The organism is Paenibacillus sp. FSL L8-0494 (genome assembly GCF_038003695.1).
GTDB lineage: Bacteria > Bacillota > Bacilli > Paenibacillales > Paenibacillaceae > Paenibacillus_AQ > Paenibacillus_AQ odorifer.
Genome location: NZ_JBBOPQ010000001.1, coordinates 5,648,979 through 5,764,321, shown reverse-complemented (window position 1 = coordinate 5,764,321; position 115,343 = coordinate 5,648,979). Strand labels below are relative to the sequence as shown.

Annotated in this window: 98 protein-coding genes and 1 riboswitch (2 of these 99 cut by a window edge); of the genes, 75 read left to right on the top strand and 23 right to left on the bottom strand. The window is 45.5% G+C overall.

The genetic code is table 11. From position 1 onward, the window contains the following. Nucleotides 1-527, bottom strand: the 5' portion of a protein-coding gene (locus NYE35_RS26045; protein WP_036679785.1) for a pyridoxamine 5'-phosphate oxidase family protein. 91 nt of this gene lie to the left of the window's left edge; only the first 527 of its 618 coding nucleotides appear in the window; its start codon is at nucleotides 525-527; its stop codon lies off the left edge, out of view. 143 nt (nucleotides 528-670) lie between these two features. Between NYE35_RS26045 and pdxR the strand changes: the two genes are divergently transcribed. From pdxR to gpmA, 3 genes are all read left to right on the top strand, one after another. Next, nucleotides 671-2,176, top strand: a complete 1,506-nt coding sequence (gene pdxR / locus NYE35_RS26040; protein WP_341122238.1) for a MocR-like pyridoxine biosynthesis transcription factor PdxR — start codon at nucleotides 671-673, stop codon at nucleotides 2,174-2,176. 312 nt (nucleotides 2,177-2,488) lie between these two features. Beyond that, the gene (locus NYE35_RS26035; protein WP_036679782.1) at nucleotides 2,489-3,274 is read left to right on the top strand and encodes a helix-turn-helix domain-containing protein; all 786 of its coding nucleotides are present in this window, start codon (nucleotides 2,489-2,491) and stop codon (nucleotides 3,272-3,274) included. A 778-nt stretch (nucleotides 3,275-4,052) separates the two neighbouring features. Further along, complete coding sequence (gpmA, locus tag NYE35_RS26030; RefSeq protein WP_036679780.1) at nucleotides 4,053-4,796, top strand: 2,3-diphosphoglycerate-dependent phosphoglycerate mutase; 744 nt, start codon at nucleotides 4,053-4,055, stop codon at nucleotides 4,794-4,796. Between the two features lie 1,101 nt (nucleotides 4,797-5,897). On the opposite strand, the gene asd is transcribed toward gpmA, so the two are convergent. Together asd and NYE35_RS26020 are read right to left on the bottom strand one after the other, a co-directional pair. Then, nucleotides 5,898-6,689, bottom strand: a complete 792-nt coding sequence (gene asd, locus NYE35_RS26025) for an archaetidylserine decarboxylase (protein WP_036679739.1) — start codon at nucleotides 6,687-6,689, stop codon at nucleotides 5,898-5,900. Between the two features lie 86 nt (nucleotides 6,690-6,775). Beyond that, nucleotides 6,776-7,870, bottom strand: a complete 1,095-nt coding sequence (locus tag NYE35_RS26020) for a YheC/YheD family endospore coat-associated protein (RefSeq protein WP_036679737.1) — start codon at nucleotides 7,868-7,870, stop codon at nucleotides 6,776-6,778. A 217-nt stretch (nucleotides 7,871-8,087) separates the two neighbouring features. On the opposite strand from NYE35_RS26020, the gene NYE35_RS26015 reads away from it, so the two are divergent. The 5 genes from NYE35_RS26015 to NYE35_RS25995 all read left to right on the top strand — a co-directional run bounded on the left by NYE35_RS26015 (nucleotide 8,088) and on the right by NYE35_RS25995 (nucleotide 16,675). Continuing rightward, nucleotides 8,088-12,776 carry a WIAG-tail domain gene (locus tag NYE35_RS26015; protein ID WP_341122236.1) on the top strand — a complete coding sequence of 1,563 codons (4,689 nt, stop codon included), beginning with the start codon at nucleotides 8,088-8,090 and terminating at the stop codon, nucleotides 12,774-12,776. A 626-nt stretch (nucleotides 12,777-13,402) separates the two neighbouring features. After that, a complete protein-coding gene (locus NYE35_RS26010; RefSeq protein ID WP_341122235.1) occupies nucleotides 13,403-14,245 on the top strand; it encodes a glycosyltransferase family 2 protein in 843 nt (280 codons plus the stop codon). Then, nucleotides 14,242-15,162, top strand: a complete 921-nt coding sequence (locus NYE35_RS26005) for a glycosyltransferase family 2 protein (RefSeq protein ID WP_094903705.1) — start codon at nucleotides 14,242-14,244, stop codon at nucleotides 15,160-15,162. Before NYE35_RS26010 ends, NYE35_RS26005 begins: the two co-directional genes overlap by 4 nt. After that, the gene (locus NYE35_RS26000) at nucleotides 15,159-15,896 is read left to right on the top strand and encodes a glycosyltransferase family 2 protein (RefSeq protein ID WP_036679731.1); all 738 of its coding nucleotides are present in this window, start codon (nucleotides 15,159-15,161) and stop codon (nucleotides 15,894-15,896) included. Before NYE35_RS26005 ends, NYE35_RS26000 begins: the two co-directional genes overlap by 4 nt. Nucleotides 15,897-15,943: 47 nt before the next feature. Next, on the top strand, nucleotides 15,944-16,675 hold the full coding sequence (locus NYE35_RS25995) for a sugar phosphate nucleotidyltransferase (protein ID WP_038573158.1): 732 nt from the start codon (nucleotides 15,944-15,946) through the stop codon (nucleotides 16,673-16,675). A gap of 65 nt (nucleotides 16,676-16,740) precedes the next feature. Here the strand turns inward: NYE35_RS25995 and NYE35_RS25990 are convergent, their stop codons facing one another. Beyond that, complete coding sequence (locus NYE35_RS25990; protein WP_256715424.1) at nucleotides 16,741-17,256, bottom strand: GNAT family N-acetyltransferase; 516 nt, start codon at nucleotides 17,254-17,256, stop codon at nucleotides 16,741-16,743. 195 nt (nucleotides 17,257-17,451) lie between these two features. Between NYE35_RS25990 and NYE35_RS25985 the strand changes: the two genes are divergently transcribed. The 10 genes from NYE35_RS25985 (at nucleotide 17,452) to wsfD (ending at nucleotide 27,731) form a co-directional block, all read left to right on the top strand. Continuing rightward, complete coding sequence (locus tag NYE35_RS25985) at nucleotides 17,452-17,739, top strand: hypothetical protein (RefSeq protein WP_036679726.1); 288 nt, start codon at nucleotides 17,452-17,454, stop codon at nucleotides 17,737-17,739. A 24-nt stretch (nucleotides 17,740-17,763) separates the two neighbouring features. Further along, nucleotides 17,764-18,108 (top strand): hypothetical protein, encoded by a 345-nt coding sequence (locus NYE35_RS25980; RefSeq protein WP_036679724.1) that lies wholly within the window; start codon nucleotides 17,764-17,766, stop codon nucleotides 18,106-18,108. Continuing rightward, nucleotides 18,105-18,407 carry a hypothetical protein gene (locus NYE35_RS25975; protein WP_051491084.1) on the top strand — a complete coding sequence of 101 codons (303 nt, stop codon included), beginning with the start codon at nucleotides 18,105-18,107 and terminating at the stop codon, nucleotides 18,405-18,407. Before NYE35_RS25980 ends, NYE35_RS25975 begins: the two co-directional genes overlap by 4 nt. 4 nt (nucleotides 18,408-18,411) lie before the next feature. Further along, nucleotides 18,412-18,828 carry a hypothetical protein gene (locus NYE35_RS25970; protein ID WP_076103710.1) on the top strand — a complete coding sequence of 139 codons (417 nt, stop codon included), beginning with the start codon at nucleotides 18,412-18,414 and terminating at the stop codon, nucleotides 18,826-18,828. A 142-nt stretch (nucleotides 18,829-18,970) separates the two neighbouring features. Continuing rightward, nucleotides 18,971-19,501 carry a GNAT family N-acetyltransferase gene (locus tag NYE35_RS25965; protein WP_076142554.1) on the top strand — a complete coding sequence of 177 codons (531 nt, stop codon included), beginning with the start codon at nucleotides 18,971-18,973 and terminating at the stop codon, nucleotides 19,499-19,501. Between the two features lie 1,324 nt (nucleotides 19,502-20,825). After that, a riboswitch (purine riboswitch) is annotated at nucleotides 20,826-20,924 on the top strand. Nucleotides 20,925-20,994: 70 nt separating this feature from the next. Next, nucleotides 20,995-22,332, top strand: coding sequence for a 5'-deoxyadenosine deaminase (locus NYE35_RS25960; RefSeq protein WP_036679719.1), 1,338 nt, complete (start codon nucleotides 20,995-20,997; stop codon nucleotides 22,330-22,332). A gap of 131 nt (nucleotides 22,333-22,463) precedes the next feature. Then, a complete protein-coding gene (locus NYE35_RS25955) occupies nucleotides 22,464-23,036 on the top strand; it encodes an RNA polymerase sigma factor (RefSeq protein WP_076100935.1) in 573 nt (190 codons plus the stop codon). Further along, nucleotides 23,036-24,202, top strand: coding sequence for a hypothetical protein (locus NYE35_RS25950; RefSeq protein WP_341122234.1), 1,167 nt, complete (start codon nucleotides 23,036-23,038; stop codon nucleotides 24,200-24,202). Before NYE35_RS25955 ends, NYE35_RS25950 begins: the two co-directional genes overlap by 1 nt. Nucleotides 24,203-24,408: 206 nt before the next feature. Beyond that, the gene (locus NYE35_RS25945) at nucleotides 24,409-26,307 is read left to right on the top strand and encodes an LTA synthase family protein (protein WP_076100932.1); all 1,899 of its coding nucleotides are present in this window, start codon (nucleotides 24,409-24,411) and stop codon (nucleotides 26,305-26,307) included. An 8-nt stretch (nucleotides 26,308-26,315) separates the two neighbouring features. Beyond that, nucleotides 26,316-27,731: a glycan biosynthesis hexose transferase WsfD gene (gene wsfD / locus NYE35_RS25940; protein ID WP_038573145.1), complete on the top strand. Its 1,416-nt coding sequence runs from the start codon at nucleotides 26,316-26,318 to the stop codon at nucleotides 27,729-27,731. A gap of 145 nt (nucleotides 27,732-27,876) precedes the next feature. Here wsfD and NYE35_RS25935 read toward each other — a convergent pair whose 3' ends face one another. Beyond that, a complete protein-coding gene (locus NYE35_RS25935) occupies nucleotides 27,877-28,635 on the bottom strand; it encodes an AAA family ATPase (protein WP_038573143.1) in 759 nt (252 codons plus the stop codon). 254 nt (nucleotides 28,636-28,889) lie between these two features. Between NYE35_RS25935 and NYE35_RS25930 the strand changes: the two genes are divergently transcribed. From NYE35_RS25930 to NYE35_RS25875, 12 genes are all read left to right on the top strand, one after another. After that, on the top strand, nucleotides 28,890-29,990 hold the full coding sequence (locus NYE35_RS25930; RefSeq protein WP_076134231.1) for a CgeB family protein: 1,101 nt from the start codon (nucleotides 28,890-28,892) through the stop codon (nucleotides 29,988-29,990). 54 nt (nucleotides 29,991-30,044) lie between these two features. Beyond that, nucleotides 30,045-31,160, top strand: a complete 1,116-nt coding sequence (locus tag NYE35_RS25925) for a CgeB family protein (protein ID WP_036679773.1) — start codon at nucleotides 30,045-30,047, stop codon at nucleotides 31,158-31,160. 53 nt (nucleotides 31,161-31,213) lie between these two features. Continuing rightward, complete coding sequence (locus NYE35_RS25920; RefSeq protein ID WP_155288192.1) at nucleotides 31,214-31,384, top strand: hypothetical protein; 171 nt, start codon at nucleotides 31,214-31,216, stop codon at nucleotides 31,382-31,384. Nucleotides 31,385-31,554: 170 nt separating this feature from the next. Then, on the top strand, nucleotides 31,555-33,027 hold the full coding sequence (locus NYE35_RS25915) for a glycosyltransferase (protein WP_052097299.1): 1,473 nt from the start codon (nucleotides 31,555-31,557) through the stop codon (nucleotides 33,025-33,027). Nucleotides 33,028-33,729: 702 nt separating this feature from the next. Further along, complete coding sequence (wecB, locus tag NYE35_RS25910) at nucleotides 33,730-34,824, top strand: non-hydrolyzing UDP-N-acetylglucosamine 2-epimerase (RefSeq protein WP_076103696.1); 1,095 nt, start codon at nucleotides 33,730-33,732, stop codon at nucleotides 34,822-34,824. After that, nucleotides 34,814-35,800 carry a polysaccharide biosynthesis protein gene (locus tag NYE35_RS25905; RefSeq protein WP_036679704.1) on the top strand — a complete coding sequence of 329 codons (987 nt, stop codon included), beginning with the start codon at nucleotides 34,814-34,816 and terminating at the stop codon, nucleotides 35,798-35,800. Before wecB ends, NYE35_RS25905 begins: the two co-directional genes overlap by 11 nt. Further along, on the top strand, nucleotides 35,797-36,636 hold the full coding sequence (locus NYE35_RS25900) for a dTDP-4-dehydrorhamnose reductase family protein (RefSeq protein ID WP_076103694.1): 840 nt from the start codon (nucleotides 35,797-35,799) through the stop codon (nucleotides 36,634-36,636). The genes NYE35_RS25905 and NYE35_RS25900 overlap by 4 nt, the downstream gene beginning before the upstream one ends. Beyond that, nucleotides 36,633-37,604 (top strand): NAD-dependent epimerase/dehydratase family protein, encoded by a 972-nt coding sequence (locus NYE35_RS25895; protein ID WP_076272755.1) that lies wholly within the window; start codon nucleotides 36,633-36,635, stop codon nucleotides 37,602-37,604. The genes NYE35_RS25900 and NYE35_RS25895 overlap by 4 nt, the downstream gene beginning before the upstream one ends. After that, the gene (locus tag NYE35_RS25890) at nucleotides 37,601-38,317 is read left to right on the top strand and encodes a glycosyltransferase (protein WP_341122233.1); all 717 of its coding nucleotides are present in this window, start codon (nucleotides 37,601-37,603) and stop codon (nucleotides 38,315-38,317) included. Before NYE35_RS25895 ends, NYE35_RS25890 begins: the two co-directional genes overlap by 4 nt. 5 nt (nucleotides 38,318-38,322) lie before the next feature. Beyond that, nucleotides 38,323-38,898, top strand: coding sequence for a class I SAM-dependent methyltransferase (locus NYE35_RS25885; protein ID WP_036679697.1), 576 nt, complete (start codon nucleotides 38,323-38,325; stop codon nucleotides 38,896-38,898). Between the two features lie 34 nt (nucleotides 38,899-38,932). Next, nucleotides 38,933-39,655: a glycosyltransferase family 2 protein gene (locus NYE35_RS25880; protein WP_341122232.1), complete on the top strand. Its 723-nt coding sequence runs from the start codon at nucleotides 38,933-38,935 to the stop codon at nucleotides 39,653-39,655. After that, nucleotides 39,652-40,689, top strand: coding sequence for a glycosyltransferase family 4 protein (locus tag NYE35_RS25875; RefSeq protein ID WP_341122231.1), 1,038 nt, complete (start codon nucleotides 39,652-39,654; stop codon nucleotides 40,687-40,689). The genes NYE35_RS25880 and NYE35_RS25875 overlap by 4 nt, the downstream gene beginning before the upstream one ends. Nucleotides 40,690-40,765: 76 nt before the next feature. Here NYE35_RS25875 and NYE35_RS25870 read toward each other — a convergent pair whose 3' ends face one another. Beyond that, complete coding sequence (locus NYE35_RS25870) at nucleotides 40,766-41,833, bottom strand: glycosyltransferase family 4 protein (protein ID WP_036679693.1); 1,068 nt, start codon at nucleotides 41,831-41,833, stop codon at nucleotides 40,766-40,768. Nucleotides 41,834-42,034: 201 nt separating this feature from the next. Here NYE35_RS25870 and NYE35_RS25865 point away from each other — a divergent pair, with 201 nt between their 5' ends. Continuing rightward, nucleotides 42,035-43,072, top strand: a complete 1,038-nt coding sequence (locus NYE35_RS25865) for a YhcN/YlaJ family sporulation lipoprotein (RefSeq protein WP_051491082.1) — start codon at nucleotides 42,035-42,037, stop codon at nucleotides 43,070-43,072. 78 nt (nucleotides 43,073-43,150) lie between these two features. Here the strand turns inward: NYE35_RS25865 and nagA are convergent, their stop codons facing one another. From nagA to NYE35_RS25815, 10 genes are all read right to left on the bottom strand, one after another. Continuing rightward, on the bottom strand, nucleotides 43,151-44,338 hold the full coding sequence (gene nagA / locus NYE35_RS25860) for an N-acetylglucosamine-6-phosphate deacetylase (protein WP_341122230.1): 1,188 nt from the start codon (nucleotides 44,336-44,338) through the stop codon (nucleotides 43,151-43,153). After that, nucleotides 44,326-45,054 (bottom strand): glucosamine-6-phosphate deaminase, encoded by a 729-nt coding sequence (gene nagB, locus NYE35_RS25855; protein WP_036679689.1) that lies wholly within the window; start codon nucleotides 45,052-45,054, stop codon nucleotides 44,326-44,328. The genes nagA and nagB overlap by 13 nt, the downstream gene beginning before the upstream one ends. Then, on the bottom strand, nucleotides 45,054-45,932 hold the full coding sequence (locus NYE35_RS25850; RefSeq protein WP_036679688.1) for a MurR/RpiR family transcriptional regulator: 879 nt from the start codon (nucleotides 45,930-45,932) through the stop codon (nucleotides 45,054-45,056). The genes nagB and NYE35_RS25850 overlap by 1 nt, the downstream gene beginning before the upstream one ends. A 231-nt stretch (nucleotides 45,933-46,163) precedes the next feature. Beyond that, the gene (locus NYE35_RS25845) at nucleotides 46,164-47,144 is read right to left on the bottom strand and encodes a LacI family DNA-binding transcriptional regulator (RefSeq protein ID WP_036679686.1); all 981 of its coding nucleotides are present in this window, start codon (nucleotides 47,142-47,144) and stop codon (nucleotides 46,164-46,166) included. A 197-nt stretch (nucleotides 47,145-47,341) separates the two neighbouring features. Continuing rightward, nucleotides 47,342-48,784 carry an FTR1 family iron permease gene (locus tag NYE35_RS25840; RefSeq protein ID WP_341122229.1) on the bottom strand — a complete coding sequence of 481 codons (1,443 nt, stop codon included), beginning with the start codon at nucleotides 48,782-48,784 and terminating at the stop codon, nucleotides 47,342-47,344. 400 nt (nucleotides 48,785-49,184) lie between these two features. Then, the gene (efeB, locus tag NYE35_RS25835; protein WP_036679684.1) at nucleotides 49,185-50,522 is read right to left on the bottom strand and encodes an iron uptake transporter deferrochelatase/peroxidase subunit; all 1,338 of its coding nucleotides are present in this window, start codon (nucleotides 50,520-50,522) and stop codon (nucleotides 49,185-49,187) included. Between the two features lie 5 nt (nucleotides 50,523-50,527). After that, nucleotides 50,528-51,415: an iron uptake system protein EfeO gene (efeO, locus tag NYE35_RS25830; RefSeq protein ID WP_036679682.1), complete on the bottom strand. Its 888-nt coding sequence runs from the start codon at nucleotides 51,413-51,415 to the stop codon at nucleotides 50,528-50,530. Nucleotides 51,416-51,957: 542 nt separating this feature from the next. Beyond that, a complete protein-coding gene (locus NYE35_RS25825; protein ID WP_341122510.1) occupies nucleotides 51,958-52,821 on the bottom strand; it encodes an IS3 family transposase in 864 nt (287 codons plus the stop codon). Nucleotides 52,822-52,832: 11 nt separating this feature from the next. After that, on the bottom strand, nucleotides 52,833-53,150 hold the full coding sequence (locus tag NYE35_RS25820; RefSeq protein WP_036683594.1) for a transposase: 318 nt from the start codon (nucleotides 53,148-53,150) through the stop codon (nucleotides 52,833-52,835). Nucleotides 53,151-53,501: 351 nt separating this feature from the next. After that, the gene (locus NYE35_RS25815; protein WP_169744806.1) at nucleotides 53,502-53,669 is read right to left on the bottom strand and encodes a hypothetical protein; all 168 of its coding nucleotides are present in this window, start codon (nucleotides 53,667-53,669) and stop codon (nucleotides 53,502-53,504) included. Between the two features lie 215 nt (nucleotides 53,670-53,884). On the opposite strand from NYE35_RS25815, the gene NYE35_RS25810 reads away from it, so the two are divergent. The 9 genes from NYE35_RS25810 (at nucleotide 53,885) to NYE35_RS25770 (ending at nucleotide 62,685) form a co-directional block, all read left to right on the top strand. Beyond that, nucleotides 53,885-54,109, top strand: coding sequence for a helix-turn-helix domain-containing protein (locus NYE35_RS25810; RefSeq protein WP_019908812.1), 225 nt, complete (start codon nucleotides 53,885-53,887; stop codon nucleotides 54,107-54,109). A gap of 167 nt (nucleotides 54,110-54,276) precedes the next feature. Then, nucleotides 54,277-55,038: a SagB/ThcOx family dehydrogenase gene (locus tag NYE35_RS25805; RefSeq protein ID WP_341042918.1), complete on the top strand. Its 762-nt coding sequence runs from the start codon at nucleotides 54,277-54,279 to the stop codon at nucleotides 55,036-55,038. 193 nt (nucleotides 55,039-55,231) lie between these two features. After that, nucleotides 55,232-56,257 carry a helix-turn-helix transcriptional regulator gene (locus tag NYE35_RS25800; protein WP_341122228.1) on the top strand — a complete coding sequence of 342 codons (1,026 nt, stop codon included), beginning with the start codon at nucleotides 55,232-55,234 and terminating at the stop codon, nucleotides 56,255-56,257. Nucleotides 56,258-56,432: 175 nt separating this feature from the next. Then, nucleotides 56,433-58,214 carry an ABC transporter ATP-binding protein gene (locus NYE35_RS25795; RefSeq protein WP_076141560.1) on the top strand — a complete coding sequence of 594 codons (1,782 nt, stop codon included), beginning with the start codon at nucleotides 56,433-56,435 and terminating at the stop codon, nucleotides 58,212-58,214. Then, nucleotides 58,211-59,950, top strand: coding sequence for an ABC transporter ATP-binding protein (locus tag NYE35_RS25790; RefSeq protein WP_038573122.1), 1,740 nt, complete (start codon nucleotides 58,211-58,213; stop codon nucleotides 59,948-59,950). Before NYE35_RS25795 ends, NYE35_RS25790 begins: the two co-directional genes overlap by 4 nt. 32 nt (nucleotides 59,951-59,982) lie before the next feature. Next, nucleotides 59,983-60,399, top strand: coding sequence for a hypothetical protein (locus NYE35_RS25785; protein ID WP_036679675.1), 417 nt, complete (start codon nucleotides 59,983-59,985; stop codon nucleotides 60,397-60,399). A 152-nt stretch (nucleotides 60,400-60,551) separates the two neighbouring features. Beyond that, entirely contained in the window at nucleotides 60,552-61,109 is a 558-nt protein-coding gene (locus NYE35_RS25780) for a hypothetical protein (RefSeq protein WP_341122227.1), read from the top strand. Nucleotides 61,110-61,228: 119 nt separating this feature from the next. Then, nucleotides 61,229-62,128 carry a hypothetical protein gene (locus tag NYE35_RS25775; protein ID WP_341122226.1) on the top strand — a complete coding sequence of 300 codons (900 nt, stop codon included), beginning with the start codon at nucleotides 61,229-61,231 and terminating at the stop codon, nucleotides 62,126-62,128. 92 nt (nucleotides 62,129-62,220) lie between these two features. Continuing rightward, the gene (locus tag NYE35_RS25770; protein ID WP_076274796.1) at nucleotides 62,221-62,685 is read left to right on the top strand and encodes a phage tail protein; all 465 of its coding nucleotides are present in this window, start codon (nucleotides 62,221-62,223) and stop codon (nucleotides 62,683-62,685) included. 802 nt (nucleotides 62,686-63,487) lie between these two features. On the opposite strand, the gene NYE35_RS25765 is transcribed toward NYE35_RS25770, so the two are convergent. The 4 genes from NYE35_RS25765 to NYE35_RS25750 all read right to left on the bottom strand — a co-directional run bounded on the left by NYE35_RS25765 (nucleotide 63,488) and on the right by NYE35_RS25750 (nucleotide 67,365). Then, nucleotides 63,488-64,657, bottom strand: a complete 1,170-nt coding sequence (locus NYE35_RS25765; RefSeq protein ID WP_038573113.1) for a DUF4179 domain-containing protein — start codon at nucleotides 64,655-64,657, stop codon at nucleotides 63,488-63,490. Next, entirely contained in the window at nucleotides 64,644-65,177 is a 534-nt protein-coding gene (locus tag NYE35_RS25760) for an RNA polymerase sigma factor (protein WP_038573112.1), read from the bottom strand. The genes NYE35_RS25765 and NYE35_RS25760 overlap by 14 nt, the downstream gene beginning before the upstream one ends. A gap of 324 nt (nucleotides 65,178-65,501) precedes the next feature. Further along, nucleotides 65,502-66,050: a hypothetical protein gene (locus NYE35_RS25755; RefSeq protein WP_076146380.1), complete on the bottom strand. Its 549-nt coding sequence runs from the start codon at nucleotides 66,048-66,050 to the stop codon at nucleotides 65,502-65,504. A 103-nt stretch (nucleotides 66,051-66,153) separates the two neighbouring features. Continuing rightward, nucleotides 66,154-67,365, bottom strand: a complete 1,212-nt coding sequence (locus NYE35_RS25750) for a sugar efflux transporter (protein ID WP_052097297.1) — start codon at nucleotides 67,363-67,365, stop codon at nucleotides 66,154-66,156. A gap of 248 nt (nucleotides 67,366-67,613) precedes the next feature. Between NYE35_RS25750 and NYE35_RS25745 the strand changes: the two genes are divergently transcribed. Then, entirely contained in the window at nucleotides 67,614-68,540 is a 927-nt protein-coding gene (locus tag NYE35_RS25745; protein WP_076274808.1) for a phosphotransferase, read from the top strand. A 200-nt stretch (nucleotides 68,541-68,740) separates the two neighbouring features. Here NYE35_RS25745 and NYE35_RS25740 read toward each other — a convergent pair whose 3' ends face one another. Next, a complete protein-coding gene (locus tag NYE35_RS25740; RefSeq protein WP_036679656.1) occupies nucleotides 68,741-68,926 on the bottom strand; it encodes a hypothetical protein in 186 nt (61 codons plus the stop codon). A gap of 507 nt (nucleotides 68,927-69,433) precedes the next feature. Here NYE35_RS25740 and NYE35_RS25735 point away from each other — a divergent pair. The 24 genes from NYE35_RS25735 to NYE35_RS25620 all read left to right on the top strand — a co-directional run bounded on the left by NYE35_RS25735 (nucleotide 69,434) and on the right by NYE35_RS25620 (nucleotide 98,093). Beyond that, nucleotides 69,434-70,345, top strand: a complete 912-nt coding sequence (locus NYE35_RS25735; protein WP_341122223.1) for a dihydrodipicolinate synthase family protein — start codon at nucleotides 69,434-69,436, stop codon at nucleotides 70,343-70,345. Between the two features lie 4 nt (nucleotides 70,346-70,349). Then, nucleotides 70,350-70,991, top strand: a complete 642-nt coding sequence (locus NYE35_RS25730; RefSeq protein ID WP_341122222.1) for an SGNH/GDSL hydrolase family protein — start codon at nucleotides 70,350-70,352, stop codon at nucleotides 70,989-70,991. Between the two features lie 82 nt (nucleotides 70,992-71,073). Then, a complete protein-coding gene (locus tag NYE35_RS25725) occupies nucleotides 71,074-72,480 on the top strand; it encodes an ABC transporter substrate-binding protein (RefSeq protein ID WP_341122221.1) in 1,407 nt (468 codons plus the stop codon). Between the two features lie 84 nt (nucleotides 72,481-72,564). Continuing rightward, the gene (locus NYE35_RS25720; RefSeq protein ID WP_036679648.1) at nucleotides 72,565-73,440 is read left to right on the top strand and encodes a carbohydrate ABC transporter permease; all 876 of its coding nucleotides are present in this window, start codon (nucleotides 72,565-72,567) and stop codon (nucleotides 73,438-73,440) included. A 13-nt stretch (nucleotides 73,441-73,453) separates the two neighbouring features. Then, the gene (locus NYE35_RS25715; protein ID WP_080742596.1) at nucleotides 73,454-74,296 is read left to right on the top strand and encodes a carbohydrate ABC transporter permease; all 843 of its coding nucleotides are present in this window, start codon (nucleotides 73,454-73,456) and stop codon (nucleotides 74,294-74,296) included. 24 nt (nucleotides 74,297-74,320) lie between these two features. Further along, nucleotides 74,321-75,010 (top strand): N-acetylmannosamine-6-phosphate 2-epimerase, encoded by a 690-nt coding sequence (locus tag NYE35_RS25710; protein ID WP_036679646.1) that lies wholly within the window; start codon nucleotides 74,321-74,323, stop codon nucleotides 75,008-75,010. Between the two features lie 23 nt (nucleotides 75,011-75,033). Then, nucleotides 75,034-75,912 (top strand): ROK family protein, encoded by an 879-nt coding sequence (locus tag NYE35_RS25705; RefSeq protein WP_076103677.1) that lies wholly within the window; start codon nucleotides 75,034-75,036, stop codon nucleotides 75,910-75,912. 23 nt (nucleotides 75,913-75,935) lie between these two features. After that, nucleotides 75,936-76,790 carry a MurR/RpiR family transcriptional regulator gene (locus NYE35_RS25700; protein WP_051491079.1) on the top strand — a complete coding sequence of 285 codons (855 nt, stop codon included), beginning with the start codon at nucleotides 75,936-75,938 and terminating at the stop codon, nucleotides 76,788-76,790. Between the two features lie 30 nt (nucleotides 76,791-76,820). After that, complete coding sequence (locus NYE35_RS25695) at nucleotides 76,821-77,294, top strand: YhcH/YjgK/YiaL family protein (protein WP_038573106.1); 474 nt, start codon at nucleotides 76,821-76,823, stop codon at nucleotides 77,292-77,294. 235 nt (nucleotides 77,295-77,529) lie between these two features. Beyond that, nucleotides 77,530-78,522: an ABC transporter substrate-binding protein gene (locus NYE35_RS25690; protein ID WP_094902111.1), complete on the top strand. Its 993-nt coding sequence runs from the start codon at nucleotides 77,530-77,532 to the stop codon at nucleotides 78,520-78,522. After that, nucleotides 78,503-79,279 carry an ABC transporter ATP-binding protein gene (locus NYE35_RS25685; RefSeq protein ID WP_038573105.1) on the top strand — a complete coding sequence of 259 codons (777 nt, stop codon included), beginning with the start codon at nucleotides 78,503-78,505 and terminating at the stop codon, nucleotides 79,277-79,279. The genes NYE35_RS25690 and NYE35_RS25685 overlap by 20 nt, the downstream gene beginning before the upstream one ends. Continuing rightward, on the top strand, nucleotides 79,273-80,025 hold the full coding sequence (locus NYE35_RS25680) for an ABC transporter permease (protein ID WP_081383954.1): 753 nt from the start codon (nucleotides 79,273-79,275) through the stop codon (nucleotides 80,023-80,025). The genes NYE35_RS25685 and NYE35_RS25680 overlap by 7 nt, the downstream gene beginning before the upstream one ends. 470 nt (nucleotides 80,026-80,495) lie before the next feature. Next, nucleotides 80,496-83,075, top strand: coding sequence for an alpha-L-arabinofuranosidase C-terminal domain-containing protein (locus tag NYE35_RS25675; RefSeq protein ID WP_341122220.1), 2,580 nt, complete (start codon nucleotides 80,496-80,498; stop codon nucleotides 83,073-83,075). Between the two features lie 75 nt (nucleotides 83,076-83,150). Continuing rightward, nucleotides 83,151-84,587, top strand: a complete 1,437-nt coding sequence (locus tag NYE35_RS25670; protein ID WP_341122219.1) for an ABC transporter substrate-binding protein — start codon at nucleotides 83,151-83,153, stop codon at nucleotides 84,585-84,587. A 166-nt stretch (nucleotides 84,588-84,753) separates the two neighbouring features. Continuing rightward, a complete protein-coding gene (locus NYE35_RS25665) occupies nucleotides 84,754-87,684 on the top strand; it encodes an extracellular solute-binding protein (RefSeq protein WP_076103671.1) in 2,931 nt (976 codons plus the stop codon). After that, entirely contained in the window at nucleotides 87,681-88,646 is a 966-nt protein-coding gene (locus NYE35_RS25660) for a carbohydrate ABC transporter permease (protein WP_341122217.1), read from the top strand. The genes NYE35_RS25665 and NYE35_RS25660 overlap by 4 nt, the downstream gene beginning before the upstream one ends. Before the next feature lies 1 nt (nucleotide 88,647). Continuing rightward, complete coding sequence (locus NYE35_RS25655) at nucleotides 88,648-89,508, top strand: carbohydrate ABC transporter permease (protein ID WP_036679629.1); 861 nt, start codon at nucleotides 88,648-88,650, stop codon at nucleotides 89,506-89,508. 8 nt (nucleotides 89,509-89,516) lie between these two features. Further along, entirely contained in the window at nucleotides 89,517-91,010 is a 1,494-nt protein-coding gene (locus NYE35_RS25650) for a hypothetical protein (protein ID WP_341122216.1), read from the top strand. Next, nucleotides 91,007-91,621 (top strand): YIP1 family protein, encoded by a 615-nt coding sequence (locus NYE35_RS25645; protein WP_036679624.1) that lies wholly within the window; start codon nucleotides 91,007-91,009, stop codon nucleotides 91,619-91,621. Before NYE35_RS25650 ends, NYE35_RS25645 begins: the two co-directional genes overlap by 4 nt. Nucleotides 91,622-91,639: 18 nt before the next feature. Beyond that, nucleotides 91,640-94,012 (top strand): DUF5696 domain-containing protein, encoded by a 2,373-nt coding sequence (locus tag NYE35_RS25640; protein WP_341122214.1) that lies wholly within the window; start codon nucleotides 91,640-91,642, stop codon nucleotides 94,010-94,012. 4 nt (nucleotides 94,013-94,016) lie between these two features. Further along, nucleotides 94,017-94,892, top strand: coding sequence for a carbohydrate ABC transporter permease (locus tag NYE35_RS25635; protein WP_052097289.1), 876 nt, complete (start codon nucleotides 94,017-94,019; stop codon nucleotides 94,890-94,892). A 3-nt stretch (nucleotides 94,893-94,895) separates the two neighbouring features. Then, complete coding sequence (locus NYE35_RS25630) at nucleotides 94,896-95,888, top strand: carbohydrate ABC transporter permease (RefSeq protein ID WP_051491074.1); 993 nt, start codon at nucleotides 94,896-94,898, stop codon at nucleotides 95,886-95,888. A 208-nt stretch (nucleotides 95,889-96,096) separates the two neighbouring features. Beyond that, the gene (locus NYE35_RS25625; RefSeq protein ID WP_038574808.1) at nucleotides 96,097-97,185 is read left to right on the top strand and encodes a low temperature requirement protein A; all 1,089 of its coding nucleotides are present in this window, start codon (nucleotides 96,097-96,099) and stop codon (nucleotides 97,183-97,185) included. A 131-nt stretch (nucleotides 97,186-97,316) separates the two neighbouring features. Then, a complete protein-coding gene (locus tag NYE35_RS25620; RefSeq protein WP_341122212.1) occupies nucleotides 97,317-98,093 on the top strand; it encodes a Cof-type HAD-IIB family hydrolase in 777 nt (258 codons plus the stop codon). A gap of 147 nt (nucleotides 98,094-98,240) precedes the next feature. Here NYE35_RS25620 and NYE35_RS25615 read toward each other — a convergent pair whose 3' ends face one another. Next, nucleotides 98,241-99,188 (bottom strand): serine hydrolase domain-containing protein, encoded by a 948-nt coding sequence (locus NYE35_RS25615; protein WP_445321974.1) that lies wholly within the window; start codon nucleotides 99,186-99,188, stop codon nucleotides 98,241-98,243. Nucleotides 99,189-99,349: 161 nt separating this feature from the next. Between NYE35_RS25615 and NYE35_RS25610 the strand changes: the two genes are divergently transcribed. The 6 genes from NYE35_RS25610 (at nucleotide 99,350) to NYE35_RS25585 (ending at nucleotide 109,597) form a co-directional block, all read left to right on the top strand. Continuing rightward, nucleotides 99,350-101,722, top strand: a complete 2,373-nt coding sequence (locus NYE35_RS25610; RefSeq protein WP_076272768.1) for a YcdB/YcdC domain-containing protein — start codon at nucleotides 99,350-99,352, stop codon at nucleotides 101,720-101,722. Between the two features lie 740 nt (nucleotides 101,723-102,462). Continuing rightward, complete coding sequence (locus tag NYE35_RS25605; RefSeq protein WP_339824800.1) at nucleotides 102,463-104,115, top strand: extracellular solute-binding protein; 1,653 nt, start codon at nucleotides 102,463-102,465, stop codon at nucleotides 104,113-104,115. Between the two features lie 183 nt (nucleotides 104,116-104,298). Continuing rightward, nucleotides 104,299-105,204 carry an ABC transporter permease gene (locus NYE35_RS25600; protein ID WP_036679607.1) on the top strand — a complete coding sequence of 302 codons (906 nt, stop codon included), beginning with the start codon at nucleotides 104,299-104,301 and terminating at the stop codon, nucleotides 105,202-105,204. A 19-nt stretch (nucleotides 105,205-105,223) separates the two neighbouring features. Beyond that, nucleotides 105,224-106,111, top strand: a complete 888-nt coding sequence (locus NYE35_RS25595; RefSeq protein WP_076099478.1) for a carbohydrate ABC transporter permease — start codon at nucleotides 105,224-105,226, stop codon at nucleotides 106,109-106,111. Nucleotides 106,112-106,194: 83 nt separating this feature from the next. Continuing rightward, complete coding sequence (locus NYE35_RS25590; RefSeq protein WP_341122210.1) at nucleotides 106,195-107,958, top strand: sensor histidine kinase; 1,764 nt, start codon at nucleotides 106,195-106,197, stop codon at nucleotides 107,956-107,958. Further along, the gene (locus NYE35_RS25585) at nucleotides 107,936-109,597 is read left to right on the top strand and encodes a response regulator transcription factor (protein WP_076099476.1); all 1,662 of its coding nucleotides are present in this window, start codon (nucleotides 107,936-107,938) and stop codon (nucleotides 109,595-109,597) included. Before NYE35_RS25590 ends, NYE35_RS25585 begins: the two co-directional genes overlap by 23 nt. A gap of 78 nt (nucleotides 109,598-109,675) precedes the next feature. On the opposite strand, the gene NYE35_RS25580 is transcribed toward NYE35_RS25585, so the two are convergent. Further along, nucleotides 109,676-110,503, bottom strand: coding sequence for a TerC family protein (locus NYE35_RS25580; protein ID WP_036679597.1), 828 nt, complete (start codon nucleotides 110,501-110,503; stop codon nucleotides 109,676-109,678). 662 nt (nucleotides 110,504-111,165) lie between these two features. Between NYE35_RS25580 and nifB the strand changes: the two genes are divergently transcribed. The 4 genes from nifB to nifK all read left to right on the top strand — a co-directional run. Continuing rightward, nucleotides 111,166-112,542 carry a nitrogenase cofactor biosynthesis protein NifB gene (nifB, locus tag NYE35_RS25575; RefSeq protein ID WP_340952228.1) on the top strand — a complete coding sequence of 459 codons (1,377 nt, stop codon included), beginning with the start codon at nucleotides 111,166-111,168 and terminating at the stop codon, nucleotides 112,540-112,542. 3 nt (nucleotides 112,543-112,545) lie between these two features. Continuing rightward, nucleotides 112,546-113,415 (top strand): nitrogenase iron protein, encoded by an 870-nt coding sequence (nifH, locus tag NYE35_RS25570; RefSeq protein ID WP_235219430.1) that lies wholly within the window; start codon nucleotides 112,546-112,548, stop codon nucleotides 113,413-113,415. A gap of 75 nt (nucleotides 113,416-113,490) precedes the next feature. Then, a complete protein-coding gene (gene nifD / locus NYE35_RS25565) occupies nucleotides 113,491-114,954 on the top strand; it encodes a nitrogenase molybdenum-iron protein alpha chain (protein WP_036679590.1) in 1,464 nt (487 codons plus the stop codon). After that, nucleotides 114,951-115,343, top strand: the 5' portion of a protein-coding gene (gene nifK / locus NYE35_RS25560; RefSeq protein WP_038573092.1) for a nitrogenase molybdenum-iron protein subunit beta. It continues 1,149 nt past the right edge of the window; only the first 393 of its 1,542 coding nucleotides appear in the window; it begins with the start codon at nucleotides 114,951-114,953; its stop codon lies beyond the right edge, outside the window. Before nifD ends, nifK begins: the two co-directional genes overlap by 4 nt.

The following is a 115,343-nucleotide window of genomic DNA, read 5'->3' as shown; positions in this document are numbered from 1 at the left end:
CCGGAGCGCTCTTCTTCTTTTAGGTTTTGCCCAAACTTAAACTTCGCAGTGATCTCCTCGGGGGTAATGCGCACAACGGCAACTCCTTTTAGACGGGGACGGTATCTAGGGTCCTCTGCATCGATGGAATCATACCCCCCCTCGGGCTGGAGCTTTTTCATAAATAAGGAGAGTACGCCGGCTTTTTCATTAATGTCTTCGACAGGTTCGGCTGTGCCGTAGGCGGTCACACTTTTAAAATAGGCGGTTGCAGGGCATGCCAGCTCGGGATCGCTAAAATAAGACGGGATAAGAGCATACTCATCCGCTACCGTAAAGCAGACCTTCTGCTGATTGCGGATCGACTTCATTTTGCCACCAGCATGACTGCCATGGAAATAGAAACAACCATCTGTATATACAAAATTCAGCGGTGTCACCCGCGGTTGCCCCTGTTCATCGCTTGTCCCGAGAAAACCAAAACTCATTCCGTTTAGAAAAGAGACCAATTCTTCCTCCTGATCTACTTTAAATTCTTTTCTGCGCATAGGGATCACGTCCTCTTTCTTTTTAGTCTAGAGCGTCTGCTCCAATGTAATTGTTCTTTAAAGAATAGTAGAATGGTTGACAATTAAAAAGGACCAATTAAGATAGTTTTTAATGGACCACTTGCTGGTCAAGGAGGATAACGATGAATATCACGCTGGCATACGATCAATATCTGGCGATACACCGCTACAAATATTTAGCGTTATATCACGCGCTTCGTGCAGGAATATTGGAAGGAACACTTCCGGGAGGCACTCCGTTGCCGTCTACACGAAGTCTTGCTAAGCACTATGAGCTGTCGCGCGGATCGGTCTCGCAGGTGTATGAAATGTTGCTCGCTGATGGGTATGTAAGGACTGAAACGGGGCGGGGGACATTCGTATCGGAAGATAGCTTTGCTTCAGCTGCCAGTCGCAGTGACGGTGAGAATCAGGCTTTGGGTGAAGCCACAGATGCTGCTGGAGGAGATTGTGAAATCGAGACTACGATTCCTATTTCAGCATGGGGAAAGCGGCTGCTTGCGCGCCCGATACCCTTTTATGAAAAGAGTAATAAGAAAGCAGTGAGCTTCCAGAGTAGTGGTATGCGGATGGAACATTTTCCTTACTCCGAATGGCGCAGTGCGCTCTCTTATGCCGGAGGGAAGGAAGGTGGATTGCTGCAAAGCACTTGTCCACCTCAAGGCGATGAAGGACTTCGGAAAGCTATCGCTGCACATCTGCGGATTACCCGCGGGATTCGCGCGGATGCAGAGCATATCGTATTGTTCAGCGGTTCGATGCAAGGCATCGTTATTTTGACGCAGCTGCTGCTGGATGCAGGGGGCTCAGCGGTCGTAGAGGACCCGGGCTTTCACGGGATCCGGCGAGCCGTAGAGATCACTGGAGGCCGATTGCTGGCAGGGAAGCTGGATGGCAACGGCCTTATTCCGGAGGATTGGGATGCCCGGCTGTTGTTTGTTACGCCGAGCCGTCAATTTCCTACGGGTGTGGTACTGCCTTTGGAACGACGACGGACCTTGTTGGAATGGGCGCAGCGGCATAATGCAGTAATCATTGAAGATGATTATGACAGTGAGTTCCGTTGGGCTGGGCGTCCCATCGAGCCCTTAAAAGCACTGGATCGCGAAGAGCGGGTCGTGTATGTGGGCTCCTTTTCAAACACGATGTTTTCAGGCCTTCGGCTCGGCTTTGCAGTGCTTCCGCCCTCTCTGGTAAAGCCGACTATCGCCGCCAAGGCGCTATATGAGCCCTTGCCGGTAGGGCTGCTGGAGCAGCGAGCCTTGGCGCGGTTCATGAATACAGGCGGCTATGGCCGTCATCTGCGCCGGATGACACGCATCTATGGTGAACGCGGACGCATCCTCAGGACGCTGCTGTCGGAACGGCTTAAGGAGCTCTTCGAGCTACTGCCTGGTGATGCGGGCTTGCATGTATATGCCCGCTGGCTGCGCAGCAACGAAGAGTTTGTTGCTTTCCGAGCGGCAGCGCTTAGGCGCGGCACGAATTTTAGAGATGCCGCGTTATATCAGCTATCACCGGGAGAGCCTGCCGCTTGTTTTTCTTTTGCCCATCTGAATGCCGCGGAGCTGGAGGAAGGGATAACAAGCCTGCATCTGGCGTGGGAAGATGTACAAAATGCAACATGACAAGGTATGATAAAGAAGATGAAATGCAAAACTAAGCGAATGCTTACGAATTTTGACGAAGAAACTCGGAGTAGATTAAGCTAAACAAAACTATATGGACGCTGCGAAGTCAGAGCAGATTTTGTTGACAATACTAAGCGGATGCTTACGAGGCAAGTTTTGCTAACAAAACAAAGCGGATGCTTACGAAGCGAGTTTTGCGAAGAAGTTCAAAGTAGGTTTGCTAACAAAACAAAGCGGATGCTTACGAAGCAAGTTTTGCGAAGTGGTTCAAGGTAGTTTATGCTAACAAAACTTTTAGGAGGGAACGTTATGCTGCATGCATCGCCGTCCTCTTTTGTTATTTTGCCGGCTCTGGCTAAGATTGTATGCGAGCCGGGCTGGAAATGGCAAAAAAGAGAGAAGTCGCTGCAAAATTATGATTTATTTTATGTATGGAGCGGGGAAGGGACGGTTGTGCGTAACGATGAACCCTTTCAAGTAGGTAAGGGAAGCTGCTTCCTTTTTCGTCCGGGTGACCATACAAGTGCTACACATAATCCGCAAAAGCCACTTGTACTTACATATATTCATTTTGATGTCTCCGAAGAGGTGACGGATATTCCGCTGCCCTATCGTGAGCTTACAGAAACCGTTGAATTTGAACATCTGCTTGCTAGGTACGTTCGACTATTTCTGGTGGATACTTACGCCGCTGAGGAAGAAGGGCAGCTTGTACTGAAGCAGCTGATGATTCATCTGCTGAGGGAGGACCGTGTGAAGCCAGTAGAACGTTATGTTAGCAACCATTTGACAGAAATCATTCACGAAATAGCGAACTATGTGAGCCAGCATCCGGGGATTGCACATCGTGTAGAGGATCTTGCTGCTCGTGCGGGGCTTTCGCCTCGGTACTTTTCAATTAAGTTTAAGGAGCTTACGGGCTCTTCTGTGCAGTCTTATGTCATCCGAGCCCGGATTGAGCGTGCGCAGCATTTACTGCTGTACGCAGGAATGAATGTTACTGAGGTCGCAGATGCGCTCGGATATCGTGACATTTTCTTTTTCAGCCGCCAGTTCAAGCAATATACCGGAAAAAGTCCATCTGAGATCCGCTGATTCACTTTTTTTGTTTCAGTTTGTTCAACCAAGGGTAAATACTTTGCAGTTTAGTTTACAGAGAATTTACATAACTTCTTGGAAGGAGACTCTTGGCATGATCATCAGACGAAGAATCTGCAACACGGATTGTAAGAGTGGAGGCGGAGGTATTTTTAGAAACCGCTTAAAACGGTTAAAGCAGGCGAACGCTTTTGTCGTGGACAGCTGGTTCTAAACGGAACAAGCAAGCATACAATCGCATGATATGACTAAAAATATAAATAGCCGGGGCCATGAGGCATCCGGTTTTTTTGTGTTGTTAGAAATTGATATATATAATGAACTTAAGTCGAAGACTAGAGTAACTGATGGACATTACATCGTGCCTCACGTTGTATTTTGTACAATGGATTGAGTCTAAAAGCAGTCGGATTTGAATTCTGTTGCACATCTCACATTCAAATTCAGGAGAAGCAGCCTTTCTAGAGATCATCACGATAATCTATTGCGCGAAGTACAATGTAATGTATTTTCAAGTGAGAGTTAAGATTTTCTGTTGCACATTCTACAATGAAGCGTAAGCTCATGTACCGCACTATCCACGCCGTTCACGGTCCATGTACGCCTCATTCACGTACCTTTGAGGATGTTTAATTGGTCTAACTATGAGGTAGCGGTAGATATTTATTTCTACGATTGGGTTATTACTAAGGTGAGAGCTTTCCGCGATACGTTTCGCATAATGTTGTTCGTCGGTAGAATATATAAGGTCCATAGTTGGAAGGAGAGAGAGAAAATGTACGAAATCGTACTAATACGTCATGGTGAGAGCCAGTACAATGTACAGAATTTGTTCACAGGCTGGAGTGACCCGGATTTAACTGAGAAGGGTATCCAAGAGGCAAAGACTGCTGGCAAGCTGTTGAAGGACGCTGGGTATACATTTGATCTGGCTTTTGCTTCGGTACTCAAACGCTCGATTAAAACTCTTAACTATGTACTGGAAGAGATGGATTTGCTGTGGATACCCGTGCAAAAGTCTTGGAAATTGAATGAACGCCATTACGGGGCATTGCAGGGATTAAGTAAAAGCGAGACAGCGCTAAAATATGGAGATGAGCAGCTGCATATCTGGCGGCGGAGTTTATCGGTGAGACCCCCGTTGCTGGAGCTTGATGATCCTAGGTATGCCAGAAACGATATTCGCTACAGCGGTGTTCGTCCGGAAGATATCCCGCGTGGCGAGAGCCTGGAGGACACTGTACATCGTGTAGGCGATTTCTGGGGAAACCGGATCGTACCTCTTTTGCGTAAAAAAGAACGGGTGCTTATCTCAGCCCACGGCAATACGCTGCGTGCATTGATTAAATTTATGGAGGATATTGATGAAGCGGCATTGCTGGAGCTCAATATTCCTACCGGAGTACCGCTCGTGTACAAACTGGATGAGGACATGAATCCTATCAGTCGCTTTTATCTAGGAGATCCGGAACAGGTAGCGGCCAAGGCGCTTGATGTTGCTAAGCAGGGACATGTGTAATTGGCGTGTAATAAGCGTATAGGCGTAGCAGGTGTATTGAGTATAACGGGTGTACAGGTATAGTAAGCAAAACAGGCGGCGTAATAATCACATTAGGGCGTAGCAGGTTAATAAGCGTAACAGGCGTATTAGGTGGGTTACATGAAAAGATAAAAGGACAGCCTCGGGGCTGTCCTTTTTGCTATTAGTGTGTTTGTGACCAATCAAATGTGCGAAAATGGCGCGTATAAGGTCAGCTGGGTGCGAAAGCGTTGAATGTTAACCGTCGACCAACGCTCCGTAGATCCTCGACCAACGCTCCACTAGCCCTCAAATCCTCAACTAACTCTTGACCATCCCTCCACCAACTCTCGACTAGTCCTCCACTAATGCTCAACCATCCCTCAACTAACTCTCGGCCAGCCCTTAACTAACTTTCGACCAACCTCGACCAACGCTCTAGCAAATGCTTACGGACTCAGCAGCCGCTATTTGCCCATTTATCGCCATTTGAGCGGAGTTTCGGACTCCAGCACCGCTATTGCCTAAGAATCGACTCTAATAAGGCGTTTTTGGTGCCAATAGCTGCGGTGGAGTCCGATAGAATCGCAAATGTGTCAAAAATCCGCGTATAAGGTCAGCTGGGTCCGATAGCGCCGAGCGTTCACCTTCCACTAACGCTCGACCAGCCCTCCACTATCTCGACCATCCTCAACTAACGCTCGACCAACCTCGACCAACGCTCTGCAAATGCTTACGGACTCAGCAGCCGCTATTTGCCCATTTATCACCATTTGAGCGGAGTTTCGGACTCCAGCGCCGCTATTGCCTAAGAATCGACTCTAATAAGGCGTTTTTGGTGCCAATAGCTGCGGTGGAGTCCGATAGAATCGCAAATGTGTGAAAAATCCGCGTATAAGGTCAGCTGGGTCCGATAGCTAACGATAGGTATACGATAGCTAACGATAGGTACACGATGGTTAGACGATAGGTATACGATAGCTAGAGGGTTCGTGTCCGCAACTGTGCTCCACACTAAGTCCCCAAAATTAGAGGGCACCCCAGCAGCCATTTCATGGCTTTTGAGGCACCCTCTAATTTTTGACATTCGCCCAACTCTCCCTACAAAGGTCGATGCAACGTTCCCAGTAGTTCGCCCATCTTTACCTTCGAGTTGACCTCAAGCTTGGGTCTCGGGGTAAAGGTACCGCTTTCCGTGAGCAGCACTACGGTGGAGCCAAACTCAAAATAAGCCAGATCATCGCCTATTTGCCACTCTGCAGCCGTAGCATCCGTATAACGGATGCTGCTGACGTTCATTGCGCCTACCTTTACTACCGCGGTTTCCCCGTAACTCCCGGCAATATACGTAATGAGACGTTCGTTGCGGTTCAGGACACCCTTCATATGTCGCATTCCGAAATCGTTGACAGGATAGGCCCGTCCGCGAATATAATCGCTCTCCACCTTTTGTCCGGTAAGGGGAGAGTGAATCCGGTGATAATCGGTAGGACTCAAATAAAGAACGAAGAAAAAACCCTTCTTGTACAGCTCCAGATGCGGGGAGTGATTAAGGAGATCCTCGATCTTATAATCCTGCCCTTTTACATTCATAATCGTACCGGCGGTAATGTCACCCATAGCAGTAATCGTTGCGTCTACGGGACTAACCAAAGCGTCAGCATCGGTTGCAATAGGCCGCATGCCCGGCTTCAGCCGGCGGCTGAAAAACTCATTAAGAGTGAGATATTCTCCAGGATTTTTCTCCGCTTGAGCGGAGGGGATTTGATAAGTCTTAATAAATGCCGGGATAAGAAAACGGCTGATTCTACTATGAGAAAAAGATCCCATTAACCGTGAAAGCCACCGGTGTGAGGATAGCTCGGTCATCAGCCGTAGCAATTGTTTTACCATGCCCATCTCCCTTCCATAATGCAGCAGTACGGTTGTATACGGGTCGTCTCTGCTCTGCATTATATTGACATAGAATAGGAGACAAATCAATAACTGTTATATACCGTACTGTTCGTTTCTATTAAAAAACGCGCGTATCCCATAGGTCTGCGATAGCTGTCTTTCCAAATTTCCGTAAGGCCGGCTTTATGAAATCCGTAGCGTTGGTCGCGACCGTTACATTCTATGAAGAAGAGTCGTCCGTCCTTAGTAATGCCTATATCCAGTCCGATATCGGCCAGTCCGGGAAGGTCTTGCTCCAGACACCGTGCGATTGCAAGGCTAAGTATTTCGACAGACATACGGATGTGGGCCGCTGTGGATCTTGAAAAGGCTTTTTCGAGCGCTAGGGAGGAGCTTAACGCTTCTCCTCCGCGGGCTATATTGGAGACAAAGCCCCCTGGGGCAGCCAGTTTGGCGAAGAGCCCAGTGACCTGCCAATCTCCTCCCCAGCCGCGCTGAACGGTGACGCGTAGATCAAAGGGACGTCCTCCAATCTCAGCAAGGGGAATACGTTCTTGAACAAGATAAGGCACGGAGGTTAGGCGTGCGCGGAGCGCTTGTGGCAACGCCGCCTGATTTACGGGAATATTTCTCCAGCGCTGCATCGAAGGGGAGAGGTAGCTCAAGGTCCAACGCTGAGATCCCTTGCGGACCAGCCGCATGACCCCATTCCCTATACTTCCACGGCAAGGTTTAAGAATGAGATCGGGATAAAGATTCATCATTTCTTTTAGGCCTGAGACTCTCGTTGTTACGGGTAAATATTCGCGAAGCTCCGTATTTTTTTCAAGCAGCTGATGGATCTCATCTTTGCCGTATCGATTACATGTATTGAAAATCAGGGGATAGTGCTTCAGCAGACGCTGCATCCCAGGGCTGTTTTTGCTGTATATTGCCCGGTTATGGATAACAGCAGGCGTAGGAACAACTACGCTTTTATATCCGTTGGCTCCCTTTATATAGGCGGCACTAAAGCCTGTGTCCGTATCGATGTCCGCGAGCTTCAGGAAGCAAGGGACTAAACCGTATGCCGCCGCGGCCTCTTCATAGTTGGATAGAGACTCCTGTCCTGTTTTTAGCCGGGGAACGCCCCGGTGCATATCGGCATTTAGTAATATTCCAACGAGCTTATGCCCCATGTTTGTTCCTCCTGTTTCATCGGTTACATGATCCCTGCTTTTTCTACTCTTGTCATAGTATGTTTGTACCCGCGTGTCAGGGTGGACGAATGCGCGAAGGCAGATGCCTTTTTTTACACATAATCTTATGAAGGCCTCATCGCAAAAGGGTGTCATAAGCCCATACCGCTGCATATGATGCCTAGGAGAAACATTAGATGGAAGGAGGAGACTGCTTGTGAGGGGTTCCAAAAAAAAGCAGCCGCGCAGTCCACAGAAACGACTCTATTTTGTAGATAATCCCAATAAAGAGGAATTGAGTATGCTGGATACCAAAAGCAGCTCTAGAAGCTCGGGGAATAACAGTGACGGAGTCAGTGAAGCAGAGATCGCGGAAGTTCAGGTAAGTGGGGGAGCAATAGCTGAAGTCGTTCTAGAGGAGCCAACTTCTGCTCCAGTTCTACAATTGGAGCCGGAGCTTATAGAGGAAGCGCAGCTTCAGAAACAGGCGGATAATCTTCCTGAAACCGTATGGTTCGCTCCTCCAGAGAAAGAACGTTTTCAGCCCGTTTATACAGATGATCTTTCGGATGCAGCGGTGACCGGAGCCAAAATCGCTCCACGTACCATTGACGGTTCTAAGCTAAAGTTCGGCATTATTGGTACACCTTGGCTACAAGATTACGCTGTACAGAGTATCAATATCGCGGACAAGGCAGTCACTTCTGCAAAAATCGCACCAGAATCGATTGTGGGCGAGCATTTAGCAGAAGGAAGCGTTAGTGGCGGTAAGCTGCTGGATCATTCGATTAGTGGAGAGAAGCTGAAAAATGGCAGTATTAGTCCAGAGAAGCTGGCTGATCGGATTATAGGCGGCGGTCAAATTGCAGATAAAGCCATTGAGAGCCGCCATTTAAGCGATTTGATTATTACTGCGGATTTACTGGAAGATGGAGCCGTTACTAGTGACAAAATAGGAAGCAGCAGCATCACAAGTCGCCACCTAGCTAACGGCAGTGTTGACCGTTCCAAGCTGGCCGATGCAGCGGTATCTGGCGATAAAATTGCTGATGGTGAAATCAGCAGTTCAAAGCTAGCGGATGCTGTTATTGAAGGCCGCCATCTTAGCGACGCTTTGATAACCGCCAGACATCTGGCCCCGGGAGCGATTGGTTCTGATCAGCTTGCCAGCAAATTGATCGGTAAGGAACAGCTGCAGTCGGGTATTATCGAAGGCGGGCATTTAGCTGATGGAGCTATAGGCTCCAAGCAACTTGGTGCAGATGTCGTGAGAAGCGTCCATTTAAGCCCAGAAAGTGTGAATGGTAATCATATCGGTGATGGCGAAATATCGAGTCGGCATTTGGCTGACCGCAGCATCTCTTTTTTAAAGCTGGCTGAGGGTGCAGTAGGAACTGCACAGTTAGTGGAGCAAGCGGTAACCTCGTCCAAAATTGCTGACCAAAGCATTCTCCCACATAAGCTGGCAGACGAAGCAGTGACCACAAGACATATTGCTAAATCCGCCATTCGCGGACCGCAAATTGCTATGCAAGCCATAACTTCTATTCATCTGGAACGCGAAGCAGTGAATCATTCGCATATAGCGGCGGAAGCGGTCGGCTCGGAGCAGCTTAAGGAAGAAGCTATTCAGACTCAACATTTATCTTCCGGTGCTGTGACTGGAGAACAGCTGGCTTCAGAATCTGTGGGCGGGGAGCATCTTCGTGCACAGAGCGTTACTTCTGCCAAGTTGGCAGATGGAAGTGTAAATGCAGCTAAGCTGGCAGCAGGTGCAGTGATTGGGAGCACGATTGCGCGTGAAGTAGTCAGTGGTGAACATATCGCTTTTTGTACAGTGGAGGAAAAGCATCTGGCGGATGCCAGTGTGAGCGGCCGTGTATTGCAGGATGCTGTGGTAAATAAGGATCATTTGGCCACGGGAGCCGTGGAACGAAGACATCTTGGTGAAAATAGTGTGACTTCCGCTGCGATTCAATCGGGCTCAGTTTCAGGAGATAAGCTGGCTTCCGCTGCGGTGAGAGAAATTCACCTGGCAGCAGGAGCTGTGCAGCCTCATCATCTGGCCGATCATGCAGTGACCTCGTTGAAGCTTTCACCGGAAAGTGTCTCAACGGATAAAATCAGTGATTTAGCAGTCACTTCGGCTAAGCTTGCAGACGGCAGCATAGAATCCAGTAAACTGGCAGCGTCAGCAGTTCATGCTGAGCATTTGTCGGTAAATGCTGTAAGTTCGAAAACCATAAGCGAAAGTGCCGTTCAAAGTAGACATTTGAATCCCGGCAGTGTCAGTGGGGCGCATATCCGGCCGTTGTCTATAGGGAATGGTCATATCCTTCCGAATTCTATTTCTGCGGTTCAAATCCAAGAGGGCAGTATTAATAGCTCTAAGCTGGTAAAAGGTGCCGTGGATTCTCAGCATCTTTCACCTGGTAGTGTAGACGGCAGCCATTTGTGTACCGATACGATTGAAGGTCGTCATATCCTACCTGGTGAAATCACGCTGGCTCATCTGGCGGAAGAGGTACGTAGCTCTGAGTTGCTGCCAGACGGCTGCATAACTGGGGAGAAGCTGGCTGAAGGATCGGTAGATTCCAACCATCTCCTGCCTGGAAGTGTGAACGGAAGCCATTTGAATTCGGGTTCTGTCGAAGGTCGACATATCCTACCGGGTGAGGTCACGCTTGCTCATCTGGCTGCAGATGCATATACCTCCGACTTGCTGCCTGAAGGCAGTATTACCGGGAAGAAGCTGGCGGGAGCATCCGTGGATTCTATTCATTTAGTGTTTGGAAGTGTGGAAGGCGGACATCTGAGTTCAGGTTCCGTCGAAGGACGTCATATTGGAAAAGGTGAGATTACCCTGGCTCATCTCGCCGATGAAACCCGAAGCGCTGATCTGCTGCCAGACGGTAGTATTACTAGAGAGAAGCTGGCGGAGGAATCCGTAAGTTCTATTCACCTAGTGCCTGGCAGTGTGGATGGCAGCCATTTAGGCCCAGACACAGTAGAAGGCCGTCATATCCGATACGGTGAGATCACGCTGGCTCATTTGGCAAAAGAAACACGCAGCTCCAAATTGCTGCCAGACGGTAGTATTTCTGGTGTAAAGCTGGCACATGCTTCCGTAAATTCAAATCATCTAGTACCTGGCAGTGTGGAAGGCGTTCATCTAAGTTCAGGTTCTGTCGAAGGGCGCCATATTGGAAAAGGTGAGATTACGTTAGCTCATCTGGCCGAAGAAACACGTAGCGCTGACTTGCTGCCAGACGGTAGCATCACTCGGGAGAAGTTGGCGGAAGAATCCGTAAATTCTAATCATCTGGTGCCTGGAAGCGTAGATGGCAGTCATTTGAGTCCGGACACAATAGAAGGACGTCATATCCGATATGGTGAGATCACGCTGGCTCATTTGGCCGAAGAAACACGCAGCTCCAATTTGCTGCCAGACGGTAGCATTACTGGGGAGAAACTGGCGGAAGCATCCATAAATTCAAATCACCTTGTACCTGAAAGCGTGGAGGGAACTCATCTGAGTCCGTCTGCAATAGAAGGACGCCATATTGGAAAAGGTGAGATCAAGCTAGCGCATCTGGCGGATGAGGTACGCAGCTCCGAGCTGCTGCCGGACGGAAGCATTACTGGGGAGAAGCTGGCGGAAGCCTCCGTAGAAGCAATTCATCTAGTGCCTGGCAGTGTGGATAGAACTCATCTGAGTCCGTCTGCAGTAGAAGGTCTCCATATTGGAAAAGGTGAGATCAAGCTAGCACATCTAGCGGATGAGGTACGCAGCTCCGAGTTACTGCCGGATGGCAGCATTACCGGTAAAAAGTTGGAGGGTGGATCTATTACTGCCTACCACTTGGCTCCTGGCAGTGTTTATGGGGGACACTTAGGGGGGAATGCGGTAGATAGCCGCCATATCCGTGCTGGAAGCATTACTCTGAATCATTTGGCAGAAGAAGTGCGCAGCGCTGATTTGTTGCCGGAAGGCAGTATTACAGGCGAGAAGATTGAAGTCGCGACGATTCAGTCTTTCCATTTAGCCCAAGGCAGCGTCTCTGGAGGTCATTTGGCCGGGGATGCGGTGGATGGCCGCCATATTCGATCGGACAGCATCACCCTGAAGCATTTGGCAGAAGAGGTACGCAGTGCGGATTTGTTGCCAGATGGCAGTATTACTGAAGAAAAACTCGCCGAAGGCTCCGTGAGTTCTTCACATTTACAACCATGGAGTGTTTACGGAGAGCATCTTGCTGACAAGATCGTGGCAGATCGGCATTTGCAGCCTGGCATCATCAAATTAGAGCATCTTGCGGATGAAACACGCAGCTCAGCACTGCTCCCGGATGGCAGTATCAACGGAGCTAAGCTGAAGGAAGGCAGTATCGAGTCCGCTCATCTGACAGAAGGTGCAGTAGGGACAACAGAGCTTCAGGATGAAGCGGTAGTAGCATCCAAAATCTCTTCGTTTGCGATTCAAGCCCGCCATCTGGAAGAAGAGAGTGTTCAGGAATATCATATTTCCCCAGGTGCAGTAAACGGGACTCATCTGGCACCGAACTCTGTAAATACAGATCATCTGTCCTTCAGTCCGATTCAAACAGCTGGGAAGCGAGAAGCACTACAGCAGTTTGGAATGACAGCATTTATGTTCAATGGGGATGCAGAGAGTGTAGAGGTGACCGTATCGTTTGATGAGAGCTTTGGGCATACGGGTTATGTGCTTGTTGCCATGACCAATCAGCCTTACTTCTACGCTTCCTTAAAGAGCAGAGCCAATGGAGAAGCAGTGATTCAAGTAGTACGGTTGCGCGAGACTCCGCATTTCTATGGGGTTATCTCTTGGATTGCTATAGGCGCTCCCTTAGCTAAGCCGGCAGCAGATGATCGCGTATTTGATTGAACCTTAAGCAGTTCCTCTTAAAAATAGCAGAGCAGCGGGTTTCCATATTGGAGATCGCTGCTCTGTTTTTTTGGGGGGGACGTTACATGTCAGCATCGCCGGGTTCTAATCATTCGCTGTGGCTGCTGCTCTGTCCGATAACCTGGTAGTCTAAACATCCGCTGCTACTTACGGACCCAGATGGCGTTATTTGCAGGTTTGTCGTTTTTTGAGGCTGGTTTAGGACTCTAGTGAAGCAATTGTATAGAAATAGAGCATTATTGAGTTCTTTTCATGCCAATAGCTGCTACGGAGTCCGTTAATAATCTAAAAGTGTGATAATGCGGCGAATAGGAGCAACTGTGTCCGATAGCGCTAATGTCTAAACATCCGCTGCAGATTCGGTTTTGTCCGATACCGCCCTAACCTAATCAACCTGCTGCGGTACTGCGTTCGTTACCATCGCAGGTTTTGTCCGCGGCAGCTGGCTATGCGCAATGTATCTAAGCTGAAGTTTGGTGGGGAGTACATTTGTCCTGTTTTCAGAACGACAGGAGACAATTGCCGTTACCCTGTGCGTTGTAGTACATAAACTGTGATGTAACCCTCAGCCTGAAGAATTGGCTCTGTAAGGAAGGTGGATGAGCATGAAGCCCAAACGAACTTCTGCCCGCCGCACAGGACGGCGGGTCTCTCGGATGAAGCGGCGGACTACACGCCCAGTGCGGCAAGTCGCTGTAGTCCCTATAGTTAACCATCCTAATCCCTATGTTTCGGTTATTATTCCAGCCATGAATGAAGCTCAGACCATTGCGGGAGTGATATCTGGAGCCAGAGGGGTCCATCCGCGCTGCGAGGTAATTGTGGTAGTGAATGGATCCACTGATCAAACGGCAGGGATTGCACAATCGCTGGGTGCGCGTGTTATTTCCTATGAGTTGCCACTTGGACACGACGCTGGCCGTAGTGTGGGAGCTGAGGCAGCCAAGGGAGAAATCCTATTGTTTACAGATGGAGATTTGGTGATACCTGCTTCGGGGCTGCGTCCTTACGTCACTGCTGTTAGTGGTGGAGTGGACATAGCGCTTAATGATTATTCCGGTCCGGTCCGGAAGCTGTCCCCCCATCCGGTGGTGCTGTCTAAACATGCACTGAATATTCTGCTTGGCCGTCCAGATCTGAAGGGATGTTCGATGACGGCAGTTCCGCACGCAATCCGCCGCAGAGCACTTGATATTTTAGGGAGCGATTCATTATCACGTCCTCCACTGGCGCATGCCCAGGCAATTCTTAGTGGACTGCATGTGGTAGCCGCTCACAAAGTGCCTGTAGGGAAATTGAATGCGGTAAGACGCAAGGAAGACGGCAAAGATCCATTGCAGCAGTTGATTACAGCGGATCATATGGAGGCTGTATCCCTGTTGCTGGAACATCGGGGGATCAGAGCGGGCTTTGGCGACGGAGCCCGGCGCAGAGAGATGGTGAGATGATGGTTGCAACTTTACGAGGCACAGCAGCTCGAACGGCAAAGAAACGCCCAATCCGTCACAGGTCAGCCAATCGCTCTGTAAAAGGCAACGCTGCTACTCGCCCGCTTCTGTCTCGGCAATCGAAGGCAGGCAAGGAGACTCTGAAGTTACCGAAGTTACGCGGGACTTTGTCAGTCATTATCTCCGCGCGTAATGAGGAGCAGACCTTGTCACGTCTGCTGCATCAGGTTGCACGGCTTGAACCTGCAGAAATTATCGTCGTACTTAATGGCTGCAGTGATAACTCTTTTCCTATTTCTAGACAACATCGTCAAGCCATTGTAGTACACTGCCCAGAGTCTGTCGGACATGATGTGGGTCGGGCTATCGGTGCGAAGCTGAGTCGCGGGGATATATTGCTTTTTCTGGATGGAGATATGGTCATTCCGGCCTCTCAGCTTGTTTCATTCACGGCGGCTGTAGATCGTGGGATTGATGTAGCTCTTAATGATTTAGACTCATTGATGCCCTCTTTTGGATTATGTGATGATGTCACCCGCAGCAAACTGTTTCTGAATTATGCTCTGGATAGGTACGATCTCGGAGTTAGCTCTATGACAGCTGTTCCTCATGCGCTTTCGCGGCATGCGCTTGAGACCATAGGCTACCGTGAATTAATGGTTCCACCTAAAGCCCAAGCTCGTTCTGTATTAGAAAAGTTACGGGTGGAGAAGGCTGGGACGGTAAATGTTATTAAACATAATCGGCTGCGCAAGGCAAATACAGGGGTTGGAAATGCTGTGGAAAAACTGATCATAGGAGATCATGCTGAGGCTCTACATGAGGTTCTTTCGCGGCGAAAAGCTGGCGGTCTGCTAAGTAGTGAGACTCAGCGCGAGTACCGCAGACAGGTAGCCGCTTGGAGGAATCGCATATGACGCTGACGAGTATTATTATTCCAACCTACAATGCGCTGCCCTTGCTGCGGGCCTGTGTGGAATCTATTCTTGCCTACACTCCGCCGCCTTATGAGATTATCGTAGTGGACAATGCTTCAACGGACGGAACAGACACTTATTGCCGTGCGAATCATATAACGTTTATTTCATTGCCTGACAATCGCGGCTTTCCAGCTGCATGCAATATGGGGCTACAGCTAGCTTCAGGTGATGAATTACTGCTGCTGAATAACGATGTAGTGGTATCTCAAGGATGGTTAACTAATCTGAAGAGAGCTCTATATAGTGCTCCTGATGTTGGTATTGTTGGGCCAGTCACAAACTATGCTAGTGGACGTCAACAGGTGAAGACTGATTATGAAGGTCTGATAGATTTTCATCAGGCTGCTGAGAGGGCGAACCTTCCAAATCCCCAGAAATGGTTGGAGACGAGACGGCTGGTAGGATTATGTTTTTTATTCAAAAGAGAGCTGCTTACTTCCGTAGGTCTACTGGATGAGAGATTCTCACCTGGACATTACGAAGATGATGATTATTGTTACCGTACCAGGATAAAGGGATATCGGTTGCTTATCGCCGGGGATTGCTTGGTGCACCATGAAGGAAGTGCAAGTTTCAAGCAAGTTTACAATACCGGACTGCAAGAACTGGTGGAACGAAATCGCAAGATTTTTATAGATAAATGGAATGTAGACCCTATAAATTTCATATGAAGTGCAGATCCGAAGGCAAAGGACGTAGATAAAGAGGAGGAAAGTAAGTGAAAGGAGTCATACTGGCGGGCGGAACAGGATCTAGACTTCAACCGCTGACCCGGCTTATGAACAAACATTTGCTTCCGGTCGGCAAATATCCTATGGTCTGTTACGGCATAGACCGGCTTCGCCGGGCAGGAATTACCGACATTCTTCTGGTCATAAGCAAGCAGTCTGCTGGCCTGTACACGGATTTTTTAGGTAGCGGTGCTGCATTTGGTGTATCTCTGACCTATAAAATTCAGGAAGCTGCCGGAGGCATTGCCGAGGCGCTTGATTTAGCAGAAGGGTTCATTTTCCCGGGGGAACGATTTGTTGTATTGCTCGGGGATAATCTTTTTATGGATGATCTGAAGCCTTATGTGGAGAGTTATCTCCGTCAGCCAGCGGGCACAGCAAAGGTGTTGCTGAAGCCGGTGGAGGACGCGCGCAGATACGGTGTACCTGTGTTTGATAGTCAAGATGCGGCATGGATTGCTTATATCGAAGAAAAGCCGGAGCATCCGAAGACCAATTATTGTGTAACTGGTATTTATATGTACGATGAAGCTGTATTTGATATCATCCGGCGGGTATCACCTTCCAAAAGGGGGGAGCTGGAGATTACCGATGTAAATAATATATACGCCGCTGATCGCAGACTTAGTTATGATGTGCTTAAAGATTGGTGGAGTGATGCGGGGACGTTCCAGTCTTTGCACGAGGCGGGGGAAAAGTTAAAGGATGCACTGCCATAAGGCAGTGCTTTTTTTGTTGTAATCTTGCTATAGATAGCCGCAAGGGCTTTGAAATCACGCGTTACTCAGAGGGCTCGGGGGTTGGAAATCCTCCACCAGATTAAATCCTCAGTTTCTTTGTATCTCTCAGAGCCTAGACGCTCCAATACTTTGTGGGAGGCTGTATTATCTTTTTCAGTGTCAGCGATTACATAGACAGCTTGGGGATGGGAGAAAATCCATGCAGTAATTGTGCGTAGTGCCTCTGTTGCATACCCTTTTCTTCTATATTTCTCATCAATCCCATATCCTATAATAACCTCGCCTTTCTCATTCGGGTAACCTTTAAGGATAATGAATCCTATAATACAATGATCTTCCCGATGGACGATGGCCCAGTTCGTTAACCATAGGTAATGGTCGGGGTCCTGCTGCACCTTTTTTAGCCTGATCTGCATAGCATATTGCATTTCATCATCAAGCGCCGCACTGATGGCAGCTAAGCCTAATTGTTGCTGTAGCTCCGAATAGTTATCTATTGCTAGTGAGAGCTCTGGGGCAGTTAAAGGTATTAGATCGATCCTCTGGCTTTCAAGCTTCATATATTCCCCACCAATCATTGGTAAACTCAGGATTGCGCATTTCACATTTTAATCCTTTTAAATGTACTTAGCAATAACGTAATCTTTATGTCATCCAGTCACTTATAGAGCCTTAACTTGTCGAGGATCCCCGGCACCGTAACGGCTCCTGCCGCATATGCTGTAGCAGGGCGTTTGAGCAAAGGAGACATGAAGGTGCAGAGTAAAATAACTAAAGTCCTGCAGCACATGGCCCATACGCACGAACAGATGGCGCGGATTCTAGACGCTGAGCGCCATGTGGCTGTCCGTATGTCGCAAATTGTCCACGATCTGCCAGATGCGGAACCTGATTTTGATGGGATCAGCGGGATGATCGAAAGCTCAACTCAGGTAAACAAGAATATTATTGCTTACTTGAATGCACTTGCAGATCTGGAAGAAGCGATGGCTGATGGGGTAGGCAGAGTGATTAAGGAATTGAACGGTCAAGAAGAAGAGTAACGCTATAGGAGCGGGAGGCGGAAGATGAGCAGAGAAAAGGCTTATCTGCAAATGCTGGAGTCCACCGCCGCCATCCAGTGGAACGTTGCGTTGATTCTGGAAGCTAAGGCGGTTGAAGCTGAAAAGGTAAAGCAGTGGGCACAGCATCATATCCACGCTAGAGCCTTTGATTCCCACAGTGAGCAACTGAAGGAGTCCCTCTCTATACACGAGGTCATCGTGGAGATGGTCGAAGGGCTGACCAAACTGGAGAACGGACTCTACAGCAATTTAAAAGCAGTGCTGGGCAGTGGCGAAGACGATGGTGGCGGGGAAGGTTTTGGAGACATGTCAGGTGATGGCTTTAGTTTTGGAGAAGACAGCAAATGAGCGGGGACCGTCTCTCTGAACATGCCGTCAAGCTGGAGATGATTCGCTCCATTTCGCGCAGTCAGGCTGCTTTGGCGGCCATCTTGGAGAGCATCGCCGAATTGACGGAGCAATCTGAGTTGACGGCCCGCAAATTGAGCGACAATATCAGGATTTTAAGTGGGTATCAGAGTGCGATGTGCCGGATGATGTCCGGGATTTCACTACATCGTCCTAAACGGGGAATTCCTGCTGCGCCATGGCTGAGTAAGGCATACGCCGTAGGAACCTCCAGAGAACATGGAGCACAGGAGGAGTAGAAGCATGAAGAAGAAAAGCCGTAGAACGCTACGTTCAGGCAGAACCCGTAGACGCACATTGCTGCTCTCGCGGAGAGCAAAAGTTCGTAAAGGGCTAGCCCGTAAAACCCGCAGAGTTCTTGCCCGGAAAACTGCTCGTTATGGGAAGTCGAAAAAAGGCCTATTGCTACGCAAGAAAAGAAGACTTCGTCGTAAGCTTGTTCGTAAAGTAAGGGTTTCACAGCCACCGGTGCTTGTGGTACCCGTGAGTGAGGCTCCGCCTGCTCCACAGGTAATTCCGCTCCCCCCGGAGCTGGGCGTTTCGCCGGAAACGCCCCCGGCAGACGCCTTTCAACAGGGCTACACCGAAGCATACAACGTGGGGTTCGACGCCGGTTTCGCCAAGGGCTTCGAGGACGGGCATAAGCTGGAATTCAGCTAGGGGACACAGATGACAAGATCCGCTCCGCCCGTGAGCGGGTCTTGGGGTTTTCGTGCGGACTGGTTTGCTGCGCTGCCGATGTGATAAACTTCATAATGAAAGTGAAAATAATATGAGGTTAAGATGAAGGCAGGGATGATTCATGGATACTGAGATTCGCAGAGCACGCAAAGATGAGATTGATGAAATTATGGAGTTGATTGCCAAATGCGTACAGGTGATGCAAGCAGGTGGCAGCGATCAGTGGGACGAGCATTATCCGAACCGGGAGATCATCTCCCTTGATATTGAACGTGGCAATCTATGGGTATGTGAGGAGAACAATGCGGTGGCCGGCATTCTAGTGTTGGACGAGCACCAATCCGAGCAGTATGGGAAGATTGACTGGACAGAAACGCAAGGGCCTCATTTAATTATGCATAGATTGGCTGTGCATCCTGAAGTTCAAGGGAAGGGAATTGCACGCCGTCTTAGCACTTATGCAGAAGAACATGCTCGCCAGAATGGTTATTCAAGTATCCGTCTGGACACATATGCTAAGAACACTGGGGCACTCGCCCTATATCCCAAGCTGGGTTATGACCTCAGGGGTGAGGTAACTTTTCCAGGGCGTACCGCTAATTTTCCGGTGTTCGAGAAGGTTCTAGAAAAACACGGGAATTCGGAAGCTTAACATAGCGAGAGAACCAGAGGATATCTCATGAGCCATCTAATGGCTACTGAGATATCCTTTTTTTGTGGAAATAACACCGTTTTCTAAACAAAAACTTTGTTTGATTAGGTAGCAATTTGCGCTTACGGAAACCCTGCTCAAAAGGCGATAAGTGTGCAAATAGCGTCATTGGAGTCCGAAACCCTGATCAATAAGCGAAAATGTTCAAATAGCGCCACTGGAGTCCGAAATCTTGCTCAAAAGGCGATAAATGTGCAAATAGCGTCATCTGGGTCCGAAAGCATCAGTGACTGATTGTGACTCGACAGTAACGGACCCAGCAGACCTTAAATGCGGAATTTCCCCACATTTGGAATGCTATCGGACTCCAGAGCAGCTATTGGTATAAAACACACTGCATATGGGCCTGTAACGAGGGAATAGCGCCACTGGAGTCCGAAATCTTGCTCAAAAGGCGATAAATGTGCAAATAGCGTCATCTGGGTCCGAAAGCATCAGTGGCTGAGTGTGACTCGACAGTAACGGACCCAGCAGACCTTAAACGTGGCATTTCACCACATTTGGAATGCTATCGGACTCCAGAGCAGCTATTGGTATAAAACACACTGCATTTGGACCTGTAACGAGGAAATAGCGCCACTGGAGTCCGAAATCTTGCTCAAAAGGCGATAAATGTGCAAATAGCGTCATCTGGGTCCGAAAGTACTTGGGAGGATTATGACTCGCCTGTGGTGTGGACGTAGCGAGATCAGCAGAAGCAGAAGCAGAAGCAGAAGCTCCAGACGTAGCAGTGGAATAGGCACAAGGGGAACGCAGAAGTGCGGAAGTAGGAGTAGTGTAGTAGCCGTAGCAGTGCTGAAGTAGCAGTTGAGTAGCAGTAGGGAAGGCATAGGTTCAAAAGTATGAATAGAGCTAGACGTACACTTTCGGGCTCTAACCAGTCCACCATACCGCGCTATATGCACAGCGGTTTAGCACAACGCGTTAGAGTAAGCAGAGATACTGTCCGAAATGGCCGATCTAATCATTCGAAATGTTCGACCTTATCGTACGAAACGGCTGTCTCTTAAGCCATGAAATAGCTCTCGGATAGCTTATTTTCTATGTTTTTATGACAGTAAATATGACACGATTCACAAGGTAGCGTAATCACAAATCTTTTCAAACAGAATAATCGTGATCAAAAAGTATTATGTGTTATTTAAAATAACATGTAATACTGATTCCCTTTTATAAATCACTATTTAAAATACAAAATCGATATTGTGTGTCATGTATGTTGACATGTAACCTGTCTTTAGATTATTATTGGACTATTCAAATTACAAATGAATAGATCTTTTTTCGTATATCCTTAATAATTGGTTTAAGGGTCTCTACCGGGAACCGTAAATTTCTGGCTACGAAAATATGCTCAGGCATATTTTTGTGGCCTTTTTGCTTTACAGGCGTGAAGTTGTGCTGGAATTAACTCAATGAGGGGGAGAAGGGCTATGGGAAATATTTTGATCAAAAATGCCGAAATCATTACGATGAACAAGCAAGAGGAAATTTTACACGGGGATGTCCGGATTAAGGATGATCTCATCGTTGAAATCGGCACTGGCCTGATCCCGCAGGGTGACGAGAAGATCATTGATGCTACGAACCGTACATTAATTCCGGGTTTTATCCAAACTCATATTCATCTATGCCAGACGTTATTCCGTGGTAAAGGGGACGATCTGGAGCTGATGGATTGGCTGCGCAAACGAATCTGGCCATTAGAGGCCGCGCATGATGAAGAATCCCTATATTATTCGGCTATGCTTGGCATCGGCGAACTGATCACCAGCGGCACGACGACGATTGTGGATATGGAGACTGTCCATCATACGGATTTTGCGTTTCAGGCTATAGCTAAAAGTGGAATCCGGGCCTTGTCCGGCAAGGTGATGATGGATCAAAAAGGGGGAGATGTGCCTGAGGCGCTGCAGGAGGATACCGCATCTTCTTTGCAGGAAAGTGTCGATTTACTGGAAAAATGGAATGGTTATGGAAACGGCCGGATTCAGTATGCATTTTCTCCACGTTTTGTGATTTCCTGTACAGAGCCTTTATTAACCGAGGTGCGGGATCTGTCCGCAAGATACGATGTGAAGGTGCATACTCATGCGTCTGAGAATTTAGGGGAAATTGAGATTGTGCAGGCCATGACTGGCATGCGTAACATCGTCTATCTGGATCATCTAGGATTAGCCAATGAACGGCTTATACTGGCGCATTGCGTGTGGCTGGATGCTGAGGAGCGGCGGATTTTGCGGGATCGAGGGGTGCATGTAAGTCATTGCCCGGGTTCCAATCTGAAATTGGCCTCCGGAATTGCGGACACACCAGGGATGCTTCATGAGCATGTTTCTCTTAGTCTGGGAGCGGATGGCGCTCCATGCAATAACAATCTGGATATGTTTAATGAGATGCGATTGGCGGCGATTATTCAAAAGCCTCATCACGGACCCACAACCATGGATGCCCGCAGTGTATTCCGTATGGCTACTATTGGTGGGGCGAAGGCCGTAGGGATGGAGGATAAGATCGGGAGTATCGAGGTAGGCAAAAAAGCAGATCTAGTGCTCCTCAATCTCTACAATTTTCATACTTTTCCCTCTTATGACGTAGATCCCATCTCTAGAATTGTATATTCCGCTACGCGGGCAGATGTGGAGACAACGATAATCGACGGGGAGATCGTGATGGAAAGAGGTTTGCTAAAGACTGTGGATAAAGAAATTGTACTAAATGAAGCTAACCGTTCTATTAAAAGATTACTTACGCATACCTCGATCGTTTGAGGAGAGAGGTCGATTCGGATATCTTATCATTTGCAGGGGATCACTGGACCCCCTGTTTTTTTATGAGAAAATATGAACATAAGGGAACTAAAGTGCCTTTTATGAGGTCGTATTAAGTGAGGTGAAGCTAATTGGAACTGGAAGGTCTTCAGCATAGCGAGACGATGAATGAACAGCAACTAAGAGAAATCATGAGCCGTTACGGAGAGGATATATGGAATTATATCTATTATCTTACCAAAAATTCTGAACAGGCCGATGATCTGGCCCAAGAAGTATTCATTAAATGTTATTACCGGATTGGCACGTACCGGGGGAATTCTTCATTTAAAGCATGGTTGCTTACGATTGCCAGGAATACTGTTTTTTCGCACCGGAAATCGCGCTTTTTTCGTTCGGGCTTATGGGGTGGTGTACAGCCATTGTCCACGGTTGATGTGGAGCAGCGAGAAAAAACTATTGAACCTCTTGGTATAGCCCGATCTGCGGAGATGGAGTATTTGGGTAATCAGTCCATTGGTGAGATATGGGATTTAATTATGGCATTGTCTCCCAAGCTGCGCGAAGTATTGGTCCTGGATTTGAAATATGAGCTCTCTATAAAAGAAATAGCTGAACTGATGAACTTGAGTCACGGAACGGTAAAATCAAGATTGCACCGAGCGCGGCAAAAAATTCAGAACAAATTAAAGGGGGTAGAATGATGGAGGATCATCAACCGGAATGGTATGCTCAGGCCCGAAAAGGACCTTTTGGAAATGAAAAGTTTACTATGAGGCATGCAGACAACGTCATTCGCCGAATTCAAGAAGATCAACAGGGAACGAAATCTTTTTCAGGAAAAAGACTATCTGTGCAAATGTGGGCTGTGGCAAGTTTTATTGTACTGTTGGGCTTAGGCATATTCTTTCTGAACGGAAGGTTCCTTGGTAATGAATCAAGCAACCCTGCGCAAACTGAGGTTTCGTCGCATTTCACGGAGGCTGAGCTACAGCGGAACGCAGATCAGGTGATGCAGAGTTTACTTGGAAAGACTTATCCGCTAGATCACCGGGAATGGCTTAAGGAGCAACAGCAGATATTTTACTCTTACCAGAAAGATGAGGACTCCGCATATATCTGGATCGATTATGAGACAGGAGAACTGGTGCAAACGAAGATGAGCGCGATGCTGACAACTGCAGAGATCGACGCTGAAATGAAAACCCGTGCGGAAGAGATCAAGGGCAAACTGGGTTATGCGAATGATTCAGCTTATGATGTGCTCAGATATGTTGAATATGATGCTACACAACATTCTAGCGTGAAAATTGAAAATAACTTTAGGGCGGAGAAATGGCGTATCGGATTTGTAAATGGTGAATTCGATTACGCATCAGCCACGCTTGAGGCCTCGGCGGTATCAGAAGAGACGCGTCAAGCTGGGGAAGAGGCATTGAAGATGTTGAGAGGTAACGGAGGTGATGAAGAGCTTAGTTTAGTATTTCGGGCTATGGACAAGGATCAGGATAGACTTACGCTGCAATACGGATCAAAGGTTTCGGTTACGCTCGATACTGTTACTAGAAGGATTGAGCAGATTAGTGATACAAATCCTCGTGCTAGTGATAAAACAGATCCCAAACAACTAACGGTATTAGACCGTGAGCTGTCTCTAATTGATGGGGATCGCCTACGTGAGAAGGCCGCACCTCTGCTGACTAAGATATTTAGCGTTGCTGATGTGGGCGAATATAGCTTGCTTAAAAGAGATCAGGAGCCCGGGAATCTCACCTTTCATAAGCTTGGCAGTCCTGAGATCACTGTATATTATGATAGTGATTTAACGATCTGGAAGGTGAAAGAGGATTCGCCAGCAAGCCAGTCTTAGATTGAAAGGCATAACATAATAGGCTTAAATAGGGAGGCTCCACAGCCGAAAAGGCGTGGGGTTTCCCTATTTGTAGTGGGAGCGAACGGTGCACATTTTTGATAAAAAAAGTAAGTATTGTTATACTAGAACAATCTGATATTTTACAGAAAAGATGAATAGATTTCATAATCAGAACAAATGAAAAGGTAAGAGGGGATTAAAACGTGAAAAAGCACGGGCCGAATCGAGCTCAGTTCTATATTGTTGTCCTGCTGCTATGGTTGAAGCTGCTCCTGCTGAGAGTGCTGTTCTTTGATAGAATTGCTTGGGAGTGGATTGCAGCAGATGTTGCTCCAGTCCTCTTCATCATGGGGATTCTGACGGTCATTACTCCTTCGCGGGTGAGAACAGCCGTCTATTGGACATTTAACGGGATATTATCGCTGCTGCTGTTCGCAGCCAGTGTATATTTCAATCACTTTGGTTCTGTTCCGACGTATCTGGCTTTATATGAACTGAATCAGGTATTTCAAGTGAAGGCAAGCGTAGAATCAACGATACAGACTATTGATTATTTATTTTTCGCTGATCTTGTGATCATGGTGATCTATGTCTTGATCCGCAGATGGAAGCATGGAAAAGCCTATCCGCATGAGCGTGAGCGATTCAGCTCCCGGAACACACGATTGGCACATATGATGGTGATTCTGGTGGCTATTCTTGGAGGTTTTGCTTTTTCGGCCAATTCTGTCAATTCTGCGCGGGGAATTACAAATGAACTTGTGCAGGCAGAAAGTGCCGGATTCCTGAATTATGAGGTCGTTGCCGCAATCAAGGTCAAGGAAGATAACAATCTCATTGGAACCGGAGATATTAAGGATACAATCGCGAAGATTGATGAGCTGCAAGCTTCCTATCCTTATAGTAGTAAAGCCGCGGGCACAGCACCTGAGTATTTCGGCTCGCAAAAGGGCAAAAATGTAATTGTCATTCAAATGGAAGCTTTTCAAAACTTCCCGTTGCATCAATCCCTGAAGGGTCAAGAGCTGACTCCAGTGTTGAACAAGTTGGCAGATGAGGGATTTTACTTCCCCCATGTCTACCAACAGATTGGTCCGGGCAATACTTCTGACGCTGAATTTATGAGCAACACGTCGATTTATCCAATCGGGACGTTGGCAATGTCCACTGGATTCGGGGACAGAGAACTGCCGAGCCTACCACGTCTGCTGAGAGATAAAGGATATGAGGCGTACACCTTTCACGTGAATCAAGTAGGCTTTTGGAATCGGAACGAGCTATATCCAGCGCTTGGCTTTAACGGTTATTATGACAAAGATTATTTTACTAATGATCATTTTAATGCGTTTGGTGCTTCCGATGAACAGCTTTATATTACGGGTGTCGAGAAAATGGCAGAATTGCAGAAGAAAGGAACTCCTTTCTACGCACAAATGGTGACGGCGTCCAGCCATCATCCCTTCCAAATTCCGGACTCTTTTAAGAAGATCTCAGTGCCTGATGAGTTAAAAAACACGATGCTTGGCGATTATTTGACTGCTATTAACTATACTGATTATGCCATTGGAACTTTAATAGAGGGTTTGAAGAAAAACGGAATGTGGGATAACACTGTGCTGGTGATGTATGGCGATCATTTTGGCTTGCAGCCGCAGGATGTTCCACCGGAGCAAGTGGAAAGTGCACTGGGGATTCCATACGATTCCCGGATCAGTCGCTTTAATATTCCATTGATTGTACATGTACCAGGAATGGAGCAAGGGAAGGTAGTAGAGCGAACAGGTGGACAGTTGGATATTCTTCCTACAATAGCTAACCTATTGGGGGTTTCTTTAAAGGAAGAAGGTTATACAGCATTTGGCCATGATCTCTTGAACATTGATCGTAATGTGTTAGGGATGCGGTATTATTTACCTTCCGGTTCTTTTTTTAATGATGATATTCTCTATGTGCCTGGTAAAGATTTTGCTGATGGTGAAGCTGTGTCGCTGGATACGCTTAAGCCAGTATCGGATTTTACAAAATATCAGACTGATTATGATTATATTTTGAAGCTAATGAATTTGTCCGACGAATATGTGAAGCTGTTACCACAGAGATAGGGGGAATCATGAAAAAGTTCTGGAAACCGGAGTATCTCGTAGGCCTTGCCGGCTGCGGTATCATTATTTATTTGCTATTCGTAGGGCCATTTATTGGTGTTGCCGATAATGGAGATTTTCTGCGTATGATGAATACCATCGGTCTGAACTACTACGATACTGCTGCATCGTATGCCGATCAGTTTTTCAGCTTTAGCCATTCTCGTTTTGCGTATGAGGATTTGTTTAGGGGCTTTTATCCTTCCTCACAGATTTTTATAGTGCTTGTGCCGAGGTTGATCGGCGGGCTCATCCATGGCAGCTTTTTTGATGTTCGTTTGCTGGGTGCAGTTTATGGGCTTCTTTTACTGGCGGCAACTTGGCTGCTGGTGAAGTATAATGCTCGTGGCTCTTATGTTACAGGGCTGCTGCTGGGAGCAGCTATCTTATTTGTATTTTACGATATCGGGTATGTGGCCTATTTCAACTCCTTGTTTGGAGAACCGGTGTCGCTGGTGTTTATGCTGCTGACATTTGCATTAGGATTAAGATTAACCAGCCAAGAGAAGCCAACCACTAAAGGATTAACTTTGTTTTTTATCGCGATTCTGTTTCTGGTCACCTCCAAAATCCAGAATGCACCGATTGGGATTGCCTTTGCTCTGATTTTCTTGCGGTTTATGATGCTTGACGGAGAGGGCAAATGGAGGAAGCTGGCTTTACGTTTTTCGATTGCCATCTTTCTTGTATCCATCGTTTTGTATGTGGCAGCGCCAAAAGATCTGAAGCATATTAATCTGTATCAAACGGTGTTTTTTGGGATTTTAAACGAATCGCCGGATGTGAAGGGAGACTTGCAGGATCTCGGATTACCGGAGCGGCTGGAGGTACTGGCGGGTACGAATTATTTTCAGACCGATACAGCGATTAAGCAGGATGATCCTTCGCTGGTTCCGGACTTCTATGACCGTGTATCTCATAAAGATGTGTTGTTCTTCTATCTGAAGCATCCGGACCGGTTGATAGATAATATGAAATACGCTGCGAGTAACAGCATGGCGATTCGCCCGTATTATCTAGGAAACTACGAGAAAAGCGAGAATAAACCAGCAGGTGCATTATCCTATACTTACAGTGGATGGAGCCAATTCAAAAATAAACATATTCCGCATACGCTCGGATTTCTCTCCATATTCTATCTGGTGTATTTTGCGGGAGCCTTGTTCCAGTATTTCCGCAGCAGAGATATTCGCGGCAAAATTGCCGGCGAGCTGCTGATGCTGCTAGGGCTAATAGGGATTTTCTCCTTTTTGGTTCCGATTCTGGGAGACGGAAGGGCTGATATTGGCAAGCATTTATTCCTCTTTAATGTGTGCTTCGATATGATGGTCGTGGTCATGTTTGGGTGGATTGTTCACAAGGTAGTGGGATTTGTAAGACGTTAGCTTATGGAACAAATCAAACAGCAAGTTTCCGATTATGGAGACTTGCTGTTTTTATTAAAATATAAGAATTTATATGTTCCATATTGTAAATTATCCTTATATTTCTCGCTTAAACGCTTACCGTCCTTATAGCCGTCGAAGGCGTTTATGCTTGTTCATCCTCAAATAACTCACGCAGCATCCCTTGACGATCGTTCATAAACGCTTTGGTCACGGTATAATGTTCAGTTTCCTCCAAGGCGACGGAACGTATTCCCTCTCCCTCCAAGAGAAAAATTTCAGCACCGGGATAGGACATCAGAATCGGCGAATGGGTAGCAATAATAAATTGTGAATCCTGCCCGACCAGCTCATGCATACGCACCAGCAGAGACATTTGACGTAAGGGGGAAAGCGCTGCTTCAGGCTCGTCGAGGATATAAAGACCGCGGCCGCCGAAACGGTGAACGAATGTAGCTAAAAAAGACTCTCCGTGGGACTGCTCATGCAGAGATTTGCCTCCGTAGGAGTCTTTGATCGGTGGGCCACCGGGTTGTTCATCCAACTCATCAATATAAGAAGCCACATTATAGTAACTCTCCGCACGTAGAAAAAAGCCGTCCTTCGGCCGTCTAACCCCTCTAGCAATTCTAAAATACTCATAAAGATTCGAATGCGAGGAACGAGTGTTAAAAGAAAAGTTTAGCGTTCCACCCTCAGGGTTAAAGCCCCAAGCAGCAGCAATTCCCTCTAACAAGGTTGATTTGCCCGTGCCGTTCTCTCCAACAAGAAAGGTCACTGGTTTTTGAAAAGTCAGGCGATCCAGCGTTCGAACAGCAGGCAGATGAAAAGGATAGGTTTGAAAGGATGGCACCAGATCACGCAGCAGCTCCGCGTGTCGCAAATACAACGTGGTGTTATTCATAGTTCCCCCCTTGTGAATTTCAAAAAATAATCATCTTCGGACAGATTGGACAGAGATGACAAGTTTAGTGCCTCTAGCTAGACCTTTATAGTATAACAGCATCCAGCGAGTGGATGAAATCTTGACGGGGTTCGGGCAAGCCGGGCAAAAGACAGGGTACATCTGCCAATTTAGTTCTAGTAATGACAGATGTCCATGAGGCGAGTGCTGACTCCGCATATAGTTATACTGTCTTGAGAATACAACGGGGCAGGGTGAAGGCCGTGAAAGCAAAAAGGAGAAAACACAAGCGTCCGCGAGATTATCGCGACGGTTATCACGAAGGATATCGTCTCGGCATGTGTGAGGCTGTGCAGCGTCGGAGTACTGTAGAGGTCGAAGCCTGTCGGCCATTTAAGCTAATGTATGTTCCTCAAGGGTTCCATGCAATCGATACTGGGGTAATTGAGGCGCTTCAGCAGCTTGTAAGTGAGCTTGTGATAAGCACTCCAGAAGCTATGCTGGAGACCGCGGCTCGGGAGATGCCCGGGGCAGTGCTGGTTATGAATGGACTGCATGTTTTTCCGGAAAATCATTTAGAACAGATTACAGAAATCAGAAAGCTGGGCATTCGGACTGCGATCTGGTTTGTGGATGATCCTTATTTTACAGAGGATACTTCAGTGATTTGCCGGCATTATGATCACGTCTTTACGCATGAGCTCGGTTGTGTGGAGTTTTATCAATCCTTTGGGGTTCCATCCGTTCATTATTTACCGCTTTGCGTCAATCCAAAGATGTTCTATCCACGCCGTACGGCACCGCAGTATAAGTACGACATTGTGTTTATTGGCAATGCATTTCATAATCGGACAGCGCTGTTTGATGAACTTGCCCCCTATCTAAAGGATAAGAAGGTGCTGATCGCTGGGGGGTTCTGGGAACGGCTTGCGACTTATGACCAGCTTGCCCCTTTTATTAGCAATGGCTTTATCCCGCCTGAGGAAACTGCGAACTATTACAGTGGCGCAAAGCTAGTCATTAATATTCACCGTCCGTGGGAGGAGGGGCAGGATAACCGGAATAGCTTCCGTTTACCATCACGCTCTATCAATCCGCGTACTTATGAGATCAGTGCCTGCGGTACTATGCAGCTTACGGATGTTCGTGAGGATCTGGGCAATTATTATCGACCAGGTTATGACTTGGATACTTTTGGCTCTGCTAAGGAATTGCAGGAGAAGATTGAGTACTATCTGAAGCATGAAAAAGAGCGCCGAATTTACGCTTTACGGGGACTACAGACAACCATGCGCAACCATACATTCACTGCGCGTTTGCCTCATTTGCTGAATGTGATTGCTTCAAGTGTATGAAATCTATAACGGGACAAAGGAGCGAGGATGATGATGAACAACAATGAATTTATTATGCCTGCACCACCGCTACCTCTGACACCTCCAGAGGAAGAAAAGCTTCGTGGTCGTCTGAGTGGTTTTAAGGGCGGATATGATGAGGGATATTTACGGGGGCGGCTTGCGATTTTGGATGGTCGGCCAGAAGAAGTATTTCCTGTACGGAATATTCATGTAATGTATGTGGCTTCTGGTAAAGGATATCCCTACTCTCCATTAGACGATGCAGTCCTCTACGCGCTGCAAAAATTAACCGCACAAGTCACGATAACGGATGTACGCCAAAACTTAGTGGAGTTAGCCGCCGCTCAAAGACCGGATCTGGTACTTGTGCTGGACGGTATGGATTTACCGCTTGAGCAGATCTCCGTTCTTCGGGCTAGCGGGATTAAGACAGCCATTTGGCTTACAGATGATCCTTATTACACTGATTTTACAGTTAAAATTGTGGCACATTACGATTTTGTGTTCACGCTTGAGCGTAATTGTATTGATTTTTATAAGGGACTTGGCTGCCCTGAAGTTCATTATCTTCCTTTTGCCGCTCACCGCGAGCATTACCGTCCAACTACAACACGTTCACCATTGAATCGCGAAGTTAGTTTTATTGGCTCTGCCTATTGGAACCGGGTTAATTTCTTCCGTGAGATTCTTCCGGATTTGATGAACTATAACACGGTGATTAATGGCATCTGGTGGGACCGTCTGCCTGAGGCGGCACTCTATGGAGATCGAATTGAGATTGGCAAATGGATGTCACCACAAGAAACCGCGGTAGCTTACAGCGGATCCAAAATCGTCATCAACCTCCACCGCTCGCACATTGATGAAGTAGTGAACAACAATACGCTTTCGATTCCGGCGGTATCTCCTAATCCGCGTACTTTTGAAATCGCGGCAACGGGTACGCTGCAATTAGTGGATGCCAGAGATGATATGGGATCCTTTTACAAACCTGGTGAAGAAATTGAGACTTTTGCAAGCCCTCAAGAAATGATGGATAAAATCCGTTATTACCTGACTCATGAGGAAGAACGCCGTGCGATAGCACTGCGCGCTTTTGAACGGACGCTTAAGGATCACACCTACACTAAACGTATACACCAGCTGTTAACAGTAATTTACGGCTAGGTCATATGCCCGAAAATGGAATGGAAATGTGCGCTTACCAGGGGACAGGTGTCGTGCCGGCATCTGTTTTTCCTCGATATACTGTAGAACCGAACCTCAGCTTATGCCTGTGGCCTGATGAAAAGAAGCAACGTCTGGAGCGGGCTTGTATAGCGGAGCGGAAGCGACTGGCTAGATTCGAGAGCAGAGTGGAAGCGAAGGGGCGAAGCTCGGGAGCGAAGTGAATTGACTGACGAGATTCTAGAGCTAAGCGGAAGCGATGTTGCGAGTCACAGGAGCGACCATTTTCAAAGAGAGTTTTACTGCGAAGGATAGAATTTAGCGCAAAGTTTGTAAATTTTTTAAGGAGGTGAATGGCTGCTCCAGGCCCCTCGTTAGGGAGCGCCGAAACGCCATGGCTGACAAAGCTACAATCGTCCTCTTTTCACATGTATCCAATACACGCAGTATTACGGGAGCGGAGAAGCTATTGTTGTTTTTCGCTCAGGAGCTTTCTCCGTACTTTAATTGTATCCTCGTTGCGCCTCAGGACGGCAAGCTGACTTCTCAGGCTCGAAGCTGTGGAATAAGTGTACAGTTGCTTTCGATTCCTCTTTTATATGGAATGTACACTCCTTATGCAGGGTTGGAGGCAGATGCTCAGAAATTCCAGGAAAGCAGGGAGTATCACGAGTTAACAGACTGGCTGAATTCCCTGCGCCCGGCGTTTGTTATTACAAGTACCTGTGTGCATGCTCTGCCAGCAATGGCTGCAAAGTCACTGGGCATTCCGGTGATATGGAAAATATCAGAGACGATAACAGACAATGAATATACACCTATTAGTGTAGGGCTGATTCATCGGAATAGTGATGAGATATTAGCTATTTCACAAACAGCTGCAGCTTGCTTTCCAGAGGACGTGAGAGCGGAAAAAGTGATCCAGCTGCCTCCCTCTTGGAATGATAAAGAGATGATGATTGAGGCTTGGAGCAAGCTTCGGAGCGAACGGCGGCGGGAATTGCGGGTTAAACCGCATGAACAGCTGGTCGGTTATATTTCTTCTTTTATCAACAAGGAAAAAGGGCTAGAACATTTTGTGAAAATGGCTGTGCTTGTGCACGCGGTTCATCCAAGCTCGAAATTTGTTGTCATTGGGTCTGCTGGTGATAAAAGCTACTATGAGCGTTGTGTCCGCAAGGTGAAGCTTGAGGGACTGTACACCCGGTTTAAATTTGTTGGTTATGCTGAATGCCTTCCATCCGCTTATTGCGCCATGGATGTGCTAGTGGTTCCTAGTCTGATCCGCGAAGGCTTCGGCATGACTGCTCTGGAAGGAATGGCTTTTGGAAAACCCGTGGTCGCTTACGACTCTGGGGGTTTACGAGAAATTCTGCACGCAGCGGGCTGCGGCGAAAATCTCGTGCCAGCATCGGACATTTCCGCGCTGGCAGAAAGAGTCAACGTCATGCTGGCGCAGCCAGGAATGGCGTTAACTATAGGCAGTCAAGCGCGGGAGCGCGTCGACGCCGTCTATGGTCCGGCGGCTTATCGGAGCCGCCTGCAGGGTCTTGCGGAGATGTGGAACCTCCGCTATTGCAGCGCACCCGCGGTGCGCGAGGCTGACAGCGTGGTGGTGGTGGAACCACCCGCTGTCCAGCCTGACTTACCCGCAGCGTCGCCGGCTTTGCCGCCGCGAAGCAAGGGCCTGCCAAGCCGCGTCGCCCGCAAGCGGCGCGGCAAAGCCCGGGCGCGCCGGCGAAGCGGGCGCCCGTTGGTTTTGCGCCGCGTTGCTCGCAAGCGGCGTAAAGGTTCTGCCCGGCGGCGCAGCACCGCCGGGGGCAAGCGCCGCCGGGCCCGCCGCGGTGGACGGCGGCGCGCGGCGTAAATGCCTCGATTGCAGCGAAGTGGCAAGCTGAGTACAAAGAGAGATAAAAATGCTCTTCATTGAGCACAATCCAGCAATTTGAGCTAAATGAACGGTACATTTCCCGTTTAAAGAGCTCAATCCAGCAACCAGAGCCAAATGAACGGTAAAAATCCCGCAAAATGAGCTCAATCCAGCAACCTGAGCCAAATGAACGGTACATTTCCCGCAAAAAGAGCTCAATCCAGCAACTTGAGCGCAATGAACGGTAAAAATCCCGTTTAAAGAGCTCAATCCAGCAACCTGAGCCAAATGAACGGTACATTTCCCGCTAAATGAGCTCAATCCAGCAATCTGAGCCAAATGAACGGTATAAATCCCGCTAAATGAGCTCAATCCAGCAACCTGAGCCAAATGAACGGTACATTTCCCGCAAAAAGAGCTCAATCCAGCAATCTGAGCCAAATGAACGGTATAAATCCCGCTAAATGAGCTCAATCCAGCAACTTGAGCCAAATGAACGGTAAAAATCCCGCAAAATGAGCTCAATCCAGCAACCTGAGCCAAATGAACGGTAAAAATCCCGCAAAATGAGCTCAATCCAGCAATCTGAACGCAATGAGCGGTATAAATCCCGCTAAATGAGCTCAATCCAGCAACCAGAGCACAGTCCGCTGACTGAGCCAAGTCAGACCATAATTAAACAGGCAGGGGAGTGAACTCATGAAGATCATGACGATTTTAGGCACGAGGCCTGAAATCATTCGCCTCAGTGTAATCATTCCGCTTCTCGACGAACATGCTGAGCGGCACATCCTGGTGCATACAGGCCAGAACTTCACCGCCAGTCTCAGCGGCATTTTCTTTGCTGAGCTGGGACTGCGGGCACCGGATTATGTGCTGCAGGATAAACAAGCAGGACTAGGCGGTCAGCTTGCCGCCATGTTCGGAGGGTTAGAAAGCATTTTACTAAAAGAACAGCCAGATCGTGTCTTGCTTCTGGGCGATACGAACAGCGCGTTATGCGCGATTTTGGCTGAACGTATGGGAATTCCGGTGGTGCATATGGAAGCGGGCAACCGTTGCTATGACCTCCAAGTACCAGAAGAGAAAAACCGCCGTGTCATCGACGCCGTTTCGACCATTAATATGCCTTATACGCAGCAGAGCAAAAGACATCTAATCAGCGAAGGTTTCCCCAGCAGGCGTATCGTGTTAACAGGAAATCCGATCCATGAGGTCATGACCCATTTTGAGCACAAAATCCAAACTAGCGACATTCTGGAGCAGCTGAAGCTTACCTCAGGACAGTATTTCCTAGTCACGGCCCACCGTGCTGAGAATGTAGATGATCCAGAGTCCCTTGTACAAATTATGTCGGGTCTTAACGCAGTGGCTGAGCATTTTGGAATTCGTTTAATATGCAGCATTCATCCTCGCACTCGCTCCAAACTTACCGAGCAATTTTCCCTTCCAATGAACCCACTAGTTGAATTTCATGAACCTTTCGGATTTTTTGATTTTGTCTATTTGGAACAGCACGCCTTATGTGCCATCACCGACAGCGGGACTGTACAGGAGGAATGCTGCTTGATGAAAGTGCCAACAGTTACGATTCGCAGAACGACGGAACGTCCAGAAACAGTGGATTGTGGCAGCAATGTAGTCTCAGGTGTAGATCAGAAAAGTATTCTTCGCAGCGTCAAGCTGATGACGGCGCTCAATCGGGATTGGGAGGCACCGGAAGGATACATGACTCCGGATGTTTCGGTCAAGGTAGTTAAATTCTTGCTTGGAGGGAACCTGCATGTTCAATAATAAAAGGATTGTGGTCACAGGCGGAACTGGTTCCTGGGGGCATGAGCTGATTAGGCAACTTCTGCCACAAAATCCTAAGGAAATCATCGTATTCTCCCGCAGTGAATCCGCTCAAGTGGCGATGAGCCGGGAGTTTGAAGATCAACGTCTCAGCTTTATCATTGGCGATATCCGTGACAAGGATGCGCTGATTGCAGCCTGCCGTGGCGTTGATTACATCTTTCATCTGGCGGCGCTCAAACATGTTCCAGTCTGTGAAGATCAGCCTTATGAAGCACTCAAAACCAATGTAGTGGGAACTCAAAATGTGATCGAAGCTGCCATTGTAAATGGCGTTGAAAAAGCAATTTACATCTCTACCGATAAGGCTGCGAACCCATCCAACTTCTATGGAATGACCAAAGCGATCGGGGAAAAATTGTTCGTTTATGCCAATCTGATTGGCTCAAACACCCGGTTCGTTACTGTACGCGGAGGTAATGTGCTCGGAACGAACGGCAGCGTCGTGCATTTGTTCATGAAGCAGATTAAGGATAAGGGTCAGGTACGCATTACGGATATGAAAATGACCCGCTTCTTTTTTACCCTACGCGATGCTATTACATTATTATTTAAAGCTTCTGAGGTTAGCTTGGGTGGAGAAATCTTCGTCATGACTATGCCTACCTGCCGAATTATAGATCTTGCTGAGGTGCTGATTGAAGCTTCCGGAGAGTCCAATGTGAGTATTGTCGAAACCGGGATTCGTCCGGGGGAGAAAATCCACGAGATTCTGATGAGCGATTTCGAAAGCTTAACTACCGTTGTCTACGATGAACAGTATCTAGTAATTCTCCCTACGCTGAACATGCCGGAATTAAAGGCACATTATAGCGCTTATCCTCATGTCTCTTTCAATAGCTTCAGTTCAGAGACGAATCTGATGGATCGGGAAGAGATCAAAAGCATCTTGATCCGGGGAGGGTTCCTGCAATGAAGCTGCTTATCCTAGGTGGAAACGGTATGGCGGGGCATATGCTGGCGGATTATTTTCGCCGCCAGGGCAAGCATCACGTCTTCCATACAACCCGGGATAAGAGCGATCTTGGCGGGCTGTATGTAGATGCGAACGATATAGCCGGAGTTGAGAAGCTGGTCGATATCGTTTCCCCTCATTGCATTATCAATGCAATGGGGGTTCTCAATCAATTCGCGGAGCGTGACAAAATTGGGGCTTACCACGTGAATGGCTTTCTCCCTCATCACTTGTGGCGAAAGGCGGAGGATGTTCAGGCAAGGCTCATCCATATCAGTACCGACTGCGTGTTCGAAGGAACACGCGGAGGGTACACCGAAGAGGATGCTCCTGATGGAACCTCTGTATATGCAATTTCGAAAAGCCTCGGTGAGGTGCAAAAACCCGGGCATCTTACGATTCGCACTTCCATTATTGGCCCCGAAATCCGCTCAGGCGGTATTGGTCTGATGGATTGGTTCCTGGCGCAGAGTGGTAAAGTTTCAGGATACCGGCGGGTGATGTGGAACGGGGTCACAACGCTCCAATTAGCCAAAGCAGTGGATGTAATGCTGGATTCCTCCGTATCGGGGCTGATCCATTTAGCGCATCCAGAGCCAGTAAGTAAATATGAGCTGCTTCAGCATATTCAGGCGGCTTTTCATAAAGAAAATGTGGAGATCATCCCTGAGGATGAACATATTCAGGATCGTACACTAGTGAATACAAGAGCGGATGTCCTCTTGCCGCTGCCTTCATATCCTTTAATGCTGCAGGAACTGGCTGACTGGATGAAACAGTCAGAGATGTATTTATGACAGGGCAAAGACTTCTGATTACCGGAGCCGGTGGATTCACCGGGCAACATGCGGTTCGATTATTTTCGGCAGGAGGGGCTGAGGTTATCGCTGTATTGCGGCCGCAATCGACAGCTGCCTCCACTCTTTTTCCAGAAGGAGTAAAGATATATGTTTGTGATTTAAGTGACCGGAAAGCAGTAGCTGAGATGATCAAGCAAACTGCGCCGGACGCTGTCCTTCATTTGGCTGGGAAGAACTCCGTACCCGAGTCATGGCTTAATCCCTTGCTTTATATGGAGACAAATGTGATGGCCACCTTATATTTACTAGAGGCAATGCGAAGCTTGCCGAGCAGTCGGATTCTAGTGGCAGGCTCCAGACTTAAGTTCAAACCGGGTGTGGTGGCTGGGCCACCACACCCGTATAGCCTTAGCAAAACAATAGAAGAGCTGGTGTCCCTCGCATGGGGCACCTTATTTAAACAGCCGGTTCTGCTGGCTGAACCGTGTAATCTGATTGGTCCCGGTCCTTCCACCGGCTTCTGCTCTTTATTAGCACAGCACATTGTTCGAAGTGAAGTCCAGCCAGATGAGGAAATACCTCCATTTAAGCTCTCTTCTCGTTATGCGCTGCGTGATTTTTTAGATGTTAGAGATGCCGTTAGAGCTTATGACTACATTTTGCGTAAAGGTACAAATGGAACCATCTATCGCATCGATTCGGGGAAGCAGCGGGAACTCGGGGAGATCGCGGAGCAGCTGCTCAGTCATTCTGTAGGACCAGTGCCAATGGACTGGGGACCTGCAGATGCTGAACGGGCTATTTCAGAGATCGCAGCCACAGCGGATAAGAAGGTTCATTCAGAAGCATCAACCCCTGAGGCTGATGTGTTTTCACTGGGCTGGCGTCCGGAGATTGGGCTTAGCCAATCGTTAATGGATATTTTGAATTATTACCGAGTTAACGGGGAGGGGAGGTTGTTATGAGACCGAAGGTTTCGGTAGTGATTCCTTTTTATAATTGTCCTTATATTGAACACGCCCTGCAAAGTGCGCTCTCCCAGTCTTGGGAACCTTACGAGATCATTATTGTCGATGACGGCTCGCACGCTCATAGCAATCTAATTACACCGTATCTCTCCCGAATTCATTATTTGGGCAAAGGCAACGGGGGAACCGCCTCCGCACTGAATCACGGCATTTTGAATGCAACAGGGGACTATGTGGTCTGGCTTAGTTCAGACGATTTATTTTATCGGGATAAGATCAACAATCAGGTTCTGTTCATGGAGCAGAACCACTTGTTAATCTCCTATACCAACTTTAACTATATTAACGCTCAATCGCAGCTGGTTCAGCTGAATGCTGCGCCATTGTTTCCTAGTCACCTGGATTACTTACGTTGTTTTTTACACGGTAATCCCATTAATGGCTGTACGGTGATGTTTAAACGAGAGGTGTTTGGAGCCATAGGGATTTTTGATGAATCACTTCCTTACACACATGATTATGACTTATGGTTCCGCGCCATTCTGAACGGATATCCACCTGTGATGTTGAATCAATCACTTACAGCTTACCGGACTCATGATGGCATGGGAACGATCAAATATTTTGATGTAATTATGGCAGAGGCAGCTGCGACCAATGCCCGCTACAAGAATTCGCTGCAGCACTTGATTTCTTCTATGGGGGGCTGAAGGTAATGTACCGGGAAATTGAAGTGAATGACTTTCTGCCAGTCTTACTGGAACAGTTGAAATTCTGCGAGAGTATTCTGGATATCGGCAGCGGCACCGGTACCCTGCTTGAACGATATGAAGCCGCAGTAGTGCTTGGATTAGAAATTCACAGGCCGTACCTGCTGCATCGTCAATATAAGTCACCTCATATTATTCCGGTACATGCAGATGCCAGTCATATGGATAAATTGTTCCTCCCCAAAACATTTTCAGCGGTTACCTTTATTGATTCAATAGAGCACTTTAATAAAAATGAAGCAAAGACACTGCTCGGGATGGCCGAAAGAATCGCCAATAACCGAGTAGTTGTATTTACCCCTCGGGGCTTTTTTCCACAGGAGGGTATGGATCATTATCATTTGCAGGGGGAGCATTATCAAAAGCACCGGAGCGGATGGGAGCCGGAGGATTTTATTGCACTGGGGTATGAGGTAACGGTACTGAAAGGCTTCCATCATGCCCAAAACCCATCGTTTCGAGAAGCGTTCGGTGAAGACCATGCACCAGTAGATGCCTTGCTTGCTTGTAAAACAGTATAAAAAGTTGAGCTCCGGGTGAAGGAGGTGAGCGCGTATGAGTGAAGAACCTAAAGTATCGGTGATCATCCCATTTTATAACTGTTCGTATGTGGATCTCGCCATCCAAAGTGTCTTGAATCAAAGCTATCCGAATGTAGAACTCATTGTAGTCGACGACGGTTCTACCCTATGGCTGGAGAAGTTGACTCCCTTCCGTGACAGGATCATTTATATACAAAAGGATAATAGCGGGACGGCCTCTGCTTTGAACAAAGGGATAGAAGTGGCTACCGGAACGTATTTTGCCTGGCTCAGTGCAGATGATCAATTTCACCCGGATAAAATCAAAAACCAAATAGAAAAGCTCAAAAGTACGGGCACTTTGTTTAACTATACAGCCTATTATTATATAAATGAGCAGGGAGAACGGATCTCAGATACGGTAAGTATGCTTTTTAGCAGCAGGGCCCATTTTATTGAGACTATGATGTTGGGTTGTCCGGTGAATGGGAGTACAGTTCTTCTTCATATGGATATATTTCGTGCTGTAGGAACGTTCGATGAAATGTTGTTATATACTCAAGATTATGATTTATGGCTGCGTATTTTACCGCATTTTAGCTGGTCTTATATTGAGCATCCGCAGCTTGATTATCGAGTGCATCAAGAGATGGGCTCAGTGATTCATAGTGAGGCGCAGAAAAGAGAGATAGAACTGGTACAAGCAAAACATCACGGGGTTCTATCGCATCTGCTGCTAAAGGAGAGAGGGGAATGAAATTAATATTTCCTGTTCTAACTCTATCTAGGGGCGGAGCACAACGGATGCTGGCAGAACTGGCTAATCGTCTGTCAGAGATCGGTCATGAAATTACGATCCTCTTGCCCAGCGATGGTGTCGTTGAATACGAGATAAATTGTGAATTGCGTTATGCGGCAGATGATGATTTGTCGGCCAGCGATTTTCCAGTGGGGGACGTGATTGTCTCCAACTTTTATACCACAGTCGAGGTATCGCAGCAGGCAAGTAATGAGGGGAAAGGGATTCATATTCGCTTAGCACTTTGCTACGAGCCCACTTTTTTACCTGACAATAGCCGTTCTTTTGCATCTTATAGTTTAACCAGCAATCTGCTCGTACTTTCCCGCTGGCAGCAAGAAATCGTCCAGATGAATCATGGCATTAAGGGGACAATCGTGCCCATTGGTGTGAATCCTGTTTTTAGAAACCTGAACATTCGTGAACCTGAAAATAAGCTTGTAGTTTCCGCGGTTATGCGAAAGCCGGAGGGAGGATTCTCAGGTCATCGTGAACAAGATTATTTGCTTGAACAGTTAAATCGGGTCAGAAGACTTCATCCAGAAGTTGAACTTTATTTGATTATTCCTCCTGGTGAATTTGCTGAGTCGACTACACTGCAAACTTTATTAATGGATGAACGATATCATATAAGGACTCCTGCAAATGATACTGAACTTTGTTACCATTATAGTGAGAGTGATATTTTTGTAAGCTCAAGTACGTATGATACGGGATCGCTACCAGGCATCGAGGCTATGCGTTGTGGAGCAGCACTCGTTACTGTTTACTCCGGTGGGAATATGGAATATGGCAGGCATGGCCACAACTGCTTAATGTCCTACCGGTTTGAGAATCGGCTCGCGGATGATATCATAACCTTAATTAATGACCCGGATTTACGCCAGCGGCTGGCTCGTAAGGGGGAGCAGGATTCACAGCATTTCACTTGGGAAAAAAGCACACAATTGTTTCAGAATGCACTGTTTGAGATCGTAGCGAGGAACTCTTAGTAATATGTCCTTAAAATATAAAAAACCTTCAGTACCACTTGAGAAGTGGCTTGAAGGTTTTTTTGCTTGATTTCGGTTAGAAGATGGCATATGAATTCATCATTTCACGAAAAGACTGCGCATACTTCTCGGTTCCGAAGCGTGAGACCATATATCCTCTTCCTTGCTGGCGGAGACCCTCTCGCAGAGGAATATTGTTCATAAGCTCCAGTCCTTCGTTGACGGCAGTTGGAATATTGCCAAGCGGGTAAAATTTACCCGTGACATTATGAACAATAAAGGATCTAACACCATCGGAATCTGTACTAAGTACTGGACAAGTGCAGCAAATCGCTTCGGCAACAGCATATCCAAATCCTTCTGTAATGGAGGTGGCTAACAGGAATCCACCAGAATTGGCTATCGAGGAATAATAAATCGGCATTACATGATTAGGAATATTGGTAAAAGTACTTAGACGATCATTCAGCCCTAAGGCGTGTAGCTCCTCCTGAAAGGATTGTTTTTGATCCTCTGCGGCTAAATTAGGATCATGGAACATCCACAAATGAAGATCTGGTTTATAAAGGCGAATTTCATGGGCGATTCTCAAGTATTCCCGCCAATTTTTATTGCTCTCTAGCCGGCCTACCCAAGCGATAACCGGATTAGCCGGAGGTTCAGCAGGGATATGCTGAAAGGACTGGACATCAACAATATTCGGAATTACATAACGATGCAGCCAGGGACAGATTTCAATAAACAGCTCCAACAAATGATCGGTTGGCGGGATTAGTACCGCATTACAATAAGAACGTAAATAAGGGACAGCATCTCTGATCAGAGTTTCCGCATGACTGCGTTTTCCAAGGCCTTGAGATTCGTATATCATAATACCGCGGTAACCGAGTTCACGCAGACGTTTCAGTAATAAATAATCTGATGTAACAATAATAGCATCGTAATTATGGGTATCCAGCAAATTTTTAATTTCTTCATCTGAAGATGAGACAAATACCGGAAAATTGGTCGTATTCTGGCCTGAACCCGGCATTAGATATAAAACATGGCATTCGATCCCACTTCGCTGGAGACTTTCACATCGCAGCTTATTTAATGTCTCCACCCCGCCACTCGGTACATAAAACGTAAATAGAACTTTCATGCACAAGCCTCCTGACTTTTGCGGAGCAATACCGACTTGTTGAGATATGGCTTACTGTTTATAAGATACGCCGATCTGCACTCGCGGGTGACGGTCAAAGTGGCATAGTTCCAAATCCTTTCAGGATAGCTTGTTCTTCAGAAGGTCATCCTAACGATCGTACACTGCACACATACAACATTAGAGATGGAGGATGAATTCATGTTGCGATCCAAGATCAGTATGTCAGTCTCAGCTGCATTGCTTCTCGGCTTGGTGAGTATTACAGGGTGTGGAACCAATACGGCAGAAAAATCTAATGTGCAAACCAATAGTGTCCGGGGAGTAAATGATGGGCGTATTGGTGTAAATTCCGTACGCGGTGGCACGCATAACATCACTAAGATGGAAGTTAGTCAGGAGCTTGCAGACCGGATTGCTGCTATGCCTGAAGTCCGTTCAGCGAATGTAATGCTTGCAGGTAAAAGCGCGTATGTAGCAGTAACTTTAAATGATGCAACTGCTGGCCTGCGTGCCAAAGGGACTCCATCGTATCGGGCAAAATCTTCAACCACTCCTCACAATTATGGACCGACTGGCGTAATGTCTGGTACAGGAAGAGTGAAAATTGGCCGTGATGGAATGAATGATACTGGAGCTGTAACAAATGGTATGAACGGAGCCTTAAGAGGTACTGTAAATACAGTTCCTGGTACAACAAGTACTGGACCGGCAACCAGAAATGGAATCAATGGTATGGGTAATTTGGGAGCGGGTATGTTGGGTACAGGTACAGGTACTATGGGAACAGGTACGACAAGAAACCATACTTATAATAATGGTCCTCTGCTGAACAGCGATGGCTCGAAACATGATGTAGATATGGGGATGGGAAAAGGTATGGGAACTGGAATGGGCATGGGCATGCGCAGTACCACTCCTAGTACCCATGACACGAATTACAGAAGTAATTCGACGCATATGTACAACACCAATAGCACGAATAACTCAAATAACACAAATAACACCATAAATACAAGAGAAACAGAAACAGTTACCAAAGCAATTAAAGATAAAATTGCTGCAGAAGTTAAAAAACATGATGCGAGAATTAAGGATGTATACGTATCAGCAAATCCTGACTTCGTGGAACGCGCTAATGTTTATGCTGAAGAGGCTCGTGCTGGTCATCCGATAAAAGGATTTGTGGATGAATTCCGTACCATGGTTGAACGAATTTTCCCAACACGTAATTATTAATGATTATTGTGATCTAAATAAAAAAGCAACAATCTCACCATCTGGAGAGAATTGTTGCTTTTTTGTTTGGAGCTAATTTTATGAAGTGGTGATTGGACGTCCGCCGATCCATACGCCGCAAATATTAAATTCAGCATCAAGGCGCAGGATATCGCCGCGTTTTCCAGCCTCCAAGGAACCAATGCTACGCTCCATTCCAATGGACGCCGCTGGCGTAAGGCTTGCAGCACGGGAGGCTTCTTCCAAGCTGAGTCCTACCTCTTGGATCAGATAACGGAAGCCGCGAATCATCGTTAGTGTGCTTCCAGCTAGAGCAGCAGGATTATCTTTAAGGGTGGCGATGCCATTTTGAACGAGTACAGGTAAATCACCAATTGTATATTCACCATCACTAAGTCCAGTTGCAGACATGGCATCAGTAATCAGTAATAAATTGTTCTCTTTCTTGAGACGGGTCAATATAGAAATGGCTGCGGGATGAACATGAATCCCGTCGGCTATAATCTCTGCGCGAATGCGTTTATCGAACAAAATAGCTCCAGCCGCTCCAGGTTTACGGTGATGTAGGGGTGTCATCGCATTGAACATATGCACAGCTTGGTTAAGTCCAGCATCTGCTGCGGCAATAACCTCTTCAAAGGAAGCATCCGTATGCCCGAGCGCTGCAGTTATACCGTGCTTGCGCAGCCAGAGAATAGCTTCGAGGGCACCTTCACGTTCCGGAGCAAGCGTGACTTGCCGGATCATTCCTGGATAATCGTTCTCCCATTGTGCTAGCCACTCAATATTGGCAGGAACAATATGCTCTGGATTTTGTGCGCCGGACCATTTCGGGCTGATGAAGGGTCCTTCCAGATGCATGCCTGCAATTTGTGTGTAAGGCATTTCAGCAGCACGATAAGCGCTGACTTCGGAGAATACTTGGTCAATAGCAGACTTGGAAGCGGTCATGGTTGTAGCCAGCATTGTTGTTGTTCCTTGGGAACTATGGAACTTAGTGATGGCATTCAGCGATTCAGTATCACTGTACATAAAGTCGTGGCCAGCTCCACCATGAACATGTACATCTACAAATCCGGGGATCAGAAGATCCGTTGCTTGACCACTGGCAGGCCAATGAGCGTAACGCTCTGGGAGCCAAGCCGCATCGCCAGCATAGTGGATCTGCTCTCCAGATACGGCAATCACACCATGCTCAATTAAACCTTGGGGAGTCAGTACCTTACCGAACAGCAACTGTTCTAGTTCTTTTTTTATTTCAGCCATTTGCCTGCTCCTTCATCTACGAGAACGATTACATTTGGATGGCTCTGCAGCAAGGATGCAGGGCATTGGGTTGTAATCGGGCCTTCAACAGCATTGCGGATGGCTTCAGCTTTGCCGGCACCACGAACTAATAAGAGAATTTGGCGTGCTTTTAGGATGCCTCCAATGCCCATTGTGATCGCTTGCCGAGGTACCTCGTCCAAACTGTCGAAGAATCTGGCATTCGCTTCCCGGGTATCATCAAGCAGGTCAACGACATGGGTTTTGCTGCTGAGGTTAGCATCGGGTTCGTTGAATCCAATGTGGCCGTTGCTGCCAATACCGAGAATCTGCAAGTCAACGGGTCCGTTTTCTTCCAGCATTTTATCGTATGCAAGGCATTCTGCTTCCATATCCGCTGCGTTTCCGTTAGGGATATGTGTCTGTCCTGGATCAATATCTATATGGTTAAATAATTGCTCGTTCATGAAACTGCGATAGCTCTGTGGATGGTCGACAGGCAAGCCGATATACTCATCCAGATTAAAGGAAGTTGCTTTAGAGAAACTCACAAGTCCTTTTTGGTGCATTTCAACCAATTTGGCATAAACACCAACTGGGGAGCTTCCGGTCGCAAGACCGAGCACGGCTTTAGGATTGCTTTGCAGTAGGCTGGCGATAAGATTCGCACCCGTTTGTACGAAATCTTCATCACTATGGAACTTTAGAATATTCATTAGGATTGTCCTCCTCGTTTGTTTCGGTATTGTTGGACATTGAGATAAGATTGCTCCAGTCTAGGAATAAAATCCCCAAAACGGGTGCTGACCATTCCAGTGAACAAAATATCAATGATGTGAAGCTGAGCTATGCGTGAGGCCATGTCTCCCCGGCGCATACCTTTCTCCAAAGATGAGGAGAATAGGGGGATATCCGCCAGAGTAGCCAAGGTGCTGCTGCCATAAGAGGTTAGTGCGATAGTGCTTGCTCCGCTAGCCTTCGCACACATCAAGGCATCAATGGTCTCGGGAGTCTCTCCCGAATAGGATACTGCGAACACGACATCACCTTCGGAGAGTGATGAAGCAGAGGTAATCTGCATATGGGAATCAGCAAAAGCAGTGCAATTTACGCCTATGCGGATCAGCTTCTGATAGAAATCCTGAGCAACAATGGAAGAGGTCGCCATCCCGTATAGATCAACGCGGCGTGCTTGGCACAATAAATTAACTGCTGCCTGCAGTCGCTCCAGATCTAACAGGGAAGTAGTGTCCCTGATGGAGGTCAGATGGTTCGTCTGCATCGCTTCCACAATCACGGAGAGTGGGTTGCCTGCTACAATATCTTGATAAGAAGAGCCACCATCCTGCGGCGCGGCATCACTATGAGCAATTTCTGCTGCCAGCTTCACCTTGAAGTCGGGGAAGCCTTTAAAATGAAGCACCTTACAGAAACGTGTGATCGTTGCCGGGCTTATTCCGCATTGTTCTGCTAATTCTGTAATGCCCATATGAACGATTTCGCCTGGTGAGGAGAGAATTCGTTCAGCCAGCTTTCGTTCCATTTGAGAGAGCTTGGCCTTCTCATGCTCGAGTGCATGCAGTATTGGGGACATCCATTCATCCACCTCGTTTCAATGGGGTATTGAAATTATTTTTATAATTATTAACTAAATGTAGAAAATTATTTTCATACTTAGGATAAAACAAATTCCATTCGGAAGCAAGGGATAAAAATGAATACTAGAGGGGAATATGCAAAAATAAAAAACGGCCTACTCGCAGAAGGCTGCAAAGTGGACCGTTAAATGATGTAATTACGACGGAGATTTAAGATAAAAGGGATGCTATACTGTATTGCGTTCTATAATACGGTACTCAAGCTTGCGGTGAACGGGTTGTCCATCATTTCGCTGGATCTGATCATAGATAATCCGAAAAGCGGATATGCCCATTTCAGTTAACTGATTATCTACAGTGGTCAGACCTAACGTTCGGCCGATAGGCTGATCATCAAATCCGATGACGGCCAGATCCTCAGGAATGCGGATACCCTTTTTCCAAGCTTCGATGATTAAACCGGCCGCTATATGATCGCCTGCTGAAATAATCAGGGCATCAGGACGATTCTTCATCTGCAGCAGTTGGTGTAGTACGCGGGCACCGTCCTCTTCGGTCACACAGTTATAGATCATCCATTCATCAATGTAAGGCTGATCTGTAGCCGCCAGAAAGTCTCTAAAGGCAATTTGTCGGATAGAGCTGCTGCTGCCGTATGGTCTTCCTTCACAGTAGCCAATATGGCGGTAACCTTTATCATTCAAATATTGAAGGCCGCTGCGAAAAGCAGAATAATGCTCAATATATACAGAAGAAAATTGGCGTTCTCCTCTATCCTGACATACCACAATAGGGCCATAAGCTGTATATTCTTCAATAGCTTCTGAGCTCATTGTTGAAGAGACCATAACCACACCGTCAATTTCTTTATTGCGCAGCATCTCAAGCACCTTAATTTCTTCTTCAGTACGATAATCGGTTTGGCACAGAACGAGCCGGTATTGAGCCAGCAGTGCTTCTTGAGCCAAGCCTGCTATAATGACTGAGAAATAAAATAAGTTGGTATACGGAATAATAACAGCTATAGCTTGAGTCCGCCCAGTGATCAGATGCACAGCGTTCATATTACGCGTGTAGTTTAATTTTTCAATTGTAGTTAGAACTGCGGTTCGTTTGACTTCACTTACATAAGGGTGATTATTGAGCACCCGCGAGACTGTTGTCACGGAAACACCAGCCATACGGGCAATTTCTTTAATATTAGCCATTAGAGTACAACAGCCTCCCTTTGGTGCTTGTGTATAATCATTTTATTTTATCATATTGTCCGCAAATAACCTCCCAAATAAAAAGCTTGCTATGGAATCCATTTCATAAATTAGACTGTAAATGCAAGAGATTACCGGACTAAACCGGCGTAACCACAAGGGCGTGACGGACCGGTAGATCTATTGTATTAATAAAACTAAGCTGTTCGTGAAGCTTTTGGCGATCTGTTCCGAAGCAGCTCCCACACAATAAACAGCAGGACAAGCAGCTGTGGAAGCAAGGTTTCCCAAGTTGGATACATGCCAAGCCAGTTAATTGAAGGCAAGCCCTCTTGTACATGCGCAGGAAGTTTGCCAGCGACCTGAAGCGAGTGAATGCTCTCCCCAAGAAAGCGGAATACTAGGTAATAAATAAGAATTGTAGCTGTACGGAAGAAGGCGGCAATCGGCAATTTTGCACTCAAGGCAATCATTGCATAGCCTACAATACCAAGAATAATCAGAGCACATCCAATCCCAAGCAGTAATTGAGACAGCTTGATGGATGGAGCCATGCCCACATAAAAAATAGTAGTCTCTGCACCTTCACGTAAAATCGCAAGCGCTGCAACGGAGGACAGTGACCAAAGGTTTCCTTTGGCCAGCGCGCCATCAACTTGCCTACCCACGTAGTTGTTCCAGTTCGCAGTGTTTGATTTGCTATGCAACCAGCGTCCGATGGTGAGCATCATAACTACCGCGACAAGACCAGTAATCCCTTCAATCATCTCCCGCGCTCCCCCGGAAGCTGCCCGAGAAATGGTATAAGTGAGCACAACAGCCAATCCGATACTTGCAGTGAGGCCGACAGCTGCACCGGACCAGATCCATTTTTGCGCTTTGGCGTTGCCATCACGTTTCAGGTAAGCAAGAAGAGCTGACAAGACGAGAATAGCCTCAAGTCCTTCGCGCAACAGAATCAAAGCGGCATCCCAAGCGTTATAAGTGGTCTCACCAGCCAAGGGCGTTAGTTCACTAAGCATATTGTCCATGATGGTTAAAGCTTGATCCAGTTTAGGTGGATTTGAGAGCAGGTAACCTGTGACAGCCACACTCTCGTTTTCGATATTGTTGTAGACTGTTGGTGAGGCGATCTGGACTTGCCCCTCGGCAGAAGGCCAGGCTACGATGAATTGCTCCATGATGTTAGCGGCCTCTGTGCTGTTATTGTCTTTGGCAGCGGAGGATGCTTTGTTCAGGTAGTTGATTAATCCCTCTATAGAAGCTGGTTCACTGGAAGTGTCCCCAGCGTCAATGGTTTTGCCTTCACTGTAATCAGCCAGCAGCTGATATAGTGCTTCTGCTTCCGATTTCGCCGACGCCTCACGGAGCGGTTCAGCCTGCAGCGCAATCCGCAGCAGGCTTATTCGCGTCTCCAGCAGGCTGTAGACGGCGGAATCGTCCGCCCGGATGTTGCGCTCCGCCGGCTTCCATCCGCTGACGATGTCGCGGTACGCTGCCGCTGCCGCGCTCCAGTCGGAGCTGCGCGCCGCATCCCGCGTACGTTCCGCCGCGGGCAAAAGTTTCGCCGCCGTCTCGCGGCCGGCGGCTCCAGTATCACCGCCGACCGTGCCGGAGGCGGCGGTGACGTACGCGTCCACGCTTCTCGCGAGCGTGGACAGTGCGGTTTTGGCGGGCTCGCCGCCGCCCGCTGCAAGGGCTTTCGCCGCGTCTGCAAGCGCGGCGTCAACGGCAGCAGCCGGACCGGCGAGTGCCGGGTCCGGCGTGCCTGTGTTCGCGGTGCGCCACAGCGCAGCGAACACTTCTACATCGGCGGCGGCCGCGTCCCAGCGGCTCTGGCCGGCTTCGACGAGCGCGCTGCCGACCGGCGGCAGGAGCTCGTCGACCGTGCCATCGCCCTCCGCCCCCGCGGGGCTGGAGAGCAAAAGCATACACAAAAAGCCAAAAAGAATCAGCAAGGCAACCTTTGGCATTTGCCGTTTAGGATGCGTAAGAGATAACATCGGGATAATCCCCCTTCAATAATGGACAGCCATAAATTTAGCTTAGTAGTGTTTCCCCGATAAAGCCGCCACTGCGGATACCCGGGAAGCAGGCAAATACCGCGCTGCCGGTGTGAGTCATATATTCGTTCAGGAGATCAGTCTTAGAGAGGCGCTGCTGAATGGCAACGAATTGTTTCATTAAATCACGTTGAAAGCTTATGAATAACAAACCTGCATCAAGCTGGCCCGTGGTGACATCCAAACCGCTGGAAAAAGAGTAGGAGCGGCGCAGCATTTTGACTGTACCGTCACCATGCGCCAATGCGGAGTGTGAATTCGCCGGAATGACAGGTTTCCCGAAAGCGTCCGCCGCTGAAAGATCCAACTCATCGAATTCATCCTTAGCTCCGAGTGGAGCTCCGGTGTGACGATAACGCCCGAAGGTAGCCTCCTGATCACTTAGCGAAGACCGATCCCAGACTTCAATACGCAGACGCACCCGGCGTACCGCCATATAAGTGCCGCCGCTCATCCAAGAAGGACCGTCACTGCTGCTGTTCCAGACCACTTTGTTCATTTCAGCGTTATCAGTTGTATCGGGATTGCCCGTGCCGTCTTTGAAACCCAAAAGATTGCGTGGCGTAGCCCCCTTGGGATCCGCTGCTCCAGTGCGTTGAAAACCTTCCTGTGTCCAGCGTAGTACAGCAGTCCCCCGGGCAATACGAGCCAGATTGCGGATCGCATGAAATGCAACCTGCAGATCATCGGCACAGGCTTGCACACAAATATCCCCGCCACACCATTTCGGATCAAGATTGTCACCCGCAAATGCCGGAAGATCGGCCAATAGGGCTGGGCGTTTCGAAGCTAAGCCGAATCTTTCATCAAAAAAGGAAGGGCCAACACCAAAGGTCAGCGTACACCGTGCAGGGTTTAGCCCGTCCGCTTCCCCGGTGTCTGAGGGCGGAAGATTGGGATTGTCATTTACGTCACCAATAAGCTCGCCAGTAGTAAGAGCGGCAGCGGCAGTGGTCCATGCTTGCATTAGTTTTTTCACATCGGCCAGTTTGGTTGTGGTGAAATCAAAGGCAGCAAAATAAATAAAGTTTTGTGCAGGTGTCAAAATTCCCGCCTGATGGCTCCCATAAAAAGGAATGGAACTGGAATCACCTTCTGCGGCTTTCGTTGGCTCAGCTACAGCATTACGCGCAGCTATAATTCCACCGACACCTCCGCCCCCTAACAAAAGACCAAGGCCAGTGGCGCCAGTAAGCCGCAGCATATCGCGGCGGCTTAATTTTTTACCAAATATAGGCTGATTCTTCGATTGATCATTAAGAGGGGGACTTTCAGGATTACCTGGTACTCCAGTGAACTTGTTATGTTTATTCATGAGGGTCACACTCCTAGAATAGTTCCCATGTTGGACAATGGCTCAGCCAAGGCGTCCAAATTCTGACTCAGTTTACGTACTTCATCTTCTTTCAGCTCTTCATAGGAAACATATCCATCTCCGGATTTGAAAGGGGCAAGCTCAGCTTGCAAGGCAGCGAATCGTTCACCAATGGTTTTTTCAAGATCGGCATCCTTTTTAGCTAGTTCTGGTTTTAACAGCTCGTATATCTTTTGCGCGCCCTCAACGTTTGCGACGAAATCATACAGGTCTGTGTGCGAGTAACGTTCTTCCTCTCCGGTTACTTTGGAGGAGGAGACTTCATTTAAAAGCTCAACAGCACCAGTTACGAGCAGATTCGCGTCGATCTCAACGGTCTCAACTTTCGCACGTAACAGCTGTGCATCCTTCAACAATTGGTCAGCAACTTCTGTCATATCTTTAGTTGTATTGTCCTGCCAGAGTGCTTTCTCAAGCTTGTGGAAACCGCGCCACTCTGCCGCATCTACATCATTTTCCCGGGCATCGATATTTGGGTCCAAGTCGCCAAGTGCTTCTGCAATAGGCTCAATCCGTTCATAATACATGCGGGCAGGAGCATAGAGCGCCTTAGCCTCATCAATCTTGTCCTCTTTTACAGCGTTGGTGAAACTCTCTGTTTGCTTAACAAATTCATCACATTGCTGGATGACGTATGTGCGATATTGATCTATAGCTGACGTGAAGTCAGCGGCGGCAGTCTCCGGTGTGTTGGTAGCCGCAGCAGTCGTCGGTGTGTTGGTGGCTGTAGTGCTGTTGGTAGCAGTATTTGTAGAATTGTTGTTATTGGCACATCCGGTAAATAGTATGGAGGCTGCAAGCAGACCTGCAGGCACCGCATAAGTAAATTTCATTAAAAAAACACCCCTTTTTTATATCTAAATGATAATCGTTATCAATTATGCTGGACTTATCATAAGTCCGTATACAATTACTGTCAATATAAAAATGTGATGTATCTCATTGTAATAATTGCCCGACAAAAAACTCCCAGGGTTGGGAGTATGGTTTGTGGTAATGTATCCGATTACAATTGAAAAAGCAGAATAGTAACCGCCCCAGCGAACAAGCGAACGTACACAGTACTATGTAATCGGCCCAACTATTCTCTTCGCATATTCAGCAACAACGAACTCAGCTCTAGCCCCAGCGAACCTTTGCGCGTACGCAGCAGTAAAGGCCCCAGCGAACCTTTATGCGTAGTCAGCAGTAACCGACAAGTTGATCTTTGGGCATACGCAGTAACTAAAGGACTCAGATGACACTAAATGCAGCATTATTCGATATTTGAGTCGCTATCGGACCGCATAGTCACTATTGACTTGAAAAGTACCGAATATGGGCCTGTTTCTAAGGAATAGCGTCACTGGTGGACCTCTGTCAAGAAAGTGGACACTCACGCAACAGACATTCTAGTCAATTGCTCAGCAAAACGAACTGGAGAAAGATACCCCAGCGCGCCATGCATTCGCTTGCGGTTATAATAAAACTCAATATATTGAAAAAGTGTCTGGTAGGCTTGCTCCTTAGTTTTGAATCGTGGATTACAATAAATGAGCTCCTTTTTCAAAATGCTGTGCCACGACTCGATACAGGCGTTATCATAACAGTTACCTCTGCGGCTCATGCTGGACTCCATGCCATACGCTTTCAACTGCTGCCTGTATTCATGAGAAGTATATTGAGAACCTCTATCGGAGTGATGTAATAGACCCTTTTCCGGTTGTTTAGCTTCGTAAGCATCTTGTAAGGCGCCCGAAATTAAGCTAGTTTCCATATGGTTCTCCAAGCGCCACCCCACGATTTCGCGCGTGCAAAGGTCCATTACACTAGCCAGGTACAAGCGCCCTCCCCGGCAAGGAATGTACGTAATGTCGGTAACCCATACTGAATTGGGTTTGAGTATTTTAAATTGCTGGTTCAGCGTATTCGGGGCAATCGGATGGTCATGATTGGAGTCAGTGGTCTGTACGCGATACGTTTTGGAGACAATGGAGCGAAGCTTCATATGTCGCATGTACACACTCACCGTGCGTTCGGTAACGGTATGACCTTCTTGATGTAACAGGCGGGTGATCTTCGGACTCCCATACCGCTTTTGATGGTCTGCAAAATGATACTGAATTCGCTTCATTATCGCAGCCTTACGAAGCATATGCGTACTGTTTTTTTCTGTCCGCCACTTGTAGTACCCGCTCCGTGACACATGTAGGGTCATGCACATCTTCTCCAAGAGAAACTCGGAGCGATGTTTTTCAATAAACTGGAATCTCAGTTCCTTGGTTTGCTGAAGATGTGCACTGCTTTTTTTACGATCGCTAATTCCTCTTCCACATCGGCAATCTTGTTATCTTTTTCTTGAAGTTGACGGCTCATTTCTTTCAACTGTGCCTCGAGTTCCCGTACTCGATCCACGCTAGCTGCCGGTTCATTCTTTAGTTCTCGATACTGGCTCATCCATTGATGCAGGGTACTTTTTGGGATGTTGAGCTCTTCCGCCAAGTCGCCCACTGTCTTTGTTTGCTCTTGAATGAACTGCACTGTCTGTTTTTTAAATTCTTCGTTGTACCGTTGTCGATGTTCTCCCATGTGAACACACCTCCGTGGACTCATTATCGCCAGTCTGTTAACTACTGTCCACTTTTTATTCTAGCTTCATGGAGTCCGAAACTTCGCTCAAAAGGCGATAAATTTGCAAATAACGCCATCTGGGTCCGAAGGCCTCAGTTGGGGCTGATGAATACACTATTGGAGCGGGCAGCCGACGGTCCACAACATAAAGCAGCGATTCCCATTAATGGCGAATCGCTGCTCTATATTGTTTACGATGTTTAAATGAAGCGAACCGTCTCATTTATAGTTAATTAAGCTGTTAATGCGACAGTCCCATTCTTTGAAGGTTTGATCTGCTTAAGAATAAGATCAAAGGTCATCCGCTTTTTATCGTTCATTATGGGATTCATGATCGGCAGAGGGTTGGTTTTCGAACACTTCTGCAGCTTCCTCTGCAGAAAATTCAGGTTCGAATTTACCTACGAGTGGTAATTTGTTTAATTTCGTTGTTTGTACTTCTGCTTTGGTGGGTTGATTGTTTTTTGAATGGCTCATACATACACCTCCTTTAATAAGGAACAACAAACCGTAGTTTGCCCTGAAAAAAGATGTTCTTATTCATGAAAATTTCAGGCTTTTGCATTTGAATGAACTAAGCCCATTTTATAATTGTTACAGCACCATTAACATCAACAATACATAATATGTTTTGACTGTATCCCTTTACCTTGTTATACCAAACAAACCCAGGGCAAGGAGGGGTGACACCATTGAAGGGGAACGAACACCACAGCAAATTTCTGTTGACTCATCGTGAGCGCGAAGTTTTTGAGCTTCTCGTGCAGGACAAAACGACTCGTGATATCGCTGGCTTATTATTTATCAGCGAAAAAACAGTTCGAAACCACATTTCCAATGTAATGCAAAAACTAAACGTTAAAGGCCGTTCACAAGCGGTTGTCGAGCTGATCAAGCTTGGGGAGCTGAAAATATAGCTGGCCATGTCTTCGGAAGTGACGCGTTTAAGCCTTCTTTTGCTCTTCGGGGCAAAGGGAGGTTTTTTGTTTACGCACCAAAAGCAACTGAAGAGTGAGTTAGATCACCGTATGATTTTTATGACATGATAGATTAGAGATATTAAGGGAATTCAGGAGGATCTGTTATGACCAGATATGAACAACAAAGAAATTTTCTGAAATCTAATTTTCATGAATTCAAACATATCAAAACAGATAAGATCAAGGGAATTGCACAACCGCCAATTGTTAAGCCATTTGATTCAGATTCACTAATTATTGATTTGCCCAAGGTCAGCAAAGACGTTGTGAGTAAAGAAAATATTTTTGATTGTATAGATCAAAGAAGAAGTACACGGTTCTATTCTGAGGAAACTATGAGTCTGGAGGAGTTATCCTATTTATTATGGGCTACCCAAGGGATTAGCGGTATGAATAAGAACGGACTTACGCTGCGGACTGTACCCTGCAGTGGGGCGACGCACACCTTTGAAACCTATTTAATGATTATGCTGGTAGAGGGTATTGGGCAAGGGATCTACAGATATCTGCCTGTGGAACATAAGCTCTTATTTATGTTTGAATTAGATCAACTTGAACAAAAGATTGATGCTATTACTTTGGATCAGCCCTTTGTCCCTAACTTTGCCAAAAAGGCTTCTGTATTGTTTGCCTGGAGTACCACACCCTACCGCTCCGAATGGAAGTACGATATTTCTGCTCACAAAAAAATCCTCATCGATGTTGGACATGTCTGCCAGAACCTATATTTAGCCAGCGAATCCATCGGTGCAGGTGCTTGCGCGATTGGAATCTATGATCAAAAGTTGATAGATGAGATTTTAGAATTAGACGGCGATGAAGAATTTGTTATCTATCTTGGTGCAGTTGGCAAGAAACGAGAATAGCTAGGAATGCTAGATATGTCTTCGGAAGTGATGCGTGTAAGCCTTTTTCACCCTTCGGGGTGGGGAAGGTTTTTTGTTTATATTCCAGCTTATTTGCCCAACTGCTCAGTTTGAACGAAGAGGAAATCGTATTGTTTAATTGATAATCATTCTCATTGCATATATAATTAACCCAAAGTAAGAGGAAGCAGGGATGAGCATGGAGCGAAGCAATGGACTGAAAGAAGCAGAAACGATTGATGCCCATAAGACGCTTACATGTGAAGAGGTAGATTATAATTACCGTTTTAATGGGGCTCATTTTGAGATTAAACCCCCAGTCGAAATAGGGGAAGGCAGTTGCCGCAGTCTGCTTAGCCATGGGTATATCCAGATGACAGATTTTAATCTCCGGTTTAATCGGGATATCGAAGCAAAGGGCAATTTTAGCACTCCGCGTACGGAGCTGGCTTTCTGCATAGGGCATGGCATTGAGTGGGGGACTTCGCTGAAATCGGACTATTTTGTTATAGATACGGGAGAAATTGCGCTGTTTCATGGCGGGGTAAGAAGTGAAAACTGCACATACCTGAGTGGGGCGGGGTACCGATTCATCAGCATAGATATGAGCCCGGCACAATTTGAGCGGATGACCAGTGGTCTGACCGAAGATACACGGCTTCGCATTGGAGCTGGTGCGGGTTTGTTTTTTGGAAAAAATAACATCACACCATCCATCCGCTTCATTCTGTCGCAGATTGCGGATTGTTCCTATAGCCATGGCATGCGTGAACTTTATCTGGAGGGCAAAATGCTGGAGCTAATGGCTGTCTATCTCAATGAATCTTTATATGAAGCAGAGCGGATTCCGTGCTCGGTCAAGCTGTCCAGAGAGGATATGGAGAGCCTGCGGCTCGCTAAGGAGATTTTGCAGCGTGATTATTTGCACCCGCCAACGCTTGCAGGCCTTTCTCGCATTATATGCCTCAATGAGTTTAAGCTGAAAAAGGGCTTTAAGGAAATGTTTGGTTATACCGTGCATGCTTACGTTATCGAACAACGGATGCAGAGAGCGCAGCAGCTGCTGGAACAAGGGAGTATGACTGTAAGTGAAGCAGCCTCCAGGGTTGGATACGGTAATGTGAGTCATTTCTCGGCAGCCTTCCGCAAAAAGTTCGGTGTGCGTCCAGGAGAATATCTGATCAGCGGCAGGCAGCGTCTCTTCGGTATTAAGTTGTAAGTCCGTATCCTCCTGCACAGATGCTCCTGTTTTGGTTAATTATAATCCCTTAAACGGTAGCAATCGTGAACAACGTTCCTATACACTAGTGCACAGAGAATCATTCTCAGTGCACTTTTTTTTGTGCGTAATTACCAAGAGTGGGGGAACAGCTGTGAGTAAAACCAAAACCGGCATGCCAAGGCTGCTGGAGATCGCCGGAGAGAAGCGAGGTTTGCTGCTCTTGTCCGGAATATTGTCATCTGTCAGCGCTGTATTAATGCTGATTCCGTTTTTGTCTGTTTATTTCATTTTGGCAGAGCTGCTGCGCCATGCTTCATCGCCTGGACAGGTCGACGGTGCGTATATGATCCGCTGGGGGTGGATTGCACTTGGAGGGTTAATCGGAGGGCTGGTGACTTCGTATTGTGGTATTATGTGCTCGCATATTGCGGCTTTTCGAATTCAATATAATTTGCGTGTGCGAATGACCGAGCATTTGGGCAGATTGCCGCTCGGTTTCCTGAATGGGACATCAACTGGCGTGGTCAAGAAAACGCTAGAGCAGAATGTCGACAAGGTGGAAAATTTCGTAGCGCATCAGCTTCCCGATTTAGTCAGCGTGCTGGCTTCTACGGTGCTGATGATCGTGGCGATGTTTTGGCTTAGTCCGCCGTTGGCGGTAGCTTGCCTGCTGCCGATAATTATAGGATTAGGTGTGCAGTCAGCGCTTATGATGAGCAGCAGAGGCAAGGCCAGTGTGAAGCAGTATCATGATTCGTTGGAGCAGATCAATACTTCGGCGGTGCAGTATGTACGGGGGATGCCGGCGGTTAAGGTGTTCGGGCAGACGGTGCATTCTTTCAGAAAGTTCTACAGTGATATGACCAGCTACTGCGATTATTGTCTGGAGTATACGGACCGTTATCAAACAGGTTATATCTTATTCAAAACATTGCTGGCGTCACCGTTTACCTTTATTTTGCCGGTGGGCATCTTCATGCTAAGCGGTCGACCGGATTCCATGTCTTTTGCGCTTGTGCTGCTGTTCTTTCTAATTATGGCGCCCGGCGTTTCATCTCCGCTCTACAAGCTACTTCTGCTGGCTTCAAGCACTCGGGATATTGGCGAAGGCGTGGAGCGGATGGACCGTCTCTTGGCACAGCAGCCTGTACCAGAAATAGCAGAACCGCTATCCCCGCATACTTTTGACGTTGAATTTGTGGATGTAACCTTCTCCTACAGTGAAGATGCAGGGACTGCAGCGGCGCTCAGCGAAGTCTCATTCCGTGCGGAACAAGGGAAGGTTACAGCGCTGGTAGGGCCGTCAGGTTCGGGAAAATCGACGGTGGCCAGCTTGGTGCCGCGGTTCTGGGACCCGCAAGTGGGTGCGATCCGTATCGGTGGAGTCGATATTCGCCATATGGCAATCCATGAATTAATGAATACAGTTGCTTTTGTATTTCAGGAAACCTTCCTGTTCTATGACACTTTGTATGAGAATATTGCTGTCGGCAAACCGGGAGCGACTCTGGAGGAAGTCCAGGCTGCAGCCAGAGCGGCACAATGCGACGAGTTCATTACTCGGCTGCCGCAGGGATACGATACGTTAATTGGTGAAGGCGGTGTCTATCTCTCGGGTGGTGAGGAGCAGCGCATTGCGGTAGCTCGGGCTATTCTCAAAAATGCACCAGTGCTCGTGCTCGACGAAGCGACTGCTTTTGCCGACCCGGAAAATGAGTTTCATATGCAGTTAGCACTTACGGAGCTTATGCGCGGCAAGACGGTTATTGTCATTGCTCACCGACTCTCCTCTATACGTGAAGCTGCACAAATTCTGGTGCTGAGGGATGGAGAAATCGTGGAACGTGGAGAGCACGCAGGTTTGATTGAGGCGGACGGGCTTTACGCCAAAATGTGGCATGCCTACAGTGACGCCGGAGATTGGCATATGGAAAAAGGAGGGGATCAGCTATGAAGGTATTGCATAATATTACTGCCGGCAAACCGCAGCAGTTGCTGAAGCCTGTACTTTTTTCCTTGCTGGCTAATCTAGTTAGTGTGCTTCCGTTCGCGCTTGTAATTGAGGCGGTGCGGTTGATTTTTGCTCCTTATATTACTGTGGGCGCAGAACTTCAGACAGAACGCCTTTGGTGGATCTGCGCAGGGCTTGTCGCCGTCATGGTGCTGATGTTCCTGAGTGAGATTCCCGCCTATCGCACCGCTTACCGCGGGGCATACAATGTTGCTGCACAGGGACGTGCGGAATTAGCAGAACATCTGCGGAAGCTTCCGCTGGGTTACCTGACTCGCCGGGACCCAGGTGATTTAGCCAATATGATGATGGGCGATTTCACGCTCGTTGAGACGGGCATTTCACATCTGCTGCCACAGCTTGCGGGGGCTTTTGTACTGCCGATATTTGCACTTGCTGGTTTACTGTTTCTGGACTGGCGGATGGCGATTTCCATGTTCGTAGCGCTGCCGGTTGCTCTTCTGATCATGTATATATCGGGCAAGCTGCGGCGGAGACTCGGAGCGGATCATATGAAGGCCAAGCTGAACGCTGCGAACCGATTGCAAGAATACTTGAACGGCATACGGGTGATGAAGGCCTATAATCTGACGGGAGAACGATTTGTCCGTCTGGATAACTCTTTTAAAACTTTGATGAAGGAAAGTGTGAAGCTGGAAGGGATGTTCGGTCCGGTTATTCTAACCGCTATGGCTCTTCTCCGTGCGGGGCTGACCTTAATGATATACGTAGGTGTTCATCTATTATTAGGCGGGGAGCTCGGTATTTTGCAGTTGGCAGTATTCCTTATTGTCGGCACACGAATCTATGATCCATTGACCACGGCGCTAGCCAATTATGCCGAATTCCGCTACAACGAACAAGCGGGTGAACGTATAGTAGACCTGCTGCGCCAGCCGGTAATGACAGGTGCTACGAGTCCTCTTCCTAAAAGCAGCACCATTAGGTTTGACAATGTAACCTTCAGCTATGGAGGAGAGCCTGTTCTCAAAAATTTAAGTCTGGAAATGCCGCAAGGTTCACTGACTGCAATTGTGGGTCCGTCAGGCAGCGGCAAGAGTACAGTGCTGCGCCTGATCTCACGTTTCTATGATCCTGAAAAAGGGAGTGTTCTGCTAGGTGGGCGCAACATCAAGGAGATTGATCCAGAACATCTGCTAGGATCCGTATCGGTGGTGTTTCAGGATGTGTACCTGTTTCAAGATACCATTGGGAACAATATTGCTTTTGGGCGGCCGGGGGCGTCGCAGCGGGATATTCAGCAGGCAGCGGAAATGGCTCACTGCCATGGTTTCATCATGAAATTACCGCTTGGTTATGATACGCCGGTAGGCGAAGGCGGAAGCACGCTCTCCGGAGGGGAGAAGCAGCGGATCTCCATTGCCCGTGCGATTCTCAAGAACGCTCCAATTGTGCTGTTGGATGAAGCTACTGCATCGCTTGACCCGCAGAATGAGGCCGAAATCCAGAAAGGAATTGATGCGTTGATTACGGGCAGGACCGTCATTGTTATCGCTCACCGGCTGAAAACCATACGCGGTGCGGACAACATTATCGTACTGGAAGACGGTCAGCTGGTAGAGCAGGGACGACATGATGCCTTACTGCTGCGCGGCGGATTGTACGACCGGCTCTGGAAGCTGCAACAGCAGTCCGTTGGATTCCGCATCACATCTTAGGCAATGCTCAGCACATTTTAGGAGGGAAACGTATGCCTATAACAAAGGATGAATCCACTTGGCCGATCATAAGCCTTAGTTTGGGGGAGGCGTTTGATCAGGAGACAGTAGAAGAATATATCGCTTATTGGGAAGAGCTGCTCGCGCGCCGATCTGCCTTCGGCCTGCTGATGGTGCATTCCGCAGAGAAAAACACACGTCCAGAGCGTGCGGTCACACAGCTGTATATGAACTGGTGCAAGATGAACAAGCGGGAAATCGCCCAATATTGTTCAGGCATCGCGGTCGTAATGCAGAATGCTAAGTTGCTTGCTGTCTACAAGCCAGTTACAGCGTTGTCCACTAAAAGAACCTACGGCTGCCCCGGAGGTGCTTTCTCCGGAGAGGCTGAGGCGATAAGGTGGCTGGAGGAGCAGTTGGCTAAGGCACCCTCGGGTACGAAAACCTAATATAGCTGCCCATAATTTGGGGATACACATTTAAGCTTTCTTCACCCTTTAGGGTGGGGAAGGCTTTTTTTGTCTAGAAAGATAAGAATCCGCCAACCCCTCACAACCAACGTGTCAGAGTAAGCTTTTTAAATATAAACGGGGTGTGTTGGATGAAGATAAATAATAATTATTTGAAAGAACAATTAAAACATGTATATTGGCTAAATGGTGGACCTTGTGCTGGAAAGACTACTATGACCAAGAAGTTTGTAGAGGAATTAGGTTTTCAAACATTAGGGGATGATCTCTTAAAATATAGACCATTCTCTAGTCCTATTGAATATCCTGCCCTTCAATTCCCTAATCCTAGTTTAGATTGGAATAAGTGGTTTAATAAACCTGTAGATGAACATTGCCAATGGTTATTTCAAGTGGTCGAAGAGATACCGTTTATCCCGGAAAAGAGAATGATATGTTTTTATACGTCCGATGCGGAGATAGAGAGATTATATTACTTTAGAGAAGACCATAAGATGATTCTGGACTGCATTAACGCTTATAAGTTAAATCCAGAAGAAACAATTAAACACAGTAATAAATCTATGATTAAGTTCTCCAATGAAATAAAGAACGCTTGCACTAAGCTGGGCATCAAAACCATAGAAAGAAAACTAAATATGAGCGTAGAAGAACAATTTAGGTTAGTTCGTGAACATTTTAAAATGTAGGGATGACTGTAAGGTATACCTACTCAAAGAAACCATTCCTAGAAAAGTACACAGGTGTGCCCGTATAATAAATAGGAGTAAGTAATTGGAAGTAGACTGATGATGAGGGGAGAGAAGACATGTTTTTCTTTAAGAAAAATAAAGGCATCACAAAAGAGGAACTGCAGGCCCTGGTTGAAGGCTTGGAGCAGGCTTATATGGATAAGGATGAAGAAGGTTTGAGCAAAAGATTTCATCCAGATAAGAGGGGAATGTCCTTTTTAAATCACTTTCAATTAATGATGACATTTCAAATCTATAATATAAAATCTGAAATTCTCGAATTTGAATTGCTGTCAATGGATGCTACTAAAGCAGTCTTTACATACACTCGGAAGCATATTCATACCTGTATCAACCCCGCCGATGAACGTGAGGAAAAAAGAAATCAAATTATCAGTTATTACGTTGAGGCTGTGAAGGAGAATGGTTCAATTTGGATTACGAGGTACAGCCCTTATAGCACGATTTTTGTAGATAAGAAGGGTGATTTCCTTAGTGGTGTGGATGCGGTCATTCCTCCTGGAGAAGAGATCAATTCAGGTATTGTGCGATTCATCCCGTATTTTCAGCTTAATAGCTATGTACCTGCAACATTCCATGTCTACAGTAACAGTCAATTTATCGGATATTATCCGCTAGGAGAATACCATCGGTACGAACCTTCGCATACGTTCACGATTAATTATTTTGATAAGATAGAGGCATCTTCTGTAGAGAAGCATACAGCGGATTATATCTCCCAAGAGACCTTGTTGACCGCTCAAGTACTGCATCAGACTGATAATAGCTCTGTAGTGGAGACGCAGTTGATGAACAATAATGTATTAGAGCATGAACTTGTTACCAGCCTGCTTACGAAGGATGGGTTCTATATGATTAGATTTCTGTATGACAAAGGGGAGCCGATACCGGCACAGGAGCGAGAAAAGTGGAAGCGTGAGATGGTCACTTTAGTAGAAAAAGAGCACAGCAGTTAACACAGAAACTTGCCGTTACAGACAGCACGCGAACTGTATCCTAAGTAACGATAAGTTTTTTTGGGAATAATGAGAGAAAAGGAGAGATGGAAATGTCCTATATCGTTGATTTTAAAAATGTGTCTACGGTTGGTTTAGAATCTTCACCAGTAGTAGATGCGCTTGCTGGTCTGCGTGCTAATGAGGCCCGTTATTTTATGAATAAATACAAGCATGAATTTACGGCTGTACAAGCCAGCGAAAGCCAGGAGACCCTTGATTATGTGAACCGAATTTTAAAAGAAGAACGTGATATTGAGTTTGCGGCCAATCCTTTAGAAACGTCGCGTTTTCAAGTGGAAAATATTAAATTTGCTTATGTCTTTTATGAGGATGGTCTTGCAGTCAACGTTATGTATACGGTGGATGACCCTAAGAAGCGTGCTGTTGGTTTTAAGCTTTCTGAGGGGATGGAGATCCCAAAGGAGCTAGAAGAGAAGTTTAAGTTTGCCAGGCAGAAGTCCAAGCTAGCTGGAACAATTCGGGGTTCGTTTTTTGTAATTAAAGGAGAGTATTAAGGTAAGCAAAATTGCAACTTAATCAATGAGAGGGCCATCCTATAAAAGGATGGCCCTAAATCTTTTCGGTATAGATAATTTGCGTAGGTTATCTATGGGAATGGACTCCCATTCAAGAGGCCGAATTTATTATATAGAGCAACGAAAACTGGAGTAGCGTGCCTACTTCACAATTATTTTGCATGAGTAGCTGAGATGCTGGAATGTACGGTATAAATCCCGTAGAAAAGAGCTGAGGTGGCTGGAATAGTGAAATGTACGGGATAAATCCCTTACAAATGAGTTGAGGTGGCTGAGATGCTGGAATGTACGGTATAAATCCCGTAGAAAAGAGCTGAGGTGGCTGGAATAGTGAAATGTACGGTATAAATCCCGTAGAAAAGAGCTGAAGTGGCTGGGACGGTGAAATGTACGGGATAAATCCCGCAGATAAGAGCTGAGGTGGCTTGGCTATATCGACTTGGTTGGAGACTCTCCGGGGGCATCAGATTTGATCCATTCAAATGTGTTCGACAAGCCACCTATCATTTGACAAAACATGGAAGATGTTGGATGCGGTCAAAAACAATCGAATTATTGAGATTGATATGGAAAAATATTTTGCAGCAGATTCATACTCCTCCTTGTTACAAGCTGAAGATATTGCCGACAAATTATCGAAGCTGGCTTCATCAAAATAACCTTATTGGATTGAACCTACCTGAAGTCATCTAAATAAAAGACGAAGCCTATTATGGCTTCGTCTTTTGTAGTTTTGCATACCCTTTTCATCCTAGAAAATAAGGTCCCTTTTACAAATGAACTATTGGACCGAAAGTACAGTCTCCAGCTCAGGGATATATTCCTTGACCATATTGTTGTCTTCCCACAGTCCTTTAGTCCCAGCTGGGGCTTGACCTTCGGAAACGACTAAGTACGGTTTGATGGTTACGGTACTCGGTATAGTCTTGAAGGGTTCAAAATGAACATTATAAGATTCGCTTACGGGGTGAGCACCGACAGGCTTCAGTTGAACGCCACGTTCATCCACAATGTCAAATTGAAGAGCGATGACGCCCCCGTTAGCACCCTTATATTTCGAAGGGATAGAAGCGAGCATTTCTTCTACGCTCTGGCCCGGTTTGGTTTTGTACTCAATGGATACCTGCGTTGTGATTGGGGTGATTTCTACCTTACTGATCTGCAAGTTAATGTTATCGTGATGCTTGGTCTCCTCTGAAGTTAGGGCGGTAACAGGCGTTGATGTGGTAACAGGCAGAACGAATTCGAACGGGACATCGTAACCCTTTAACGTTATATTTACAGTCAAGTCAAACTGATCAGGGAACTGGACAGTCTGTGTTGTTGTGCTCGGCTCATAATAAGTGTTCAAAACCTGAACCATTATGCTGGAAGCAGTCTCACCATCCATGTGTTCGTAACTCCAGAGCAGAGGTTGGCCTTTATAGAGAACCTCAAACTTATCCACCGCCCCTTTATTGGCATCGGAAGGCGGCGAATTGGGCTCCGAAGCCAGACGGTTTCCAGGAGTGGTTAGGTTCATAAGAATTCGGGTTCCGTCAAATAACAATGTTGGGATATTCATCGTCACATCGCCATGGGTCACGCTTTGGTTTACGTTTGTGATGAAATCCTCGGCTTGTTGAACACCGGGATCTAAGTTTTTTTCGCCCCATAATGAATAGATTTGTCCCAGAACCGGAATTTGCTTGAGTGCATCAGCTATTGCGGGCGATACAAAGCCGGAAGCAAGGAGTGTAACTCCCAGGATTGCAGCGGCTGCAGTGGAAACCCACCATTTATTAAAAGTTCTTGATACATCTATCTTTCTCTGAATGGGGGAAATAGAATTATCGGTCTCCCTGATGATTTGGTAAGTCTCATTCAGCTTGGAGCGGGCAATATCCGATAACTGATCGGGAAGTAAGCTTTGGCAGTTCTTTAATTGTTTTTCTAACTTAGTGTTTACCATGTCGCAACCTCATTTCTTGATTGAATTGAGATGAATGCTTTAGCTTTTTGCGGGCGCGATGCAGCCGGGTCTTCACGGCTACCGTAGAAATTTCGAGAATGTCGGAAATTTGATTGATCGGCATGTCCTGTAGGTAATGAAGGTGAATGACAATCCGGAGGTTCTCCTCAAGATGTTGAACGGCATCCCATAATTCGATTTTCTCATAATCCTTGGAAGTGGAAGGGACTTCGGGAAGTTCTCCATATGGGAGGGTTCTTGCGTTGTTTTTGAGCATTTTATTGCATTCATTAATCAGAATCCGGAAGATCCACGTTTTGAAAAATGCGGGCTCTCTGAGTGTATGGATGTTCTTAAAGGCTTTTAGCATCGTCTCCTGCAGGGCATCTGCACAATCTTCTTCTTTGTTGACGATGGACCTTGCAGTTCTGTATAAAGGTAACTCTATCTCCTGCATCAACTTCACGAATGCTTCAGGGTCCCCAGCTTTGGCTTTGACGACAATAGGATCTATATGCAAAGATTTACCTGCTTTCTTGACTAGAAGTCTTAGGATGTTCGTAACGTTACTTAAATATTAGATCGGGTAGGTAGCTAGAAGGTTACCACAAACATGATTCCATTCTCCGCATCTCGCAAAGGATGAAGATTACTTTTGCTGTCTGTAGCTAGTAGCAGGGTATCCTTCGCATAATGGGAAGGCATTTCACGGTGCTCTTCCGAACGATTAATGTGTAACTGAGCTAGCAAGGTGAGAAATTGGTTTTTTTCACAAAAAAATCGCCGTTCAAATTCCCTGTCAGGAATCGGACGACGATTTTTCATAAGCTAGTCAGTCAGTCAATCAATCAATAATATAAATGACCCATTCCCCTTGATCGTTTGGCCGAATAGCGTATAGCATTTTTACATTTTCAACGGTCTCTGCGGCCATATCCAAGCGTTGTCCGATTACCGTTATATTCACCTGATGTTCGTTGGGTAACATGGAATCGATGCTTTCAATGTCTGTGAATTTGTACTGATATTGTTCGTTATAATAAGGCTCCATAGCCTCTGCTAGTTTTTTGTTTACGAACCCGGATTGATAAAGTGTGTGGTCATGCTCAACCAAAGCAGTTAGGTTTTTTTCCAGCACTTCAAGTGCGGGAAGATCATTTTCTGTCAATTGATCTGAATATGATTTCAGATTTATCGACAATTCTGCTTTAAAGCTGGCTTCATTTGGCTGCTTAGGTTCTGTGTTTTGCGGCTTCTGCGTACTAATCGCTGAACTTTGGGTTGGCGTATTTGCTCCTATGCTCGGCTCCTCGATTGGTTTAACGTCCCCTCCACATGCTGCCAGAAAGATTAAAGACATCAACATGACCATTCTTGCAATAGTTTTTAACATCTAACCCCCACCTTTTTTTGAGGATATGTTAGTAAGTCGCGAGAAGATATGGAGAAATTTTAAGGGCTGAATGAAGCCCGAAAAAGCGGATTAAACCGCTAGATTAAATCGCTAGTTTTTGTGGATCATCTACAGAGTAACGTCCGCTTACCGCAAGCATGATTGTAGAAATAATGACGAGTATGAAACAGAGCACAAATGAATACCGGTACCCAACAACACTAGCTAATAACCCGCCAACAAGACTGCCAATCAGTCTGCCGATCGTGGATGAATTAGAGTAGAGCGTGGATGCATACCCAGGCATGTTTGGAAGCAGATCCTGAATGTAGCTAATGCCAATCGCTGAAATAACGGCAACAAAAAAGGCAAGCAAAATTTGGGCTGCAAGCATTTGCCACATCGCGCCTGAAGTAATGACAACGAGATAATAAGCTCCTCCGAAAATGGCTCCGCACATCATCAGGATTCGGTTACTGTATTTCGCACTGAGTAGTCCCAGCATGATCATAAAAGGAATTTCCAGCGCAGCACAAATACTGCTGACTAAACCGACATCGCTTGTTGTTCCCCCTAGATTGTTGGTGATAAAGAGGGCAGTATTGATGCTACTCGTCCAGTGGGCTACATACATGAGTATCATAATCAGAAAAGGAAGCAGAACATTACGGTTCTGACCCAACCGGAAACTTTTTACTTTTACTTCTGCAGTACTGCTTTTCACTTCTGTATTTGATTTCAGGAATAGTGAAATAAGTAAGGCAACCAGCAGGAATACTCCAATGGTGCCCGAGAAAATCCCCTTAAACCCAACAGCAGCAATTAGCAGAGTACCGATTAAAGGACCTGTAATAAAGCCGAGAGAGAAAGCAGAACGCAAGGTAGAATTTGCAAACGCAGTATCCGTAAAATCGCTCTTATTCACTGCTTCTCTAGCTATGGCGAACAATTGAGGCATCCCTGGTGCACCGAGTGCGGTGAACACAATCATGTAAATGAATAAGATCGTAAAATCCCCAATGAGCAAGTATCCGCTATAAGCAAGGGCATTACAGAGCGTGGAGACAAGGTAAATGTTTCTTCGATTTAAGCCAAGGTCAGAGCGTCTCCCGATTAGTGTACTGATCCATATTCCGGCAATTAACGTGGTGGCCAGAAAAACACCAAACAGCCCGACAGATACTCCAAGCTGTTCCGTAAAATAAATGGATAAAAAGGGTGCGCTGAGTGAAATCCCCATCCCCTGCAGTAACATGCATAAAAAGAGTAAGCCATAAGAGGGAATCGAAAATAGTGCAGTTAGTCGTTTGAACATGTTGTGAAAGTACTCCTCTATATTTGTTTAGATATTTCATAAAAAAAAGCCGTTGAAATTGATTCCAACGGCTTTTTGTATGCTTGTTTTTTTCAAGACCTTATTCAACATCATAATTGATCAGAAAGAATAAGTCTATACTTTCGGCTGGATTTTATTTACTATTGTGAAGCCGGCAAAACCTAATAAATGGAGTGTTGTTAATGGACGTTACTTGTCATCTCGATAAGACTGACTTACAGGATTATATTAGTAGGGTTTTTGGCAGCAGTTATTTCGTTGCTCGTGTTTCGCGCATGCATGGCGGTGCACAAAAGGTGGTCTACAAGATTGAGTGCAGTAATGGATTTTCCTGCGTTTTGTATGTGTGGGATCTTTCTATGAATTATTTTAAAGAAGAAAAAGCAAATGAAGATATAAATGAACAATCCTATGGAAGTCATTTATTCGAATTAAATAACAGGTACTTAACACAACATGGAGTTCAGACCCCTGCTCTTTATGATCTGAATAAGGAAAGAGATCGTTACTCTTTCGATTATGCTCTAGTTGAATATATAGATGGAAGAATGGCAGAAACCTATTTTTATCATCCCGATTTACGTGTTCAAGATAAAGTTTTTCAGCGTGTGGGGGAAATGCTTACTGCTATGCATACCAACGAGAGGCATGTTTTTGGGAAAGCAAATGCTAACGAGAGCAAGGGGGAATGCCATTTATTACAAATGGAAAATGCGAAAGTGCAGCTAGCTTATGCCTCCCAACATATTGAGAAGATCAGGTCTAATCAAAGCAAACTGCTCGATAAGTTGTACGAGCTTGAATCAAAAATTCAACCCAGACAGCAATATGGGTTTATTCACGGGGAACTGGGGCCTGACCATGTTATGGTTAATGATAAACTGGAACCCTTTTTGATCGATATCGAAGGGGCAATGTTTTATGATATTGAGCATGAGCATAGTTTTTTGCAGATGAGATTTGGGGATTTCTACCGGTACTTAAAGAACGATGCTCTGGATCATGATAGGCTGTTATTTTATCAATTCCACCATCATGTCTCCTTAACTTCAGGTGGATTAAAGCTGCTGCATAGAGGATTTCCTGATCAACAATTCGCCCAAGGTCTAGCTGATTATCAATCGGAACGCGCGCTGAGGTTTATCGAAGGATGAATTAAACAAGGCGTTTGGGTTGATAACCTACTGCCATGTCCTCGAAAGTAACCTATTAGCCTTCTTCACCCTTTAGGGTGGGGAAGGTTTTTTCGTTACACAACTATAAGGCATAATAAAAGACCGCATCCACTGGAATTGCTTCCGGAACTGGCGGTCTGATGTCTTAGTTATGAATCAATCTTTATCTGAAGGGTTAGTTAATGAAATTTAACGGTCTTGATGCGAGCCTCTTCTTCATAGCTAAGTGGTTTCGGAGATTGCGGAGTGTGCAGATGACGCTCCACGGAGTACTCCATTTTCCGGTAGTCCTCATTACCTGTATTCAATGTTGGATTCCAGTTTTCTGTCACCCAATTTTTAAGTTCTTTAAGTCCTGCTAGCATTTCCTCCAGCCTCCTTTGGCGAAGAAACAAAATAGATTTTGTAGTTCTTTGTTTACGCTTTCATTATAATCCTAAACTCCATTTTTTAAAAGGTGTGTCCGTCTGAAAAACACAGATTATTCAGTGAACATTGTGTGTTATTTAGGTTTTGTGCTTCATGTGGAGAGAAGTGTCTCCCTGTAGGAGACATTTTTAGTGGAGCTGAAAGGATACTCATTAGTACCACTTTTTTAATTTTTTTTACATCCGTATATCCAACAAATACTAACCTGAAGAAATAAATTTAGGGTGGAATATTTACAGGATTATTTTCTAATGAATATGGAAAAATAAATGATTATTAGCTGCGAGTTGCACTGAAAACCATTATTTTGCTAATCATAAATAAGATTGGTGGAAATAAATTTTATTTTTCTAAAAATAGAGAAAATAATTTACAAAACCAAAATATAATGATATTTTGTTTATGTAGAAAAGAAACCGCTCACAACTTAAGGGGGATTAACAATGACACTCACAAAGTTCCACGGAATTATACCTGCCTTTTATGCCTGCTATGACGATCAAGGAAATATTTCGGAATCCCGGACGCATGCTTTATGTGATTACTTATTTGAAAAAGGAGTTCAAGGTGTATATGTGGGAGGCAGCTCAGGAGAATGTATTTACCAGAGTCTCGACGAACGCAAAGCGGTACTAAGCTACGTAGCTAGTAACCTGAAAGGTAAAATGACACTGATTGCCCACGTGGGTGCCCCTTCCACTAGAGATAGCATTGAGTTAGCGAAACATGCTGCAACCTTAGGATACGATGCATTATCCGCAATCCCGCCTATATATTTCAAGTTACCTGATAGTGCAGTCTATAAATATTGGAGCGAGATTATGGAGGCAACCCCTCTAAGCTTCATCATATACAACATTCCTCAGACTACTGGATATACACTGACTCCGTCCCTATTTGAGAAGCTGCTTGCGAACAAAAAGGTGATTGGTGTGAAGAACTCCTCCATGCCGACTATGGATATTGAAAGATTCAAAAGAGTGGGTGGAAAAGATGTAGTGGTATTTAATGGACCGGATGAACAGTATGTTGCGGGAAGAATCATGGGAGCGGATGCGGGAATCGGTGGAACCTATGCGGTTATGCCTGAGCTGTTCCTGCAAGCAAATGAATTTGTTAAGGCTGGTAAGTTCGAAGAAGCTGGACAAATTCAAAGCGATATCAACGATATTATCATCGCCCTTTGTTCGCTCAAAGGTGCCATGTATGCCGGAATAAAAGAGATTCTAAAATTAAGAGGCGTAAACATTGGTAGCGTAAGAGCACCGCTTGAGGCAGTAGCCGCTGAAGATGCTGGTCCGATCGTAGACATTATGAAATTGATTGATCAAGCTATTGAAAGATATTGCGGTTAAGACAATGGAGAAATCCATCGTATGCTTTGGCGATTCTAATACTTGGGGCTACGACGCAGAGAGAGACCGCAGATTTAAGGATGATATTCGTTGGACGGGAATTCTTCATACAGAACTGGGTGACACCTACCGAATGATCGAAGAAGGACTTCCCGGCAGAACAAGTGTCAGTGAGGACCCTCTATTTGAAGGACTTTCTGGAATTTCCTATATCTATCCCTGCCTGATGTCACATTCGCCATTAGATTTGGTTGTAATCATGCTTGGGACCAATGATACAAAAGAAAGGTTTGGATTAACTTCTTATAACATCGCACAAGGTATTGTTAGATTGGCTCTTAAAGCTAAAAGTAGCGGTGCAGGACCTGAGGGGAAGGCTCCAGAGGTTCTAGTAATCGCGCCCCCTCCGATTGGAGCAGAGTATATTCATACCCCTATTGGCAAACCAATGGGTAGCGGATGTAGTGAGAAGTCTATGGAGCTCGCTGAGCATCTTGCAGCTTTGCTAACGGAAACTGGCATCCACTTTATAGACTCCAGAGATCATGTATCGATGAATGAAATTGATTATATGCATCTTGATCCGCAAGGACATCGTAGCATGGCCGATTTAGTGCAATACCATGCCAAACGGATTTTAAATTAAAGGTTCTATGCTTTCGAAGCAAGTTTTGTACGAAGCGATTCAGAGAAGATAATGCTCACAAAACTTTTAGGGAGGTTTATAAATGAAGAAAAAACGTTTACTCTCGACAATGGTTGCGCTAATGGTGATTATTTCTTTAATTTCAGGTTGCTCAGGTAACAATGCTGCTAGCTCTAATACATCCGATAATTCTTCTGCATCTGGGAAGGAAAAAGTGGGGATCAGAGTATGGCTGACTCCACAGTGGAAGGGTGTTGTGGATGCCACGGAGGCAGGCGCGGACTATGATAGCTTCCTAAAGCACGCCGCTGAGAAATTCAAAGCACAATATGATAAATATGATGCGGATATTCAAATAGAGGTCATTGCTGGAGATCAGCGCGATCAATTGCTTAACGTTAACTTAAGCGGAGGAACACCTCCAGATGTGTTCTTTGAGAGTGTATTCCCGATGGGGGATTACGTTCACCGTGGAGCATTGGTTCCTTTGACCGACATCATTGATGAAGACGCGAAAAGCGATATTGCTCAAAACTACTGGGACGCTGTAACGTTCGGAGAAGATATTTATTTCTATCCATTCCAGCACAACCCAGGCACCTTGGTTTACAACGCGGACATGTTTAAAGCAGCAGGCTTAGAAAAGTTTGTGGGTGAAGAATCCGAAATCAAAACTTGGAACTTGGATGAATATCAACAAATTCTTGAGGGTCTGAAAAACAATCTGCCGAAGGATAAGTATTCGAATGCATATCCAATGGCATTATTCGCTGTAAATAATCAGGGCGATACATGGAACCTTGCCTATATGAGAATGTTCGGCAATAAGTTCTTTGATGATCAAGGCAACATTGTCCTGAACGATGAGAACGGAGTTAAAGCTGCAACTTGGCTGAAAAACCTATATGACGGCGGATATACAAATCCAGGAGCAGAATCTGTTTCTTCTAATGATGCCAATGCTATGTTCCAAAATCAGCAATTAGCGATCAGTTTCACTAACCCGATTCTGTTTAATGGTACGAAAGCTAATATGGCGGATGGTACGGCAGCGAAATTTGATATGAGACTTGCTAATATTCCGTCGGAAAGCGGCGATCCTCTATCCTTTACTTATGTAGTAGGCGCTAGTGTATTCAAGTCCAAAGATGCTAAGAAGACTGAAGTAGCTAAAGATTTCGTGAACTTCTTCTCAAGCGATCCTGAGTTAGTTAAATCCTCTAAGAATGGTATTCCTGTAAGAAGTTCTGTAGCCGAAGCACTTAAAGCGGAGAATCCACTGTTTGCAGCTTACGATGCAAACTCTAAATATTTGTTCAACTTCACAGGCAACGTTCCAGGATACAGCCAATTAAGAGAGGTCTTATATCCAGAGCTACAAGCACTTTACATGGGAGCTAAGACACCGGAACAGTTTGTGCAAGATTATCAGGCAAGTGGCAACAAGGTGATTGAGACCAATAAAGCTGGCTCTGTAATTTTCCAATAATCTAAGACCAGATAAACAATACACGATTGACAGCCTTTAGGGTCTGAAGAGACTCTGGGGCTGTTAATTAGAAAGGTAAACGATATGAAACTACGTAGTAATTACCTAAAAGAGAATATTACAGGTTATCTGTTTATTTTACCTCAGATGATAGTATTCTTAGCCTTTCTTGTCTATCCGATCTTAGAAGGGATGCGGCTGAGTCTATACCAGATTAATTATGACAGTGAGAAATTTGTGGGTTTTGCCAATTACACCACATTGTTTAATGATCCGGTATTTTTTAAGGCTACCATCAACACCGTTGTGTTCGTAATATTTATCGTTCTACTTACAGTGGGGTTTGCATTGTTCGTAGCCTCTGCGGTATTTGATAAGAATGCTAAGTACGTTTCCTTTATTAGAGGAAGTTATTATATCCCGGTAATGGTGTCCATGGTGGTTATGAGTATGGTCTGGAGCTTTTTGCTGAATCCGGCTAACGGACTTATCTCTTATCTATATAAAGACATGGGGCTAGGGACGATTAATCTGCTGGGAAATCCAAAGACGGTTCTGCCAGTCGTGATATTTGTAACCTTCGCAACTAACGTGGGCCAGGCAATTATTCTGTATATAGCTGCGATGATTGGTGTCTCGAAAGAGCTTTTTGAAGCAGCCGAAATCGACGGTGCTAGCAGATGGCAAGTGATATCAAAGATCCTGATTCCTTCGGTAGGACCTACAACAACTTATATTACGATTATCAATATTATTGCCGTATTAAAAATCTTTGTAGTCATTCAGTTACTGACCGGTGGCGGACCGAACAATTCCTCCGTAACACTGATGTACTACCTTTATAATAATGCCTTTAAATATAACCAACTCGGCGTAGCTTCTGCGGTAGGGGTTATCATGTTCGTGATTACATTGATATTGTCTGTGCCACAGCTACGAAGCATGATTAAGGTGAAGTGAGGGGGAATACAACATGTCGAAGATTAAAAACAAGAAAAAGAGAGAGAAGTTTGATGTGATATCGAATGTGATCATTATCCTCTTCGCACTCCTTAATCTTTTTCCACTATATTGGTTATTCACAAGTTCACTCAAGAACAGCTCGGATGTTGTGAAGATGCCTCCAGACTGGTGGCCCAAATCGATTACATTCTCCAACTATGTGGATGTATTTCAGAACCAGCCGGCTTTAAGATGGACGTTTAATAGTATTTATGTATCAGGTGTTTCTACTATTTTGGTTATTGTTGTAGGCTCTATGGCCGCCTATGCATTCTCAAAGATTAATTTTAAAGGTAAAAATATAATCTTCATTATCTTTATATCAAGCTTGATGATTCCTAAAGAAATTATGATTGTACCCTTATTCCGGATCACCCAACAATTTGGAATGGTAAATAGTTATAACGGTATGATTTGGCCGAACGTGGCGGGTGCATTTGGAGTCTTCCTATTAAAGGGATTCTTCGATTTAACCCCTAATGCCTTAAGAGAAGCCGGGAGAATAGACGGTGCAAATGAATGGAGAATCTTCACGCGCATCATGTTGCCTATTGTCAAACCTGGTATTGGAGCCTTATTTATTCTAAATTTCGTGCAAGTCTGGAATGATTATTTGTGGCAGCTGGTTATAGGCCAAGAGAACAAAATGAAAACATTAATGGTTGGTACTGCGACCTTAATGCAGGATTTGAATCCTAATTTCGCTTATAAAATGGCCGGAGCTACCATCGCTGCAATTCCGATGTTGCTAGTGTTCATGTTATTCCAACGGTTCTTCACCAATGGGATTACGGCAGGAGCAGTTAAAGAATAAATAAAAATGTGGAGTGGGTTACTGATGAATACTGAAAATAATGTACTTAAAAAAATAAAACATAAATTAGTCGTCTCCAGTCAAGCCTTACCAGAAGAACCGCTGCATAGCCCGTTTATTATGGGGAGAATGGCTTATGCTGCTTACTTAGGCGGGGCTTCTGGAATTCGGGCAAACAGCGTAGCGGATATTCAAGAAATCAAAAAGCAAGTGAATCTGCCGATCATTGGGATAATCAAAAAGGTGTATGAAGGCTCTGAAGTCTTTATTACACCCACTCAAAAGGAAGTCGATGAGCTGTACCGCGAAGGGGTAGATATCATTGCTATGGATGCTACAGACCGTATTCGCCCGGACGGATCTACTATTTCTGAACTTTTTCCACTTTTAAAAGAGACCTACAAAGATCAACTGTTTATGGCGGATTGTTCTACATTTGCGGAAGCTGCGAAGGCTGTTGAGCTGGGATTTGATCTGATTGGAACTACCTTGAGCGGTTATACAGAGGCTACTAAAGGGCGCAACTTGCCAGATTTTGAATTGGTTCAACAAATCGTCAACAACTTCTCTGTTCCCGTTATAGCTGAAGGTGGGGTTTCCACTCCTGAAGAATTAAAGACCATGTTTGATTTAGGTGTGTATTCAGCAGTGGTTGGCTCTGCGATCACGAGACCGATGGAGATTACGAAACGGTTTGTGAACGCTATTCAGTAGAACGCCAGAGAGGGTAGATGGAAATGAGGATTGTAGCCGTAGATATTGGCGGTACCAATACCAAGATGTGTATATGCGATAAACAGGGGAATGTACATGACTTCAAGGAGTATGCAACAGAAAGCTACTTGGGGGGACCTCATGTAATCTCAAGAATGCTGGAAAAGATTGCAGAATACGATCATTTTGATGCCATTGCCATAAGCACCGCGGGCCAAGTTAATGCAGAAGAAGGATTTATTGTCTATGCTAACGAAAATATACCTAGATATACTGGAATGAAAATTAAGGATATTGTCACCCATCATTTTCATAAACCTGTTATGGTAGAGAACGATGTGAATTCAGCAGCATTAGGCGAGGCTTATTTTGGGGCTGCTCAGAGCTTTAACAATTTCTTATGTCTAACCTTTGGCACAGGCATTGGCGGTGCGATCGTCATTAATCGCCAAATCTATAAAGGGGCTAATGGGGTAGCGGCTGAATTTGGCCATATCTTTACTCACCCATTGTCGGCCACATCCGGAGTAGAAGGACTGCCATATTATGAGAAATACGCTTCAACCACAGCTTTAGTCAAGATGGCTCAACTGGCAGATCCCGAATGCACGGATGGAAAAGCCTTATTTGATAAAATACAGAGCGGAAATGAGCAGCTTGAACGTATTTTAGATCTATGGATTACTGAAGTGGCTGTTGGTTTAGCTTCTATCACGCATATCTTCAATCCATCCGCGATTATTATTGGTGGCGGCGTAATGGAACAAGAAGATTTGGTTCGAAGGGTAGAAGAACGAACGAAGTCTTTGCTTATGGAAAGCTTTGCGGGAGTGAGAATTGTTAAAGCCTCATTAGGGAATAAGGCAGGTCTGCTGGGAGCTTCCTCCTTATTCGTACATTAATTTATTGAAAAGGAGGGGCTTTTTTGCGGACAATCAGTATTTTTTCTTCAATTCATTCTAAATACAATAATTTGACGAATACGGAGAAGAAGGTAGCGGACTACGTACTGGAGAACACGAGAAGTGTAGTCTACATGTCGATTACTGATCTTGCAGATGCATGTGATGTTGGGGAATCAAGTATATTTCGATTTTGCAAATCTTTAAGTTATAAAGGGTATCAAGAGTTCAAGATCGCATTGGCACATAGCATCACTGTGGAGAATGAGATCCCGCAGCTTACCGATCAAATTCTGATGGATGATACGATTGAAGCTGTTGCTTCTAAAGTGCTGACCACGAATGTAAGTGCACTCAACGAGACCTATAATTTAATTGATATACAGAAGATCAGTGAGGCTATTGAGTATTTGATTAATGCAGAACGTGTATTATTTTTCGGTGTGGGCTCTTCTCTAGTCACAGCTATGGAAGCCAAAATTAAATTTATGCGCATTACGAACAAAACGGAATGTTTAATGGATTCACATCTGCAGATGATGTCGGCAGCACTGATGTCTAACCGGGATGTCGCTGTTGTGATTTCTTATTCCGGCTCGACCAAGGATAGCATTGAGGTTGCGAGAAAAGCAAAGGAAAGAGGAGCCAAAGTAATATCCATTACCAGGTTTGAAAAGTCACCGTTAACCTCGTACTCCGATCTGACCCTGCTATGTGGTGCTAATGAAGGACCGCTGCAAGGGGGTTCATTATCTGCAAAGATATCGCAGCTCTATCTGCTTGATATTTTATATGTAGAATATTTCAAGAAGACTAGTGAGCAATCCATAATTAATAAAGAAACAACAGCTTCAGCAGTCAGTGAGAAACTGGTTTAGTACATTAAGATGTGAGGGGAATGGAAAGCTATGATCTTAGGTTCTTTGTCATCTTGGGAAGAGCATATCAAGTATGAGAATCCTGTCATTGTTGAGGCTATCGAGGAATTGAAAGTAATCTTACAACATGATCCTGATCTTGGACGAATCGAAATTCGCGGGAACGAAATGTATGCTTCGATTATGGCTCTTGAGGCAAAATCGCTGGAGGAACAAGTCGCAGAGAAGCATGAGGCCTATATTGATGTGCATTATCTGATCGAAGGTGAAGAAACGATTGGCTGGGCAACCCTGCAAGAAGGGATCGAACCCATTAAGCCTTACGATGCCGAAGGAGAATATGCGCTTTATCCCCCATCAGCAGATGAAATATTGTTATCTTTGAAGCCTGGCATGTTCGCGGTCTTTTTCCCTCATGATGTTCACAGACCGGGTATGGGTCAACCGGGGCAGCAGATTAAAAAAGCTGTCATTAAAATCCACACAAATCTACTAACTCCATAACATTGAAATTGAGGCTGGTAGCGGAACCATTCCGCTGTCAGCTTTTTTGCGTCGCTTCTATTTACTTATATCTAAATTTATAAATATACAAAATATAAAGATTGGTGGTAAACTTAACATGCCTAAAGCTTTTTTTGTAGAGCTTAAGGATTTTTTTGCATGCACATTTATGAGTGAGCAAAGAATATTACAGAGAATTACACTATAGAAAGAATAATGGAGGCAGGAGAGTTAAATGAAGAATAAAGGTCTAAAGAGAATGTTGTTGTTATCTATGATGGTTGTTGTCATCGCTGCACTTGCAGTCGGTTGTGGTTCGAAAAATAATACAAATACAGAATCGTCAGAGGGAGCTGCTCCAGAGGCTGCAAAAGAAGTTACCTCCTTGTCGCTAGGTTTATTGCCCTCGATTGATGCTATTCCTTTTATCATCGCACATGAACAAGGTTTCGATAAAAACCACGGTGTGGAGCTGGATATCCAAACATTTAAAAGCGCCAAAGATCGGGATGTAGCTTTTCAAGCAGGCAAGCTGGATGGTCTAAGCGCTGACCTGGTTGCGATCTCCATTTACAATGAGGCTGGACTGGATGTGAAGATCGCCAGTACAACTTTTGGAGAGTTTGATTTGCTGACTGGAAATGAATCCATCCAGGATGTGAAGGATTTGAAGGGTAAAACCGTGATTTTGTCCAAAAATACCTCCACACAATATACAGTGGCAATGATGCTGAAACAAGCGGGCCTGACCGAAGATGATATTACAGTCACAGAGGTTCCACAGATTCCGACCCGTTTAGAATTGCTTAAGAATAATAAGGCGGATGCGGCTATTTTGCCGGAACCTTTTGTAACGATGGGCAAAACCTCAGGGCTGCGTGTACTGAGCTCAACGCTAACTGCGGGAGTAAATCCGTTCGTATTAGCTTTCCCGCAAACTGCAATTGATGCCAAAGCAGAGGCTATCCGCAGTATGTATGCTGCATATGATGAAGCAGTAGCTTATATGAAATCCCATGAGCAATCCGAATATATCGATCTTGTAATCAAAGAAGTAGGATATCCGGAAACATTAAAAGATGAAATCAAGGTACCAGATTATGTACCAGCTTATCAAGTGGATGTGAAGGAAGTAGAGGCCGCATTTGCTTGGGCACGGGAAAAAGGTTTGCTCAGCAAAAATATCTCGGCCGAAGATGTGATTTCTGATGTCCAATTCAAGAAATAAAGGACTCGTTATAAAGGATCTGAAAGTAGAATATAAGAGCGGACAATTGGCCTTGGGTCAGGTAGATTTAACTTTGCCGGAGCACGGGATTTACACCATTATCGGACCCTCCGGCAGCGGGAAATCAACTTTATTACGGGCGATTGCGGGCTTGCTGCCTAGCTATCAGGGACACATTCTTTTTAATGAGAAATCTGTGCATGAGAAAGAAACGTTAATCGGGCTGGTGCCGCAGAACTACGGGCTTCTTCCTTGGAAGACTGTACATGATAATATTCAGATAGCGATGAAGATTACGCATACGGCAAGTTCATCCAAGCAAGAACGGGAGACGCAGATTAAGCAGTGGCTTTCGTCGATGGCGATCTCTGATTTAGCAGAACGTTATCCCTTATCCCTTAGTGGAGGCCAGCAGCAAAGAGTGGCGATTGCCAGAGCTTTTGCCATTTTGCCTACTATTCTGTTGCTGGACGAGCCATTCTCTGCACTCGATGCGATAACAAGGGAAACGCTGCAGGTCCTCTTTTTAGATAACTGGCTGGCTAACCCTACGACTACGTTATTTGTCACTCATGATGTGGAAGAAGCGATTCTGCTGGGGCAAAAGATTATTGTCATGCCTTCCAACAAAGAAACTACACCTGAGATTATTGATAATCAGTTGGTGTTTCATATGAAGCATGAGGATAAGCGGGACAGTGTAGATTTCTTTGAGCAGACTAAGCGGATTAGAAAGGTAATGCAGGAGATATGGTAAACAAACGTCGACTTCATCATCTAGTAAGGCTTCTATTTGTATTTGTCTGTATGAATGTAGTCTGGTATATCGCATTTTTACTTATGAATCATTCGATTTTGCCAAGTCCCTTTGCTGTATATAAAGCGATGTTTCAGTTAGGGGCGCAGGATATTGCTATAAATGTGGGGTATAGCTTGTTCAGAATTTTTGCGGGTGTGGTGCTGGCGTTAATTATTGGACTGCTCATAGGTCTTCTAATGGGACGTTCGTTGACCTGGAACAAACTGCTGGACCCTGTGGTTTACTTGACCTATCCGGTTCCCAAAATTGCCCTGCTTCCAGTAGTGATGCTGTTCTTCGGGCTTGGGGAAACGTCCAAAATCCTAATGATCATGCTGATTCTATTGTTTCAGATCATCATCTCGGTAAGGGATGGGGTTAAGGCTATTCCGGACAATACCTATGATGTCTTAACTAGTATAGGTGCCAGCGCTGTGCAGAAGTTCTGGCATGTGACACTGCCGGGTGCATTGTCAGTGATTCTGAGTACGATTCGTATTTCGCTAGGGACAGCGATATCTGTACTGTTTTTTACGGAGATTTATGGAACAGAGCACGGCATGGGCTTTTTCATCATGGATGCGTGGTTAAGATTAGATTATCCGGAGATGTATGCGGGAATTATGTTGTTCAGCTTGGTCGGTTTTATTCTCTTCTTGCTTGTTGATTTTCTTGATTACAAGTTTATGAAGTGGCGGAATTAAATTTAGTTGAGATATAACTATAGCTTTCCTTTGCCCGAGTTTAGGCAAAGGGGAGCTTTTTTTATATGATTTTTGGTGAGAAAAAAATTAATTTTAATTTCATTATTATTTGAATGGAAAAATAAAACAGTAAAATAAATGGAGGGAAAAATGAAAAATAAACTTACTTATGGCTGTAAACCCCCGTTTATTTTAGAGGAATATAAAGATGGTGAGATGAAAAGAGGGAATTTATTTTAAAAAAACTAATAAATCTCTTAATTTCTTGCATATCTATTGGAAATTATATTCATAAAAGTATAAAAAGGTTTAGTTTAATTTATTTACAACCGGATTTTAGTATGGTATTTTATCAATGGAAACGGATTCATTTAGGTTTTACGGAATGATTTTAAGTTTTTACGAATGGAAGGATTTGTTCGCTTCATAAGAAAATGAAAATGCTAATAAAAAGTTGGGGGTAAATATCTTTGAATAAATATGGACGAAAACTATGGCTTACGGTGCTGATTTTCGTGATTGTAGTTGGCGGTCTGACGTATTATTGGGCTTCTAAGGGAGAAAACACCGCGCCACTGTCTCAGTCTAAGGAATCTGCCGTAGAAGCAACGGGTGAAGCGGGAAAGGAAACTGTTCCACCGGCGACAGCAGCTAATACAAGTAGTGGACCCGCGTATACGTTGACCGTGGATACGGAAAATCCGGGAGCTAAGATAAGCCCGATGTTGTACGGAGCCTTTTTCGAAGAGATTAATCATGCGGGAGATGGAGGGCTATATGCAGAGCTGATTTCCAATCGTTCCTTTGAGGATAGTTCGGTCACATTGTTCAATTGGTGGATTGATGAAAAAGGAGGCAGTAAAGGGAAGCTTGCTCTGACCGGCACTAAGCTTTTGAACGATGCTCAGACCCAGGCAATGGCTTTAACAGTATCATCTGCTGCCGAGGGCGGTTCGGTATCTGCTGTGAATAACGGTTACTGGGGGATCGCTTTGACGAAGGATGCCAGTTACAAGTTGTCTTTCTATGCGCGGCCAGAGCCAGGGGACATTATGCCACTGCGTATAACGTTAGAAAGCCCGGATGGCAAAGAGCTATATGCAGAACAGACCGTTGATAAGTTAAAAGAAGGATGGAATCCATATACATACACACTGACTTCTACAGGTACTGTAGCAAACGCACGAATTGTAATCTCTGCTGCAAATGTAGGTACTGTTTATCTCGATATGGTGTCTTTGTTTCCTGAGACTTGGAACAACAGAGAGAATGGACTTCGCATCGATTTGGCTGAAAAGGTAGCTGCGATGAAACCCGCATTCGTTCGTTTTCCGGGGGGATGTTTTGTGGAAGGAAAAACGCCAACAGATGCTTATCAATGGAAGAATACCATTGGACCGATTGAGACGCGTCCCGGTCATAAGGGATATTGGGATTATCGCTCCTCAGATGGGCTGGGCTTCCACGAATATCTGCAATGGGCTGAAGATCTGAAAGCGGAACCATTATATGTAGCTTATATCGGGATTTCACATAACGGAGATCCTATAGCCAAGCAGAATACCGTTCCAGTCAGTGAAATTCAGCCGTGGATACAAGATGCGCTGGACGCCATTGAATATGCAAACGGACCGGTTACTAGCAAATGGGGGGCACAAAGAGCCGCCAATGGTCATCCAGAGCCTTTTAATATGAAATATGTAGAGATTGGTAACGAAAACAATTTCCAGATGAGTGAATATATTAAGCGTTATGGCTTGTTTTATAAGGCAATTAAAGAGCAGTATCCAGAGATTCATCTCATTGCTAATGCGGCAGTTGAAGGAGAACCTATCGAAATGGTTGATGAGCATTACTATGAAACCTCTGAATGGTTCCTCAGCAACTCGAACAGATACGATACTTATGACCGGAGTGGTCCTGAGATTTATGTTGGTGAGTATGCGGTGACCAAGGGTGCCGGAGAAGGCAATCTGAACGCTGCAATCGGCGAGGCCGCTTTTATGATGGGCATGGAACGGAATTCTGATATCGTGAAAATGTCCTCCTATGCTCCATTGTTTGTGAATACGAAGGATCGTACTTGGAACCCGGATGCTATTGTGTTTGATTCATCGACTAGCTACGGAACACCTTCTTATCATGTGCAGCAGATGTTCGGAAGCAATAAGGGGGATGTAGTTCTTCCAACCTCACTTGTGGCTCTAGGACAAGAAGAAACCTCCGGTAAGCAATCCATTCAAGGTGGAATTGGTTTGGGGACTTGGGCCACCCAGGTAGAGTACAGCGATGTACGAGTAGCGAAAGGTGATGACGTTCTTTTTGAAGATCATTTCAAGAAGGATTCCGGAGCCTGGACTCTAAACAATGGGGACTGGGAACAATCCAAGGGTACTTTTAAGCAGACTTCTAATGATATTGATATTCGCGCAGTTGCCGGTGAGGCTTCATGGAGTGATTATACACTTTCTCTTAAGGCGAAAAAGACTGGCGGAGCAGAAGGCATGCTCATTATGTTCGGCTCTAAAGATGAAGGCAATTTCTATTGGTGGAATCTTGGCGGCTGGGGAAATACGCAGAGCGCGATTGAAAAATCAGTAGGTGGAACAAGAGCAGTCATCGGAAGAACGGTTCCTGTAAGGATTGAGCCTGGGAAATTGTATGATATCCGCATTGAATTATCAGGTGCTAATATCCGGCTCTATCTCGACGATGAGCTTATACAAGAGGTGAACGATGAAAGTCCAGCAGGGCCGCTGTTCCAAACTGCAAGCCGTGATCTTGCCACAGGTGAGCTGATCGTTAAAGTCGTTAATGCGGGTGACACTGCTCAGCGCACGGATGTTTCTTTTGCCGGACTTGCCACATCAAGCCTGGAAGGAACAGCTACCGTACTTCAGTCGGACGATTTAAATGCTGAGAATAGCTTCGCTGAACCTGACAAGGTGGCACCTGTAACTCAAAAGGTAAGTGTAGACAAAGGTAGTCTGGAGTTTGAATTCCCGAAATATTCCGTGACCGTGTTAAGACTAAAGGAAGGGGGGAAATAGCCGGTCATGGAGGGAGGTTCACTCCTTCACTATAAACAAGCATTTATTTGTTCAATTTAAGAGGGAGGTTAGGTTATGATTTCGAAAAGAAAAACGAGCAGTTTAGTCGTATGTATGTTAATGGTTTTTGTGCTTATTCTGTCAGCCTGTAGCAGCGCTGGAAGCTCAACAACGAATCAAAATGCAGCTAACAACGGGAAAACGAACACTGAAAAAACCAATAATGCTAGTGAGCCAACCAATGCAACAGCTACTGAGGGCACGGAAGCAATAGATCCTGCCAACGACCTGCCAAGCAAAGACATTCAAGGTGAGGTTACGGTTTGGGCCTTTAATGAAAAAGTATTTGATGAAGTCGGCGCTGCATTTATGGCTGAATATCCTGGAATCAAGTTGAAGACGGTAGTTATGCCCTTTGGCGACCTGCATGACAAGCTGCAAACGACAATCGCCGCAGGTAGCGGGGCACCGGACGTAGCAGAAGTAGAAATGTACCAGTTGAATCGCTATATGGCGGGCAATGTGCTGGAGAATCTTTTGGAAGAGCCTTATAACGCTGGAAAATATAAAGATCTGGTTGTTCCATATAACTGGGAACGTTGGATGACACCAGACAGCTCACAGCTGCTTGGTATGCCTTGGGATATGACCCCGGGGGTTTATTACTACCGTGCAGACATTTTTGAAGAGCTTGGATTGCCAAGTGATCCTGCTGAGCTTGGCGAATACATGCAAGATGAAGAGAATCTCTTGAACTTGGCTCAAATTTTGAAAGCTAACGGTAAATATTTTATGGAGTGGAGCGATGGCCCGATCGTATGGGCAGGAGATGAAGTCGGTTACTTTGATAAGGATATGAACTGGACACGTAATACGGACAAAATGGTGAAGGTTCTCGATATTACAAAACGTGGACAACAGCTGGGCTGGGCACCACATATCGGTTATGGCTCAGACGAAGGTAAACAGCTAGTTCTAAAAGGTGATTTGGTTGGTGTCGTATCGGGTTCATTCGGAGCGCGCGGACTTCAAGAAACATTCCCTGAGCTTGCCGGAAAATGGAAGGTAACCCGTTTGCCAATAGGAATTAACGTGGGAATGGGCGGATCAAGCTTTGTTATCCCTTCGCAAAGCAAAAATAAAGAAGCGGCATGGGCTTACATTCAGTGGAGCATGAGAAGTGAAAATGCTTGGAAAATTTGGACAAAACATTCCATTCAGCCGGGTTACAAGGATATTTCCAGTCTTGATTGGTACGCAAACACTAAAAATGAATATCTGGGTGGGCAAGAGGAATTTAAACTATATGAACAATTAAGTAACGATATTCCAGTCAAACACCTTACACCAGTAGATAACAAGGGCTGGGAAATCTTTATAGCGGCGATCGGTGATGCGCTTGCTAAGAACACAGATTCCAAGACGGCTATTCAAAAAATTGGCGATGATGTATTGAAGCAAGCTTCCAAAGAAATTGCTGGCTTTAAAAAGGCAATGGGAATGCAGCCGTAAGGAATCTAATAACAGGAGGGGCAGCCTGCAATTGCCAGAGCTGCCCTGCTTGTATTCACTTGAGTCCGAGAGGCCCGTAAAGATGGGAGGAGACCGATGCGTGTTACGCATACTGCGAAAATATAAGATTAGTTTGTTGTTACTGGTACTTTTAGGAGTCTCCCTAGTGTGGTGGAATCAATCACGAGGGTTTGATAATTCAGCGATGGATGGCATCCCCGTTTATGCGGATGTTGATGAAAGCTCTATTTTAGAAAGCGATAGTGTGAATTCAAAACTCGAAGCCTCTTACTTAAGCTATTACGAGGAAAAACAGCAGGATGGAGCAAAGGACTCATCGGATTTTACGCTTGCTATTCCTTCGGGGGATTATAAGGCCATTAGTTCTGAAGGTACAGAGGTAATGACGGATCTTGGTGGAAAACCCGGCAAGGTACTAGCGCTTAAAGCAGAGGATAGCTGGGTGGAATATAAATTTACGGTTCCGGCAGATGGGTTGTATCAGATGGGGATGGAGTATTATGCCCTTCCTGGTAAACGATCCTCGATCATTCGAAGCGTAAAGATTGATGGGGAGTATTTATTCTCTCAAGTAAAAAAAATGGAATTCCAGCGGATGTGGAAGGAAAGTGCAGAGCCATGGCTGGACAATCAAGGGAATGAATTTAATCCCAAGCGGGAAGAGGTAACAGGCTGGCAATATCGGGAGTTTCGAGATGCCGAGGCCAGAACTGCGGATCCCTTTCGCTTTTATCTGACCAAAGGGGAGCATACGGTGAAGCTGGAAGCCATCCGGGAACCGGCTGCACTTAGTGAACTGAGAATATTTTCTCCAGAACCGCTCCCGACTTATGCGGAAGTGAAGCAGGAGTATGAGAATAAGGGTTACAAGCCTGTTCAGAATCAAGTGATTAAAATTCAGGCAGAAGAATCCTCCCTTCGTTCAGATCCAACGCTGAAGCGGATCGAGGACCGGGAGCCACTCACCGAACCTTTTAACAAAGATGCTATTGTGCTTAATAGTTTTGGGGGTGTCGGTTGGCGTACGGGTGGACAATGGGCGGAATGGGATTTCGAGATTCCTGAGTCAGGGCTCTACAATATCGCAATTCGTTACGGCCAGTGGTTCCTAAACGGGATACCGGTGGAACGCCGGATTATGATTGATGGCGAGGTACCGTTCCAAGAGCTGAATGCCTTGAAATTCCCTTACAAAGCGGAATGGCAAGTAAACAAGCTAGGGAATGAGGATGGAGAGTACTTCTTTTATCTAGAACAAGGTAAGCATACGTTGCGGATGGAAGTTCAAGTATCGGGCGTTGGCGGAATGATTGAAGCTGTGCTGAACACTACACATAAAATGTCTCTTTTGGGACGTGAAATCACGCAGGTAACGGGAACGAACCCTGATCCAAACGGGGATTGGCAGCTGGAGCAGAACATTCCTAATCTTGTGCCACGTTTACATTTGATGGCGCGGACGTTGGATGATGCCGTGCAGGATATGTATGCTTTTGGCGTTGCGGATGGAAGCTCTGAGCTGAGTACGCTTTATGAAGCACGTGACCGGTTCCTGGAAATGGCGAAGGATACCTCAAGTATTCCAGGTCGTCTTCAGCAATTTACGGACCTGCAGTCATCACTTGGCTTATGGGTCAACGGATTAATGAAGCAGAGTATTGTAATGGACTATATTGAAGTGAAGTCGGAAGATCAGCCATGGCCTAAAGACGCGGCTCCTTGGTATACCCGTGTAGGGACGATGACGTATGACTTCTTTAGTTCTTTTACAAAGGATTACAGCGGCATAGGAAATACGTACAAAAATGAAAAGGTGCTGGATGTCTGGATCTCACGTGGACGTGATTGGGCGGAGATCATTAAGCAAATGGTGGATGAGGACTTTACACCAAACACGGGCATCAAGGTGAACGTCAATATTATTCCTACGCTTGCAGCGGATCAGAAGCAGATTCTGTTATTAGCCAATACTGCCGGACTTGCTCCCGATGTGGCACTGGGGGTTGAGGGTGAAGTGCCGATTGACTTCGCGGTGCGGAATTCACTCGTGAATCTGAATGAATTCTCAGATTATCAAGAGGTTGCTGAACGTTTCAGAGCGGGTGCACTGATTCCTTATAAGTATGATAACGGAGACTTCGCATTGCCGGAGAATCAGAACTTCACGATGCTCTTTTACCGGAAAGATATTATGGCACAGCTGGGCATTAGCGAGAAGGATATTCCGGATACGTGGCAAGAGGTTATGGAACTGATTCCTGTGCTGCAACAAAACGGGATGGACTTCTACTATCCACATGCCCCGAACAATCCGAGTCTAGCCATTAATGAGTTTGCGCCGTTCTTATTCCAGTATGGTGGAGATTTCTATAAGAATAATGGGATGTTGTCTGATCTGGATTCACCAGAAGCACTGACAGCTATGAAAATGTGGACGGGACTCTTTACGAACTACAAGCTGCAGAAACAAGCGGATTTCTATAACCGTTTCCGTTCTGGAGAGATGCCAATCGGCGTTGCTGATTATTCCACATACATTCTGTTATCTACTGCCGCACCTGAATTGACAGGCTGGTGGGGCATGAAACCAATGCCGGGTATTGAACAAGCCGATGGACAGATTAACCGTTCTACAGGCGGGCTTGCACAGACAGGAATTATTTTTAAGGATACGGATATGAAAGAAGAATCTTGGGAGTTCCTGAAATGGTGGACCAGTGCGGATGCACAGGAGAACTTCGGCTCAGAGCTTGAGTCTTTGCTGGGTGTTGAAGCTCGCTGGAATACAGCCAATGTTGAAGCGCTCAAACGTCTTCCGTGGCAGCAGGATGATATCGACGCCATTATGGAACAGTGGGAGTGGTTTAAAGAGCGCGAAGTGGTGCTTGGAGGATATTACACGACCCGGCATATCGCCAACATCTGGAATGAAATTGTGCTGAACGGTAAATTCCCGCGGGAGGCGATGGAGCAAGGTGTGCGTGAAATCAATAAAGAGCTTAGTAAGAAACGCGAAGAGTTCGGGATTGAAACTTCCCAGACTTCAAGTGCTAAAGAGGAAGGAGGTCAGAAATGAGTAGTGAAATGATTACACCGGCACAGAATGAAGCCGTACAGATGCAGCCGACGAAAACTCCCGGAAAATGGGCTCAGCTATGGTTAGATATCAAGAAAAATAAAGTTTCCTATTATTTCTTGGCCCCTTTCCTGATTCTGTTCACCGTTTTTACTATTGTTCCTATTATCATGTCCGTCGTTCTAAGCTTCAGCTATTACAACATTATTGAGACACCGAGATTCATTGGCTTCTCTAACTATAAGCTGTTGTTTGTAGACGATGATATCTTTCTTAAAGCTGTTGGGATTACGCTGAAATTTGCCATTATTACAGGTCCGATAGGTTATATTATGGCCTTCTTGCTGGCCTGGCTGATTAGCCAGATTCCGCAGAAGTTCCGCTTTTTCTATACCCTATGCTACTATGTGCCATCGATTACAAGTGCAGTAGCAATGTCCGTGGTTTGGTTGTATTTGTTCGCCGGCGACCGCAAGGGGTTGCTCAATCACTGGCTCATTCAGCTGGGGATTATCAATGAACCTTATTTATTTCTACAAAATGTAGATTCGATCGTACCGGTGATCATCATAGTTTCCTTATGGATGAGTATGGGGGTAGGTTTCCTTGCTTTTCTGGCCGGACTTCAAAATGTACCGACAGATTTATATGAAGCTGGCTCAATTGATGGGGTCAAGTACCGCTGGCAGGAGCTTTGGTACATTACGATTCCATGCGTCAAACCGCAGCTGTTATTCGGTGCGGTGATGCAGGTGGTCGGTTCGCTTACCGTATTTGACGTCAGTATGCGGCTTGTTGGATTTCCGAGTCCCCTTTATGCAGGCCATACGATTATGGCGCATCTGTTCGACTACGCATTTATCCGCTTTGAGATGGGATATGCGTCAGCGATTGCTGTATTACTGTTCGCTTTGATGCTTGGGCTCAACCGTCTCATCTTCAAAGTGCTGGGGAGGGATTAGGATGCACAAAATAAATTTACGGCGTATTGACTATGGCGGCATCTTTTTATATCTGTTCTTAACGGTGTTTGGCCTAATTATGCTGCTGCCACTTGTCTATATGGCAGTGACTGCTTTAAAACCAACAAGCGAACTATTCCTGTTCCCACCGCGGTTTTTCGTAGTGAATCCGACGTTGGTGAACTTTCGTGATTTGTTGTTAATTACCGGAACCTCGGCGGTGCCGTTCTCACGGTTTATTTTTAATAGCGTGGTCGTTACATCGGGGATTGTGGTCGGGGGTGTCTTAATTTCAGCAATGGCGGCTTATCCGCTTGCCAAGCACAATATGCCATTTAAAAGCGCTATCTTTAGTATGATTGTGGCGGCGCTGATGTTCTCACCCTTAGTATTGCAAATACCGCAATATCTGCTGATTAGCCGCAGCGGATTAATGAATTCGTATTTTGCAATGATCTTACCTTATCTGGCTGCACCCATGGGAATGTTTCTTATGACCCAGTTCCTGCGGCAGCTTCCAGACGCTTTATTAGAGGCGGCCCGCATAGACGGGGCTTCAGAATGGAAGGTATTCTGGGTGGTTGTGATGCCAATGCTTAAGCCGGCGATTTCAACTTTTGCTTTATTTAGCTTCATTTCTGCTTGGAATGATCCGTATCCTTCAATGGTCTATACGACTGTTCAGGAAATGAAGACATTGCCGCTCGCCATCCAAACTATCAGTGGTGGAGCCGGAGTCGTTGCTAGGGTAGGCACTTTGGCAGCAGCAAGCTTCTTGATGATTCTCCCGACTATTCTTGTCTTTATATTAACGCAGCGGATGGTGCTTCAGACAATGGCCCATTCGGGGCTGAAGGAATAGGGGGAGTCATGATGATAGGACGTAATATGAAAAAAATGCTGCTAACAGGGCTACTGGTGACGCTGACACTGCCAGTGTTGCTGCTTCCAGGGCAGGCGCTAGCTGGTGAAGCCCCATATGAGGGGTATACGTGGAATCAGTCCGGCAATGAGGTCCGCTCGATTAATGGTTATCTCTACGATTCTTCTATCGATCCAACAGGAACAGATACGGGGTCCTTCAAAAATCCGGAATCTCTCTTTATTAGTGATGACGATTCACTCTACGTAGTAGACACGGGCAATAGCCGTATTGTTCATATGGATAAGGACGGTCGTCTGCTAAATCTGATCGGCGATACGGAAGGCAGCGGCAAGCTGCAAGAGCCGAAGGGTGTATTCGTGAAAGAGGATGGAACGGTATATGTAGCAGATACAAAAAACGCGCGTATTGCTATTTTTGATAAAAATGGCAAGTTCGTAAAAGAGTTTCTAAAACCGGATAGCCCATTACTGGGTGCTAATTTCTCTTATTCTCCTTCTAAATTAGTCGTAGATAAGCGTGATTATATGTATGTGGTGAGCGATGGTAACACGCAGGGGTTGCTGCAAATTGACTCAGGCGGTAAGTTCAAGGGGTTCTATGGAGCGAACCATGTAGGCTTCTCATGGACACGACTCTTAATTAAGCTGGTGGCCACCAAAGAGCAGCAGAACCAGCTGGCGACCGTTAAACCTTCTGAGTTCTCCAACGTGGATCTGGATGAAGAAGGATTTATCTACAGCACAACCCTGGGCGAAGAGTATAACCAGATCAAACGGTTATCTCCGGTAGGCGTAGATACGCTGAACATTGGTAAACGCTGGTACGGCGATTATTACTCTGAGGGTCCATTCAGTATGGCTTCCTTTATGGGGATCAGTATTGATAAGAACGGATTTATAACCGCGCTGGATTTGCAGTCCAGTAAAGTCTTTCAATATGACAAGCTGGGGAATTTGTTATTCAGCTTCGGCGGGATCGGGGATCAGAATGGACTCTTCGTGACTCCTTCCGCCGTAGATCAAACCGCTGATGGTCTGATCTATGTAGTGGATAAAGGACGGGGCAGAATCGATCGCTTCCGGACCACGCCGTTTGCGGATTTGGTTCATCAGGCATCTTTGCTATATGTAGATGGCAGCTATGACGAAGCGCAATCCTTATGGCAAGAGGTGCTGCGATTGAACGCCAATTATGATATGGCTTATCAGGCTATCGGCAAAGCGCTTTATAAAGCAGAGCAATATAAGGAATCTATGAGCTATTTCAAGCTTTCAAATTCCAAAGCTGACTATTCATCCGCTTTCCGCGAATATCGTAAATTGTATATCCGGGAGCACTTTACTTATTTCTTTGCCGGCGGAATCGGGCTGTTCTTAGTACTGCTCTGGAGTGCGCCGAGATTATACCGGAGATTCCATGCCTGGCTGTATAGAGGAAACAAGGCAGTATTGGATCCGGCAAAGGGGGAGATTGGATGAACACTTTGCGAATGATTCATCAGGTTGTAGTTCATCCTTATCAGTTCTATAACGATATTCAAGGAAAGCAGCGTATCCGCTGGATACAGGGGATTGCCATCGTTCTACTGACCTTTGTGGCACGAATGATCTCGATTCTGATTACAGGGTATGCTTTTCAAACAAGAGAGCCGCATGAAATCTCCATGTTTCATGAGTTTATTTGGCTTATCGTTCCTTGGTTGACCTGGTGTGTCTCGAACTGGGGTGTCAGTACGATTATGGATGGTGAGGGGAAATTCAAAGAGATTTTTGTGGGCAGTGCCTTTGCCCTTGTTCCATACATGCTCTTTATCCTTCCAGTCACACTGTTAACGTTGGTCCTTTCGCTGGATGAGGCTTCAACCTTCAATCTGCTGCACAAGTTTGTGATTCTTTGGGTGGCTTGGTTGATTTTAATGAAGGTGAAGATCCTGCATGATTTTGAGATTCGCAAGGTTATTTTTATCACCATAATCAGTGTAATAGGAATCGCCATTATCTGGTTCGTAGGTATTTTGCTGTTTGGTATTTCCAATCAATTTGTTTCATTTATTGTCGATCTGCTCAAAGAGTTGAGATTGCGCGCGTAAGGAGGGAAAGGTAACACGATGAGAAAAAAAGTTAAAGTGCGGGGCATTCTCTGTATTGTTGTGATGATGCTGTTCGCAGTGATAAATGTTCAACCCCTACACAGTTCCGCCGATCCGTCTACCGCTGCGCAGTCTGTTCAGACTGAAGAAAGCAAAGAGGTTGGGCAAGAGGAAACAACGGCGGTAACTGAACCAGCTGAAGAACAGACCCCAGCCGTGCAAGAAAAGGAGACTGTGGTTCCTGCAGAAGAGCAGACCCCAGCCGTCTTAGCAGCACCTGTTCAGAAGGTTGAGCTGCAGCCGGTCACGCCTGGAACAAAAGCACTGGAGAACGAACGCTATATTTTGTATGTAGATGAGAAATCGGGAAATCTTCGCATCACAGACAAAATCACAAACAAGGAGTGGCTTGGATCTCCACAGCTGGAGCGAACAGCCATGCCAAATATTAAGAAATACACGACCGCGCCGATTTATGCAAGATACACACAGGGGGCTGACATTACACAGGTCTACCCACTTAAAGATGAGGACTCCACGGTTACCGTAACGATTGAGCAAGATGTCGTCCGCGCGGAGTTTGCTTTTATTAGCCTGAAGCTTTCTTTTGCTCTGGAGTACAGACTGACGGCTAATGGATTTGAGGCTTCCATTCCACAGGAGTATTTGAAGGAAGAGGGGAATGCGAAATTCACGAGTCTGGAGGTTCTGCCATTTTTTCATGCGGCTAGAGAAGATGCAGAGGGGGCAATGATGCTTCCAGATGGTTCAGGGGCATTGCTGGAGTTTCGTAAAGAACATCCCGTTTATTTGAAAGGTTATTCTGAGTACATTTACGGCGGGGACGAAACCTTCGTGAAACAAAATCATGAAATTACGGATAACTCATGGCAAAAGGCGGCACCTCTTAAAAAAGCTATCGCTTTGCCAGTGTTTGGGATCTATCAGGGAGACACCGGATATTTAGCAATTGTTACTAAGGGAGATACCGACGCTAAAATAAACGGTGTTCCATCAGGCATTCGCGCTATTTCGCTTTATAGAGCATCAAGTGAATTTACCCTGCGCAAGGATGATGTTATTTTTGTCGGCAATTCCGGCCAAATTCCTTATTATCAGGGTGAGATGATCAAAACCGATCGTAGCGTACGTTATGTTCTGCTCCAAGGCGAGGAAGCCAACTACGTTGGGATGGCGAAGGAATACCGTAATTACTTAATGGAAGAGAAAAAGGTCAAGGAAGTAGTTCTTGAGAAAACGCCATTGTATCTTCAAGTGCTCGGTGGGATTTCTCGTGATGAAGTTATCGGTTCAACTTTTATAGAAGCAGCTACGTTTAAACAAATCAAGGACATGATTGATCAATATCAGGCAGAGGGTGTTACTCAGCTAGAGATTACGATCGAGGGATGGTCCAAAAATGGTTTATACGGAAACCAGCCAGAACAATTTCCGGTTGAAAAGAAGCTGGGAGGTAAAAAGGGACTTAAAGAGCTTCAGGAATATGCCGCAGGCAAGGGCGTAAATCTTTATTTGAAAGCTAACTACGTGAAACCTTACCAAGATAGCAACGGCGTGAAGGCAAGCAGAGATGCTGTGCGCGGCATTAATCGTGAAGTCTTGAAGCAGTACGTTTATTATCTCTCTACCCGGTGGAATACGGATGATTATTTCTATTTAATGAAACCTAGTGTTATCGCAAAACGCAGTAATGCTGAGCTGAGCAAGTTCCAGGATTTGGGTGTGAAGGGTGTACAGTTTGAACACTTTGGAAGCTTGCTATACTCCGATGAGGATAATAAATCCAATACGGACCGCCAGCTTACAGAAGATACTTATGTTAATGCATTGGATAACTTCCGTAAGGGTGAGCTTAACACGGCAGTAGATTATGGTTTTGCCTATACATTAGGACATGTGAACCGGATTGATCAAGTGCCGCTCGACTCCAGTCAATTTGTCTATACAGATCGGGCGATTCCTTTCTATCAACTAGTGTTACACGGCTTAGTGCCTTATACAGCAAGCCCGGTTAATCTGTACGATGATTCCCGTAACCAAACCTTACGGGCGCTGGAATATGGAGCCCTTCCAAGTTATGAATTAACTTATGCTCCGACTAGCGATCTTCAGAGAACCATGGCAGACCGGCTGTTCAGTTCTAGTCTTGAGAACTGGCTGGCACCTTCTGTACAGAATTATCTCGCATTGAAAGAGGTCTATGACAGCATTAGTAACCAGCAAATGACGAATCATGAGCAGCTGCAAAGTAAGGTCTTTCGGACGACTTATGCAAACGGTGTGAGCATTATAGTCAACTATAATGAGCAGTCTGTTGACGTGTCTGGTCAGACCGTCGAGGCATTCAGCTATGCGGTAACAGGAGGATGATGAAGTGAAAAAATCAAAGCTATCGATGCGAGCGCGTTATTTCGTTGAAGGATATTCCTTCATCGGCCTGTGGCTGGTCGGATTTCTGGTGTTTATGGCTGTTCCGCTGGGCCGTTCCTTGTATTATTCCTTTCAGGATCTCCAAGTGAGCAAAAGCGGCTTACTGGCCACTTTTGTTGGGATGGAGCATTATCGCGCCGCTTTTACTACAGATGTTAATTTCTTGCCTCTGCTCAAATCGACGATGGTGTCGACGGTGACTCAGGTTCCGTTAATTCTTATCTTTTCGCTCTTTTGTGCGATTCTGCTAAATCGAGGACTCGTAGGAAAAACCTTTTTTCGTGGCGTGTTCTTTTTGCCGGTCATCATTGCTTCAGGGGCGATCCTGGGCAAATTGATGGATCAGGGTGCCGCAAATTTACCGATTTTTTATAATCAGGATTTATATGATAAGCTCCATAACTTTATCCCCGGCGACATTTTGAAGTCGTTGCTGAAATATGCAGAATCTTTAACGCTGGTGATGTGGGATTCTGGCGTGCAAATTCTGATTTTTCTAGCGGGGTTACAGACGATTTCTGTTTCACTGTATGAAGCGGCCAAATGTGATGGAGCAACCGCGTGGGAAAGCTTTTGGAAAATCACCTTCCCGATGATTATGCCGATGATGCTCGTAAACACATTGTTTAGTATCGTCAGCTCATTCACGAAGGCAGATAATCAAATCATGAGTCATATTTTGAATGTCGTCTTTAAGAATAATGATTTTGGATATGGCTCAGCGATGGGTTGGATTTATTTTGTGTTTATTTTCTTGGTTCTGGGTTTGGTCTTCCTGTTATTCAGCAAGTCGCTCGGTGCCACCGAAGGGAGGAAGTAGAAGATGTTGAAGGAATCCGTAAAGCAGGTTCGGACAACGAACATGGAACATCTGACAACTCGTCTAAAAGCAAGCGGCAAGCTGGACAGGGTCGTGAAACGTTCGCTTCAGGTGCTGAATATCGCTTTTTATTACTTGGTTATTCTCAGCTTAACGTTCGTATTCCTATATCCCTTGTTATACATGGTATCCAAATCCATGATGCAAGTAACAGACGTGGCCGATGCCACAGTGCAATGGCTTCCGAAAAAGATTAGTTTTGGCAACTATTTTCTGGCATGGGATTCGCTTAAATTCTGGGCCGGGTTCGCAAATAGTGCGATTATTTCCTTCGGGAGTGCGGTTCTGCAGATCTTAAGCTGTTCCTTAATCGGTTATGGCTTTGCCAGATACCGTTTTCCAGGCTACGCAGTGTGTTTCGTTCTGCTGTTGTTTACTTTTCTAGTTCCACCGCAGACGATTGTTGTGCCACTGTATTTGTTCTTTAGTGACTTGGGGTGGATTAATACACATTTGCCGTTTGTGGTTCCTTCTATGTTTGGGCACGGGTTGAAGGGGGCGTTATTCGTACTGATCTTTATTCAGTTCTACCGCGGAATGCCTAAAGTGTTGGAGGAAGCAGCACGTATCGACGGTGCGGGCGCATTCAGAACGTACTGGAAAATCATGTTTCCTATCGCCAAGCCGGCAATGCTGATCGTATTCTTATTCTCTGTGGTATGGCACTGGAATGACAGCTTTGAACCGAATACCTATTTAACAACACCGGATTTCTATAATCTGTCGCAGCGATTAGCGATGTTTTATGGTTCCAATAATCAGGCAGCGGAGACGATGTCGCAAATGACTTCGGGTTCTATTGGGATGGCCCCAACTGGACTGAATCAGGTTATGGCGGCGTGTATTCTAACTATTCTGCCAATTCTGATTCTGTATTTGTTCGTACAGCGTCATTTCGTAGAAAGTGTGGAACGCTCCGGTATTGCCGGGGAATAAGAACAAAGCTCTAGTCAGAAAAAACCAGCAAGCCTCCCGTATGTGGGGGCTTGCTGGTTTTATTTTAGGCAAAGGGGCTTCAAATTAGTATATCAATTCGGTTAAGATGGATAAGTATTCGATAAACTGTATTAGAAATACACATCCAAACCAAGGGAGTCAGACGATGAATAAACGCACATCGGGATTTGAGCACAGTACAGCATCCATTGCTGAGAAGAAAGTTACTTGGCTGGAGCTATTTTATGATCTGCTTTTTGTAGCAGCAGTTTCAAAAGCGAGCCATGTCCTATTGCATGTAGAGGCGGGTACAATCCCACTTGAATACTTATCCAAATTTATCTTGATATTTGTTCCGATCTGGTGGGCTTGGGTAGGGCAATCTCTTTTTGTGAATCGGTTTGGGCAAGACATCTTTTCACATCGGATATTTCTGATTCTACAATTATTTTTTGTATTAATAATGACGGCGAGCTTATCGGTTAACTTTGATCAATATTATATGCCATTCTTAATAGGTTATGTTGGTTTAAGAGCTATGACAGCCATTCAATATCTTACGGTAAATAAGAATGAAGAGGATGATAGAAAGGGCACTGCCCGGTATCTGGGAAGCAGATTTTGGATTGGATTAGTGATCTCTTCTTTATCACTTTTCTTTGACTCTTGGATGCGTTATGTAGTTTTGTATGCGGGAATTACTGTAGACATTTTGCTTCCATTAGTCGGTCGGAAATACTTGGTGAAAAGTCCGATCAATACTCATCATTTATTAGAACGCTTCTCGTTGTTTACGCTTATTCTGCTTGGGGAATCAGTGGTCAGTATCCTTGCGGTTTTACAGTCTAGCCACTGGACGTGGCAATCTATTGTATTTGCATTATTAACTTTTCTATTAATTATAGCTATGTGGTGGCAATATTTTGATAATGTTGAAAAGAAAGTGGACAAGACTATAGAGACTGCCGGGCAAACCATAATTTATGGGCATTTATTTATTTATGTATCCTTGAGTATGATTGCAGCTTCGATCCAACTGTTATTTTTAGATCAATTAAATTATATATTTATGGTGTGTTTTATTTTTGGATCGGTCCTGCTCTACTTCTTCTCTACCTCACTGGTCTTCCATAAATATAGACGTATACAGCAACGGTTAGGGATATTCCATTTGGCGTTATTATTAGGTTTACTTGGTGTTTTTTTCGCAGTAGATTTGTTGTTCCTTATACCTAATTACCTGATCATTGGTGAAATGATGTTATTTTTTGTGGTATATGCAAAATTAACGACGTAAGTTTGTTGTGCCGAAGCTGAATAAGAAAACAAGAAGGAAGCCGATCCATGTGATCGGCTTCCTTCTTGTTTTAGATCCCATGAAATATAATCTATCTAGTTACGTTCGAACGGGGAGGCTTATTTCATAATATGTATAAGATTGTATTTTTTGATGTGGACGGTACTCTAGTAAGTGAAATTGATAGAAGCATCCCGCTTAGCACGATAGAAGCAATTGAGAAGTTGATAGAGAGAGGAATTAATGTCGTAGTTGCAACAGGGAGACCGCATAACTTATGTGAAGAGTTCAAGTCTATGGGCATTGATACCTTTATTTCTGCTAACGGTGCGCTTATCAAATGTAAGGATAACGTTATCTATAAATCAATGCTTTCAACAGAAACCGTGCGGGATGTCTCGGCTTTTGCTGAGTTAAACGGACATGGCATGTCCTATTTCACCGAACTTATAACCATGAACGGAATGGGTTCCGAGGATGAGCGCGTTATGAAGGCATTAAAGGAGACTTTGAGTCTTACACAATATCCCGAAAAAATGAGCGCTCTGCCAGAGGAGGTTTACTGTATATGCTTGTATGCGGACGAAAATGAAGCGCAAAAATTCCAAGATAGATTTCCTGAATTACGGTTCGAACGTTTTCACGGATACGTTATGAATGTGCTTGAAGAAACAAAAGTTTCTAAATCAATTGCGATTAAACAAGTGCTGGATTATCTGAATATTTGCAGGTCAGAAGCTATCGCGTTTGGTGATGGTGGAAATGATATCGACATGTTGGAGTATGTGGGATTGGGCATTGCGATGGGAAACGGTGTGGAACAGTTAAAACAAAAAGCCGATTTTGTTACAAAAAAAGCAAGTGAAGGTGGGATAGCCTACGCATTAAAGAATTTTGGTGTCATTTAAGCATGCAGCAAACGAGTTGAAGAAAAATTAATAGCAATCATTTGTGCAAATCTAACAGCGACAGCCAAGACTTTATCAGTCTATGGCTGCGGCTGCTTTATGGATTGTGTGGCATCCACACATAGAACTGCATGTGATTCCTGGTTCTTATTGTCCTAGAAGAGCCGGCACAATAAATCGGCCGAAAACATTTGCAGGAGAGCCTTTTTTGTACTTATCCGCGGTGATAACGGCAACCAGCTCGTAAGCAGGAACTACAATAATATGCTGACCTTTGAAGCCGAGTGCAAAATAATAAGGGATCTCGTTCGGCTGCTGCTCTGAACCTGCATTGAACTGGGATACCCACCAATGCCAGCCGTAGAATCCTTTTTGCGGATGATTGGCTTCAACGTAAGGGCGAGTGGATTGCTGAATTGTATCCGAAAAAAGGATATGCTGATTCTTCCAGCGTCCCTCCTGTAAATAAAGTAAGCCGAATTTCAGCATATCCTCTGGCTTCAGATGAAGTCCGAACCCACCGGTATGTATGCCTTGCGGATCGCTCTCCCAGTGATAGCTTTGAATACCAAGCGGTTGAAACAGCTGGTCTTCGGCAAATTCTGCAACCGCTTGTCCAGAACAATCACGCAGGATTGCGGACAAAAGCTGGGAGGAGCCTGAGTTATAGGTCATCACGGTTCCTGGTGTATGAGCTAATGGCTGTGCAAGCACGTATTTTATCCAGTCCGCGGTTTTAGTCATGGCCGGAAAAGAATTCTGCCCACCGAACTCTGTCCAGTTAAAGCCTCCGGTCATCGTTAATAAGTGTTCGATAGTGATCTCTTTTTTACGTGGGTCACGATCTTCTTTTAATGAAGGAAAAAATAAAGAAATAGGTGTGTCTGGAGGTGGAATGATTAGTTTATCTATGGCTATGCAAACTAAGGCAGAAAGTACGCTTTTGGTGCACGAGTTGATTTTGCCAAGCTCTGCAGCGATTTGTGGATCACGGTAATGCTCCAGTATGGTTTCTCCATGTTGAACGATTAGACAACTGCGAATGTCTAGGCTAGTAATACCGTCAATAAGCGGCTGAAGGTTCCAGTCAGTAATGTCGGTGACCCCCTTTCTAGATGAATTATAGCTGCAACTGTTTACCATTATAGCTCACATCACCAAAATGTCGTAATTTCCTGTCGTTAAATAATTATGGAAAATACAAGAAAATATCTGTATAATAATATGAATCACGTGTTAGAGGAGGATGAATTCTTTTGAAAAGCAATAGTACTCTTTTTGTTCATCAAACGGCTAAAACGGTATTGATCACTTCAGTTGCACTCGCGTTACTCTTACCCCCTGGCTTAGCCGCAGCCGATTCTATATCTGTTAGCAGCAACACTTCCGTAACGCAGGTTAGTACGCAATCAGCGGCTCCAGCTACGACTACGAACTCTGAGGCTGATCCTACAAAAGTGAAATTCACGCAGGAGCAAGCCATTGCAAAGTTAAAAGAACTATTCCCATCCCTAAAAGATGCAACTGTAAACAATGTTCAACTGGGATCTAACCAAAGCTACCCAGCACCAGCAAATCAAATGATCTGGCATATTCAGTGGCAGGTTCAAGAAGGGAATATGGGATATGGTTTTAGCAGTGAGGTAGACGCCATTAATGGTGATATCATCAATACCTATCTCTCATTCTCGCAGGAAAAGAACGAGTCCTATTATCCACCGAAAGTATCGCAGACTCAGGCATTGGAGATCGCCAAGACTTTTGTGGCTAAGGCAGCCTCATCAGTTAAGAGCAGTGAGCTGCAATTAAATGAGAATGTCGGTTATAGTTATTTTTCGGAATCATTATTCGGTCCTGTTCAATATGGGTATAACTTCAGTATTCTGAAGAATGGTATTCCTTCTGGATCGGACAGCATTAACATAGTTGTGGATGGTAACGGAAATGTAACGCAATTCTCTAAGTCTTCTCAAGGGCTTGAGTACCCGTCTGCACAGCCCAAGATTACCTTGGAGCAAGCACAGAAGCAATTTGCGGAACAGTTTGATGTGGGCCTATTTTACATTCCTATTTATAAGAACGGAAAACCTAACAACTGGATTCTAGGCTGGCGTCCAATAGATCAGTCTCTATATCCTATCGATGCATTAACGGGCAAGCGGATAGATTATGAAGGAAAAGAATCCGTATCCACCTCAGTCGTGTATTCAGAAGTAGCGAAGAGTAAGGATGTTTTTCAGGCAAGAAGTTCTAGTACAGAGCTTTCTGCAAAAGAAGCAGCACAGCTTGTAGAGAAGGTTGCTTATATTCCAGCAGATCGTAAATTGATCTCGCAAACCTTGAGAAATGACTATCAGGATTCAGATCGAAAAATCTGGCAGCTATACTGGGGCAGTAATGGAAATGATCGTTACATTGGTGCTGGCTTTCCAGAACAATCCTCTGCCGAGATCGATGCAAAGACCGGTGAAGTATTGCAGTACCAGGTTCAAGCTTATGGTGCTATTCAGGATAAGAAGAAGGAAGAGCCAGCACCTGCTGGAGGTAAGAAGCTTAGTGAGGCTGAAGCGAAGGTGAAAGCGCTTAGTATAATTAATAGTCTATATCCTCAGGCGAGCCAGAAGCTAAAGCTGGTAGAATACGGGGATAATTCGAGTTTGATTTCAGACGGATCAGGATATGGATATCAGTTTATTAGATATCATCAAGGAATTCCTGTGAGTGGCAGCACCATTACGGTAAGCTTGGATCTTTACGGCAGACTGACTTCTTACATGGGGAATCGGATAAGCAGTATCGATGAAATCACATTATCGCCTGATGCAACAATTTCCAAGAAAGAAGCGCTCGAAAGTTATAAACCTAAATATCAGACTAAGCTGAAGTATACTCAGGTTGGCGGATACAATACTTATAGAAACTATGTCGCACCGAAGGTGAAGCTGGTATATGATACAACCTTTGATGAATCTAACGGATTGAATCAGGTTTTGGATGCAGTCACTGGAAAATGGATTGCGGTCTATGATTATCTCGGTCAGCAGGATGCTCAACTATCTGCAACGGATATCAAAGGCCATACAGCAGAGCGGGAATTATCAGAATTGGTAAACCACCATGTGATTACACCGGATGCCGATGGCAAAGTGAACCCGGATCAAGAAATAACTGTCGGTGATTGGTTAACCTATCTTGCCAAAGCTTCTAGCCCAAATTTCACCAATTATTATAATAATAATGAACGGAAAACTGTAGCAGGCGTGAAGCCAGAGAATTCATATTATGATGCTGTTATTTTTGCAGCGGATCGTAAATGGATCAATAAGGATGAAAGTCTGCAAGTAGAGAGTAAGTTAACCCGGGAACAGCTTGCTGTTCATCTGGCTAATTTCTTGAAATATAATAAACTCACAGCTTATCTTGATAAAGATGTGACTGTAAGTCAGTTTAGTGATAGCTCAGCTATAAACAATAAGGGGGCGGTGGCTCTTGTTGTGAAATTGGGACTCTTAAAGGATGACAACGGCAAGTTTAATCCGCAGCAGAATGTAACAAAAGCGCTGGCGGCTTCGGTGATCATGAAGCTAGTGGAGCTGCAAGGAAAGACTGATCAGATCATAGGTCAATAAGTGTTAAAAAGACAGCCAGGCAGCGATTCTCCGACGATTGGAGAATCGCTGCCTGGTTTTTCAGTTTGCAGCGCGGCGGATTGCTTAAAGCATCACTTCCTAGCAGATGCAGTTTTCGGTCTCCACCCAGCAATTTTTGTGCGCCGACTCTTGCTGGAATCCGTAAAATAACTGCATTCTATACAGCTATTTCTTGTGCAAAAGGTGAATGTGAATCTTTAATTGCATTCTCTGCAACTAAAAACTAGAGAATTCACCTATCGGCGAGAAAAGCAAGAATATAAGTGTACGAAATACACTTATATCCTTTGGCCGAGTGATTTGATGCATTATAAGTGTACTAAATACAATTAAACGCGTAATGCCGCGTAATGCCGCGTAATTCAATGCTTAATTTAATCCTCAGCGCAATCCTCAGCGCAATCCTCAGCGCGATCCTCAACGCAATCCTCAGCGCAATCCTCCTACACTATGCACCGCCGGCTCATTATAGGTAATCTTGATGGCTAAGATTCTTAAGGGATAGCATAAGGATCAGCCTCTTTTTGTGTAATTAATTACCAATACATAGACACTTACAATCTCACAGTATTATGATAATCAGAGTGATCCTAAAGCGAAGCTTTGTTAGGCGAACATGAATAGGTAAAGAAAAGATACCGAATGTAAACGGTTCACACTCGCTGTGTTAACGCTTTCTTCTTACAATTAGGATATAGAAAATAAGGGAGGTTCAATAGATGAAAAGTAAGATTAAAGGCTTGCCTTTAATGGCATCGGCCATTGTTTTATCATTAGTTTTCAGTGGTTGCTCCAGCAATAATAGTGGAGACAGTAGTAGTTCCGCAGAGGGAAACACTAGTGCGCAAACGGAAATGGAAGGCGGTCCTTTAACCAAATATGATCCGCCGATCAAACTTCGCTCCACGATGAACGAAACAGGCAAAGAGACGTTGGCGCAGGGCGATACACATTCCAATAACATCTGGACCAGAGGATACGAGGAAGAACTTGGGATTAAAGTGTCCTATGACTGGATTGTGGCTGATGCCAACTATAACGATAAAATGAACGTTACCTTGGCGAGCGGCGATTTGCCTGATTTGTTAAAGGTGTCCACGGTGCAATTCGAGCAGCTTTATGAAGCTGGCATGTTGGAGGATTTGACCGGGGTGTTTGATAAATATGCTTCGGATCTTGTGAAAGAATATTACGCTGAAGAGGACGGAGCAGGTCTAAAGCCGGTTACGAAAGATGGAAAACTGATGGCGATGGTAAGCTTCCCGGGTTCGCTGGATTCCTCTGATATGATATGGATTCGAAAAGACTGGATGGATAAGCTGGGTCTGGCAGAACCAACATCCATGCAGGATATTATTAAGATTGCAGAAGACTTTACATTTAAAGATCCAGACGGAAATGGCAAACAGGACACTTACGGCATTTCGTTGAACAAGGACTTGCCAATCAATGCGTTTCTTCTCGGGTACCATGCCTACCTGGAAACTTGGATCAAAAATGCCGATGGCGAGGTTGTGAATGGTACGATTCAACCGGAGGTAAAAGCTGGACTTGCGGAGCTGCAAAGATTGTATAAAGAAGGAGTCATTGATCCAGAGTTTGGGGTAAAAGACTTTGCCAAAGCGATGGAGGATGTGAATGCTGGTAAATCCGGTATGTTATTTTTGCCGCAATGGGCACCTTTCCAAGTAAAGGACATGATTAAAAAAGATCAAAATGTTAACTGGGTGCCTTATCCAGTACAATCTATTGATGACCAACCTGCCAAAACTCAAAACCATCTTACAATTGGTGGCGTATTCGCGGTCCGTAAGGGCTACGAGCATCCGGAGGCATTGATCAAGCTGCTTAACTTCCAAGCAGAGAAAATGTTTGGGGAGTCCGCTAAAACAGAACGGGCAAAATATTTGAACGGGGACACAGGTCTGGGCTTCCAAAACGCGGTTGTATCCAACCTGCCACCGAACAAAAATGTAAAGGCACAGGATGAAGTGGAAAAAGCCCTTGAATCGGGGGATACCTCAAACATGGGCCTTGAAGCTAAATTATTCTATGATGATATTCAAAGCTACCGCGGCGGAGATCTTGATAAATGGCATATGGAACGGATCTTTGGGCCGCTTAGCTCACAATCGGTTATCAAACACTACCGCGACAATGACTTGGTGTTGATGAACGAGTTCATTTATGCCCCAACCAAAACGATGAACAGCAAAGCGGCTACCTTGGATAAACTGCGTGCAGAGACCTTCGTCAAAATCATTTACGGAAGTCTTCCTATCGATGAATTCGACAAATTCGTAGCCAACTGGAAAAAGCTCGGTGGAGATCAAATTACGAAAGAAGTAAATGATATCGTAAAAGCTAAATAGTAAAAACGACGCAGAAGAGGACTGCCCCTAGTCATGATAATGACAAACGGGTAGTTCTTTTTTTGGCTGAACAGCTATTCGGTTCGATAACCAGGTCAACAAAAGATACTTAAAGTCAATACGCTACACTATTAAGGCAATTTGGGGCTGCTCTATAATTGAGATACAAGGAGGAGAAAGCATATGCACTTTAATACTAAGCAATTTCTACGTAATATTCCGCTCCATTTAATGATTTTACCTGCCTTAATAGTAATCATTATTTTCAGTTATATTCCGATGGCTGGCCTTGTAATTGCCTTCCAGAATTTTTCCCCGATTTCAGGGTTTAAGAATATGAACTGGACAGGGCTCGAAAACTTTCGTTATTTGTTTGAGCTTCCCGGTTTTGGACAGGTCGTATGGAATACTGTATTTATCTCCGTCATGAAAATTATTGCTGGGCTGACCGTGCCGGTTATAGCGGCTTTATTGCTTAATGAGGTTCGTGTAAACGGCTTCAAACGTTCGATTCAGACGATTATTTATATGCCGCACTTTTTCTCATGGGTTATCTTGGGCGGGATTATCGTAGATGTACTGTCTCCGAGCAGCGGGATTGTTAACATGCTTTTAAAAGCACTAGGCATGCAGCCTATTCAATTTCTAGCCGACAATAGCTGGTTCCCATACGTACTAGTGATCACAGATCAATGGAAGGAGTTTGGATTCGGGACGATCATTTATTTGGCGGCTTTAACCAGCATTGACTCCTCCCTTTATGAAGCTGCTGTAATCGATGGTGCCGGAAGATGGAAGCAGACCTGGCATATTACGCTTCCGGGCATTCGCCCGATTATGATCCTGATGCTTACACTCAGTCTTGGCAACGTCCTGAACGGGGGATTTGACCAAGTGTTCAATCTGTACAATCCGCTAGTGTATGAATCAGGCGATATTTTGGACACGATGATTTACCGAATTGGTCTTCAGGATGCTCAGTACTCTGTATCGACCGCATTAGGATTGATAAAATCTGTAGTTTCCTTCGTATTTATCGGGCTGGGTTACTATCTGGCGTATCGTTTTGCTAAATATCGGATTTTTTAGAGAGAAAGGAGTGGACTAAATGCACCATACTTCAACTGCTTATCGTTGGTTTCTCCGCTGCAATTATGTATTTCTGACTTTGCTCGCAGTGCTTTGTCTTTTTCCGATCGTGAACATTCTGGCGATCTCCTTCAGCTCCAGCGCAGCTGTTAACGCGGGTAGCGTAACCTTCTGGCCTGTGGATTTCACACTTTCTTCCTATAAATATATCCTTCAGAACAACCAGTTCATTCACTCCTTCGGAACTAGTCTGCTCCGGGTAGTGCTTGGCGTATCCGTTAACCTGTTGTTTACGATTCTAGTAGCTTATCCATTGTCTAAAGAGGCAAAGTCCTTCCGCTCACGGACCGTGTATGCCTGGGTTTTTGTGTTCACGATGCTCTTCAGTGGGGGTCTGATTCCTGGCTATTTAATTGTAAAAGAAATGGGGCTGCTGGATAGCATCTGGGCGCTTGTTATACCGGGCGCGGTGCCGATCTTTAATGTTCTGCTTATGCTCAATTTCTTCAGAGGTTTGCCAAAAGAATTGGAGGAAGCCGCATGGATGGATGGCGCAGGACACTTACGTACGTTATGGAGTGTGTATCTGCCGGTATCTATGCCAAGTATTGCGACCATTACGTTGTTCGCTTTGGTGGGGCACTGGAATGCATGGTTCGATGGTATGATTTATATGAGAAGCCCGGAACATTATCCGCTGGCCACCTATTTACAATCCATACTTCAGCAGGTATCGATCCAGACTGAAAATATTACTTTTGAACAAGCTGCGTTATTAAATCAAATCTCAGACCGTACAACGCAAGCCTCCCAGATCTTCTTGTCTATCATTCCGATCCTGGCGATTTATCCGTTCCTGCAAAGATATTTTGTGCATGGACTAGTCGTGGGTAGTGTAAAGGGGTAAACTGGACTGGACCTAAATATAAGAAGGAGCCTGAACATGGCTCCTTCTTTATTATTATTCGATAGAAGAGGGAGAAAATTCCAATGAAATCATTCTCCATCGGGTGGAACCCCGATTCCATTGTGATCAAGCTGATCGGAGCTTTCCTATTGGTCATGCTTCCACTCTGTGCGCTGAGTATATCTATTACCTACTATAGCTCCAACCAAATGCAAGCTGAAGTGGAGAGGGCGAACGAATCGAAGGTTCATTTTTACTATAGCCATCTTGAATTTGAGCTGCAACGGATAACGGGCTTAGTCACGGAGTACTCTCAGGATGAAACGCTGGCTACCTTCAGTACCCGTATTCCAATTATGAGCCGGTACGAAGTGGATTCTAATCTGAACAATATATACACCAAGCTAAAACAAATCAAAGAAACCAGTCCTTATATTAGTGATGTTGTGTATTATGTACCGGAAATTAATAAGCGGGTTAGCGCTGCGGTGGGGGTTAGGGATGTCACCAATGAGGAATGGCAAAGTCTGCTGGCCACTATGGGCAATCTGAAGGGCGCTTTATCTAAATACGAAGACGAGTTATATTTACTGCGCAGTAATCCCTATAACCTGGATCGCAATCTTTCACCTAATTTTTTGCTGGGAGTGAAGCTTTCGTCGCCTGAGCTTGAGTTGCGTTTGAAAGAATTTGCTGTATCAGGGGGGAGCGATATTACGTTGGCATTCGGCAATAACGATTATGTGATATCAACTTCTGACCAGAAGCCCAGGTTATTCCCAGTAGAGAAACCGCTAAATAGTGAAGATACTGTAAGTGTGCAGCGGTATCGTTATGATGACTCTTTTTATTATTCGCTCTACGATCACAGCAATAACTTTAGGCTGACCGCAAATATTCCCAACACGGTGCTCATGAAGCCGATTCATGTGTACTCATTGCTGCTGTGGCTGTTGTTCGTTGTCTCGATAGTGATCATTATCTTGTTCTCTTTATGGACGTACAGGATGATTCATCGACCGATGTCTATTCTTATCAGAGGGTTTAAGAAAGCGGAGCAGGGGCAGACGGGGATCTTTATTACTCACTCCCGCAGGGATGAGTTTGGGTATCTATATTCTCGTTTCAATGAGATGCTTAAGCATTTAAATACACTAATTGATGAGAACTACGTGCAGCGTATCCGGACAGGGGAAGCGGAGCTTAAACATTTACAATCGCAGATCACACCTCATTTTCTCTACAACAGTCTATTTAGCATAAAACAGATGGCTGAGGTGGAAAATGTAGAGCTGATCAAGGAGTTCTCTGATTATTTAGGGCAATATTTTCGGTACATGACCCGGGATTCCGCCCAGGAGGTTACTTTGCGGCAAGAGCAGGAGCATGCTTTGGTCTATCTGGCTATACAACGGATTCGTTTTGGCGCGAGAATTAGAGCTGAAGTAGATGAGATTGCAGCGGATTGCCGGGACATCAAAGTCCCACGGGTCCTCCTGCAGCCCATTATTGAAAATGTATTCGAGCATGGGCTTAAGCAAAAAGGCAGCAATGGCCTATTAAAAATGAGTTATGAAAAAGTTGAGCATACGCTGACTATTATAATAGAAGATAACGGTGACTCGCTTAGTGAGGACAAGTTAAATCTCTTGCAGCGCCAGTTCTCCGAGCAGAATGCTATTCAGGGGGAAATCACGGGTTTATTAAATGTGAATCAGAGATTGAGGATCAAATTTGGTTCTCCTTATGGCTTGCAGGCAGAGAGAAGTTGTTTGGGCGGGCTTTGTGTAAGAGTCAATTTACCGCTTAAAGGGGATGTGCAGGATGCAACGAATGATGATAGTTGATGATGAGCCTAATATTTTGGATGGGTTGTACGAATTTTTTGTAAAGGCAGATTTTAAAGATTTGGAGATCATAAAGGTTCATTCAGCGGATCATGCCATAGATTGGCTTAATACCGTAAAAATAGATATTGTGCTTAGTGACATCTGTATGCCAGGAATGGATGGGATGGCGTTAATTCAGGAAATTGTCGACCGCTGGCCGCGTTGTAAAGTAATTCTGCTGACAGGACATAATGAATTCGATTTTGCCCATCAGGCGATCCGAAATCCTTGTGTAGTCGACTATTTATTGAAGACAGAGGGGATGGATAAAATTCGTGCCGCTGTGGAGCTGACTTTGGAGAAAATATCTTCAGAAGAGGATTATTTCTATAAAAGCCAGTGGCTTCGCGATAAGCTCCCGCGCGCGCTGCCCCAGTTACAGCAGCAATTATTACACGATATTCTAAGACGCACCGAACGGATAGACCGGCAGAGCTTGCAGGTTGAATTCGACGCCATTCAGCTCCCGTTCAAAGCGGATGGACCCGTCCTGCCTATTATTCTGCGAATGGAGGCTTGGCGAAATTATGAAACGGCTTCAGACCGGAGCTTAATTCGTTATGCGGTAGCCAATATTGCGGAGGAGCTGCTCAGCGACAAAGTTGAAGTTAAGGCTGTGGATCTGGACCCGGGGACGATAGCTTGTTTTGTTCAGCCTAAAAGTGAAAGTGTATCCTCAATCAAGGAAGAAGAGCTCTGGTTAAAAACGCTCCGTTTCGTCCATGGAACCATGGAATCCGTTCAGCAAGCCTGTGGCAAATGTCTGCAACTATCTGTGTCTATTATCGCCAGTGATCAGGAAGTGCATTGGCATGAGCTGAACTATGCCTTGAACCGTTTACGATTAGCCATTTTTGATAGCCCCGGACTTGGGATGGAAAAGCTGCTGAGGATAAATACCAAGGAAGTGAGCCCAAGTCCAGGTTCTATGCATAATCGAAATGCAACAGCAGAACTACTGCTCGACTATTTAAAACAACGGCTGCTTGAAGGTGATCTCGATTGGGGCACATCTTTTCGCAAATGGGTGGAGCTCTCGGGGGAAGGTGGGCCGGAGGATCCTTTTTTGAGATTAAGATTAATGTCTGGGATCAGTAACACCCTGCTGCAGACTTTACAAGAGTTAGGTTTAACGGAAAAAGCCCATAGCGGTATGAATTTATCACGTATGTTATATTTTAATATCAATACACACTGGTCGGACGTCATCTCTTTTTATCACACGTTTTTTGAATGGATTATCTCGAACAGAAGCGCTACCTATAAACATGATGAATCGAATATCCTGTCCATGATCCACCAATATATTAAATCCCATCTGGCCGATGATTTGTCCTTAACCCGGATTGCGCAGGAAGTCTCACTTAATCCGTCCTATCTGTCACGCTGGTATAAAAGAACGACAGGGAAGGGGATTTCTGATTATATTCTGGAGAAAAAAGTGGAGCTGAGTAAGGAGCTGCTGCTTGGAACTGCTCTAAAAATGCACGAGATCTCCGGCCAGCTCGGGTTTAGTGATCAGCACTATTTTTTTCGATTCTTCAAAAAAACCGTTGGCTGTACGCCGCAGGAATATCGAGAGCAAAAACGAGGATAAATAACAATACCCCGAAAGACGTACACCTGTTCAGAAGGTGCATCTTACGGGGTATTGTTTGTGGCTGTATTTTAACGATTATTTACCGAGTTGTTTGTCTACTTCTCTAACCGGATTCTCGCCAACATTCTCTTCAACCTTGTGGCTACTCATAAACCAGCCGATTACAGCGATGAGTACGAGCACAACGTAGAAGGTGGCTTTCCACCAGGTACTATGAGCGAAATCTTCGGACAGAACACCAAGTGAAGGGTGCGCCAATGTAATGACTGACAGCTTAACACCCACCCAACCTACGATAAAGAAGGCTGCAATTTCAAGTCCTGGACGGGAATGCAGCAGCTTAACGAAGAAGGAAGCTGCGAAACGCATAATGACCAGACCGATAAATCCACCGGCAAAGATGACGAGGAATTGTCCGCCATCGAGGCCTCCGATTTTTGGAAGACCACTTGCAGGAAGAGCAACCGCGAGTGCAACTGCGGCTAGGATGGAATCGACCGCGAAGGCGATGTCAGCGACTTCTACCTTCAGAACAGTAAACCAAAAGCTGGATTTCTTTTTATTGACCGCACCGTCAGTGCCGCTTTCAGCAGCTTCATCTGTGACGGGCTTCTTAAACAACAGTTTTCGGAAAATATGATTACCCGCGATAAATAATAAATAAATCGCGCCGATGGCTTGTACTTGCCAGATATCGACCAGATAGGAGATGACAAATAGCGAACCGAATCGGAACACGAAGGCCCCCGCTAATCCGTAAAACAGCGCTTTTTTTCTTTCCTCATCAGGAAGGTGCTTAACCATAATTGCCAATACCAATGCGTTATCTGCGGCGAGTAGTCCCTCTAGTGCTACCAGAACAAGCAATACCCAACCGTACTCTAATAATAATCCCCAATCCATTACTGTTGTCCTCCCTTTTTGAATGCAAATATCTACCAAAAGATATCTACCCTACCATTTTAACCAAATTTATATAAAAAAGACCTTTACCAAACAGATTAGCCTTTGGAATAAAGGTCTAACCTGATTGGTAAAGGTCTCGCTAACAATGTGAATTGCCAATAAAGCCGGAGAATATCCTCATATTCTCGTATTGACGACTTTATTTAACAGCTACTCCCCTTTACGGGATATATTAAATTTTTAAGATTATTCAATGTGTTCTTGCCTAAAGAGATCATATACGAGATGAAAGTCATTGTCAATAAAAGTTGCAGAAATAAATGGATTCTATCTTTTAAGAATCATTAAAATGGCCAGAAACATGACATGATGACGGAAATCAACAGAGATTGAATAAAAATGGAAACGGAAACATGATATATTTAGGTTATATAAACTAACATTTAATTTGACGAAACTGCAAACATAAGGAAAAACAGGACTTAAAAAGGAAAAACTTGATTGACGATGTAGGTTGATGAAAATATGATGAAACTAATCAAAGCAATCGAACATGATTTGTGTTAACTAAAATTACATCAGTTGTTCTGTTGAAGTGAGTTTTACTGCGAAGAAGTACTAGAAGTTCATGCTGCATAAAACTTTTAGGAGGTGGGGAAATGCCGCAGACGTCATCGAGGTTATCCATTGAAGCAGAGGAGGAGCTCAGTCGCCATCCCTGCTACAGCGAGGAAGCTCATCGTTTTTTTGCTAGGATGCACATCCCGGTTGCTCCCGCCTGTAACATCCAATGTAATTACTGCAACCGAAAATTCGATTGTGTGAATGAAAGCAGGCCTGGTGTAGTTAGTGAAGTGCTAACTCCAGAGCAAGCTGAAAGAAAAGTGAAAGGTGTAGCCGCACAGCTGATGCAACTGTCGGTAGTTGGGATTGCAGGTCCGGGTGATCCGCTGGCGAATCCAGAACGAACCTTTGACACGTTCGAACGAGTCAAGCGGCAGATCCCTGATGTTACCCTTTGCCTGAGTACTAATGGATTGACCCTTTACAGGCATGTAGACGCCATACTAGCGCTAGGTATCCGTCATGTCACGATCACCATCAATGCCATTGATCCCAATGTGGGCCGTGAAATTTATCCATGGGTTGTTGACGAAGGGATCCGGTACGAAGGACAAGAAGCAGCGGAGCTGCTGATCAGCCGCCAGCTTCAAGGTTTGGAGCTGCTGGCACAGCAAGGTATTCTTGTTAAAGTTAATTCCGTTATGATTCCAGGGGTCAATGATCATCATCTCCCTGAAGTATCGCGAACAGTTAAAGCGCTCGGGGCAACTCTGCATAATGTGACGCCTTTAATTATCGCACCGGGAAGTCAGTATGAACGGGATGGGCGCAAGGCGCCGCGTCCTAAAGAACTGCACAACCTACAGGAAGTGCTTGGGCGCGAAGGAATGAAGGTCATGCGCCATTGTCGACAATGCCGTGCTGATGCCATTGGGCTGCTAGGTCAGGATCGTAATCAGGATTTTATATTAGAAAAGATGGATGCAAATCCAGTTATAAATGAGCAAGCTAGAGCGCTCTTTCAACGTGAACTCGATGCCAAAATCCGTCAGCGTGTCAAAGCCAAAGAGCTAAGGCAGAACTCTTTCCAGCAAGGGCAGCACACCACCAAAGTCGCTGTTGCTACACGTGGTGGGGATAAGGTCAATCAACATTTTGGCCACGCGACAGAGTTCATGGTTTATGAAACAGATGGAGTAAGCGTGAAGCTGCTAGGTGTCCGAAAGATTCAGGCCTATTGCCACGGTAAAGCGGATTGTAATGGGGATAAGAATACCACGCTACAAGAAATTATTTCTATATTACAGGACTGTCAAATATTGCTCTGCTCTGGTATTGGCGATGTCCCTCGCGCCAGCTTAAATAAAGCCGGGGTATTGCCTCTGGTGCGTAAAGGTGAAATACAGGATGTGATTCTCGAAAGTGTGAAGATCAGCTCTTATTTTGAAAATATATCGATTTCGAAGGGATGATGAATGATGAGACAAATTGCTTTTTACGGTAAGGGCGGTATCGGTAAATCCACAACTTCGCAGAACACTTTGGCGCAGCTCGCCACTAAATTTGGTCAAAAAACAATGATCGTAGGCTGTGATCCTAAAGCGGACTCCACACGGTTGATTCTGAACACCAAAGCTCAGAATTCAGTGCTCCAATTGGCAGCTGAAAGAGGAACGGTTGAGGATTTGGAGCTTGAGGATGTAGTTCAGTTGGGATATGGCGACATTCTTAATGTGGAGTGCGGTGGACCTGAACCGGGTGTGGGTTGTGCCGGCCGCGGGATTATTACAGCGATTAATTTTTTGGAGCAGCAAGGGGCTTATGAAGGATTGGATTTTGTATCCTATGACGTACTTGGTGACGTGGTATGTGGTGGATTTGCAATGCCGATCCGTGAGAATAAAGCACAGGAAATTTATATCGTATGCTCCGGGGAAATGATGGCTATGTATGCGGCCAATAACATTGCGCGCGGAATTCTAAAGTATGCCAACAGCGGTGGCGTAAGATTGGGCGGTCTGATCTGCAACAGTCGTAATACGGACCGTGAGGATGAGCTCATTATGGAGCTGGCACGCCGTTTGAATACGCAAATGATCCATTTTGTCCCGCGGAATAATGTGGTTCAGCATGCAGAGCTGAGAAGAATGACCGTGGCCCAATATAATCCTCATCATCAGCAAGCGAGAGAATATGAGATTTTGGCAGAAAAGATCCTGAATAACAATATGATGACAATCCCGACCCCGATTTCTATGGAAGAGCTGGAGGATTTACTCATGGAATTTGGTGTGATTGAGGATGAAGAGACGGCGCTGAAAAAGCTGAAGGCATCTGGCCAATAATTAGGTTCGTCCGGTGAACAGGAGTGGAGAGACGGCTGTTCACCGGATCACTCTAAGGGATGAGGAGGATTCAGAATGGGGCTGAATATCGAAGATAACCAAAAGATGCTCGAAGAGATTCTTGAGGTTTACCCGGAAAAGGCACGGAAGGATCGTCAGAAGCATTTTGAAATCAATAATGAAGAGTTAATAAACTGTGGCAAATGCGCCATCAAATCGAATATGAAGTCCCGTCCGGGGGTTATGACCCAAAGAGGATGTGCTTATGCCGGTTCGAAGGGCGTGGTCTGGGGCCCGATCAAGGATATGGTGCATATCAGCCATGGTCCTGTAGGTTGTGGGCAATATAGCTGGGGAACAAGACGGAATTATGCCAACGGAACACTGGGCATTGATAATTTTACGGCTATGCAGGTGACGAGTGATTTTCAGGAGACAGATATTGTATTTGGCGGTGACAAGAAGCTTGAAGTCATTTGCCGTGAAATTAAAGAAATGTTCCCACTGGCTAAAGGAATTTCGATCCAATCAGAGTGTCCTGTGGGGCTAATCGGAGACGATATTGAAGCGGTGTCCAAAAAAATGTCTATCGAGCTAGGTCTCCCGATCATTCCCGTTCGTTGTGAAGGATTCCGTGGGGTTAGCCAATCCTTGGGTCATCATATTGCTAACGATGCGATCCGTGATTTTCTGATGGGGAAGAAGGAGCTTGCGGAATGTGGTCCTTACGATATTAATATTATCGGAGATTATAACATCGGTGGGGACGCTTGGGCTTCACGCATTTTACTGGAGGAAATGGGTCTGCGTGTTATTGCGCAGTGGTCTGGGGATGGAACCATCAATGAATTGGCGATCGCGCATAAGGCGAAGCTCAATCTGATTCACTGTCATCGCTCCATGAACTATATGGTAACGACGATGGAGAAAGCATATGGGATTCCTTGGCTGGAATACAACTTTTTCGGGCCGACCAAAACAGCTGAAAGCCTTCGAGCCATCGCCGCAAGGTTTGATGAGTATATTCAGGAAAATTGCGAGAAAGTCATCGCTAAATACACGCCACAAATGGAGGCGATTATCTCTAAATTTAAACCCCGGCTGGAAGGTAAAAAGGTCATGCTGCTGGTAGGCGGATTACGTGCCCGCCATACACTGGGGGCTTATGAGGATCTGGGTATGGAGGTAGTGGGCACAGGTTATGAGTTCGCTCACAAGGATGATTACGAGAAAACATTCCCTGAACTGCCGGAAGGCACTATTATCTACGATGATCCAACCGCTTACGAGCTGGAAGAGCTTGCGCAAAGACTTGATATTGATCTGATGGGCTCGGGTGTGAAGGAGAAATATGTGTATCACAAGATGGGTATTCCTTTCCGGCAAATGCACTCTTGGGATTATAGTGGTCCTTACCATGGCTATGACGGGTTTAAGATTTTTGCTAAGGACATGGACATGACCATTAACAGCCCAGTGTGGAGCTTGATCAATTCAGGGAAAACAGGATCACTCCCTAAAAAGGAGGCGGGCGTATGAAGGACAAACTGGAGATCCCGGATTACAATACATTATTTCAAACTGAACCCTATGTGAAGCAACGTGAAGGGAAAAAAGCATTCGAGGCACCCTGCAGTGAGCAAGAGACAGCGGAAGCATTAGCCTACTCGAAGTCGTCTGAATATAAGGATAAGAATTTTGCTCGCACCTCACTGGTAGTTAATCCTCATAAAGCATGCCAGCCCCTAGGAGCCTTGATGGCTGCGCTGGGATTCGAAAAAACTCTGCCGTTTATACATGGCTCCCAAGGCTGCACTGCGTATTTTCGTAGTCATTTGAGCCGTCATTTCAAGGAGCCAACCCCCGCGGTTTCTTCCTCTATGACAGAAGATGGTGCGGTGTTCGGAGGGATGAACAATCTTATTGAT

What these genes read in the sequence shown, in the direction of transcription:
- pdxR (WP_341122238.1), top strand. Translation starts at nt 671, where the DNA reads ATGAATATCACGCTGGCATACGATCAATATCTGGCGATACACCGCTAC.
- NYE35_RS26035 (WP_036679782.1), top strand. Translation starts at nt 2,489, where the DNA reads ATGCTGCATGCATCGCCGTCCTCTTTTGTTATTTTGCCGGCTCTGGCT.
- gpmA (WP_036679780.1), top strand. Translation starts at nt 4,053, where the DNA reads ATGTACGAAATCGTACTAATACGTCATGGTGAGAGCCAGTACAATGTA.
- asd (WP_036679739.1), bottom strand. Translation starts at nt 6,689, where the DNA reads ATGGTAAAACAATTGCTACGGCTGATGACCGAGCTATCCTCACACCGG.
- NYE35_RS26020 (WP_036679737.1), bottom strand. Translation starts at nt 7,870, where the DNA reads ATGGGGCATAAGCTCGTTGGAATATTACTAAATGCCGATATGCACCGG.
- NYE35_RS26010 (WP_341122235.1), top strand. Translation starts at nt 13,403, where the DNA reads ATGAAGCCCAAACGAACTTCTGCCCGCCGCACAGGACGGCGGGTCTCT.
- NYE35_RS26005 (WP_094903705.1), top strand. Translation starts at nt 14,242, where the DNA reads ATGATGGTTGCAACTTTACGAGGCACAGCAGCTCGAACGGCAAAGAAA.
- NYE35_RS26000 (WP_036679731.1), top strand. Translation starts at nt 15,159, where the DNA reads ATGACGCTGACGAGTATTATTATTCCAACCTACAATGCGCTGCCCTTG.
- NYE35_RS25990 (WP_256715424.1), bottom strand. Translation starts at nt 17,256, where the DNA reads ATGAAGCTTGAAAGCCAGAGGATCGATCTAATACCTTTAACTGCCCCA.
- NYE35_RS25980 (WP_036679724.1), top strand. Translation starts at nt 17,764, where the DNA reads ATGAGCAGAGAAAAGGCTTATCTGCAAATGCTGGAGTCCACCGCCGCC.
- NYE35_RS25975 (WP_051491084.1), top strand. Translation starts at nt 18,105, where the DNA reads ATGAGCGGGGACCGTCTCTCTGAACATGCCGTCAAGCTGGAGATGATT.
- NYE35_RS25970 (WP_076103710.1), top strand. Translation starts at nt 18,412, where the DNA reads ATGAAGAAGAAAAGCCGTAGAACGCTACGTTCAGGCAGAACCCGTAGA.
- NYE35_RS25965 (WP_076142554.1), top strand. Translation starts at nt 18,971, where the DNA reads ATGGATACTGAGATTCGCAGAGCACGCAAAGATGAGATTGATGAAATT.
- NYE35_RS25960 (WP_036679719.1), top strand. Translation starts at nt 20,995, where the DNA reads ATGGGAAATATTTTGATCAAAAATGCCGAAATCATTACGATGAACAAG.
- NYE35_RS25950 (WP_341122234.1), top strand. Translation starts at nt 23,036, where the DNA reads ATGGAGGATCATCAACCGGAATGGTATGCTCAGGCCCGAAAAGGACCT.
- wsfD (WP_038573145.1), top strand. Translation starts at nt 26,316, where the DNA reads ATGAAAAAGTTCTGGAAACCGGAGTATCTCGTAGGCCTTGCCGGCTGC.
- NYE35_RS25935 (WP_038573143.1), bottom strand. Translation starts at nt 28,635, where the DNA reads ATGAATAACACCACGTTGTATTTGCGACACGCGGAGCTGCTGCGTGAT.
- NYE35_RS25925 (WP_036679773.1), top strand. Translation starts at nt 30,045, where the DNA reads ATGCCTGCACCACCGCTACCTCTGACACCTCCAGAGGAAGAAAAGCTT.
- NYE35_RS25915 (WP_052097299.1), top strand. Translation starts at nt 31,555, where the DNA reads ATGGCTGACAAAGCTACAATCGTCCTCTTTTCACATGTATCCAATACA.
- wecB (WP_076103696.1), top strand. Translation starts at nt 33,730, where the DNA reads ATGAAGATCATGACGATTTTAGGCACGAGGCCTGAAATCATTCGCCTC.
- NYE35_RS25905 (WP_036679704.1), top strand. Translation starts at nt 34,814, where the DNA reads ATGTTCAATAATAAAAGGATTGTGGTCACAGGCGGAACTGGTTCCTGG.
- NYE35_RS25900 (WP_076103694.1), top strand. Translation starts at nt 35,797, where the DNA reads ATGAAGCTGCTTATCCTAGGTGGAAACGGTATGGCGGGGCATATGCTG.
- NYE35_RS25895 (WP_076272755.1), top strand. Translation starts at nt 36,633, where the DNA reads ATGACAGGGCAAAGACTTCTGATTACCGGAGCCGGTGGATTCACCGGG.
- NYE35_RS25890 (WP_341122233.1), top strand. Translation starts at nt 37,601, where the DNA reads ATGAGACCGAAGGTTTCGGTAGTGATTCCTTTTTATAATTGTCCTTAT.
- NYE35_RS25885 (WP_036679697.1), top strand. Translation starts at nt 38,323, where the DNA reads ATGTACCGGGAAATTGAAGTGAATGACTTTCTGCCAGTCTTACTGGAA.
- NYE35_RS25880 (WP_341122232.1), top strand. Translation starts at nt 38,933, where the DNA reads ATGAGTGAAGAACCTAAAGTATCGGTGATCATCCCATTTTATAACTGT.
- NYE35_RS25875 (WP_341122231.1), top strand. Translation starts at nt 39,652, where the DNA reads ATGAAATTAATATTTCCTGTTCTAACTCTATCTAGGGGCGGAGCACAA.
- NYE35_RS25870 (WP_036679693.1), bottom strand. Translation starts at nt 41,833, where the DNA reads ATGAAAGTTCTATTTACGTTTTATGTACCGAGTGGCGGGGTGGAGACA.
- NYE35_RS25865 (WP_051491082.1), top strand. Translation starts at nt 42,035, where the DNA reads ATGTTGCGATCCAAGATCAGTATGTCAGTCTCAGCTGCATTGCTTCTC.
- nagA (WP_341122230.1), bottom strand. Translation starts at nt 44,338, where the DNA reads ATGGCTGAAATAAAAAAAGAACTAGAACAGTTGCTGTTCGGTAAGGTA.
- nagB (WP_036679689.1), bottom strand. Translation starts at nt 45,054, where the DNA reads ATGAATATTCTAAAGTTCCATAGTGATGAAGATTTCGTACAAACGGGT.
- NYE35_RS25850 (WP_036679688.1), bottom strand. Translation starts at nt 45,932, where the DNA reads ATGTCCCCAATACTGCATGCACTCGAGCATGAGAAGGCCAAGCTCTCT.
- NYE35_RS25845 (WP_036679686.1), bottom strand. Translation starts at nt 47,144, where the DNA reads ATGGCTAATATTAAAGAAATTGCCCGTATGGCTGGTGTTTCCGTGACA.
- efeB (WP_036679684.1), bottom strand. Translation starts at nt 50,522, where the DNA reads ATGAATAAACATAACAAGTTCACTGGAGTACCAGGTAATCCTGAAAGT.
- efeO (WP_036679682.1), bottom strand. Translation starts at nt 51,415, where the DNA reads ATGAAATTTACTTATGCGGTGCCTGCAGGTCTGCTTGCAGCCTCCATA.
- NYE35_RS25820 (WP_036683594.1), bottom strand. Translation starts at nt 53,150, where the DNA reads ATGGGAGAACATCGACAACGGTACAACGAAGAATTTAAAAAACAGACA.
- NYE35_RS25815 (WP_169744806.1), bottom strand. Translation starts at nt 53,669, where the DNA reads ATGAGCCATTCAAAAAACAATCAACCCACCAAAGCAGAAGTACAAACA.
- NYE35_RS25805 (WP_341042918.1), top strand. Translation starts at nt 54,277, where the DNA reads ATGACCAGATATGAACAACAAAGAAATTTTCTGAAATCTAATTTTCAT.
- NYE35_RS25800 (WP_341122228.1), top strand. Translation starts at nt 55,232, where the DNA reads ATGAGCATGGAGCGAAGCAATGGACTGAAAGAAGCAGAAACGATTGAT.
- NYE35_RS25795 (WP_076141560.1), top strand. Translation starts at nt 56,433, where the DNA reads ATGCCAAGGCTGCTGGAGATCGCCGGAGAGAAGCGAGGTTTGCTGCTC.
- NYE35_RS25790 (WP_038573122.1), top strand. Translation starts at nt 58,211, where the DNA reads ATGAAGGTATTGCATAATATTACTGCCGGCAAACCGCAGCAGTTGCTG.
- NYE35_RS25785 (WP_036679675.1), top strand. Translation starts at nt 59,983, where the DNA reads ATGCCTATAACAAAGGATGAATCCACTTGGCCGATCATAAGCCTTAGT.
- NYE35_RS25780 (WP_341122227.1), top strand. Translation starts at nt 60,552, where the DNA reads ATGAAGATAAATAATAATTATTTGAAAGAACAATTAAAACATGTATAT.
- NYE35_RS25775 (WP_341122226.1), top strand. Translation starts at nt 61,229, where the DNA reads ATGTTTTTCTTTAAGAAAAATAAAGGCATCACAAAAGAGGAACTGCAG.
- NYE35_RS25770 (WP_076274796.1), top strand. Translation starts at nt 62,221, where the DNA reads ATGTCCTATATCGTTGATTTTAAAAATGTGTCTACGGTTGGTTTAGAA.
- NYE35_RS25765 (WP_038573113.1), bottom strand. Translation starts at nt 64,657, where the DNA reads ATGGTAAACACTAAGTTAGAAAAACAATTAAAGAACTGCCAAAGCTTA.
- NYE35_RS25755 (WP_076146380.1), bottom strand. Translation starts at nt 66,050, where the DNA reads ATGTTAAAAACTATTGCAAGAATGGTCATGTTGATGTCTTTAATCTTT.
- NYE35_RS25750 (WP_052097297.1), bottom strand. Translation starts at nt 67,365, where the DNA reads ATGTTCAAACGACTAACTGCACTATTTTCGATTCCCTCTTATGGCTTA.
- NYE35_RS25740 (WP_036679656.1), bottom strand. Translation starts at nt 68,926, where the DNA reads ATGCTAGCAGGACTTAAAGAACTTAAAAATTGGGTGACAGAAAACTGG.
- NYE35_RS25735 (WP_341122223.1), top strand. Translation starts at nt 69,434, where the DNA reads ATGACACTCACAAAGTTCCACGGAATTATACCTGCCTTTTATGCCTGC.
- NYE35_RS25730 (WP_341122222.1), top strand. Translation starts at nt 70,350, where the DNA reads ATGGAGAAATCCATCGTATGCTTTGGCGATTCTAATACTTGGGGCTAC.
- NYE35_RS25725 (WP_341122221.1), top strand. Translation starts at nt 71,074, where the DNA reads ATGAAGAAAAAACGTTTACTCTCGACAATGGTTGCGCTAATGGTGATT.
- NYE35_RS25720 (WP_036679648.1), top strand. Translation starts at nt 72,565, where the DNA reads ATGAAACTACGTAGTAATTACCTAAAAGAGAATATTACAGGTTATCTG.
- NYE35_RS25715 (WP_080742596.1), top strand. Translation starts at nt 73,454, where the DNA reads ATGTCGAAGATTAAAAACAAGAAAAAGAGAGAGAAGTTTGATGTGATA.
- NYE35_RS25710 (WP_036679646.1), top strand. Translation starts at nt 74,321, where the DNA reads ATGAATACTGAAAATAATGTACTTAAAAAAATAAAACATAAATTAGTC.
- NYE35_RS25705 (WP_076103677.1), top strand. Translation starts at nt 75,034, where the DNA reads ATGAGGATTGTAGCCGTAGATATTGGCGGTACCAATACCAAGATGTGT.
- NYE35_RS25695 (WP_038573106.1), top strand. Translation starts at nt 76,821, where the DNA reads ATGATCTTAGGTTCTTTGTCATCTTGGGAAGAGCATATCAAGTATGAG.
- NYE35_RS25690 (WP_094902111.1), top strand. Translation starts at nt 77,530, where the DNA reads ATGAAGAATAAAGGTCTAAAGAGAATGTTGTTGTTATCTATGATGGTT.
- NYE35_RS25685 (WP_038573105.1), top strand. Translation starts at nt 78,503, where the DNA reads ATGTCCAATTCAAGAAATAAAGGACTCGTTATAAAGGATCTGAAAGTA.
- NYE35_RS25680 (WP_081383954.1), top strand. Translation starts at nt 79,273, where the DNA reads ATGGTAAACAAACGTCGACTTCATCATCTAGTAAGGCTTCTATTTGTA.
- NYE35_RS25670 (WP_341122219.1), top strand. Translation starts at nt 83,151, where the DNA reads ATGATTTCGAAAAGAAAAACGAGCAGTTTAGTCGTATGTATGTTAATG.
- NYE35_RS25660 (WP_341122217.1), top strand. Translation starts at nt 87,681, where the DNA reads ATGAGTAGTGAAATGATTACACCGGCACAGAATGAAGCCGTACAGATG.
- NYE35_RS25655 (WP_036679629.1), top strand. Translation starts at nt 88,648, where the DNA reads ATGCACAAAATAAATTTACGGCGTATTGACTATGGCGGCATCTTTTTA.
- NYE35_RS25650 (WP_341122216.1), top strand. Translation starts at nt 89,517, where the DNA reads ATGATGATAGGACGTAATATGAAAAAAATGCTGCTAACAGGGCTACTG.
- NYE35_RS25645 (WP_036679624.1), top strand. Translation starts at nt 91,007, where the DNA reads ATGAACACTTTGCGAATGATTCATCAGGTTGTAGTTCATCCTTATCAG.
- NYE35_RS25640 (WP_341122214.1), top strand. Translation starts at nt 91,640, where the DNA reads ATGAGAAAAAAAGTTAAAGTGCGGGGCATTCTCTGTATTGTTGTGATG.
- NYE35_RS25630 (WP_051491074.1), top strand. Translation starts at nt 94,896, where the DNA reads ATGTTGAAGGAATCCGTAAAGCAGGTTCGGACAACGAACATGGAACAT.
- NYE35_RS25620 (WP_341122212.1), top strand. Translation starts at nt 97,317, where the DNA reads ATGTATAAGATTGTATTTTTTGATGTGGACGGTACTCTAGTAAGTGAA.
- NYE35_RS25605 (WP_339824800.1), top strand. Translation starts at nt 102,463, where the DNA reads ATGAAAAGTAAGATTAAAGGCTTGCCTTTAATGGCATCGGCCATTGTT.
- NYE35_RS25600 (WP_036679607.1), top strand. Translation starts at nt 104,299, where the DNA reads ATGCACTTTAATACTAAGCAATTTCTACGTAATATTCCGCTCCATTTA.
- NYE35_RS25595 (WP_076099478.1), top strand. Translation starts at nt 105,224, where the DNA reads ATGCACCATACTTCAACTGCTTATCGTTGGTTTCTCCGCTGCAATTAT.
- NYE35_RS25590 (WP_341122210.1), top strand. Translation starts at nt 106,195, where the DNA reads ATGAAATCATTCTCCATCGGGTGGAACCCCGATTCCATTGTGATCAAG.
- NYE35_RS25585 (WP_076099476.1), top strand. Translation starts at nt 107,936, where the DNA reads ATGCAACGAATGATGATAGTTGATGATGAGCCTAATATTTTGGATGGG.
- NYE35_RS25580 (WP_036679597.1), bottom strand. Translation starts at nt 110,503, where the DNA reads ATGGATTGGGGATTATTATTAGAGTACGGTTGGGTATTGCTTGTTCTG.
- nifB (WP_340952228.1), top strand. Translation starts at nt 111,166, where the DNA reads ATGCCGCAGACGTCATCGAGGTTATCCATTGAAGCAGAGGAGGAGCTC.
- nifH (WP_235219430.1), top strand. Translation starts at nt 112,546, where the DNA reads ATGATGAGACAAATTGCTTTTTACGGTAAGGGCGGTATCGGTAAATCC.
- nifD (WP_036679590.1), top strand. Translation starts at nt 113,491, where the DNA reads ATGGGGCTGAATATCGAAGATAACCAAAAGATGCTCGAAGAGATTCTT.